Origin of the sequence: Paenibacillus sp. FSL F4-0100, from assembly GCF_037993005.1 — a bacterium.
GTDB lineage: Bacteria > Bacillota > Bacilli > Paenibacillales > Paenibacillaceae > Paenibacillus_AQ.
Genome location: NZ_CP150303.1, coordinates 3,855,655 through 3,970,997 on the forward strand (window position 1 = coordinate 3,855,655; position 115,343 = coordinate 3,970,997).

Sequence of the window (115,343 nt, forward strand, 5' to 3'; positions counted from 1 at the left end):
ATGCACTTAATTTCCCACCACTTTTTCAGAATTAAAAGGATTAATTATGTCGTATAGCATTTTACATATATTCCCCTAACAGTTTCCATTATCCTGCCCGTTAGCTTAATTAAAAGGGCGTCTACCACCGTCGATGAAATCATATCGGGAATGTAACCATGTTCTTGTCATCAGTCGGGAATGTTATCAAGTTCTTGTCATTGTGTTTTGACAAGAACTTGATAACATAAATATAAAAAACCGCATATCAGCGGCTTCTAATGTTACTATGTTTTTGTCACCCGACAAGTTTTATCAATTATGCTACAAATTGTTTTAAAGTGAAATGTACAGATCACTTATAAATAAATTATCCTGCCCGTTAGCGTAATGAAGCTACCGATCAGCGCCGGCAGCTTCGTCTTGGTCGTTTATACAACTATCGTTTCCCGTTAGTTCAATGATTTATGTAAAAAACATTATTCAAACCACTGCCTAGGTCCGATGATGTGGAATAAATGATCACTACTTGTATTAAAAGCATCCTTTATACGTGAAATAGTAAAATCACTAATCGGCCTAGGCAAATCCTCTAAATTGAAAAAATTACATTCAGTTACTTCTTCCGCATCTGGCTGTGGTTGTTGATTGTCGACCACCTTACAAGTGAAAACAAAGTGATGCATATCGTGATTGGGTTCATAATACACGCCAGTCAAGCGCTCTACAGTAACTTCAAGACCAGTTTCTTCAAACACTTCCCTCTTTGCTGTATTCTCTGCAGACTCATTTTGCTCAGATAACCCACCAGGTAGTTCCCAATTGTATTTTCCGTAGTTATGTTTTACTAGAAGAATTCGCCCTTCCGAATTCATAATAACCGCAGCTGCTCCTACTGGCTTTTTTGACATCCTCACAAGCCCTCCCGAATGATTTAATTTGTAAATTCATCCCATATTATAAACGACAATTTTCTTGAATTAGTTTCGTTCTTATTAAAGTAAACTGCCTGTTAGCTTAATGAAATTTCTTATCTAATCGGGAATCGGCTCAAGTTCTTGTCCTTTACGGCAATCGGTACAAGTTCTTGTCCTTGGCTCGGGACAAGAACTTGTACCGATAAAACAAAAAAGCCGCTATTTTAGCGACTTTCTATGGGATCATGTTCTTGTCCCCCGACACGAATCGTCAAATACTATGAGGCGATATTTGCTGCTCACTTCTTCCGGACAGTTTACATGGAAAAACGAAGCCATTTCCTTCCCTCCTCCCCACCTTCATCTTCACTGTCGGTCAATATAAATGAAAAAAATCCACCTGCGGAGAGCAGAAGGATTTATTGAGGTTACGGTTCAATGTCCTCAATCTCAATCGGCGAGTGCAGATGTTGTTCCACATCATCGATGGATTGGCGAAGCAGCTTAAGCATCTCCAGGATCTCGCATCTCCTTTCTCCTTCAGTGTAAAAGAACCACTGAATATCTTCTTGTTTAGAAATGCTCCATTTTGTCTAGACATTCAAGTACCACAACGAGAGATCTAGTAACGCTTCAATACCTCTTCAGACATGTATCATTCCTGACCGATAGAAGGATTTCACTATCCTTCTTTTTTTGTCGTTCACTTCACTTTTTTTAAGTAGAATTACGTATAATCAGCGAAGTCTTGTAGGTTTTCGCTATAGGAGCAGATCGCATCCCCTTCAATCTCCGGGTAAGACATTCTGTAACATCCCTGACCATATCGGGAATACAATTGGTTAATGTTGTCAGTTCCGGATTAGTCATCAATCCCACAGGATGGTTATCAAATCCGATGACGGACATTTCTTGAGGCACGGATATCCCCTTTTCCTTTGCTGCTTTCAATAAACCTGTAGCTACAAAGTCACTACCTGTTATCATTCCATCCGGTAATTGATCAGAAGTAAATAATTGTTCTCCCAAGTCATAACCATCTTCCATAGTCACCAGACCCGTATAACATTGTGATTTCGTACACTCTAGGCCGAATTGTTGGTGAGCCAGTTGAAACCCGTTCCATCTTTTCTCTTGCAATAGTGTCAGGTGATCCATACAGAAAAACAGATGACGGCGCCCCTTGGACAGCAAATATGCTGTCGCTTGAAAGACCGCATCTTCTTCATCCAATCGAAAGACATCGAGAAATTCTCCGTCCATCGCTTCGTTGCATATGATTCCAATATAAGAACCTATATATTCTTTAATTTCTCTCTCCGAGAAATGGGAATGAGCAATAACCACGGCATCCATTTCTCGACGTAACAATCGGGCATACACATCACGTTCATACTCGCGGGATAATTCGGTCTGATAGATGACAAGTTGATACCCCATTGAGCCTAAAGATCGACTTAATGCACTAACAAGCTGACTGAAATAGGGATGCTCCACATCCGGGACAAGCACACCAATATGATTGCTTGCCTGTAGACGCAACTGAACCCCCTGCGTATTGCGGACATATCCCAGCTCCGTAATGGCTTTCTGTACTTTTTGTCTGCTTTCAATAGATACATGAGGATGGTCGTTTAACACACGTGATACCGTCGACTTGGAGAGACCGCTTACACGTGAAATATCAATTATGGTGGGCAAAATTAACACCTCATCTAAAGTATTGACCTGGGAACGTTCCCTGCAACTATGATATCGTTAACAAACTGTAGGAGGAGTCACACTCATGGAAGTCATCTATACCCCCGCTGTAACCGAATATCTGATATTGTTTGATTTTGACGAAACGTATTACCCGCATGAATGTTTGCCTGAACAACTCAACATGGTGTACGAACTGGAACAATACCTCCAGCAGCTTGCCAGAAATCATCAAGTAAAGATAGCTTGGGTCACCGGAAGCAGTGTTCAGCAAATACAAGCAAAAATGAAAATAGCCGGTATGACGCAGCTCCCCCATTTTATAGCGAGCAATCTGGGCACAGAGATGTGGGAAGTCGAGCCTGACGGACAACTGGTCACTGTTCCTTCATGGGCAAAGATTATAAGCTCATCCGGATTCTCTCGAAGAGATGTAGAAGATTTAATTAGCGAATTAAAATCAACATTCAACATTGTCCTTCACGAACAGACTCAATTTGGTCAATCCGGATATAAAATGAACTACTATTATTATCCGGTATCAGCAGCTAGAACCCAATATGATATAAGTATCATCAGGCACCTGGCTGTAAATCACGGGATCGGAATTAATATCAATATTTGCAATCCCAAGGCAGGTGATCCGGAGCACGCATATGATGTCGATTTTATCCCCGCAGGAACTGGAAAGAAAGCAGCTGTGCAATTCCTGATGGATTATAGTCAGGTACTCCTGTCCAAAACATTGGCCTTCGGTGACAGTGGAAATGACATCGAGATGCTTCGGATGGTTGCCCATGGATATCTTCTCCAGAACGCAACGGCAGAGGCAAAGTCATGCCACAACAACGTTGCCCCTTATCCTTACGCCGAGGGAATTTTGCATGTATGCAGAAATTTCTTTGGGGAGTAATTCATATTATGGCGTTTGCTCAGCTATTGTACAATACAAATACCGCCGCTTTCCTCTACGGAGAAGGGCGGTATTGACATATTGACGGCTTAACAAGCCTATCAACAGACCACCCATGGTCCCTTTTAAAGCTCCATGCCCCATATTCAATTGCTGTCTTCCTCCAGACCTCTGTATGCATTGGAGGGGTGCAGTCCGCGCAGGCGGTAGTGAGAGCGGTGAGATCATCTATAGTTCGCATCTGCCTGTCTAAACGCAAGCTGTCCATAATTCATATGTTCCCCTCCGCTTACGTCATACTATACAATTACAAGATGAACTATAGTACTGTCTCATCCAACAAATCACAGATTAAATTCGTTGAAGCACTACACTCTTGTACCAGATACGTTATCTGTAGTAAAACAGACCTATCTAGATTGTTGAATTTTTTTTGCAACAATCTCTTATGCCTACCCGTTAGTTGTATTATAAAGGCAGCCGATTGCGTCGCCGGCTGCCTACGTGTCTATTACGCTATCGTTTCCCGTTAGTTTAACCTTGGGATGATCTACTTATTGATAATTATTCGTAGTATCCTTCGGTTGATTTGCGAAATTGTTTGAATTGATTGTCATCATGTCCAAACCACACTTGGGAGTTTGTTCGGGTAGCCAGCGTACGGATTCTTTCAACTGTGTTCCGGTAACCGATTGAATCATAGATAATGCCCGGTGGCTTAATTGGAGGACCGTAACTCTCAGCCGTATAAATGGTATCCGAAGCGAGGATGATCCCGCCTGTTTCGGGCATTTCAATGTGCAAGCCTAACATACCCCAAGCATGTCCGCTTCCAAAATTCAAAATTTGGATTCCTTCAGCCAGATCGAGATAATCTTCATTGCGTTTGACCGTTTTCCATTGTAAATGGTTTGTGATCCAAGCATCGATGTCTGCCCAAACATAGGCCCCTTCTTTTTCATTACGGGCGTAGCTCTGCAGTGTGCCATTCAGTTCATCTTCGTGGACGATTATCGTAGCATTCGTGAACATCTCTAGGCAACCCGCATGATCCAGATGCAAATGAGAGGCAATGACGTATCGGATGTCCTCAGGTCTTACGCGGAGCTGCTCTAGTCTGTTATGCAGATAACATTCCTCACACGCCACCCAAGGGGTCGCTTGTTGGGTGGATTCCGCCCAGCGTCCTTCAACGCCCATGGAATTCGGATTGCAAGCCGTATCAAATAGAATCTTCCCCTCCGGATGGTCAATCAACACCGTATAAATCGGAAATTCCACAAACTGCGTCGCCGCGTTAGGATTGCTAACCGTGGCTGGGTTATGCATGTTAATCAACCAGTTTTTATCCATGCTCATACGGCCGTTATCCATCACATACAGTTTAGGGCGGGGCTTTATAATATTCGACATGTTCATTTCCTCCCACTAGATTAATTTAGTTATCATCCTGTTCAAAATGTCAGCCTTCGTAATGAATCAGGCGCTTTTGGCGTAAAGCTCAATGCTTGCTTTGCCCTTGATATAGTCATACAATAATGCATAAACTAAACCTACGTAAGTAGGCACTTTAAAGTGTCCTGGGAACTTCAAGGTGCAGAGGAGGGAAATCATTTGACATCTTTGGTCAAACCAAAACACCCCAACATCGCGCTTGCGGTGTGTGGCTACAGTAAAGTGCTTGATATTATCTCTAATAAATGGACCGCGCTCATCATTTACGCAATGGAAGACGGAAGCATCCGTTACGGGGAAATGGCGAGAAGAATCGAGGGTATTTCCAAAAAAATGCTGACTCAAACCCTACGTAAGCTTGAACGCGATGGACTGGTCCAACGTCATATCACACCATCGGTTCCTCCAATGGTTGAATATTCACTCACTCCTCTAGGGGAATCTTTACTCCAGCCGATGAGAGAGCTACGGCAATGGGGAAGAGAAAATTATGTACGTGTCGAAGCAGCAAGAGTCAACTTCGATCTAACTTACAGTGATGATTAACTATCTCAATAAGTTAAGGTCCATATAAGCCGGGGCTTTTACTTAAACGATCCTAATGAATATAGTTATGATGTCGTCCACAGCCAACGATTTCGCATCGGCTCCGACAACGATCTTAGGCCATCCTTTGCAGGATGGCCTTTTCTTTGATCTAACTTTATTCAACTAATCTGCCCGTTAGCTTAATGAAATTGCATGGGAACATAGTTAGGTACTTATCTAATCGGGAATCGGCTCATGTTCTTGTCCTTTACGGCAATCGGTACAAGTTCTTGTCCTTGACTCGGGACAAGAACTTGTACCGATAAAACAAAAAAGCCGCTAAATTAGCGACTTTCTATGGGACCATGTTCTTGTCCCCCGACAGTTGACAAGAACTTGATATCATAAATGACAAGAACTTGATATTATTCCTCTCTGTCGGCACTAATTTCTTCCCCTCTTTTATTATTCATTTTTGGGCAAAAGAAATAACCCACCATTGGTGGGTTATGTTATTTTTTACACTTTAAAAAGAAAACTTGGCTACATACTTATTAACGTAGTCTCGTTGCGATATATTTTCTTGGGAAGAATTATCGAATACTTTCATAGCAACTCTTGAAGGTGTGTAGGATTTCATATTACGAATTTCCTTCTTCATTTGTTTTGAACCTATCGTACACATCAGCTCCGGTAGCTCTCTTACGTTTTTCGAGCGGTAAACTTGAATTATCGAAGCCTTTTTTCTAGTATCGGAGTCAAGTTTAAAGATTAACGATGGTAAGCTCATTTCGATCATTTGTTCAATTTGAATCCAGGGTGGTGCAACGGCACGTCTAGACCCTTCTTTTGCAATAGACAGCCATTGATAAAAAAAATTGAGGCATATTTCTGATGTATAGCGATTTAAAATCATATGCAACATTCTTCTATTATCTACATCAGAGTAGTTCGTATGTAAGAATAATTTATCCTTTATGTAATTAATCTTCTTCACAATTAGTTGTGTCACATATTCGACTCCATCATACCTGCATAAATTAAACTCATTAAACTTTGAATTCTGATTATAGAACTTTGTAGTCTGGAGAAGCTCTACTAGCCATGTGATGAGTCCCGTCTCATTTGTCGTCATTGCCTCGAAGTGCTTGTTTACGAATTAGGTAACTCTTTTTCTTTCTCCCGTTACATTACCAGAGTCAATAATAAAAATAGTCCATTTGTTAAGCCATGTACCCATACTGCAGGCCAAACAGAATTTGTTCGTTCATACGCCCATGCAAATATGATCCCCCCAAGAAAATTCGCAGGCATCGCGTTATAGGTAGGAATATGGACTATCGTAAAGAGACTCGCACTCAAAAACATTGCCCAACCAATGCCTAATCGGGTTCGCAGCCAGCGATAGATAAAACCGCGATAGAATATCTCTTCGTATATAGGCGAGATGATCACTGCTGATGCAAACGCAATGAATACACTGAAGACCGTAACATTCTGCTGAATTGATTCCGTCTTAGAATTTTCAAATGTATTGCCGATATAGCTGGTAAGGATCATTACGATGGTGCTGCCTATAATCAGCAAGAACGTCCATAACAGAATTCGCCACCAATCCTTCGCAGGAAAGGATCTTAAACCCACTTCACTCCAAGAAAGCTTTTTAGGACGTAGCCCTATGAAATACACTCCCAGCATTAATACTATTGCTATTGTAAGCCCTGTCAATGTTCCTGAATACAGCTCATCTCCAAGCCATTGCGCATATACGGGTTTTACTACAAATTTAATAAATCCGATAACAAATACAAACTCTAGCAACAGCAAAGCTACAAACTCTTTCCATGTCCAATTATCCCTTTGTTTCCAATGCGTTAAGTGATCAGTCATTCCCTTACCCCTTTGTCTCTGTGATATAATTCAAATATATTGGGTGACGCTACGTCACCTGCAAGCATTTTTTTTGGAGGAATATCATGAGTCATTGGACAACAGGACAAGTATCCAAACAAAGCAATGTTTCTGTAAGAACACTTCGCTATTATGATCAAATTGGGCTCCTTACACCTAGCTTTAAGGACGAAAGCGGACGCCGTTGCTATTCCGAAGAAAACTTGTTTACTTTGGAAAAGATCACACTTCTAAAATCTCTCATGCTTCCACTCGAAGAGATTCAGAATTTATTGGATAAGCTATCCTACCGAGAAATACTAAAAGCTCACTATAATCATCTTCAAGAACAACTTTCTTCGCTCCAAACTAGCATCTCCAATACGACCTCGCTCATCAACATGTTTGATCTTGAGGGAGAATTATCGTGGAAACGAATTTCACATTTAGTACAGACAGCCAAACATAATTCGAAAAAATGGATTGAATATTTTGAAGATGACGAGAAGGATTTTTTAGAACAAGTGCTTCCTAGTCTTAGTAAAAGCGACCGAATCACCCAACAATATATTTCACTATTACGGAGAATTGAATGGTGTCAGCAGCATAGCATATTACCTGAATCTGAAGCTGGCTATCAGATTGGTTGTGAGTTGATTGCAGTTTCCAATGATACATTTGATGGAAATGAAGAGTTAATGAATAAGTTTTGGGAAGTAAGAAAAATGCCGTCAGAGACAACTGGACTGTATCCTATAACAGATCAATCACTGGAATTTGCAGAACGTTGTATTATCTATGCAGAGCAATTGCTGAATAAAGAAAATGAATGATTGGTTTCTTAACACTATATATCTGAGTGATTCCTTCATCCACCAATGATCATTGTTGCATATATCCTCAGCAAACTATGTGGATGTAACAGAAAATGCTGCCGATAATTGATATGCTCCCCTTACGGTAGACAGGTGGAATAATAAAAAATATGGTGCGTCAGAGAAACTCGTTATCTATGGTGAAGTCGAGAGTGGGAAAATTGGTGTTAAGACTGCAACCAAGAAATACGGTATCAGCAAACCGGCTTCTGCGAAATCCTGGAATGAAAAGAGCAATGGCATTTCTAGTGCCTACAGTTTCAAGTATCTTCCATGAACTCGGGTACTTATAAAAAAACCCAAGCAAGTGACTGCTTGAACTTTACAGAAAAACATTAGGTTAATGTGGCTCTAAATCACTATGTTCTCACGAGCGACACACAGCATTCAACATGTGTCGAGTGCTTAATATTGACGTAAATACAGGGGGCTAATTTACGCCCCCGCTGGCAACGGATTTCCAAAATTATAGTGGATAATAACTCCACCATCCAACTCAATCTCTATTCGTACAATTAACCGCTGAAGCACTTATCGAAGGGCTTCCTCGTCATCGATTTGCAACTCCGCAAAGCACCTAACTTCTTCCCTGAATTGCTGCATAATACGTTCTTTGGCTTCGCCCTGACTGACAACCGTCTCAAGGATGGTTGCTCGTTCTTTCAAGGTGTGCTGCTCCTCCTTTAGATCTGCATTGCTCATCTGGAACGTATCATCATCGATCATTTTACGAGTCATGGCGCGAACCAGTTCCAATTGCTCTTGTTGAAGCTGCTGCATCTTCTTCTGGTTCGCTTTCAGTTCAGACACGGCTTGGTTCGATTTTTCACTCGCCTTTTTGAGCGCTTTCTCCACCAGAGAGTTCTGATCCAGCACATTCACTGACAATTGACGCAAATCCACTAAAACAGACTTCTTTAACTCATCATGCCGAATGAAATGGGAAGGGCATCCTTTTCTGCCGCGCTTCTGATAAGTAGCGCAAACATAGCCTTCGCGGTCATTCTTATAATTCATCCCTTTGCCGCAATGAGCGCAGTATGCAAGGTGGGCAAACAACGACTTTTTACCCCGACCACCAAACCCTGTTCTAGCTTTAACCGCCATCCGATCCTGCACAGCGGCAAACTCTTCGTGTGAAATAATCGGAGGATGCGCATTCTCTACGACAAACCACTTACTTTCATCAACTTGCTGACGTGGCTTGTAGCCCTTCTCTTGATGAAACAGTTTATTGCTCCTGTCTACACTCGAACGCCCTTGTACCAAGTCTCCTGTATAATGGCGATTTAGCAATATGAGCTTAACTGCCGTCTCATGCCAGACACTACCGGCATTCTTAGCTCCGATAAGCTTCCTCGGAGAAGGAATCTTCTTGTCGGTTAGATAGTTTGCAATCTTTTGCCAACCCCATCAATATTTCTTTGATAATATCCATAATCAACAACAAAATGTTCAGTTGCTTCATTGGTCATAATTGCATTCTTCCTTTACGTGTATTTCGCCTAACGCCTTATTCACGAACTTCGTAAATAATTCCATATGTTGAGATTCGCGAAATGATTACGTTATCCTCCCCGTTAGCTCAACGAAGAATGTCTTGCCAGTTTGGAAGCAGCTCATAGTCTCTAATGTGTTTGTATTCTAGAACCATTACAGCTACCGTATTAACTACACAGAAATTCACCTATCGGGAATGTAACAAAGTTCTTGTCATCAGTCGGGAATGATATCAAGTTCTTGTCATTGTGTTTTGACAAGAACTTGATATCATAAAAATAAAAAGCCGCATAATTAGCGGCTTCTAATGTTACTATGTTCTTGTCACCCGACATCCCCCGACAGGCTTTAGCTGCGGTTTGTTGTCATGGGACAAGAACATAGTCCCTTCTAGGTCAAGAACTTGGTCCCTTAGTTGAGGTCATTTCTGCGCATGGCCACTTCACACTAGCCCCATCGATTCACCCCGTCCTAGCGACATACAGTCGACAGGCAGTTATACAGGACTGATCTCACAGACACACCAAAAAACACCCGCAGAAATCCCTCTACGGATGCTCCATGAACAGCTTGTGTATACGATAATCCGCCTATTTCACATCGTGAAATAAGCAGCCTACCTCCATCAAAAGACTGCAGTCCGCTCGGGAGACTCTATGTTATCAGCAACAAATACGACGAAACCAATCCACTCAGCAAATATCTGTTTACTCATATACAATCGCCTCCTTCAGCATTTCTCACAGTGTACTGGACAACGCCAAACGCCTTCAATGGACAGAATAACTATAATGCTCTTTTGGCTCGGGAGCTAGCTTTTCAGCATATATTCAAGCATGGAGCCGTGAAGACTTAACCAAGTCAAAAGACAATACGATCCTTTCTTTGGTCTGATTCCCTTATATTTTCCATGGAACGTTCCAACATCATTCCTATCACCTCAAATCAATAATTAGGATTTGAACAATCCTCACAATGATTTTATCATATTTTCTTATCTAAGCATTATTCAATGAGCCAACGTTATGCCTGAGATAACATCCCTTTTACAAACAATGAGACACTGTGCTTGTAGAACTCTTCCTCGGTGACGAGTTGGGACTGATAATCCCGGTGAATCAGCTCGCTCATCTGAAATCCATAGCACATCGAGAGAAAAGACATAGCGGAAAGACGCTCATCTTGTATGGCTATGACTTTTTTCTTCTGCAGTCGTTCAAAATATTCAACCAGCAAGGAGTGCAGCTTTACCGGCGGATCGGCCAGCACTCTGTCCAATTCGGGAAGCATTCCTTTGTCGCGGATCCCAATTAAAATGATGTCCGCATTTTTATGGAAAAACAAACGGTACTGCTGGCTTACATTTAGAAGATCGATTTCCGGATTATCGGTCGCATCCTCTCTTAACAGCTTCTCAAATTGCGGGATATCCGAATGTCTTTCAATGATGGCTTCCAATATGCCTTGTTTGCTTCCAAATTGCCGGAAAATCGTAGATTCATTGACTTTAGCTTCCGTTGCAATGGTTTTGGTACTAACGCCCCGATAGCCCTTCGTTTTGATGAGCCGTGTCGCGGCTTCAATGATTCTGTCTGAAGTTTGCATTGTACTTCTCCTTTTGCATATGTTAAACCTATTCTACTACAAGTTTTGCAATATGCAGCAGGATCGGGGTTCATCATTTTCATAAACGTTTATTTAAAGAAAATCGCTTCTTTGTTCCCAGCGGCTTGGTTCCGTAATCTTGACATAATCAGGCACCAATTGCGTGAGCGTGCCTAATTTATCAAATGTAATCTGGATTCGGTCAGAAGGCAATAGCCATTGTTCGGTCTCGATTGCGCAGCAATCCGGTATCGTCCCCATTCCTATAATCGTGCCTGGGAGCGGTGTGAAAACTTTGAGAACTTCCTCCATCACTTTTGCAGGGTGTGCAGAATACTCGGATGTGCTTCCCTTCCAATACAGTCTCTCCCCGATGCGTACATCCACATCCAATGCCAGCGGGTTGTCGATTTCATCCGGCGTAACCAGATAGGGTCCTATTCCTTTGCTACGATCAAAATCTTTGCAGCGCGTCGGTCCGGTCATCGCCTGGAAATCCAGCCACTGCACATCACGGATAGTACTGTCGTTAAAAATAACATAACCTGCAATACAGTTCCCCTTCCCTGTAACAAAGGCCAGCTCCGGCTCGATATCCAGATAGGAAGAGTACGAAGGCCAATGAATCGTATCCCCATCGCCAATTAATGCATTATGGTTACACTTATAATAACTGAAAATTACTTTATTCGGATCTTGCTGGAATTTTTCGGAGATTTGACTTATAAGCTCTTCTCGTTCCGGCCCTGTATATTCTCTTTGCAGCAGATTTACGCCAGCATTTCTTAGATGTCTTGGCGTCAGCCCGAAATCGATAAGCGCAGCCGGATTCGGGACCGGCGGCAGCAGTTTTACTGCTGCAATCGGGCAGATTTCATTTTCATTGAATTGATGCGACTGTTCAACAGCATATTGCATCAATTCCTTAGCAGCATCATAACTTGCCGGCAAATAATGAAGATAGCTATCCATACTTTCAAGACTGTCAAAGAATGTTCCCTGCATTTTCATAATTGCGGCAAAAGACACAACAAATTTCTCGTTAATTACAAGCCCAAACAAAGGTTCCTGGGATGTCTTCGTTTGAAAGGTTACTAGCTTCATATCGAAGCGCCTCCATCCATGCAGTGTGATGTTGTTCTGTTGCTATCATATAGCATAGAATAAATGCATGCAAGTACTTGCTTGCCTTTATGTTTTCCATTCTCTATAATACAGACATAGTCAGTATGCCTTACCTCAAAAACATATACGTAAAGGAGAATTTTCATGAAGTATGGACGTATTATTCAAAAACCTCGCGTTAAATTTTTTGAAGTCGCAGATGGCGTCTTTGCCGGTATTTCGCCGTATCGCGGCATCAGTTGGGCCAATGCCGGGTTCATCAACAAGGGTGAAGGGCTGGTGTATGACACGTTCTTCGATTTGTTCCATGCGCGGGAAATGCGGGAGGCTTTTATGGAAGTAAGCAACGGCAGCTCTCCCGCATATGTGGTGAACTCGCACTATAACAGCGACCATGCCTGGGGAAACAAAGTGTTTGAAGATGCTTGCATTATTATGCACAAGGAAGCGTCCAGAGAGCGTCTCACCGAAAATATCGCCTGGATGGACAGCGTCATCAGAAGAGGAAAGGATTCTCCAGAATCGACTTCGGGCGAGCGGTTTTTTGCAGCGGAATTTAAAGGATTCGACCTGGAAGGCGTAGAATGGGTACTCCCGAATATTGAGATAAAGGACGATATCAACATCCGTCTTGGCGATACGGAAGTTATGATTTACAACGTAGCTCCGGCCCACTCTGACAGTGACTTGCTACTGTGGATGCCAAAAGAAAAAGTACTATTCGCTGGCGATGTCGTGTTTAACGGTTGTACAGCGTACAGTGAAGAGGGAACCCTCAATTGGGTTAAAGTACTTGATCGCATTATTGATGAATTTAAACCCGAAATCGTTGTTCCAGGACATGGCGCCATCTGCGGCCTGGACTTCGTGAAGGAGCAAAGAGAATACCTATTGAACCTGATCAGCGAGTTCAACAAGCATTACAATGACGAAATTGATTCCTTGTCCCTGACCAAGCAAATTGATATTTCCCGCTTCCTTCATTGGATTCAGCCAGAACGCTTGTATGTAACAGTGGATATCCTATTGAAAAGCAAACGAGGGTTACCACCCCTTCCAAGTTGGAACGAGGTGCCTGCTAAGCTGGAAGACATGAAAGCTTTTTTGGTCGGGAAATATGGCAATCAGATCAAGCCATGGGACCCTATGAGTGTTTGGCAAGAATAGCAATTTGAGAGCCTACAAAAACAAAAAACGGCCCTGTCGCAAACGATGCGAACAGTGGCCGTTCTTTTGAATGATCCACGGAAATAAAATCGGCGCTTAGAACCATGGAGATGGACTAATGACTTACTAGTAGAACTCTATTTAAACGATATAACTAATATTTGATGTTAAGTGTATTTCTCTTCTTTAAAGGGATTCCAAGACTTTTCGCGGTAGCCACCATCACTAAACTGCGCGTTAGTTTAACAAAAATGGCATCTTCTGCTGATGAGATCATAGCGCGGGACGCAGTTTCTTAAAGGACTAAGTTCTTGTCCTGTGACAGTTGTTGTGTTATGCTGCCCGTTAGCTTAACGGGCTATCGATCACACCCACCACTATCCCCACATATTATCCGTTGTTCAAATTCAATTATTTTATCTTCACAGCGTTTTGTAGCAGCATGATGACTAGTTTTTATTCTGTCTTGCTTTAGCCACTCTCGGTAATTGTTTCTCAAAAATGGATAACACATTTGAAATCAAATGTTCGCTCGGACTTTTGTTGTCTTTTAAAAGTGCATATATAAGGTTCAAGAAAGTCTTTGCATCTTTCTCTGTTAAACTTTTGATTGATTCCATGGCGCTATCATTCGGAAAATTTTCTTCCTTCGTCTCCATAATTATTCCCCCATCTTTAAATATCATTTATTCTTCCGTTACAAAATATTAATGCGTTGTTTCCAAGCTAGCTCCCTTGATTAAAACGTTTCCAGTGGTTGGAAAGTTGATTTATTGTTTCCCGTTAGTTTAATCACCTATTGCTAGCTGCTCTTCGTAGCCCTTCTTCATAGAAAGCTTTATTTGCTTCGACCCAAGCAATTTTTAATGCCTCTTCTGGTTTGAATAGCCTATTCCGTATGTTTCATAAGTATTTTGAAAATCATCAAGCCTTATGATTCTTGCAGAATAAAAGACCATATAGCTCTCTGGATATGGATACTTATAATTCTCTGGCTTGTTATATAGTCTTATCAATTCATATCCGAGAACGTGAGGAGATTCAATCAAAGCACCTGTTTCTTCATAAAGTTCCCTTTTCATTGCCTCCATAGGCGTTTCCCCAGGTTCAATATGCCCTCCAGGTATATCCCATCCTCTTTCATTCAAATTAGTTAATAACAATGCGTCTTCTTGAAATGCAAGTACAAACGAGCACGTTATTAATTCTTGACGAGGAATAACTTCAGACAATACTAATTGTGTTTCGTTAGGCAACGGGAGCCCTCTAACGTTTTTTTCTTCTCTGATAATTTTCATTTCAAATTTCACCTCTTCAATACATTGGAATTTAAAGCAATACTTTAGAGTCACAAAATTCCCAAAAACTGCCCGTTAGATTAATCAAGGCAGCTGATCAATCTGACCGACTGCCTTCGTGTCTTTGTTAAACTAACGTTTCGCAATAAGCTTAATTGATTTAGAGTCTTTTGGCGTTATTGAATCTATGTATCCCATATCCAGTGAAGTCGGAAGCTAATATTGCTTCCTTAAGCGGATATAAATTTGATGTGATTCTTAATTCAATTCCTTTTTGGAGTAATCTCTCCAACAAATTCTCATATTTTTCAACTGATTTGGGTTTCACTACTTGGCGAGAAATGTAGTAGCCAGCTGTTTTATCAAAAAGCTCAAAACCCTCATCGTCAAAACGATATCGAAATATGATTTGCTTTGATATCCTCGTATACCAGTCACTTTCTACTGTAACTATGGTATTGGCAATTGAATTATTAAAGAAGAGTTGTAAATGTTGGTCCGTTGTCGCCTCATCTTTCCTACACACAATTCGGGGACAATCCCTAGGGAAATAGTACGTATACTCGTGCTCTTCATCAAGTGCCCAAACTACCGCAGTAAAATCCGGACGATTTTGCTTCTCTTTTGGTACAAATATATTGATACTTTCGTCTTCACTGAAGTGAAAAAGCATGTGCCCCCCCATCCCATTTATTGTTATATTCCATAAAAATATTGAATTATCCTGCCCGTTAGCTTAATGATATGGCATCGAACATAGTTAGATACTTATCTAATCGGTAATCGGTTCATGTTCTTGTCCTTTACGGCAATCGGTACAAGTTCTTGTCCTCGACTCGGGACAAGAACTTGTACCGATAAAACAAAAAAGCCGCTAAGTTAGCGACTTTCAATGGGACCATGTTCTTGTCCCCCGACAAGGCTTCTAATGTTACTATGTTTTTGTCACTTGACAAGTGTCATTTCGGGATTAGTTGCCCGTTATCTTAACGCGGCTGCCGATCTATGCCGACACCCGCGTTTTAGTTTATTAAGCTATAGTGTTCCGTTAGTTGAGTGGCTTTACAATTCTAAAATCATGTTTGAAAAGGCTCCAGTTTTTCTTGAGTTAGGTGAACTAAGGCTGCTCCTAACGTTTCGTTAACGTGGAGTTTTACATGTTCTTGTTCCTCGACAGATCAAGCTTTCGGCTTAACTGTTATGCCCAACTTCTTAAAAAAAGGTTGTATCTGCTGCAACAATTGCTCTTTCTTTTGATCTTCCTTTGACAGCCGTTCAATATGAACACTACCATCCGGATCATCTTTTTTCTCGTCATAAGCCCTCAATTCATTTAATAATTTTTGAAACTCATCAAATTCTTCTTTGCTGAATATTTGCCCTGCTTCATCTAGCACTCCATTCCAAAAAGTAGCGCTATCTATAGGTTTAGCTTCTCCCTTCGTAGATTGAACTTCATTCAATTTACGAAAGAGTGGCTCTAGCTCTGCGGTTAACCTTCTATAGTTTTTTTGCTCTCCTACGCTCAATCTCTCGATATGAAAATCCCCATTTGTATCGGCAATTTTCAAATTAAGGAGGCCCCATTCTTTTAGTAAGGACATCCATTTTGTAAACTCCTCTTCACTGAGGTTTTGTTTGGCGGTCTGCAGCTTTGCCTCCAGCTCATCATAGTGCTTTTGAGTTACTCCGATATTGTCCCGCGAACCATAGATGGAATCAGCTATGTAGCTATAACCGGCAAAAGCACCTGTTGGGATTAACAATGTAGCGGCCAATATACATGCAACGACCCACTTTTTCATTCGTCTTCCTTCTTGAATGTGTACGACTTTGTTAAGAATTCTTTCCTTGAGCTCCGTTGGTGCGTTCCATTCTTTGGTCTCTTCCTTAAAAGCGGTTTTCAATCTTTCATCGAAACTCATTTAGCCCCTCCACCTTCCCCATAGCCAGAATGCTAATTTTCTGTTTTTTGCGCATCTTTTGCAGAGCAGCATGAATCCGTGATTTTACCGTCCCAAGAGGGATTTCTAGTGTGGCTGCAATCTCTTCTTGCGTGTAATCATTCATATAATGTAGAATAACTACTAGCTTTAGCTTATAAGGAAGTCGATCTACGCTTTCAAGTAGCGATTGATTCGATAGTTTGTTGACCACCTCACTTGAGATATCGTAGACCACGGCTTGATCAATCTGTTCGGCTTTTTTGATGATCCGCATATGTGTCCAACTCTTTCTGCGGTGCGCTTGAATTTGCCGCATAACCACTCCCATTAACCAAGGCCGAAACGGCCTGCTTACGTCAAACTTTTCAAGAGATCGGTATAATTGAATATAAATCTCCTGAATGACATCCTCTGCATCTGATGGTTCTCGAATAAGAAAATAAACAGTATTGTAAACGTCTTTAATGGTTGCTTCATATAACTCGCCAAACGCATCACGGTTCCCAGCCAACGTAAGCGAAATAAGCCTTGCATATTCAGATGGATGATTCATCTGCTACCTCCTCCCCTTCGGTCTTACAGTATATATTGGTAATAATTATAGATATCGTTCGAATTATTTCAAAATATAGGACAAGAATTCAGCTGTGACCGGAAAATGTTATTATTTAGTTCCCGGCATGGTATTGAACTCAGCCGCAAATTCCCCTTGAAAGCCATTCCACAAACCGCTCCGCCGTTACCTGCTTCTTCGATCCGTTCACGATCGCCGCATGTTCCACGACCATCGGTACGCCGATTTCCGGACTGACAATGCCTGCTTTCACTTTATATTGTTCTTCCTTCTGCTGCAGGGTTCTGGAGACGAGCGCTCCTAGCGGCGTTTTACCGCTGGCCAAATTGGCATAGAAGTCTTCGCCCTCGACTGCACTGACGCCGTTGTCATACAATTGCTGAATTTCATTCCAGCCTTCCTCGGATACGCCGAGATCGCCGTTCGGATCTTGGAAACTGGTCAGAATCCCCGCTACAATAAGGCGAGGCGTATTTTGTACAAGCAGCGTTGGAGCTTCGTACTTCCATTTGTACGCATTGTTCTAATAAAAGGTATGTCCAGTCCTTTGGCGCGGTATCGGCCGAAAATTCGTTCGGGTTATAACCCAGCAGAATCGTGCTTCACAAGGCCATGATAGTAGCCTTCCGGATCGTTTAAGCCCTGCTCAACATCTCCGGCTCAGCTAAGAACAAACTTAGCTTCTTCTCGGCATGCTACCTCCAAGCCTCTGTACCCGCTTATTACGTATACTCGTGCAACCAATCCTCTTCTGTCGGCGTAATAGAAGGAAGACACAGCTGGAAAAATGGTCATACTTTTCTAGACATGCAGTCATCGTCATCAGGTAACCTTCTCCACCCAGGCGATCAACATCCTGGGGGCGGTGCACCAACCTGGTTACTCTATTGGCAAGGACCATTTTCTCGGAAGTTGTTTTTACACGTAACCACTATAAAAATCTATTTGAAAGAAGGAAGAACGCATGATTATTACAACGACATCCACCATTGAAGGTTACCCTGTTCAAAGGTATATCGGTATTGTGACCGGCGAAGTCATTATGGGCGCTAATGTTGTGAGGGACTTTCTGGCCTCCATTACCGATATTGTCGGCGGGCGCTCGGGGGCATACGAAAACAAGCTGCAGGAAGCAAGGGATGCAGCTTTTGTCGAGATGGAAGATCGAGCCGTGCGCCTGGGGGCAAACGCCATTATAGCGGTGGACATCGACTATGAAGTTATTCGTGAGGGAATGCTGATGGTGGCCGTCAGCGGAACCGCAGTAGTGGTATAGCCGATACAGTGACAATTTTCCACACTTAAAACAAAAAAGCCGCATATATGGTGTTCTCCCCTCATGGTGGACGAAAAAAAAGAGACATCTGTTAAGATGGACTTACGTTTGTCTGCTGGAGGGGATTTTTTTCATGGGGAAAACAGGACGTACAAATAAGAATTATTCTAGGATGTTAAGAAGGAGGCCGTTCGGCCGGCCGGCTATTGAGGAGAACATGTTATCATGCCCGTTAGCTTAATAAAAAAGAGCAGCTGCGAACTGGCCGAACTGCTCCTCCATGCTTCTGTTTAAATTAACATTTAATTTTTCTTAGAAGCCAAATTCCAATTCATAAACAAATTGATATCTTCAATTGAATCAACAATTCTCCAATTATGCTCAACATTTTCACGAAGTTCTCTAAGTATGATGGGTTTAACAATATGTTTTTCTAACTGTCCTTTTGTTCTAGAGATATATGCAAATCCTAAAACAGCATTTGCTCTAACCGCAGAAGATTCATGGCTTGAAAGATAAACACAAACATCTTGCGCAAACTTCCAATTGGGATGGTTTTCGCCTACTGAAAGAGGTAGAGTCAAAAGCTCATCTAATTGATTTCTATTTAGGCGTTCCCGCACCTCATTTGACGAGAGGTAATCAAGTGGTTTATACATTTGTTTCTCATTCATAAATTTATCATCCAATCCTTTGTTTCAGTTCTTTACTCATTCCGCATTGCAGCCACGCTATCCTGCCCGTTAGCTTAATGAAAAAGAGCAGAAGGAATTTATTGTCTGTCCAACCATTTCGATAAATTGGTGTTTGTGTTCCGGATAGCATGCAATTATGTAAGGTTCAGGATTCATCCCCTTAAATTCTACCCCGTAAAGTTGTATCCTTCGAAAGTTCATATACACGAACTATTTCTGATTTTTTGAAACTATCTATTGTTCCTTGAACCTCATCTTTTCCAAACGCATTAACTTCAACTTCAATTTTCATTTTTCACCTCTGGATATGTATGTTGTTAGCTTTACTATAAATTATTAATCGCAAGAGTCGTTCCTTAGCTCATAAGGACTGTATTTACTATACTAAATAAATGTTAACTCACTGTAAAAAGAGCAGATACCGAACGAACTGCTCCATTCTGTATTGAACTAACGTTTCCCGTTAGCTTAACAGGACCGAGAGCCGAATGACCCAAAGCGTGAATATGATGTTATCTGATGGATACGCCTTCTTTGAACTACTTACTTACACTTTTTCCCTTAATCAACTTCTTAAAAGCAGTGTATTCTTTATTAGATCTTATTAAATTTAATATCTCATTGGCACATTCACTCGATCTCATTATTTCAGTATTGAATTCAAGATCATATTCATTAAAGCAATACACGTTATCGTATTGTGAACTTGCTAAACCAATCTCCCTGTCTCCTCTAAGTTGTTCTCTTCTAGCAAGTTCTTCCTTTGAGCATTTAACTACTACGAATATGACAGGGTGATCTGAGAATAATTCAATACAAGTATTGAACCATTTATCATTACCTATAACAGAATCTACAACTACGTTGTTTCCCATCGCAGATAATAGTTTTATTGTCGAGTAGTATAATGAAATCAACGGATCTGCAAGAATTTGATTTACTAATTGTCCATCCTCTGCACCATTTGTTTCCATACTCGGATATGTGCTGTTAATGAAATCTTTATAACTATGAAATAGCCCATTAATAAAATTATCAAATGATAAATGTTGAAATGGGATATCACTTTGAGTTAATAATTCATTAGATATGCTTGTCTTTCCAGAACTTGAAGTACCATTAAGAAGAACTATAATCCCTGGCTTCAATAGAATCAGCCTTTCATAATTTCATTTTTGCGTATCTTTCAGCTAACACTGAACTTCACGAAAATTATCCATTTCAAAGTATTCGCGAAGTTATTGAACAATCCTGCCCGTTAGCTCAATGTAAAAGGAGCAGCTATCAATTAGCTAACTGCTCCTTACTGTTTTGAATTAACGATAGATTTTCATTAGTTTATTAATTAAGCTCTTTTTTAGAAAAATGTTCGTTCGGAGTTACTTGGGTAAAAGACTTCTCTTGGATAAGGGATAGCTAACTTGGGCATCGAGTCAACACTAAAAAATTGTAATTCAGCCGATTCTCCATCAATTGCTTCTAAACTCCCACTATTAATAGTGCATTCAAACATGACAATGATGTATTCCACCTGATTGCCATCAGGATAAGTAAATCTAAAGTCTTTCCCACCAAAAACACCAATTACATTCCTAGGAGTAACTTTCAACCCTGTTTCTTCCCAAACTTCTCGAACGACAGCCTCAGCAGGTGTTTCTCCAATTTCAATAGCACCTGCTGGTAAACTCCAGATGTCACTATTAAGTGATGATCGTTGGAACAGTATCTCCCCTCGTTGATTGCGAACAATGGCAGCAACACTTGGATTAAAGATTAATTCTGTTCCTATCTTCTTACGCAAATTCAAATAATATTCAGACATTGGCAAGCCACTCACCGCCTAAACAATCTTGTAATCCTCAAGCCGATTTGTAAGAACGAACACATCTACTCTTATCAAATTCTAGTATCACTCCTGATTTATTTAATTTAAGCGCTTTAATTATCCTCATTATAACATGGCATTATTGAACTATCCTGCCCGTTAGCTTAATGAAATTGCATGGAAACATAATTAGATACTTATCTAATCGGTAATCGAACCATGTTCTTGTCCTTTACGGCAATCGGTACAAGTTCTTGTCCTTGGCTCGGTACAAGAACTTGTACCGATAAAACAAAAAAGCCGCTATAATAGCGACTTTCAATAGGACAATGTTTCTGTCCTCCGACAGTCTGTGCCATTGAGATTGAGTAGGTTACTCTAATCCATATAGGAAACCCTCCAAAAGTAGTCCATCCTTTGGTGGGTTTCAACTATATTAACCGATTTGTGTTCCATTGGGTATATTGATATCTGGCTTCAACAGCACAACGTCCCCCTGTTCTGGCAGTCCGCCCAGAACCAAAACTTCCGAATTGAATCCCGCGATCCGGCGCGGTGGAAAATTGACGACTCCCACAATCTGTTGTCCGACAATATCTTCAGCCGTATATCTTTTGGTGATTTGTGCGCTGGAAGTTTTAATACCAATTTCCGCACCAAAGTCAATTTCCAGTTTGATAGCCGGGACTTTGGCTTTGGAAAAAAATTCAGCATTAATAATCGTGCCCACACGAAGATCCAGTTTTAGAAAGTCATCAAAGGTTGCCATTCGTAATTCCTCCCAATCTATAATTTCCTATTGTTTTGACGCTATTTAATACGAAAGACGCTTCGACGCTGAATATTGCAGTGATTGCCGCCAAAAGTACATCAGCATACCCAGCAGCGTTATCAATCCACCTACGAACTGAAAGATGGAGATGGTTTCTCCCAGGAAGAGATAAGCCAGCATAATTGCCAGAACTGGTTCTCCAATAATACCTACCGATACTGTTGTAGCACCGATGGTTTTAAGCAGTCGATTGAAAATATACTGGCCGAAGATCGTGGGAACAATCGCAAGTAAAAGGAAATAGGTCCAGTCCGAAGAATCATAGTTGGTTAAAGGAAAGCCCCTTAGTATGCTGTAGATGAGCAGAACACTTCCCCCGAGAAAAAAGACCACGACACTATACAGATTGGCATGGATTTTCTGACTCAACTTCTGCCCTACTAGCATATAAGCTGACACAAGTATGGTTCCGATTAAAGACAATCCGTCCCCAATGAGTGCTTCTCTAGAAACACCTATATCTCCCCAAGCGATTATGATTGAACCTAGCAGCGCGGTCACTAAGCAAAGCACGCTCAGAATCCCAGCTCGTTCCCTGAAGACAAAATACGAACCGATCATGACAAACAACGGTTGCATCGCTAAGATGACCATGGAACTTGCCACCGAAGTATAAACGAGCGATTCCATCCAGAATAAGAGATACGATCCCAGGAGCAGACCAGCCAGAAAAAACGTCCCCCTCTCCTTGGCGCTCAAGTTTAATGAGCGGATCGTATTCCAAGGGACAAAAGGAAGCATGATGACCGCTGAAATATAAAGCCTATACATACCTGCTATGGCGGTTGGCGTATCTGAAGATTTAATCATAATTGAAGAAACGGAAACCGATAGAATGGCGATAAAAAGAAGTACATAAGGATGAAGCAATGACGACGCTTTGCGTTCTTTCACTTAAAACCCTCCAAGAGGTCTTATCCGATCGTCTGTGCACAGGCTCTAGTGATAAGCCATAGATATGATATAATAATATCATCGTTTTCAATTTTATTGTGCAAATATATCACTGGATAATATAGATATATCGTCATAGAAAGAAGGTTTTTGACATGCCAAAACCGCTGTACGAAACAATTGCATATCCCGATCGTTCGTTTCCTTACATCATGTACACCCATACGCTCTTTACGAGCGTTCCTGAAGGACGGGGATTTAACGACCTGCACTGGCACGAAGAACTGCAGATCACGCTAGTAACGAAAGGAACACTCGTGATTCAAGTAAACGGAATTGATCATGAGTTAAAGACCGGCCAGGCTATTCTGATTAACAAAGGAATTCTTCATGTCACGACACAGCTGAGTCATGATGGTGAATATGTAAGTTTTAACTTCCCCGAAAAGTTACTCGCCTTTCACACGGACAGTACAATGGAAGAGAAGTATGTGCTACCTTACACCCGTTCTTCATTCGTTTCTATCGTTATTACAGAAATCGCGGAGTGGGAAAAGCGAGTATTGGACATGCTTTGGAACATGCAACGAGTATTCAATGGGAGCAAGAGCTGGGGATGGGAATATGAGATTTCGATCAAGACCGTACAGCTCTGGTTCATCCTAATATCTAATCTTTCGCTGCCGCAAGAGGAAGCGCCAAAACACGCAAAACGGCAGCAGGAAAGATTGCAGCTCATGCTAAGCTTTATCCATCAGAACTACTCGAATCCTATCACGCTACGCGAGATTTCCGATACGGCGCATTTGAGCATTTCGGAATGTACACGAAGTTTTAAAAAGACTGTTCATATGACTCCATATGAGTACCTCATAAAATATCGGATTAAAAAAAGCTGCGAACTACTGGTATCCTCGGAGGATACGATTACCGAGATCGCTCGCAAAGTGGGCTTCAATCATGTGAATCACTTCATACAATCCTTTAAAAAGGACCAAGGAAAAACACCTAAAGGTTTTAGGGAATTCAGAAGCGGATTGGCGAAATCAAATTAATTTAATCAACATCTATAGTTACTTGAGTAATTAAATGCATGAGGGATAACACCTAAACCGACCGATAAAACAAAAGAAAGCCGCTAATTAGCGACTTTCCATGTGAAAAATATTGTTATCCCTCGACATTTCAAAGTCTGTTCCTTTTAGTGCCTTGTGCTAGGATTTCTTTTCCTTCCTCCTACACACTTTGCTAATAGTATACTAGCGATTCCGATGACTATTCCTGCCGGTACAATCCACTTTTCTGAGACTTTACCTGCACCAAAAGCGACACAAGCAGCAATTGTATACGGTATGATGAGCCACTGAATAATATAAATTTTGTTTAGATTTGAGGAAATGAACTTATTGCATGGAATCCTAGTTAGATACTTATCTAATCGGTAATCGGAACATCTTCTTGTCCTTTGCGGCAATCGGAACAAGTTCTTGTCCTTGGCTCGGGACACGAACTTGTTCCGATAAAACAAAAAAAGCCGCTAATAGCGACTTTCAATGGGAATATGTTCTTTTCTTCCGACATCTTTGACTCCTCTCCTGTCTGTAATGATTCAAATACTAAATCCCTAACCTGCCTGTTAGCTTAATAAAAGCAGCAGATCTCAATGATCGGCTGCTTTCTTGGATTTATTGAGCTATCGTTTCTTCGTTAGCTTAATCATATTTTTTAATTCCTCTTTTGCCTGGACTGGAAAAGACATGTCAATTATTCCAGTACCTCGAATTCCGATACTTATGCTTATTCTGTCACCTACCGTAGTTGCGTCATAATAAGATTTCTTCACAGTAAGCCAGATTGCGTTGGGCATTTCATAATTCAATATTTCGCTTAGTGGCGATTCGATATCAGCCCTGCCGCGAACAACCAGTATTCTATCGTTTTCTTTTGCAACATCAAAACCTTCTTTATAATTCCAACGCTCATTAGAAATTAAAAGAGCCGTAGGGATGCTTTCCCATACGGCTCTCTTGTACGCGCGCTTCACGATTTAAGCAAATCTTATCACGTAATCGAGTAAGTTGTCTATCTTTAAGGCATCACCATCAATGAGTTTAATGCCTATCCACTAATGACCAGGCTAGTGGTTGACCAGGTAATGATTAAGGATAATATATCCTTGTACCATCGAAATAATTAAATGAAGTAATAGTCCAATCATTAACCTTCTTAGTCATCTCAGCTTCAATACTGTAGCTATAGTTATAGTCGCCAACAATCCCATCTGAATGAAAGACCGCTTTAAATTTAGTAAGACTTTTATTCCATTGAATATACTCTGACTCAGGAAGACCTATTTCTACGTTATTTTTATGAAATTGAATCCAGTATTTCTTTTTGGACATCGCATTTTTTGCAAGAGTCAATGCTTGATTATCTGTCAATGGACGAGCATATACCGTAATGTGCTCAGAATTTCCTGTCAAAGTAGATGTATCCCATTTGATATAATCGTTCGGATAGAAGAAGTTACTTAAAGCTTTAAATTGTACATACACCGAGCCATTTTTCAACAATACTCCATTACCAACAGTAGCATTAAAAGTCTTCCCGCCTTTAGTTAGTGAAGCAGTTTTTGTCTTCTGATTCCAAGTTATTTTTACATCAAAATATTTATCAAGTTGTTCATCGTATCTAAATGAATAATTCGTCGCCATACTACGGAGAGGGGCATATAATCTACCCTCAGATAGCAAACCGTTTACTCCGCCATATGCATCATAGTCATCATTTGCGGCATAAGAACTCATTGGACCAATCATTAAAGTGCCACTTAATAATGATATAAAAACAACCCACAAAATTGGTTTTTTCAAAATAATGATTTTCATATTTACTCCTCACTCTTAATTATTCATACTACCAATAAATTTTACATGAATTAGCAATTAATAATACAGGTAAATTTATCTACTAATTTACCCTTTAGTTGAGTAACAGCAATTTATTCATTAGGTCACTACTACTCATCCATGTGCCTAAAAAAGCGATTGTATAGCTCTCTTCTTCGTTCCCCTCGCAGCTGGGCATATATTTGAATAGTCGATGCTTTTCATGTCCTAACATGCCCTAGATGAAATCAAGCGGTGCTCAAAACCAACTTGTTCCACTAACCTGCCCGTTAGCTTAATGAATTGCATGGAAACATAGTTAGATACTTATCTAATCGGTAATCGGCTCATGTTCTTGTCCATTACGGCAATCGGTACAAGTTCTTGTCCTCGACTCGGGACAAGAACTTGTACCGATAAAACAAAAAAGCCGCTAAGTTAGCGACTTTCAATGGGACTATGTTCTTGTCCCCCGACACATACACACCATATAGCTCGTCATCGGGCAAATGCCTCAGCTCGGCTCCCGATGGATCCCCAAGAATAAACTTCCAGTCTTTGTTAAAATTCAATGTGCTTCTACCAAGACTTGTACATTCCATCGATACTAACCTCCTAACTAACCTTATTTTATGGTTATTCAGTATGCAAAACTACCTCACTTAGCAACGATTTCTACATTCTATCAACGAACTTGATTCGATCTGTTCCTATCAGCAATGTAATAACATTGGGACAAAAAAAGACGACATTTCGATTTCCCTCGTGTAATACCAAGAGAATACGACTTGTCGTTTTTATGAAACCGTAGAGGATTGTGATCGAAAGTTACCTGCAATATTTATCTCTTAGAGCCATTATATATTTGACAGATTGCTCGACACCCTTTACTTGATCTTCAATGATCTGCTCCAAAAGATCCTCCGGCGGATTATAATAATCAAGCGGCTTGAAGGCTGACAATTCATATGGAGGCGGTTCGACTTTAAACGCGCCTTCGCCAACGGCGAACACGCCGCCCTCTCCCAGGTCCCCTTTGAAGGAAGTCGCGTAAGGAAAGCACATTTCTACATTAATGCGTGTCAACGTCGATTGCTCAACTGACTCCTGTACAGTACAGTACAGAAACCATCTTCTTCAGAGTGCCTAACCTTTTTTCAATTGTAGGTAAATGTGGCTCCAATAAACTATTTCCTGATAAGCGACACACAGCATCAACATGCCTTGTATTCCTATACTGTCATTGGATTGAATTCATTAACTCGTAGAAATATTTAGGTTCATGAGTTTTATTAAGACGATACCAAGCGTCTAATGTTTTTGGAGAAAATACATCTAGCGCTTTTAAAACATGAACAGAAAATTCTAATGGAGCTACTCCGGATGCGGTGATCAATTTCCCATCGGTGACAGCAGATTCCACTTTGTAATATTCTTCGCCCGTGTAAGAATGGCAAACCATTTTAAGGTAGGCCAAATCATTGCTTGTGTGCCAACGTGAATCTAACAATCCTGCTTGAGCAAGTCCTAAGGTAGCACCGCAAATTGCTCCAACTACTATCCCTTCCTTTAAACACATCTCGGCAATTTTTAATATGGGCACGTGAATAGCTTCTGTCCATGTATTTCCACCAGGTAAAATCAGTGCATCTACGCTTTTAATGCTGCACTCATCCACTTTAATGTCAGGCATTATTTTCAATCCGCCCATTGTAGTTACTGGAGTCTTTTCTATCCCAACGGTGACTATTTTTGCTGGAGCCAGCCCCTGTCTGAAATGTCTTCCAGAGTTCAACTCGGCGGCTAAATAACCTATTTCCCAATCGGACATGGTATCAAACACATAAAGATATACTGTATTATTCATTTTTAAGTGCTCCTCATAAAGTTTATTAGGTAACAGCAACCATTCATCTTTAATGAGTGGTTATCATTATAATAAAACAACTTCACTGACAACTGCTGTCAGTGAAGTTGTTAAACTTGATAATATTCCATTAACTCTGAAGCAACCGCCACAAGTTTATTCTTTAGATTCTGTGGCTCTATAACTTGAATGGATTTCCCATAGGGAAGAATTATATACGGAACATGTGTATACAGTGATTCTTCCTCAAGTAAAAAAATTGCTTGCGTTGATGTCCGCTCCTGCAAATGATGCTCCAAAAACCAATGTATGCATAAATCATCCAACGCCTCTGCCCTGCCACCAATAATTAAAGAAATTAATCCGGATTTACCTACTACATCTGGTAACAGATTTTTCATAAAAAAAGTACGCGCTGAAAAATCATTGGGACGCCTAAATGAGAATGGCGTGCGTGTGATGTTCAAAATTCGTTCTACCCGAAAGCTGCGGATCTCATTCCGCAGGTGGCAAAATGCAATTGTGTACCACTTATTGTTCCAATTAACCACGCCATAGGGGTCTATTACCCTATTTGGGGACTGCTCTTCATGACTGTTACGATAAGAAATTTCTACAGACCATTCATTTGCTACAGCGTGCTCCAATTCCTGCAATACCGGCTGAACAGCGGGGTATCCCCTGCGGTTTATTACTTCAAATCCGGCTAAATGATGGCTTAGTATACTTTCCTGCTCCTGATTCGAATACATTTTCAACTTGGATGTTGCATTCTCTAATGCCTCACTCAAAGGATATCCGGCTTCTTTTGCAAATAGGGCAGCATGAAGCAGTGTCTTTTTTTCATCAATACTAAATAGCAGAGGAGATTTGATAAAATTGTGCAGCAAACTATACCCGCCATTGTGCCCTGTGTCGGATATGATAGGGACGCCACTGGCACATAGTGCATCAATATACCGATAAACTGTTCTTATATTTATCTCTAACTTTTCCGATATTTGCTTTGCAGTCAATTTCTCTCCCGAATTCAACATCCATAGAATTGTTAGCATATTATCATTTTTTGGCATAACATAACCCTCACCTTTGATTTTAAAATGTCTTATATTAAGTCCATTATACATTTCATATAACAAGGAGCGCAGCATATTTAAGCACGCTCCCCCATTCCATCAATATGACTGATTTCACATGTGCCGCATGCTTAAGCCCTTCTTTGGGCATTTAGCATCGCCGCATCCACCTTCAACTCAATCCTCTGCTTTACCACTATCGATGGTACGGTTCACCGTAATGAATCTAAATACAAAGCTTAGAGTCACTCTTTTTCTTTGTATTATTGCACTATCGTTTCCCGTTAGCGTAACGAATTTTAGTCTCGAACAAATTCAGCAGATACAATGGTTTTGTTCCAATCTACAAGTATTCTGTATGAGCCGGGCTCCAATTTCGAAAATTTCTTTATATCTGTATAGTCCTGACCAGGCTCCAAATCTATGTAGTCTTTTATTGGAACCCCACCTTCGTCTACTACTTTGTTGTCTTTTAACAACTTATATCTTGCTCCGCCAATAACAGTCACCATTTTTTCGCTTTGATTTTTGAAAGTATAAGTTATTTTAGTATCGGAACCTTTGTTTTCTACCTTAACGGAACCGACTAAATCAGATTGATTTGTATTGCTGTTTGAATCTGATGGTTCATTTGTAGAAGTATTCGTGGCCGATGGTTGAGTCTGTATTGGTTCTGACTCAGTATTTGCCTTTGTACAGCCTGCAAAAAACATGCACACTACTAAAGCTAACATTATAATGAAGCTATTCATTTTCTTCATTAATATCACCTCCTCATTATAATCAGATGAACACTTTCTTGAATAGGTTGCTACTTAGTCACCATCCAGGTAAACTGCCCGTTAGCTTATCTAATCGGTAATCGGACTATGTTCTTGTCCTTTACGGTAATCGGTACAAGTTCTTGTCCTTGGCTCGGGACAAGAACTTGTACCGATAAAACAAAAAAGCCGCTAAAATAGCGACTTTCTTTGGGACCATGTTCTTGTCCCTCGACAATTTTCATTTAGTGTCATACACCATATAGCTCGATTTTCGTTCTGTTTTTTTTATCCCCTTTCTTGCAGTAAAAAAGCAATTCGGATTTAATCCGAATTGCTTTTTCTTTGAATACTGTGCTCCGGTACCGCCAACAAAGGCCAAGCGATGTCAAACCCTCTTCGAATGCCGGATTTATCATTCATCCTGGATTCCCGGCAACTCATAACGTTGTTACAAATGGCAATCCTAAAACATCAGCTATTGTTCCGCGTTCTGGAAATATTTATTAATTACTCCTTTAATCCTTCTAACTCCAGCAGCAGAAGATTGTTCTTTTTTAATACTGAACTTTCCTAAGTTTGTTGTATCTTCTACATGAGGTCCTCCACATACTTCTCGACTCCAAACTTTCCCTTCGTTATCTTTGATTGTATACACCTTAACGATATCCGGATATTTATCCCAAAAATTCCCTTCAACATTATTTTCTTTCGCTTCAATTTTAGGTATCTCTGAAATATAGGTAACTGCTTTTGATGAAATCGCATCATTCACATACTTTTCCACCTCAGCTATTTGCTCTGGCGTAAGTTTTTCATCATGGTTGAAGTCAAACCGTAATCGTTCTGAAGTAATATTACTTCCTTGTTGATGAACATGATCACCTAAAACTTCCCTTAAACCAGCAAGTAATAAATGAGATACCGTGTGCAGCGCTGTTGTTTCTGTTGAATGTTCAGCTAATCCACCTTTAAATTTACCCGCAGAAGCAGTTCTGCTCTTTTCAGCATGTTTCTTTGCCGCCTCTATATAAGACGCCTTGTCCTCCATGCTATATCCACTTTCAGTTAGAAACTCTTCCGTCAACTCCAAGGGAAACCCATATGTTTCGTAAAAATAAAAGGCATCTGCACCTGTAACTTTACCCTTATTCTTAAGATGTTTTTGTATTTCAAATTCTCCTTGCTGTAAAGTTCTATAGAAAAGATTTTCTTCCTTATTTACTATTTCGATAACTTTCTTTTTATTACCGATCAAATCTTCATAAGCTGTTGCTTCATCTATATAAACTTCAGACAGCTCACCCACAAAACTTCCTTGTATACCTATTTTTTTACCTGCACGAATCGCCCTTCTTAATAACCTTCTTGTTATATACCCTGCATCACTATTAGCTGGCTCCGCACCATCATTAATTAGAAAAGTAGCCGCTCTCACATGATCAAGTATGATTCTTAACGACTTTAAATCGTCAGTATATTGTTTACCACTTAACTCCATCAATTTTTTCTTGGGATTAAGGAAGAAAGCCGTATTATAAATATCCTTGTCACCATTAAGGGCTGTTGCAACCCTTTCTAATCCGCCTCCATAATCAATATTGGGATTTTGTATTTTTACAAATCCTGTGTCTTCTTTTTTGTAACACATAAATACGTTGTTCCCAATTTCTAAAAACCTCTCGCTTACAGAAGCAGGATGATCCAGTGAATCACCGCCTGGTTCAAGATCATAGAACATTTCACTATCAGGCCCACCCGGTTCACCAACAGGCATATCTAATGGACTTCCGGCTCTACTCCACCAATTTTCTTTTTCATCGTATAAGAATATTTTCCCACCTCTAGATGTCCCATATTTATATGGATCATCCTCAATAATAGGTTCTATACCAACTGATTTGAATTTTTCTGACCAGATTTGAATGGCTTCCGTATCTTTCTGTATATTCAAATCATCACTTCCTATAAAAGCACTGATATACAGCCTGCCAGGATCAATTCCTAATTCGATAATATGCCAATTCCAAATGGCATCGATTTGCTTTTTCTTATAGTTATTTTCATTTGCTTTAAACTCCCATCGACCTATCATTTCAAAAAATGTCAGATGCGACGTATCTCCTACTTCATCAATATCCACTGTCCTTAAACACTTCTGAATATTAGTTATCTCATTACCTATCGGATTTTTTTCCCCCAATAAATAGGGAACCATAGGTTGCATTCCACTTCCCGTAAACAACGTTGAGGGATCATTTTCTGGTAACAAGCTAGAAGAGGGCACTTGGCTAGCCCCTATTCCTTTCATAAAATCAATATATGATTTTCTTAACTCATCTGGTGTCATTTTCAGCATGCTCAATACCTCCATTTTAATTATTATTTATTCTTGGAAAATCCAAAAGTCTTTATTCTGCGAATATTCAAACGAAAAGAAATAAAACAAAAAAAGCCCTGAGCTGACATATTTCTTGTCAACTTAGGGCGAACTATTATGTCCGTGTTACCACCTAATTTCAGATTTCTCTGCACTCTATCAATACGGGATATCTCCGATATTGTTTCCTGAATAACGGTGGAACTCCGTTGAAGCCTACTAAGATTCCTCTGTTCGGTTCACAGCTCCGAGACTGCTTCACTATTAGATCAATGAAGATTCGCACCAACCATCTTCTCTCTGCGAGATCCCTAATACCTACTATTTCTCATCATAGCCTTTTCATTTTAAATTAAATCGATTCTAACACACTCAACTTGTTCTGTCAATTTATTCCACTTTTTTTTTATAAGGTATAAGGTCGGACAAACATATAAGCGCTAATGCAAAATGGTTTGCCCACGGATGACCTGCACATTGCCGAACAAAATTTTTGATATTTTTCTCCTCAACTTTATCCCAGTAGTAATCTCCGTTTGGATCAGACAAAAGTAACAGTTCCTCCGATACTTTACCGCTAAGAAGGGTTCCCCAGGTTTTGTCTTGGATTTCCTCTTGTAATTGCACTGCTGTAGACACTACGGTTCCATCCCTTCAAAAAATTGATTTAACCAGTCTTGTTTCTCCTCGGAGCTCTTAAGCTCAAAAGCCGTAAGTATTTCAGGTGATTTGATCACTGAGCGCTTCTTAGCTGATTTGAAGTACTCTTTCTCGCGTTGCATGTAGCTTTCCTGAAGCTTCTCATGCAAATCTCGGAATTTCTGTTCATCGTAATAATGCTCATACACGCTTAATGTCTCTGGGTCTCGCCATTTCATATATTCAATAAGCTGCTTCTTCTTGTCTTCGATTTGGGCAGCTGTTTCAGATTGCTCATAAATGCCGCGCAACAAGGAGGTCACAAACCAGTGCCTTGCTTTATGTGGATTTAGTTTTATCCCGGCATTTTTGGTGATAGTAGACCATTTGAATAAAAAGCTGAGTATGTGTATGGAGTAGAAACATAGACTCGTCAACAAAACTTAGAAATTAATATTATATAGTATTTTGTACATATGTCTTGAGTTACACAAATTGTACACCTAAGTGTTGAAATCATGTTGGTCAGGCCTACGTCGGACAAGTCTACTACCGCTGTCAGATGAATATATCAATCATCCATAGTATAAGTTAGTCCCTCCACTTTCTTATTTAAGCGAAGTATGTCTCCACGGTCACCGTAAAAACAGATTCTCAAATACTCTCCAAACACTCTTGAGCGACCTATTGAACTATGCATCCAGTTTTCTCTGTTTATCGTTTGGCCATTATAACTTAAAACAAAGCCATATGAAAAATAATTAATTTTTGGGGGCGAATGCTTCGCTAATGTACGATATTGCCTGCCCGCACCATGAGATTTGCATACAATTAGAAGTGACTCAATAGCATTGAAGTTAAATACTTCTTTAGCGAATAATACATTCTCTAAAGTGTTCCTTGAGCGATCTTCATACATGATTACATTTAAAGAAATACCTGCCTCAGTTAGTTTTTTAACAATGACATGTGCTTCGGGTACAGTTTTATCGACCCAGTTCTCATGCTTAATTCCTGTAGGGCTGACTCCTCCTGTGACAATAATCATTTTTCCCAAGCTTCTATTATAAGCGTCAATCGTGGCTTCCCAATGCCCTGGATGAGTACCTCCGAAAACAAAAATAGCATCGCAAGGTGATATTTCCTTAGATAAGAAAACGATATCAGTTAACTCGTTTATCTGAACTTCCGTTAATTCAGGAACCACAGGATCTTTAGGAATTTGAGGTTGCATTTAACACCCTCCTCAATTCAAATAATTATTCTAATATATGCGTCGTACCTAATTAAGTACTGACAATTTGCATATACCTGCCCAGCGCCCGATAGCTGAGAAAGACAGTTGCCTACATATGTCTTTATTATGTTTATCTCCTCTATCCTGCCCGTAAGATTTTATGAAATAGCTGTAGAATTTTAATTAGATATGTATCTAATCGGTAATCGGAATATGTTCTTGTCCTTTACGGCAATCGGTACAAGTTCTTGTCCTTGACTCGGGACAAGAACTTGTACCGATAAAACAAAAAAGCCGCTAAATTAGCGACTTTCTATGGGACCATGTTCTTGTCGCCCGACATTATGTTTATTTTGATTTCTGTTCTGTCGTGTCCTCCTTCATGTATAGATCTCTCCCCCTCCCCAAAAAAACCTTACCAGGTGGAATCTCTGAAAAAACTTGCCGTTACCTGTGACACGGTTCACCATAACGGTCATAACGGCGAAATTTTTGTTTACAATGAAATAAAATAAAAGCACCCCAGGCAAGAGCTATCAAGAAATCAATGCAGTAAAAAGACACTGATATTCTATTCATCAGTGTCTTTTTTGTTGATACTTTTCCACCAATATCATGTTTCATCGTTGAACTCAGACTAATTCACATTAGCCCTATTCGCTGTAACTGACTTCACTTTCTTGTAATCATTTCAATAAGAGAGTTGTAATTTAAAGCAACTTAATTAGCTCTTCTAGCTCATCAACCAATACTTTTGCAAATTCAAAATTAGTATCTTTTAAAGCCAATTCTATTTTCATTTCAACTGCTTTTTTGTTTTGTTCCGCTTCTAAATAGTCTTTATCAAAGTGACTAGCATAAATCATCTGTTTGAATTTTTTCATAGTCATTTTTCTAATCGTCTTATTGTCAATGATTAATACATAATCCATACCATTTACAACAGAATAGAAATCATGAGATATCATGAGAATTGCACCTTTATAGTCTTCAATGGCTTGTTCCAGTGCAATTTGTGTATATGTGTCTAAATGGCTTGTCGGTTCATCAAGAAGCAATACTTTTGCATTACTAGCAGAAACTTTAGCCAATTGAAGTATGTTTTTTTCTCCACCAGATAGTGATTCAATCTTTTGATTAACGATTTCGCCTTCAAAGCCATAGTTTGAAATATACGATCTAACTTCATCATAAGTTTTAAACCCAGCATCGATGAATTCTTCTAGTATTCTATTAGAATCCTTTAGCATTTCGCCTTGATTCTGAGATAAATAAGCCACTTTAACATCATCATTTATTTCAATGGAATCATGATTATTGTTAAAGATATCTCGGAGTAAAGTCGTTTTCCCTGTACCGTTTGGACCAATAATGGCTACTTTATCCGTAGATTTTATCTCAAAGCTCACATTCTCTAAAAGCAGTTCATCAAAGGCAACACTATAATTATTGACTTTTACAACAATGCTGTCTTCAATTTCATTCTCAATACCGAAACTGATATTCGGTTGCTTAATATCAACAAATGGTGCCTTAATTCTACGCGCTTCCAATCTCTCTTGAAATCTAACTCTAGCTTTTAACGCTCTACCTCTAGATGCTTCTGAATTAATAGTTGCGATAGCTCTAAGATTATCAATAATGTTATCGTATCTCTCAATTTCTTCAGCTTCAGCGACTGCGATTTCTTGCAACTCAATTTTTGTCTGAAGTAATGAGAAATTATACTCAATATATCGCCCATCAAACTCTTGGATCTCCGTGTTTTCAAGGTGAATAATTTTGTTGAAACAATGATTCAATAGATATCGATTGTGCGTAACAACTAGCAGTATGCCTTTGTGAGTATTAATAAGTTTTTTAAGCGCATTTAGGTTCTCAAAATCTAAAAATACATCCGGCTCGTCCATGATCATTAAGTCTGGACTATTAAGCATTTCCTTCATTACTTGAATAAGTTTGAATTCCCCGCCGCTCAGGTCGGATACCCTAACATCTTTTAGCTTCAAGAGGTTTGCTAGATTTAATTTCTTATTAATGTTACTCTCAAAATTATCTCCGCCCATTGCATCAAATGCGTCTAAAGCGAATTGATACTTTTCGAGTAACGGCTCAATATCCGATGATGTTTCCATTTCATTACAAATAGTTGTTATTTCAGTTTGTAGCTTAATAAATTCTTCTCCGATATATTCAAAAACAGTTGTTTCTTTAGTTCTGTCTAGTTGGGAGAACTGACTTACATACCCAATTTTGCAGGTTGGATCTATCTCTAACTTGCCTTCGAACAAATATCTTTCTGGATCCATCAGTATATCGATCAGTGTACTTTTACCACTGCCACTTGTTCCAATAAAAGCGCAATGCTGTGCCTCTTCTAACGTAAATGAAATGTCTTTATATAGTTCTTTTTGTGGAAATGAGAAGGATAAGTTTTCAACTTTTATCATAGTAGTGCCTTTCTTTGTAACTAAAATGGTGACTATTATTAAATGTACTTTCGAACACAGACTTTTAGAGTAACACTCTTTACTACCAAGTACAATTCATTTTTACCCCTTACCCTCACTTCGATATTCTAATACTTACTTTAGAATGGTGGCTTGTTGGACGATTTTCAGAATCAACCATTGCTTACTATAATGAAGATCCATCAAAAACGACGTTTACAGAGGATGACTGGACCAATGAAGACAGGGAAGGCTTGTTCGACCACAATATGGTTTCAAAATCGATGGAAGAAGAAGCAGCCTGGACGTTTATCCAATCCCATGAAAATACATCAAACAAAATCATGACAATAATCCACCCTACGCATATTATGGGACCAAGCTTTGTGCCTTGGCACAATGATATGATTTATGCCATGCTTCGCGACGATAGAGCTATGGCAGATTCGCAACTATATTGGGTTGATGTGCGCGACGCAGTGGCAATGAACATTGCGTTGATGAAATCTATGGGTCGCGGACATAGAATCGACGAACTCCCCAAGTTACTATGTTTTTGTCACCCGACAAATAGGACCATCCTATAAATTGAATAAAATAGAGCTAAAAAAGAAGACATTCTTCCTAAAAATGGGGTTGAATGTCTACTTTTTTGAAGTTTATACATACTCCTTAAGAAAAACGTAAGTTCTTCAGTGCCCTCTCCTATAGATTGAAGCTTTTTGCAATGGTATGGAGCCGAGCTTAACCAGTTGAGAACACTGCAGCTCCCTTCGGATCGTCAGTTGATTTCTATGGTCAGGGAGCTTGTGAAATTCGCCCCCGGCTCCAGGGTGATTATTCCCTCTTTAGCTTGAAGTTCACCTTCAAAGACGTCCATATCCGCTACTCCTTGCCAAGGCTCGATGCATATGAAGGGAGCGTTCAAAGGCTGCCAGATGCCGAGGTCGGGAAAACCCTTATAGGTGACAACTACGCTTTTGGCGGAGTGCTTGCTTCTAAGCGAAATCTGCCGAGAGCTCACATTTCGGAAAATCAATGCGCCTTCGGCGAACATTTCATGGGATAACGGCAGGATGGTCTCTTGTTTCAGAACGGGCTCCGATTTGCCGCTGATCAGCAGGCCGTCCGAATTCAAGAACAACCTTTCAAGGTTTTCCGATTCAGCGAACTCCAGATAGTAATCGCTCAGGCTACCGTTGTCATCAAGCGGACAATTGAACGCCGGGTGGGTCCCGAGCTGGAAGAAGAGATCCTGTTCATCGCTATTTTCCACCCGGTAACTAAGTTCCAGTGTGCTTGCATTCAGTTTATATGTAATATATAGGTTGAATTTAAAAGGATAACTGGCCAGGGTTTTCTTATCATAAGAGAGGCGGTAAACCGCGTGGGTGTCGCTTTCTTGGACCGGCGTAAATTCGCTGCGTCTGGCGAATCCGTGATTGCCGATCTTATAGGCTTTGCCGTCCACCTTAATCTCTCCGTTCCGGGCCGCACCAATAATGGGAAACAGCACCGGAGAACGGCCTGTCCAATACGTGGCGTCACCGCTCCAGATGTATTCAGCTTCCGGATCCAGCTTTCTGAAGCTGATCAGTTCCGCCCCAAGGGTATTAATCTCAGCTTCCGCCGAGCTGCTACGCAAAATTTTATTCATTGTTGTACTCCCCTTTCATACTTATAGTCCAGATACCCATATTATATCAAAATTCTTGAGGGAGTTGAGAAAACGACAGCCAATTCATCAGCTGCCGTTTCTTCGTGCTTATTGAGCTATCGTTCTCCGTTAGTTGAATCCATCTAAACAACTTTTAGGACGAAATAATAAAAAGCATCACCGTGAGACAGGTTCTCTACATGTTCATCCATCCACCATACCCCGTATGAATAGAAATATGTCCCTTTTTGTGTAGGTGCATGAAAGCTATTTTCTTTCACTTCAACTTTTTCAGATATGTCTTCATAGATTTGGTTGACATGGTGTTTGTTCGGTTGCGGCTCATAATTCATCACAAATGTAATAACTTCACCAGGCTGTACAGTAACTGGATTTTCACCTCTTAAAAGCTCAACTGGACCAATTGTATCCACACATCTGCTTTGGTTTTTTGAGTCCCAACAATATGTGCCGAGTTTTGTCTCATACATTTGTTCACCAATCTGAATTTCAGCCTTAGGCGGTTGCTCTTCCTCAAGCACCTTGTCCATTGGCACTAAATCATCACCATTTGGTTGAGCGCTAGAACAACCAACTAAGCCCATGAGAACGAGAGTCATTACAAAAGGCAGTAGAAATTTCTTCAAATTTAACACCCCCAGTTTAAATAACGACGTTTACTGTTCAAACGAAAGAACAGATAGTTATGTTGCGATGAGGAAGTAGTAGGCAATCTTTATGGCGCACCTTTTTCTAAAATCCCGTCTCGTCGTCATTAAACTAAACTGCCAATTAGTTGAACAAAGGCAGCCGATAACAATGACCGGCTGCCTTATTTTCTTTATTCAGCTAATGTTCCCTGTTAGCGGAAGTGAATTCAAAGATAAGTTTCACCCTAGCTACCCCACCATACGTAGTATGTGCCAAGCATCTGTTTGAGTTCATTGATCGTCGCCAGGATGTCTTGCGAAGTTTCGGCAATCGAAACGTCTCCTATAAGCGGCATCCGAGATAGAGTTTGCTCAAAATTGTTTTTTCCGCTGTAACGTTAGGTTTTTCCCGTGTTACGCGGATTCGCCACGATTCCATAAGAAGCCTTTCAGACTCTTCACGTATGCTTCTTCCATCGTTACAAAGCAACTGCTCGATATGCATATCCGTCATGTTAGGCAAGTTAGTTACATCAAGATCACCATTGATTATTAAGCAGCGAACCAGCTTTCGCATCATCGCGTTTATGCCGATATTGGCCGTGGATACTTGCATACGAGCCTCTTCCCATATTAGCTCAGTAACAAGCTTGCCTCCTTCTGGTGTAAACTGAAGGCTACCATTTCTATAATTCATATCGTTTAAAAGTTCACCAGTTGAAATAGGCAAATAACCACCAATATAAGCACTCCGAACCCAAGAGTCCAAATGATCAGCATGGACTGTGCCTTCCTTATTCCTTAAAATGCTGCGTCGTGAACCATCAATATAGTCCATGACTTCGACGGCGTCGATATTCGCCTGGGAAAGAATGTTAACGATCTCATCTGAAAATACGGCCTCTCGCGTCCATTTGTGATGATACCCCCTCTAGGGAATCTAACGTTTGACTGAAAGGTGGATGCCCGATGTCATGCAGCAGCGCCGCTACCCGCAGCACACGGTTGTCCGGTTCAAAATGAGCTGTAAGTGCAAATACCCCTAGGGTATGCTGCAAGCGACTGAATGTATGGTGGGAGTTGATGAAAAACGCACCGCCATGCCGAACTAAGTGAAGCCGCCGCAACATTATGCTTCTCAATAGCGCTTATTCTTCATCGAGTAGTTGAATTGGTAGCCGCCATAGAGGCTCATAGACTTCGTCTAGAGCACCGTCAAGTCTTAACCGATAGTCCATTTTATTAAATCCCCCTACTATTTCTGGTTTTTGTCATACAAACAAACGGCTGCACTTACAACCCACATCTCAAGAATCCTCCTTTCAGGAAGGTGGATTCAGTGTCTTCTTTTAGTACTTTTATGGAGGCTACTCTATAATGTAGTAACATTTGAGTCAAAATCCTACAATGTGGCCACTTTTGTGCATTTTTTGATGACACAAATTATTCTACATAAAAATAAAAAAGCCTGATATGTCAAGCTTTTCGCAAATAATAAATGTAGACACTTTTGTGTCATTAGACACTTCTTATATGATGTGCCACATTATATAATGTCGGCCCTGCACAAGGCAGCCGATCATTATGACCGGCTGCCTTAATAATTCAATGGGCCAACTAAAGATAATACCCCTCGTCTCCATGGACTTTTAGATAGTCTCCCATTGCCTTCAGATCAAAACGTATCTGTAGCGGTCCTTCATCATTCCATGCACCGATATGAATGTGCGGGTGTCTTGCGTATCCGTTGTTTCCAACTCTTGCAATAACATCGCCAGCCTTTACCTTATCACCTTCGCAAACAATTATATCCATTACGTGCGCGTAGTAAACTCGAACCCCATCTGGACGCAGAAATGTAATCGAACTCGCTCTAGTATCCTCCCTTCCCTCCATGCTCCATCATGTGTCGCTTAAAGTCAGCAATATCTTTCTGCGTGGCTTGACCGGCATCCTGCAGATCCGGATCAGTCCGAAGCATCCACTTCCTAAACGTGCTCCAAGTTGCCTTGTAACTGTTAATCGTGGAAGTGGTTCTTTTCACTCCCAACGTTTTTGATTTAATATCAATTCGGCCTTCTGATATCTTGCCCGAGATTGTACCCAACGCGGGTTCTGTTCTAAAACTCGTATTAGACCGTATAGAAACTAATTCTACACGGCCCTTCAAAAATCCTATTTTATTGGATAGATTGTCAACAGTCACGTTTCCGCGGACTTATTACGAACCGGGATATAAGATCAATGATTGATATAATGGGCATATAATTGCTCGAAGGTTGTAAAATGTTCGACTTCTCTGCCGACCTTACCATATTCGTCTACATATTCATCCATCATTTCAAGGAACTTCTCTTTCATTACTGGTAAATCACTTGCTTCAAAGTACTGCATGAGATCAAATTTCTTGGTTCCTTTCTCCGCAGCCATTTCATCAAGATATCCTTGTGCTCCAAAGGCCGAAAGAAAGGCATAGGAGGCATCGTTCGTTTTAACACTGTTCAAGATTTTATTGCGGTAGTTGCACCACAATTCTTCGTAAGTCCCCCTCAGATTATCAAAAGTCGGAGCGGGTTTAACAATGAAGTTATCACACATCTTGCTATGTAACCTCGTAACGCTGTTCAACATATTAAAAGAAGCAATTCGGATCTCTTCAATGGTATGAGCTTCGATGACTGACATGTATAAGGATTCGAGATCATCTGGAACATAGCGATACGAGCGTATTTCTTCTAAATATCGCTTGATTCCTCGTTTGATGCACGTGTTGTTCATGTTGACCAAGGCATTGACCAGATTGTACAGAACGCCGGCAGATGCATGTCTCACTGAACCGATATTATCACCCAGCATCGTATCGCTGTATGCTTGCTTAGCCAGATCGATCCATTTTTTTGCTCGATTAAGACACGCTTCTCCTATCGGCTCCGCAAGCGCGTCAAGAGCTTTTTGCATAAAGTCGTTCAATTTCTCCAAATCCTCAGGCTTTGCATAATAGAGAATTTTAAGCTCGGTTAGGCTTGATACGTTGGGACTCTCTAAGATGGATTGTGCGTGTATTCTTGTATCCCATGGTGTGCAATAGATGTCATAGCCAACGTCATCTAAGATGAAGCAATCGGATATTCCCCATCCCCTTTCTGTATTATTTATGATAATTAAATCAAGATCGCTCTTCTCGTGAAAGTCCCCGGTGCTAAACGAACCAGTAAGCCCAATAATTGCGATATCGTCTCGAAAATCTCTTCTTGCGCGTTCGATCACCATGTTGATCAGCAGTTCATTTTTGTCCAGCAGCTTCTTCTTTATGATTTCGTTCATTCATTACACCCCTTTATATGAGCCGGCCGTCCTTCATTACAACAACCTTTAACTAGAGTCTATCGATTTAGAGGTGCGGTTGCTATGTATAAGTTGATTTAATTCATCTTTGCACAAAATCCGCTAAGCCGTCGATCTGACGATTTAGCGGATTTCATTAGTTCTTTTTATAAATAATTTTAAATCAATTGTTCCCGCGTCTACTACTGCAGCTGCCCCTCGATTAATTGAAGAACGCGATACAAGAACGTCGCCGCTTCAGCCCTGCTGGTCGTACTCTTCGGCTTCATATAGCCGTTAGAGCCCGTAACCAGCCCATACTCGAACATCGTTGCCACGCTGTCCGCAGCATATGGCGCAATCTGGCTCGCATCACGGAAGCCCTCAAGTGTTGAACCGGATGCGGACGGCTTTATTGCCCCCGTCGTATGCAGCGCTCGGGTCAGCATAACCATAGCATCCTGGCGGCTGATTGAATCACGAGGAGCGAAGTTAACTTCGTTCACTCCCGAAGCGATTCCCAATTGCTTGGCGATGGACACCGCATCGTAGTAATAATCATTCGGCTTCACATCGGCGAACGTCGAGGCGATTTCGGCATGCAGGTCAAGCATGTTCGCGAGCATCAAGATAAAATCAGCTCGCGTTACCTGATTTGCGGGGCTGAAAGTGCCCTTATCGATCGAGGTGCCTTTGACGATGCCTCTTTCGGCCAGCTTATCGATCGCCTCGCGCGCCCATTCATGCTTGCCAAGGTCGGTGAATGCAGCCGGACTCTTGCCGCCGACAGCATAGACGCCGGCATGGTCGATGGAGAATCGCACCATAGCCTTATCTTTGTCATAAGACGCGCCATTAATTGCCGCAGCGCTGTCTCCCGTCAGTTCGAAAGCTTGCAGATCAACAGCTTGCTCTCCCGCTTGAAGCGAATACGGAATCGCAATCGAGATCGGTGACTTCGCATTTTTCCAAGACAGAGCTTCACCGTCCAGTTGCAATGCAACTTCCACGATTGGCCTGTTGCCGAACCGCCCGGCCGCTTCGTTACTACGATACTCGCCTGCATAATCGCTTACGATTACGAGCAACTTTCCAGCATTCTCCTTGACTCCTGCCAGCATGTCACCAGTCAAAACAAGCTGAGCGTACGGCGTGGAGACATGCAGAATCAGATTAGACTGGTTCGTCAGTTTAGCCGCAGGAAGCTCCAAAGCATAGCTCCCAGCCGCATTCGACGACTTCAATTCAACATGAACATGTTTATTACCTTTGCTGTCGGCCACTGCCCTCTGAATGGCGGCATTCAGATCCGACGCCCCGACCGCAGCGGCAGCCTGCTGGCCGTTCATCGTCGGGACAAGCACGGCTTTGACTGAACCGTCCGCTTGCAACGTATACGGATCTTGCGCCTGACCGCCTCCACCGCTGCCTCCACCGTTGCCATCACCGCCGCTTCCATTGCCTCCACCACTCGTAGGCGGCTTGCGGTATTCGAAGGTTACAAGCTCGGTGGTCGTCATGTCATCCGTTTCAAGCTCGACCGTATACTTCCCTTGCTCTTCTCCGGTCAACGTAAAGGCGATGCGGAAGCTTCCGTCATCCTCAGTGCCCGTCTGACCGGTATATTGAATGTTGCCTTTTGGGTCAAGCACTTTCACATACAAATGTTCTTTCTTGCCGTTCATGACCAGACCGTCAATCGTGACTTTCTTCGTGGAAGCTTCCACAGCGGCTTGTATGCCGTCCAACGTCTTTAGCTCTTGCTGCGGGGCAAGATCGTATACGCCGAATTCATAGAAGGAATAACCGTAAAACGTTGCCCGATTCAATCCCTCAAACTTGATGTATCTTGCCGTCGTTGCCGGGAATACCAGGGTGTTCTTGCCATCGGCAGCTTTAACCACGCCATTGTTGCCGACTTTCAAGGGCTCCCACGTCTGCTTATCATCCGAGACGCTCAGACGGTATTGGTCCGCGCGCGCATATTCCCAATCGATGCGGATCGTATCGAAGGTTTGCTGGCTGTCCAAATCAACCTGGAACCAAGCCGTATCGCGCACTTCGCTCGCCCAACGCGTGGCCGGTGCGCCGTCCAACGCCTTCGCAGGCTCCAGACCTGCGGCCTCCGTCGAGGATGCCTCCGCTTCTTTATCTTGTGCGATGCTGCCAGCCTCGTAATACACTCCTTCCTTCAGCGCCGTATAAGCACCTTCCGTTACAACTCAAGGCCTTTAGCTTCTTCCAGCTTCGCATTGAATGCCAGCAAATAGTCCCTGGCTTGCTCAGGATCGCTCTCTTGCGTACGCTCCATCATGATCAAGGCGTTGCGCATAGCGCGTACCGTATCGGCATTGCTAAGCTGCTTGTTGTCCACGTACTTATCAACAAGAGCCAATAGGCCTTCAGCGCCCAAACGAGCTTCTATTACGAATTTAACCATCTTGGATTTGGCAGCCGCCACCGTCAGTTCCAGCACATGCTTACCCGGCTTACCCGTCAGATCTACAACGGTTCCTTCCGTATAAGGCTTGCCGTCATACTTGGCCGTAACTTTAACAACCCCGCTCCCGTCATCTCCGGGAATGGTCCAGGTTAAGGCGGCCTGTGTCGTATCAGGCACGATCGTATGCTCCGAGATTGGCTGCCCGTTCATGAGCGCTACAACATCAGGCGGAGCAGCGTCTTGCTTCTGATAAGTGCCTTTAGAGAATTGGTATAGCCAATCGTAAAGCACGCGGGTAGCAGGGTCTGTGCTTTTCGCCGCGTTGTATACAGCGTTGTTGCCTTGATAGTAAGCTTTATATCCATGCTGCATCAGACCGGTATCCACGCCGCTGTTCAAGTACTCGATGAACCGCTCGCGGAAGACGGCGTCGTTGATCATCCGGTCGTCGAATTCCAACTCCAGTGACATGCCGTACCGCTTCGCCATATCCGCTGTATCCTCCAGACGCGAAGGGTCCAGTTTCTCGAAGAAATAGTTCGGCTGCAGAGATACGGCATCAATGCCGACATCCTTCCACATGAATGCCTTATAGGCCATAAAATGAGGAATCCAGAACAGCTTCAGGCCTGCGTTATGAACGATGTCGCTCGCTCTCTTGACCATCTCCGGCCCGGTCGCATGCGTGCTGATTTGTTCCTCCAGCCAATACATGCCGACGAGCTCCAGGTTCGAGTAGCCCGCAGCCGTCCATCTGGCTTGCACTTCATTGACCCACCACTGAATCGCTTTGGCCCTGTTATCCAGCGATGCGGCATCGCCGACCGCACCTACATCGAAGTTCAGATCCTCGCCGTCAATGCTGCCGAAGTCGGACTGATACTCGCCCGGTTCTGGAATCATCAGAACAACCTTCGTTTTATGGTCGGGCTCGCCAAGCTTCACGCCTGCCTCGACCGTCGCCTCGTTCAACGCGCTCATATCGCCGCCAGCGTTAAACGTTTTATCCAAATACCATTCCCATTCCTGTTTTCTGGCTTTGCCGGCCGCTTCTGTCGCTCCGAAGCCTCTGCCGTTATCCGATGTCAAGCCCAGATATAGCACGCCGTCGAACAGCCAATCGACAGGCTCTCCCTGCTCGTTCACATAACTGATATTAGGGATAGCCCGTTCCTTTGTCCAATTTCCCGTGCCGTCCGCGTAGTGTCCGTTATACAGCAAGCCCAGGTTTTGAATCCCGCCAGTAGCATCTCCAGTCTGCAGGAGGGCGTAAGGCTCAGGCTGTACCGGCTGCGCTCCGGCGATCAAGCCATCCGCACCGGTAATCGTCACCTCGTCAATCATGCTCCATGCCCTCGGATGCATGGAGAACACTACTTTCACATACCGAGCGTATACGAGTCCTTCGGTATAATCACCACGCTTGACAGCTCCAGTTTCAGGGCTGCCGTCCCATGCAAATGTCTCGATATTTGTCTGGTCGCCCCATAACAACTGAGTTGCATTATGAGACAATACACCCCAGCTCACCCCATCGTCCGACGCGTAGAACGAAACGGTGAGCGGCACAAGCGTTTCGTTGTTCGGCCAATCGTGCAGGAAACTCGCGCTCACCTCCTGAACCGTCTTTTGCTCGCCTAGATCAAACACAACCGAACGGGATTTCTTGTTGCGGTGGCCCACCCAGTTGCCGCTGTCACGCGAGGGGTCGGCGGCATTGCCGTCCGTCAGCTTCGTCCCGTCATCCGGGAAAGCGCCCTCCGGCTGTTCCGACCATGTGTACGTTTTCCCTTGGGCCAGATTATAAAAGCCGGCGCTTTCTCTGCCCGCCTCCTCCGCATTCACAGACGATATTAACGATAACAGCATGACTGGGACAAGCAGCAAAGCAGTCAAACTTCGTCTAGTTTTCACCTAATCTCACGCTCTCTTTCTATGCATAATTAGTTCTACTCCTGTTCCTTCAACTCCGCAAGCGCATCAAGCATATTCAGAATAACGGTCACTGCTTCAGCTCTCGTCGCCGAAGCGGCCGGCGCGAACCGGTTGTCCCCGCGACCGTTCATCACTCCCGCCTCCTGGGCTGCTGCCACATACGGCTTCGCCCAAGCCGGGATTTGATCCGCGTCCGTGTAAGAGAGCTCATGCCCTTCCGCAGTCTTCAGACCCAAGCCGCGAACAATCATTGCTGCCAGTTCTGCTCGACTAATCGAAACCTTCGGTCGGAATGTCCCATCCGCATAGCCGCTGATCAGGCCGGATGCCAAGGCTTGTGCAATATAAGGCTTCGCCCAGGTTTGAATCGAACCTGCGTCCGCGAAGTCCAGCGAACTGTTCGCACCTTGCAGCTTCAACGCTTTGACCAGCATGACGACGAATTCGTCTCTGCTGACCGTCTTATTCGGCTTGAACGTCTTGTCGGTGTAGCCCGCTACGAATCCAAGCTCAACCGCCCGTTTGATGGACGCTTCTGCCCAATGGCTCGCAATATCGTTCAGCCGAACCGTTGTCGATCCGCCGGACTCCCCGCCGTTGCCGCTGCCGTTCTCATTGCCATTGCCTGGATCTTCACCTCCCGGATTCGAACCGCCGTTACGGCCTTCTTCCGGATCAGGAGTTACTGGAGTCGGAACCCATCCTCCGCCGCCGGAGCCAGGCAGCGCTTTGATTTTGATCTTGAACGTTTTCTCCGCGGATGCAGCTCCCTTGCTGATCGTCGCGGTCAGTACGACCTCCATGTCGCCTGACCCGCTTGACGGACGTTTCAACAACTGTCCATTCGCATTCAGGTAGTCGGGTTTTGAGCTGCTCCAGACGATGCGCGTACCGAGCTGCCCTTTCTGCGGGAGGTAAAGGTTGGATGCGATACTTCCGTTTACATTAAGCTCGATCAGACCCATTACGTCTTCGATCGTTAGACGATCACGCGCAACGCTCAGCCCTGCATACGCCTGTTCGGCCTCAGGACGAGATAGCTGGGCGGTTTGAATAGCCGCAGTCGCTTGCCCAATCGCTTGCTGAAGCTGTGCCCAGCCCTCAGGAGAGTAATTGTCCTCCACAAGCTTGTCGGCCTCGATAGCCGTCAACAGGTCGATAATCGGCCGTAGATTGCCAAGTTTATATTCCTCGCCATACACTTCAAATTCCTCAAAGGAATAGCCGAACATAGTAGCTCTGGACACGCCTTCGAACTTCACGTATCTGGCTGGCGTGCTCTGGAAGGTAGTCACGACTCGACCCGGCTTTCCGTTAATCTCCCCGTTGTTGTCTTTCACAACGTTCATCCAGTTCTCCTTGTCCTCGGACACAAGAATGCGGTACTTCGAACCATAAGCCGTTTGCCACAAAATAGATACAGCATCAATGTTCTTCACTTCACCTAGATCCACCATGAACCAGGTATCGTCCACCCAATCGCTGGACCATCTGGTATCCCCTCTGCCGTCCACCGCTTTATCCGCCGTGTAGGACGAGGATTCCGGTTGCGAGGATTCAGCTTGCTTATGCAAAGCCAGATTTCCATGCAGGTCCAAGTAGGTGTTCCTTACGATGAGTTCGTCAATCAAGCCTTTAAAAGCATTCGTTTCGCTGCCGATTTTGGCTACCGGCAGAACGAATGTTTCCAGCTTGGAGCCGTCTTTGAGAGTAGCCGTATATTCACTGCCGTTAATGAAGATGGAGGTCCCCGTGTCGTCGCCGATCATAATGACGTGGGTCCAGCGATCGGTCGGCAGCTTATAATTGAATTCGCTGACGTAATTTTCTTTTGTGATGGCGATTTTGCCGCTGCCCCCAATGTTGTATTTCAGCTGTCCGTCCGGAGATTCCAGCAGCACAACTCCTTGCGGGTTGTCAGCGTCCGGTTTGATCCACATGGACATCGTCCAGCCGAAACCAAGCGTGCGAAGCGGCGTTTCCACGTAGCTGGCCCCGCCGTTTAGCCTCACGGCTTGACCGAAGATTCCCTTCTCTGTGCCTGCGTTCACCGCGTTGCCGTCAAAGCCGTTCCCCGAACGGTCCGCGAAGCCTTCGTCGAAGGTATAATCCAGCACGAGATGCCGCTCATTGTCGATTTGAAGCTTGTGTGACTGATGAACACCCGGCGGGTCCACGTACCTTGCGGCATCCGCCTGGAAGCTTGCGAAGTTCCGATCGATGCGGTTGCCTCTCCACAGCTTTTCCGTCAGCACTTGCATGGAAGGCAAGATCCGCTGATGCGAGTCCGCCATGGATACGCCTTTCTCTACGGACACATCGTTCCAGAGCGCGAACATGCCGCCTTTGACCTGCGGATGCGCATAAGGAAGCTTCGTCTCCAGCCAATCGTTAGGCTCCCACTCGTTGTAAATAAAATCGTAATTCAAATAGCTGCGGTACAGCTGCGGAACGATGTAGAGCAAATTCGTATTGGTATTGATAATATCGTAGCCGAGCTCCACGGCCTGCTGAGCGCTTCCGTACGGCTCATACCAGATGTCCATCGTCGCATTGTTGATGACCGGCGTCGTGCCGTCGTATGCGGACAGACTGCCCCATAGACGGGCGCGTTTGCCTTTGCTGTTAATGTGGTTAAGGAGCATATCCGCGTACCTGCGGAACGCCTCCTTGTCGTCGCCGAAATATTCATCCGTGCCGACGTGCACATCCGGGCCGACGAAGGTCGGATTGCTGCCGTCGAGATACTCGTCAAAGAGTGCTTTAATGAAGTCGAGCGTCTCTGGACGATTGATATCCAGCTGATTGTTGCTGCCCAATTGAGAATCGTAGGCGATGAACGCGCCGGAGTGGCCCGGCGTATCAATTTCCGGCACGACGTTTACGCCGTATTCCATCCCAAGCAGCTGCAGGTCTCTGAATTGCTGCTTCGTATAATAGCCGTCCTTGCTCGTCACTCCCGGAAATTTCTCGCTCTCCAGACGGAAGTAACCGACATCGCCCACATCATCGTTCAGGTGAATCTGGAACCGGTTCATCTTATAGTAGGACATCAGCTTGACATAGTCCTGCAAAAACTCGATCGTATAAAACTTGCGGCCCACATCGAGCATAAAGCCCCGATCTGGGTATTTCGGATAATCGCGCGATTGCCCCTTAGGCATCGCCTTATGATCGGCAGCGTGGCCGAGCAGCTGCAAGATCGTTCTCGTGCCGAACATGACTCCCGTCTGCTCGGACGCAGCAACAGAAGCATACTCGCCGATATTCAGCTCATATCCCTCTTTCCCCAATCCCGCTTGCGCGACATCCAGCATCAAATAGATATCTCCCTCTTGAGGAGAACCAACCTCAACTGTCAGTGACAACTTCGTTAAATCCAATAAGTCCTGCTGCAAAATGTCAGCCGTTCCCCGCAGAGCCGCTTCATCATCTGCACGAATGACGATTTTGGATTTGTCCGACAAGCGGAACTCGCCGGTTGCGCCCAGCCACTCACGCAAAGAAGGAATGACGCGCGGCTCCTGGTTCCGATCGCTCGTCTGCTCGTAGAGACCGGGTACGGTGACTAGCGCATTATCCGTTAAGAGATATGTCGGATCGCTGTCGCTCTGGATTTGCAGCAGCAGCTGAACCTGAGTATCGACAAGCGGCGCATGAAAATTGCCCTGCACGTCGATCACCGGCAAGCTGTCCGTGTTCACCAGCGTCAGCGTGTAACCTTCCGGTACAGCGGGCAGATTCAGCAGGGTATCCCCTTCGGAGACGACGATGCTGTTTTTCACCGCGTCCATTATTGGCTGCAGTTGCGGTCTGCCTTTGTATACCTCGAATTCCCAGAAGGAGTATCCGTAATAAACGCCCTCAATAGGACGTCGTGTCTCCCCTTGAAACTTGACGTATTGCGCCACTGTCGGCTCGAAATCGATCGTATCTTCACCCGGCCCGGACGCGACGAGCACGCGGTTGTCCGCGAATACGTTCCGCCAGGATACCGCATCGTCGGATACGAGAATTTGATATTGCTCCGCCGGAGTCTGCCAGTTGATGATTACTCTTCCGATTTCTACAGGCTCGCCCAGATCAACGTAAAACCACTGATCGTCCGTTCTTTCCGAAGACCAGCGGCTTGCATTTTCGGTGCCCCCATCGACCGCTTTCTCAGGTCCGAAAAAATCCACTTCGTTCGACGACGAATAAGCCGTCTTCCCTAGAGCCATATTCCCTGTTGCGGCATTGGACATCTCCGAAGGGGTGGTCACCGTTATGAAAGCGCTAACAAAAATAACTAAAAAAATAACCCTCTGCCGTAAACCCACGAATATCCCTCCCATTGTAATTTGAATTACCACAAGCAACCCGCATGACCTTCCATGCTATTTGCTGCGGCAACTTCATTATAAGTAGAGGGCAATGAAGCATCGATATACATGTGTTTACATTCCATATACAAATGTGGACATTTGGCCTTCTACGGTGAATCAAGGCTAAGCATGCCAGCATTTCGATCATATCTGGTGTCACTATCAAGGCGCTTTCCACTAAACTCGGACACAGTACTATTCGAGTCTCGTTAGATAGAAGTGGCTTTTCTTCATGTTATGGAATATCGAATCCTTCTATTGGTTCCGTCAGTTTGAAAAATTTCTTTATATAATTCGGGTTTAAGACGCATAAAGAAACGCATTAGAGCAGCTTGTTCGATTCAATAATTCGCCTTCAAACTTCTGACCGCCTTTCAGCGGAGTAATCGGAGCAGAACAAATTGAACCGCCCTGCCTTCGACAGAGGACAGGGCGGTTGTTTTGCTTTAAGGAAACATAAAGGTCTGAACGGAGCATGCTCGCTTCCGAAAAAGTCGCAACGCCGCCAAAAAATATCTTAGTGTGACCAAATGTGTGGCCACGACTAAAAAATCAAATTTTCAAGAAGTGAGGACACAAGCCTAAAATGTTACGAACGCAAAAACCGAAACGTACAGAGAGAAACAAAAAAAAACCTTTTTACGTAAGGGTTTATCGGCATTTTGGTGGAGCCTAGGGGGATCGAACCCCTGACCTCATCGCTGCCAGCGATAGAACTGCTTTCCGATGAGATCCGATTAAAACTGCTGAAGCCTTTCCCTGTCTAGGTTTTCACAGTTATCTTAAAGGTCTTATCAGATGCAACGACATAATAAGTCGGATTAGAATTGTGTCTCATGGCATATAGACAGCTTGATATGCACTTCAAATAGTTTTTCTCCAAAATCAATTAACGGATTGTAAAGTCAGATGCGACAACTCCTCTGAAAGGGATTCGTATGCCTTTTCAACTTTTACGATCCTCTAACCATGTCTTGCTGCGACCAAAATGGTTTCATCCGAAACATTTTCTTTATGCATCGCTACACCTGCGAAATAGCACGGTCTGCTTAACGCCACATAAGCCAGATTTAATGTATCTTTCACAAGCGATTCTTCAATCAATTCAGATTGGTGAGTAATCCTGCCCGTTACCTTAATGAAATTGCATGGAAACATAGTTAGACGCTTATCTAATCGGTAATCGGCTCGACTTTCAATGGGACTTTGTTCATGTCCCCCGACAATATATAACTGATTGAAACAAGGCTGCCGTTTTGCGAACGGCAGTCTTGTGTGCTGTTCATGTGGATTGGATCGGATCTAGATGACAATGTTTCTGGAGTGTGTGGTCCGTAGTTTAATTTTTAACTGAATCCCAAGCATTTTTAAAATCATAAATAGTTTGATATCGTTGTTCTCTATCTTTCCTAACTGCTCGTAAAGCGACTTCGTAAAGTGATCTGTTTGCTTCCCATTTTGAAAATGAATGATCCATTTCGCCACCAAGTAATCCAAAAGCGATAGCTCCCATCGTGAAAACATTCGTTCTTGCATCAATAGGCGCACCTAATATAAACTCTTCAGGAGATTTCGAACGTCTTGCTCCCCAAAAGCTCTCTCCCATGTCATTTACAGAAGGTGCCAACCTGTAGAAGTCGATGTCACAGATCCTGGTTAAATCCTTTGAAAAATCATACAGAATACTACCATCATAGAAGTCAACCGCAATGTAGCCTTTGGACTCCACATATTTATGGAACTCATATATAGTATCAAGTGACTGCAACCTTTTCTCTATGGATAACTGTTTGAACCTGTAGAAAGGCGATTCAGGATGACTATGTTTTGGTTGAACGGCAAACAACCAATGTGAATGCAGGCATTCGCCATTAAACCATTCAAATATAGCAGCATACCCATCTTTCGTTTCAAAATGATCAATAAGACTAATGAGATTTGGATGTCCTAAGGTCTTGTACAACGGAACGGCAACCTTTAACCTAGAAATTGCATCTCTAGGGTTTCCGGAAAACTCCATTGGTCTACAACCCGCGTATTTAACAAATAGCTTTTTATCGTTCTTTTCGATTCCGAAACTGATGTTACCAGAATCTTGCTGATCAAACACACAAAAAACGGTACCAATAGATTGAAGCCATGTGAAATCGTGCTGATCCTGAAGTTCAAAAGATACATTGTCGATCTTGAACTTAATCGGCTGTTGATTCATATAATCGTCCCCTCAACTTGGGGATTCACGTAGTTTCCAGGGCTATTTATACGTTATCCCCTGATTTTTATTTGCCCTATTATCGATTAAATGTCTTCCCATAAGACATCACTCCTCTCATTTCTAAAAACACAAATATCCAATAAATATGATTTGCAAACCAAGGTTGTGTTCATTCATTTATAAACTTCTCAAATTCATTTCTTAACCAATGCTGATTTTGATATGCGAAACGATTACTGTACCTTTAGATCATGTTATCAAATGGATTATAGCAGCCTCCCTTACAGCTCGCTCTTCAACACACGCTTGCTTTCTTCGGGAATCATGAATGTTTCTGCGTATTCTTTACGGGCTTCAATCCCCCGGACACGGGCAAGATGCTTGTAATATTCAAGGTAAGGGAACGACTTGCTGCCCGTTACGAACCAGTGCTGTGATACAGCCTTCATCCACAGATCGAACGCTTCTTGAGAGAAATCGACATATACATAAGGCTTGTAGTCAACGGCATCCTCCCAATTCTCCGCATAATACAGCGTGGAGGCGAAGAAGGCTGGCAGCTCACGCTCGAAGGAAGGCAGACCTGCATAGAAACGGGCATCGTTCACAATGCGGTGTGTCGTCATATGGTCTTTGTGCATGCTGTTTTTCCAGTGTGTAATAATCACGTTCGGCCGTACTCTGCGGATCACATCACACACAGCCCAGCGGTTATCGTCATCATCCTTCAGCTCACCATCCGGCGTATCCAACACAATGGCTTCCCCGTTCAGCATGTCTGCAAAAGCCTTGGCTTCCCTTACCTTCTGCTCCCGGTATTCTGCCATATCCTGCCCGGCAGGGACACCTCGCTCACCAGCCGTCAGGGCAAGCGTTACGATATGATCTCCCTTTAAGGAATGGTGGGCTAGCACACCTCCTGCTGTTAGCTCCGCATCGCCGACATGCCCGCCAATGGCGAGAATCGTTAATTTCTGATCGCTCATAGTGATAACTCCTTTCGCATAACTGCAAAGTATTTGACAGTTCTGAACCCAGCCTTCTCATAGATCCGAAGGGCCGGGTTGTCCTTGCCTGTATATAGTGACATATAGTCCGTGCCAATGTTCTTGAACGCCTCACAAAGCTTGAAGAATAATACACTGCCAAGACCATGACCTTCATGGTCCGGGTGTACGCCGATCCCTGCAAAATATCCTCTTCCGTTGTCCTGACGAATAACGGGTCCGGCGAATCCTGCTGCCTTGTCGTCTCTGACGGCGATCACAACCGGAGTTCCCTGCTCCGTTGAAGCCGTAATCTCCTTTTGCCACAGCGGATTGTCGAAGCCTTGAAGCATTTCGGCTACACCGTGATGCTTTGCTGCGTCAAACAGCTCCACGGCATACCCCTCTGAAGCGGCCTTCTGTTCTTTCGCTATCATCTCATCAAGGTAGGTGAACGCGGACAGATCCAAATACATCGCACATTCGGTAGCCCGTTCTATGTAACCCTGCGCTGCCAGGAACGAATGAAGTCTGATGCCGATCGGAACGCCCGGTGCATTGTTATGTTCATGCTTCGGCGTATCCGGAATATACCAGGGCAGCATCATCGGATTGAAAAAAAGTACCTCGGATTGCTTCTTTCCCAGTGTCCTGAACCGATTCTCAATCGCTTTAAGCAGCTCTGAGTAAATCTCGTCACTCTGCAGCTCCTCAGCTATCACAATACAAGTCAGATAACCTGCAACCTGCCCCAGCGGAAGATCATCCCCCGTGCATCCGCAGGCAAAGCCCTTCACCTGGCCGTCATCCATCCAGAGGAAGGTATTCTCTGGATCAAAATAAGGGCTCGATAGAAATATACGGTCCAGGCTTTCAGGTGTAAGCTCCTTATAGCCATCCTTCACCGCTTCCGTATTCCAAAATTCGATAACGGCTTCTGCATAACGATGATCCCAAGTCGTCAGCATACGGCGCGACACCTCCATGCTCAAACAAGAATTTTGATTCATTATAGGCAAGCCGGGTTATCGCTTCTCCTGCTTCCCGGCAGTTCTCAATGCTGTGTTACCGACAGGCTTGAATTCCTCTATATGGTATTTTGCAGACAATCCAGCAGGAAAGTCACCGCAAGCAAAATACGGATATAAGAAGAACCGCTGATGCCGCATGAATCAGGACGGCGGAGTCAAACCTTGCCTTTATGCTGGAGCACATGAAGAAGATAGGCGTTATGTTCCGCGAGGTCTGCAGCCTTGGCTCTTTCCTCATATTCATCGTTCTGTTGCCGGCATTCGGTTCATTCGCTACTTCTTAGCCTTTTACAGCCCCAACGGTAACCCCCTCCAGGAAGTACTTCTGCAGGCTGAAAAATAGAATGAACATCGGAATGGCGGATATCGTTGCTCCGGCCATCATCGGTGCGAAATAGGTTGTGTTGGCGAACCGGAAGTTTTTAAGCCCTACCTGTATGGTCTGCATATCCATCGTATTCGTTACGAGGAAAGGCCAGAAGAAGGTATTCCAGCTGTCCATGAAGGTAAGGATTGCCATGACGGCAAGAACGGTTTTGGATAGCGGCAGTATGATTTTGAAATAAATCTGAAACTGGTTGCATCCCTCAATCTTGGCACACTCGAGGACTTCTGAAGGAATGCTTGACATAAACTGCTTCGCCAAAAAGATGTTGTACACCGTAACTAATCCGGGAACAATCATCGCCTCGTAGGTGTTCTGAATCTGGAATGTGTTAACGATCAGGATGTAAAGAGGCACCTGTGTCACCTGATATGGAATCATCATGGAAACGAGCAATACGGAGAACAGGACCGTTCTGCCCTTGAATCTGATTTTGGAGAATGCGTATCCCGCCAGACTCGCAAAGAATACGTTAGACACCATAACTGCGGATGCCACAATCAGCGAGTTGAGAAGCCACTGTACGGAATGTTCACTATAATCGAAGAAGAATTTATAGGAATCCAGCGATATTTTGGTAGGAAACAGTGCATAGTTCATCGCCCCTGCTTCCACCGGATCTCCGAATGACGAAATAAACATGAAGTAAATCGGAAACAGTGTAGCCAGAGCGAAAATAACCAGAATAACCATAACTGCTATATTGCGTGTCTGTCTGCGAACAGGCTTGCCGTTGTGACTGTTGTATAAAGCCATATCGGTGCCCTCCTCTCCTTAATACTCCACTTCTTTGCCCATAAATTTGAATTGAATGAATGAGATTGTAGCAATGATCAAGGCCAGAACAAGCGATTGGGCAGCTGCTTCGCCGAATTCAAAATATTTAAAGGCGTTGTTGAAAATAAGCAGGCCGACCATCGTTGTTGCATTATCCGGCCCTCCGCCTGTCATCAGGTAAGCGTTCTGGAATACCTGAAAGGATCCGATAACGCCTGTAACCAGGAGGAATAGGGTCGTAGGCTTCAGACAAGGAATGACGATATACCACAGCTTTTTGAGAAAGCTTGCCCCATCCAGTTCAGCAGCTTCATAGTAGCTCTCGTCAATACCGAGCAGGGCGGCGAGATAAATAATAATGCTCGTTCCGTGACTGGAAAGCCATGACATCAGAACGAGAGAGAACATCGCGGTGGAGCTGGAGCCGAGCCAGTTGTTGTTGCTGATCCCGAACAGGCCGAGTAACTGATTAAGAATACCGGAAGGCATCGGATCAAAAATCCACAGCCATACCACGGACAAGGCCACGCCGGACGCAACTGCAGGCAAATAGTAGATGGCTTTAAACACGCTCTGAGTTTTCTTGCGCAGCGGCAGAATCAGGATCGCTACGGCAAATGATATGAACAGGCCGACCGGTACGGTAAGCACCGTGTAAACCAGCGTGTTCTTAATGGATTTCCAGAACAGGCTGTCAGCAAATGTAGCAGCGTAATTCTCAAATCCGATAAAATTGGAGCCTAGCGGTTTATACTTTTGAAAGCTGATGATAAACGCACTTACAACGGGGTAAGCGGTAAACATCGCAAAGACGATAAGTGCAACGGCGATAAAGGCGTAGCCATATCCGCTGTCACCTTTAATCCGGCGTCTTTTTACAGGTTTGGCGATTGGGGACATTATGCAAAGCTCCTTTCACTGCGCGGTTCAACAACCTGCATGTAAGAACCAAGGCAGCCGCATGCCACAGCATACGGCCACCAAGGGTGCAAAGAATTAGTCTTTTACGATTCCATCTTCTCCGAAGGCATCAACAGCAGCGGTCTTCACAGCATCATACATCTGTTCTGGCGTGATTTCGCCGGCAATCAAGGCCTGCAGTTTAGGGATCATAACTTCGTCTTCTAGCTTGATGGATTTAGCACCGAGATCCGTTGGAATGTCGGTACGTGCCGGTGTAGCTTGAGAGAGCAAGGTCTCTACTGCTGCCACGTTGTCTGGATTTCTGTTAATTGTCATTTCCTTCGCAGCTTCTCTGCCGCTTTTTGTAATATGAGCAGCGAACAGATCATTGTTCGTTGTAGCGGCTACTTTACCGGAAGCCAGGAAATGAGCAGCTTTCACGACATTGGCTTTATGCTCAGGAGTCGGCTCTTTCTTACCGCGGAATGCGACATAACCGTCAACGGCAACGCTGGCCTGCTGCTTCTCGCCAAGAAAGGTCGGAACCGGCAGCACGATGTACTCAACTGGAATACTTCCTTGAACGGCACTTCCGTCGTTCGCTTTAATCTTCTCATTGTTCTTGTTCGCAGAGTTCTCGAACGTAGCCAGACCTTTACCGGTAATCATCGTTTGACCGGTCAGGAACATATTCCAGCGCTTGCCAGCATCCACGGAGCTGAGCTCTTTCGGCATGGAGCCGTCGTCGATCATTTGACGGATCGCCTTCAGGACTTCAAGGAAGTTTTTGCTTGTGTAAGCATACTTCAGATCTTTATCGAAAGCGTGCGGCATGCCTGCGTTCTTGATGAGAATGTTCAGATAGTCCTTGGAGGCAACGCCAGAAGTTGCGAATACGAAGCCGTAACGGGATGTTTTATCCCCTTCCTTGACTACACCCTTCTTGATCTGCTCCCGGAATTCCTCATAGGTCCATCCCTCTTTTTGAACCTTTTTGTAATCAATGCCGGCTTCTTCAAGGAACTGCTTATTTCCGCCGATCGCGTGAACCTCCATATATCCCGGGAAGCCGTAAAGGGCGTCCCCAAGCTTCATATATTCCAGCGGAGCCGCATCAAAATCCTCAAGCATTTCAGGAGTAGCGGTATCCTTAATGTCCATCAGCATTTCCTGCTCAACATATTTGGAAAGACCGCCGGAGCCGATGAAGGCGATGTCAGGCGGGCTGCCTGCGTTCACCTGGGTATCAAGCTTCTGAGTCATATCCTCCCAGCTGGCGGGCTCGATTTTCAAGGTCAGATTCGGATAAAGAGCATTAAAGTCCTTTTCCATCTGAGCGAAGTTGTCTTGGAAGTTAGGAGAGATTGGCGGAAGAAGGGCTGTGATCGTATCTTTGGCCTCGGCCTTTGAGCCGCCGCCGTTTGACCCGGTGTTCGGATCAGCGGTCTTCGGCTCGCTGCCGCCGCCGCAAGCCGATAATGCAAGAGATAAAGCAAGAACAGGTGCCAACACACGCAATTTCTTTTTCATAAAATCACAAACCTCCCTTAGAATATACAAATTTACGATTTCTGCAGTTGTGCGAAAGCCTTCTTCAAGCTTCCTTCATTCTCGTTCAGTACCTGCTTCGCCTTCTCGGCGTCTAGGCCTGTCTTGATCATCATGATGGCCAGCTTACTGCTCATGGAAGCGCTTTCTAAATAAGCAATAGCTGTTTTGTCGTCTACCCCCGTAGCTGCCCTAATGATTCGTACCGAGCGGTCGTACAATTTGATATTGCTCGCTTTCAAATCAACCATCAGGTTGTTGTAGGTCTTGCCGAGCTTTACCATGGTGCAGGTTGTCAGCATGTTCAGAACCAGCTTTTGTGCCGTACCCGCCTTTAATCGGGTTGATCCCATAATGACCTCAGGCCCCACGACCGGAGCGATACACACATCACAGACCGGCTCGACCTTAGAGTTCTTGTTGTTAACCACACCGATGGTGGCTGCTCCAATCTCTCCAGCCTTCCGTAGTCCTGCGATCACAAACTGTGCACTGCCGCTGGCTGTGATGCCAACCACTGCATCCTTGTCCGTCACGCCGCAGCGTTCAATGAGTGCTATCCCCTCCTCTGCGTTATCTTCATAACCTTCAACTGCCAGCCTCAGCGCCACATCGCCACCGGCGATATGACCCTGCACCAGCAACGGGTCAGTACCAAAAGTAGGAGGACATTCCGAAGCATCAAGAACACCAAGTCGGCCGGATGTCCCAGCTCCTATGTAAAACATCCTACCACCGTTTTTGAGCACATGGTGCAAAATATCAACCGCTTTCATAATTCGCGGTATTTCAGCTTTTACGGCGTCAGGCACCTTGGCATCCTGCTCGTTCATAAGACGCAGCATTTGTTCTGTTGTTAACTCGTCGATCATCCGAGTCTCCTCATTGATCTCTTCTGTCGTCAGGCCCGCCAGATACTCATCCATGGCTATCCCCCTATCCATGTTATGTAAATTTCTTAATTGCATCTTAGCGAGAATTCACAATTTGGTCAATAGTTTTTGAAATAAAATTTCATGATAAAATATTTTTATGATTTTTTATTTCTTACAAAGACATAAAAAAACACCGGCAGAATCATTCCCTCCCGGTGTTTCTCCTATTTATTTGCGGTTTTTGCTAGTAATAATGTTGTGGGTTCTTGTTAGATATTTTTTAACATTTCTGTAATCTGCACTGGCGACGCCAGCAAATAAAATGTCGATTACCGTCAGCATGGCGATGCGCGAGCCCATCGCGCCGCTCCGGATCGTCAGCTCCGGCGTCGAGATGCTGAGCACGATATTGGCTTTCTCTGCAAGCTCGCTCTTGTTGTATTTTGTGATGGCGATGATACATGCTCCCGACTTCTTGGCAATTTCAAGTGAATCCAGAATGTCCACCGTCTGCCCGGAATTGGAAATGAAAATAGCAACATCCTGCTTCTCGAGCAGTGTCGCGGCTGTCAGCTGGCTGTGGCCGTCCGTATAGGTATGGCACATTTTGTTGATTCTCGTAAACTTCTGTTCCGCATCAATCCCCACAAGCCCTGAAGCGCCAATACCGAAAAATACGATCCGCTTGCACTGCCTCAGCACCTTGACCGCACGATCAATCTCATCCTTGTTAATTACACTCAGTGTATCTTCTATCGATTTGATATTATTATGGGATATGTTCGCGATAATCGTGTTCAGATCATCACCGGGCTGAATATCCGTATACTGGTGCCGTTGCTCCTCATCCATAGAACCGAGCGAAGCCGATATGCTGACAATGAAGCTGCGGTAGCCGCTGTATCCCATTGTCTTGCAGAAACGGAGCACGGAAGCATCACTTGTCTTGGTCAGCTGAGCGAGGCTTTTGATCGAGAGATGAGGGATTTCCTCTAAATTTTCAAGAATGTACTCTGCGAGCATTTTCTCCACAGGTGTCAGACTGTCCTTCATATCTCTGATCTTGATCAAAATATTATCATTAATTGACATATGTGTATCTACTCATCCTCATCGTCTGTAATAGTAAAACAGCCTGCCAGCGGCGCCCAAGCACCGCAAAATTAATTAAAGCATAATCTCAAAGGCGGCAAAAAACAAGATGAATCTACCGCTACCAGCAGTGCGCTGCATTGTCGTCCTCTCGAAATTTTATTTCATCTAAAAGTTGTGATAATGAAAATTCACAAAAAAGACGCTAATTAGCGACTTTCTATGGGATCATGTTCTTGTCCTCCGATATGTATGTATAAGCATCTTGCTACTATTGATAATAGATGTCTTTCTGCTTCCAGATGCCATTGTCACACTCTATGTTGGATCTTAGCTCTACGTTCATATAATCTCCCCAATATCCCATTGTAATAGAGTTTTCAAGTAATGAAATCCACTGCAATGACACGATAAAATTTTCTATTTTAAAATTACTGTTTTCATAGACCTCTTTACAATAAAGCTGCACTCCATTATCAAATACATCAATTTTAGATAGAAAGTGTTCAAACATTTGATCAGAGATATTTTGGATACCGTCTACTTCTATTGACCACTCCGAATTGGCGGATTCTAATAATATTACATCTTTTGATTTATCTGCGTTTTCCCATGCTGTCAAAACTTCATTTGTTGAGAATCTGTTGAATTTAAATAACAGATGTTGCTTTATCATTAGTGTCACTTCCTTTCAAACTTCAATTACCTCTGCTCCTATTCATCAAGCGTCTTCTTGCTTTCTCCTATTGAGCGAAGTCGGACAATATCCCCTCTTTCATTTAAAGTAAAATGTCCTTTGAAAGCATCTGGCATGGCATTATATTGTTTTTCTTCCTGCTCATATGCCTGAATAAAACATGCATATCCATATTGATTTACTAAATACGGCAGCCCAAAATCAGAACGAAGCAGCTCATATTCTTGAAAGTTATAAGGGGTGCTTTCAGGACGCTTCATCAGAATTTCTATGAATATAGACATCAGTTTCTCTACTTCTTTCTCAGTCGCATACTTTGCATAGCCTCGAATTGCAGTCAATCTCATATCTAGGTAGCGCTCTTTTTTAAACGCTTTTAAGAAGAATTCCTTTAAATCAATATCTTTACAGAACACAAGCGCTTTCAATATTGTGTTGCGAATGTACAAATTTTTAGCCTTAAAATATAGTTCTATTAAAAATTCAACATCTTCATTTGACAACGTTATATCCTTACATCTTTCCAGCAGCTGATGAAAATTGTCTTTTTTTTTCAAACCCTCTTTTTTGGGACATTTTCTTAAGCTCTTCAATTATGTTTATCATTTGTATCCCTCCATTATTTCCTTCTCTTCTCTGGCTTCACCCTTTTTATATCTGAAAATGCAAACTATCCCGTTAGCGTAACAACCAATCGGTTTGACTTTCATCTTTGATATGAAAATGCTCATGATAAACCGCATCCATCCCAACCAACTTACCACTCTTTTTGTGGTAATATGCGAAGTTATGATTTAGAGGCATTCGAAGCAATTGATAATTGTAGTCTCTTGGCAAGCCCTTGATTTCATTCACGGCTAACTCATGAGTGGCATAAACCTATTGGTAAAGCAGTTGTTTCAGCAACAACGAAAATTCCCCATACGTAATCATTTGGCACATCATTCCCCCTTATTCTTTTAACTTCTTAAACCTAGTTAAATATTCATTGACCAATTGGATTAAATTGCGATAAAAAAACAGCCAATCGCTTATCTTGCTCTCTTTGTGTTAAATTGCACTAACGGGTCCCGTTAGTGCAATGGAGTGTCACCTAAATATAATTCTGAATTGTACAGATTGTTTTCTTTAAGAAATGTTTTTAAAGTGTCGCCTTGAATATTGACAGCCACAACATTATTTTTCTTAGTAAAAACCAGCATGGTTGGATTATAAGCTTGTATCTTCCCAACAAAAATAACGACTTCCGTAACTGTTCCCGTTATCCATTTATTCTGAACTATGTAAGGAGGAGTAAGCGGGACCTTAATCGCTATGCCATCGCTTGGTTCGATTCTTAATGCCCCTGCTATACCGCTTACAGATGAAGACAACCAGTTTTTAACTTGGTTTTGTAAAGAATTTGAATTGGGGAGGGTAAGTACGACCTCACCTTTTTTAATATCAAACACTTCTGGTCCCTCTGTGGCGTCAACTGTTTGAGAAGTATAGCAACAAACTATTCCCACTACAAGCAGCATACAAAACATCTTCATATCAGATTGATACCTCCACATTATTATAAAGGTAACATTCCCCATCTGCCTGATAATAATGACCATCCATTACGCAAAACTGCCCGTTAGCTTAATGAAGTTGCATGGAAACATAGTTAGATGCTTCTCTAATCGGTACAAGTTCTTGTCCTTGGCTCGGGACAAGAACTTGTACCGATAAAACAAAAAAAGCCGCTAATAGCGACTTTCAATGGGAATATGTTTTTGTTCCCCGACATCATTGTGTATGGCAAAATTGTACCATGTCTAAGTTTTTTTAAGAGAAAACCTGTCAGCTCGATACCATTCTATAAACGAGTCTATAACGAGAAAATACCTACCCCTCTCCCGGGCAGGTATTAAAGGTGAATCGTATGAATGGCTTACCAACATCGATCACTAAATATTAGTCCAGAAGGCTGTAGATCTGAATGCTCTCCACCTTGGCATCCTTGATATGAAACGACATCACATCCACATAATTGGATGGCTCGTAACGGAAGTCATCCTCCTCATTAGGGGCTCCATCACCAAGCAGTTTCCCCTCAGGGTAGGCGTTTTTGAGTGTATCCAGGCTATCTCCTGCTTTAATGTTTCGCACTGTCGCGTACTTAGGATCTGTAATTTCGATATGAAAGATGGAGTCTTGTTTCCCCTCCGGTATACTGATTGTTTTAATCTCCAGACCAGGATACGTATAAACCTTTTCTGTAAAACCGATTAACGTATCCATGTTTGTTCCATCGCCGGCATTGTACGTATGAGATTTCAGGTTATCCGGTTTGCCCAGCATCTGTTCCATCTGATCTTCATTCGCTGTATCCGAAATCGCAATGGTGTGCTCATTATAGACAAAAGCAAGCTCCTTCAGCACCACATTGCCTTCCTTCTCCATCGAACCTTCCTTAATAGCTTCAGCACTCTGTCCTTCCGAATTTTCTGAAGCAGGCGCAGTAGAATTTGATGCTCCTTCGCCTTTGGCCTGTTCGTCGGGCGTGTTTTTTTCAGCCGAGTTCTGCGCCGCTTCTGGCGACTTGGCACCATTGGACTGACAGCCCGTCAGTGCCATCGTTAGTAAAATACTCAGCAGGATAACAGCTGTAGCTTTGTTTATCAATTTCATCATGATCCCTCCATAAATGTGTGATTTCTTCTTATGAAGTGATTATAAAAAAAGCATTTGTTAGTCTCATAACAGAATTGTATCAATCTTGTAACGTTAACTATTTACGCGCGTGTTTACGCACGGGGTAACACAATCGTAACGGTCGTTCCTTCCCCGATTTGACTTTCCATGTCGATATATCCATTAAACCGCTCTACAATCTCTTTGCAAATAGAAAGTCCAAGACCTGAACCGTTCGCTGTGCTTGCATTTTTCGCCCGGTAAAAGCGATCCTGCACTCTCTCCAGCTCATCACCCGCGATACCGATACCTTGATCACGTATCCGTATAACTACCTCGCTTGGCGTATGTTCCAACTTCAATTCGATTAGCGATGGACTGCCTGAATATTTGATGGCATTGTCCACAAGGTTGGCGATCGCATGGGACATCAGCATTGGATTCACGTTGGCGTGGATTCTCGTCAGAAGCTTATCCTCCGGTTCCGCTTCCGCCTCACTGAACATAATCTCGATTCCTTTATCTTTGGCCTTGGCACCCATACTCGTTGCGACTTGCTGAATCAGTTCGTTCATTTCCGTCTTCCGGGCTTCCAGTTCGTTAGAACCAGCCTTGTCGAATCGGGATAGCAACAACAGTTCATTAATCAAGCGCGTCAGCCGATCCGATTCCTGCAGCAGATGAGCATAGATTTTTTGCAGCTCCTTGTTCTCGTTCTCCCCTTCATACAAGTATTGAGAGAAACCACGAATTGCTGCCAATGGTGTTTTTAACTCGTGAGATACGTTGGAGACAAATTGTTTCTGGTACTGAATGTAATCATGAAGCTGCCGCCCCATGGAATCCAGCCCATCTGCCAGCATGCCCAGCTCATCCTTCCGGTTTAGATGAACTCTCCGAAACTCCTGTCTAGAGAAACTTTGCGCAGCGCCAAGCAACAGCTTAATCGGCTTGGTTGTGTTGCGGGCAATCCACAGACTGGATAACGTAATCAGTACAATAAATCCGCCTGCACCCGCAAACAGGATATAACGTATTTGATCCATAATCGCATAAAAGTAGGAAATGTCCTCCACGAACTCATACACATAAGCGTTTTGGTAGTATTGATCCTGAATGGGAGTGGCAAAATAAAGCAGATGATCTTCCGTTACGGTGTAGGCATAACTGCCGCTCAGGGCTTTCTCAATATTCTTTTCAAAAATAAGAGGTTTGCCATCATTAATGATGATGCCATCCACAGCCAAGCCCAGCAACTGCTTGGAGCTATCATAGATACGTACTTCCTTGCCTGAAGCTTTCAGCTTCTCCAGAGCAAGTCTGACGATTTCTTTTGTCTGCGGCTCTCCTGTCGATGATCTATGCTGTGCCAACACCTCACGGAAGGACAACTCGGACAGATCCGCCTTCTCCATCATCTGTTTTTCAATGGTAATGAAGCTGTAGTAATCAATGGCTTTATTCACCGCAAAAATGATGATGCCAAAGGACAGCACGGAGAAAAATAAATAATTCAGCAGTAACCGGGTTGCATACTTCAGGCCTCACCACCTCCAAGTTGATAGCCAAATCCATAGATCGTCCTGACATACTTCGGTTCGTCCGCGTTATCCTCCAGCTTCTTCCGTAATCGCATGATGGTCATATCCACACTGCGACTGTCTCCCATAAAGTCATATCCCCATCCGATCTGCAGCAGCTCATCCCGGGTAAAGATTTTGTCTGGCCTTTTGAGTAACGTTTCCAGAATTTTAAACTCTTTGGCCGTTAAAGACACGGGTACACCGTTTTTCAGCACCCTTCGGCTTTCCAGATCAAATGTCAGCTCTTCATGAATGATGCGTGTAGATTTCACTTCTGTTCCTTCACTTGATTCCTCCTTGCTCTCGTTTCTTCTCAGAATCACCTTGATCCGAGCGAGCAATTCACGATTGTCAAAGGGTTTGGTCATGTAATCTTCCGCCCCTAGCTCTAGTCCCAACACCTTGTCGATTACCTCATTTTTGGCAGAGAGCATGATCACAGGAACGGCACGTTTCCCGGTGATTTCCTTGCACAGGTCATATCCGGAGCAGTCAGGCAGCATCAAGTCAAGCACCACCAGGTCCGGCCCAAAAGCATCCAGCAGCTGCAGGGCTATTTTACCGTTTTCAGCCGTTTGAACGACGTAGTTTTCTCTTCTCAGTACGAGCTCAATTAAATCTCTGATTGCGACTTCATCGTCAATGACAAGTATTTTCTTCAATGTGCACCCCTTCTAGCCTTGTTCCCCAACTTGAATCATAATTTACCCTCATCTTAGCACAGACACTTTAGATTCCTCCACCAACTGATTCCACTGAGCCCAACATAACTTGTAATAAACCCGAAGAAAGGAGAACAATCCATGGATCTGCTCTGGGTACTCATTGTTGGTGGACTTATTGGCTGGTTAAGCGGCAACTTGATTGGGCGGGACGTACCGAGCGGTGTACTTGGGAACATTATTGCGGGTTTTATCGGTTCCTGGTTAGGAACGGAATTGCTGGGACCAAGGGGGCCGGTGATTGGCGGATTTCATATTATTCCAGCCATCGTTGGCTCGATTATTGCCCTGCTCATCTTCTTCGCTCTGGCACGCGGCGGATCCTTCCGAAGACGTTACCAAAAAGAGGCGGAAACCGATACCGTCGTTCATTAGATATTTTTATAAAGAATGCTGCCAGGGCATAAAGGTACAGTATAAACATAAAAGGACCGAAAGCATTCATCGATGGAAGATGAACACTTACGGTCCTTTTTTTATTTTTGTTCTGATTTCATCCATTCTTTCAGTGCCTGAACAACCTGCTGAAGCTGTTCCTGTCCTGTAACCTTAGGCGCGCTGTCTCCCTTTTGCATCCCGTAGGAGCCAAATTGACCATGGTTGCCACCCTTTATACTCACGAATGTCGTGTTTTTCGGAAGATTGGTTTTGGCCTTTTCCCACGCTTCCCAGTTCAGAACACCATCATTACTTCCCGTAAGTTGCAGTGCAGACAAGTTTGTTCCGTCCAGTCTCCCGCCATCATCCGCATAGGATGCAAGGTAAAATACCCCTTTGATCTGATCTGTGTGTGCTGCGGCATATCTTGAGGCAAACACACCCCCTAGAGAATGCCCGCCAATGACATACGTTTCACCCGGATGCTCCGCGAGAAACGACTCTGCCCGGTTTCCACCGAACATCGCCAAATTCAGTGGCATCTTCGTAATATACACGCGTGGTTTCAAACGACCAAGTAGCTGCAGGAATTGTTACATGTAGTAAGGAAAAGGGAATTTCAATACCGGATGAACTGGCAGTTATAGGGTTTGACAATCAACCAATAGCTAAAATTATGAATATTACTACAATTGAAATACCTTTAGTGGAGATGGGAAGAAAGTTATTAATTCGGGCGAAGTTAAATTAGTTGAACGACTCACGGTATAGTAAAAAACTTTGGCGGTTCCCTCCACCCTGCTTTTGTGGCTATTTTTCGGTAATGATTTCATGCGTTTTTTCATGGGAGATCTACCTCTCTTTTCATTATCATAATGTAGATAGGACTACCTGACACGTCCATACAATTACGGTGGGCAGTTCATTGAATCTGCCGTCTGACAAAGCTCTTCACGCAATTCCTTGTCAATGGACATACACGTCTCCTCACGGCCTTTCGAAATGTTTCCGGAGTTGTTTCATTGCCAGATGATGCCTGGATTTACTATGCCAACGGTGATCTGCAGCATGTCTGCGATTTCAGAGCATAGTCGTGAAAATAGCGCAGGATGACGACCATACGAAGTTTGTACGACTTATTAATAAAATGATCGCAAAGTCTTTTCTCGACATGGCACGTTTTTGATTCAGCCATTCTTGGTGAAGAGATCGTAAGGTACCTTAAACGAAAAAAAGCACCTCTCTCGAGATGCAAACGAATCTACAATATATTCAATCTGTTGGAACGTAACCATATCAACCATTCACCGTTACTTGTGGTACGGATCACCGCTATCCAAGCTGCAAAAGTAGGGCCGTCGGACTGCGCTTATCGAAAGGGCGACCGAGTTTGTTTTATCTACTTCAAATGAGATCACAGTTTAAATTGAAGTACTTCCGATCATTGAAGCTGGTTTCTTTGACCATAAAACAGCATTCAGCGTTTCAGTCACTCAAAATAGACACAATACTTCTACTCAGATCTTCATCTAATCGAAATGCGAAAACTGTCCTGCATGATGCTACTTAATGAGGTTTTAATTACATCGCTTTTCATTACCGATAAAACAAAAAAGCCGCTATTTGTCCCCCGACACTAGTCGATTTTTGGATACTCTGCCCATACAGTTATCAAACTATCCTGCCCTTTAGTTTAACAAAGGCAGCCGATCACAATGACCGACTGACTTCTTCTTTTTGATTGACCTAACCTTTCCCGTTAGCTTAACCCCTTATATAATGTTAATTCAATATAGATCTAGTCATGGTAAATTAGTGTGCTCAGATATGCCAGATAACACCACAAACGGAAAACGGCCATCTCTCGCCCATATGACGGAAATGGCCGTTATGACAGTACCGGGGAGTCTTTGCCGTCAGCTCGCCTTCGCGAGTTTTGTGTTCCGAACCGATGCCGCAGCGTATACGACTAGCGCTGTCCAGATGAGCGCGAAGCCGACGAGCAGAACCGGCGAGACCGATTCCTTGAACACGAATACGCTCAGTAACAGCATGATCGTCGGCCCGATGTATTGTACGAAGCCGAGCGTGGACAGCGCCATCCGGGCGGCCGCTCGTGCAAAGAAGAGCAGCGGCAGCGCCGTTACTACGCCGGAAAGAAGCAGTTCGACGAACATGGAAGGAGGCAGCGTCCATGCCGTCGTCTTTCCCACGGCGGCCAAATAGATCCAGTAGCCGAGCGCGACGGGCAGGACTACAGCCGTCTCCGACAGCAAGCCTACAGAAGCGTCTTGCACGATCTTCTTCTTCGCGAGGCCGTACAAGCCAAACGACACGGCCAGCGAGATCGCGATCCATGGGAACCGCCCGTAGTCGATGGCGATGATGAGCACCGCAGCGCCAGCGATGGCAATCGCGAGCCATTGGCCGCGGTTTGGCTTCTCACGAAGAAAGACGACCGCTAGCAGCACGTTCAGCAACGGGTTCAAATAATAGCCGAGACTTGTCTCGACGACATGGCCATTGTTGACCGCCCAGATGAAGATGAGCCAATTAGCTGCGATCAGCAGTCCGCTGGCGGCGAGCGACAGCAGGAGCGAGCGACTAGCCGCAATCCGCTTCATGTCACCCCAGCGGCGCTGGACGGCGACGAGAATACCCATGAAGACGAACGACCAGACAACCCGATGTGACAGAATTTCGCCTGCCGGCACATCGTCAAACAACTTCCAATAAAGCGGGAGAACCCCCCAAATGATATACGCGAAAATAGCGTTGACCAACCCATTGTTCATAATCAATTCTCCTCTTCTCACTCCGATGTCTGAACGAATTATACGCCTCGATCCTCTCTTAAGTAAAGAAAATAATTGGTCCGCTGGCAGGCAGTTACGCTCTTGCTGCCGTTGTATTTTGAGCTATCGTTTCCCGTTAGTTTATTGAACGATCGAATTCTTTAGCTTGTAGAAAAATATAAATAAAAAAAGAAGCAAGTCTGTAAGACCTGCTTCCTCTGAGACGCTACTTTGTTTTTGACTATTTCTTTTGTTGTTGAGCACCCCAGAGAGTAAATAAAATTCCCACGACGGTTACGATGGAAGCAACCCAAGGAACAGCTGTTAGGCCTCCCCCAAATTGTAAATCTATAACCAAGCCTCCGATATACGCACCAAGCGCATTACCCAAGTTAAAAGCCGCAACATTTAAAGTCGACGCCAGCGTTGGAGCTTCTTTGGCCGTATTCAGCATATGAAGCTGCAATCCTGGTATAATTCCAAAAGCAGCCATTCCTAATATAAAAATAGTAATCAAAGCAGGCACTTTATGCTGATCCGTAATTGAGAATACTGCCAAAACTATGGCCAACACAACGAGTATCCCGAGGAGAGACGGCATTAATTTGCGGTCAGCCAGCTTGCCTCCGATAATATTCCCAAGCGTGATGCCGATCCCGAATAAAACAAGGATGTAAGAAACCGAATTCACCGGGAACTTAGTAATATCAGTTAAAATCGGTGAAATATAAGTGAATACCGTAAAGAGCCCTCCATTACCAAACGTCGTCATCAAAAGAGCAATATAAACGGTTGGCTTACGCAGTACACTAAGCTCCTGCTTAAGGTTCGATGAAGCTGATTCTACTTTTGGAACGAGCACGGCAATCCCAATCAAAGCAATCAGACCTAGGATAGTGATCGCCCAAAAAGTGGATCTCCATCCAAAGGCTTGACCAATAAATGTACCGATCGGAACGCCAAGAATATTTGCAAGTGTCAGACCGGTAAACATGATGGCAATAGCTCCAGCCCGTTTTTCCTTAGGAACCAGTCCAGCTGCAATAACAGATCCAACGCCAAAAAAGGACCCATGAGTTAATGCAGCCACGATACGAGCTACCATTAATACTCCATAGTTCGGTGCAAGAGCAGCCAATGCATTACCTGATATGAACAGAATCATAAGAAAAAGAAGCAACTGCTTTCGCTTCATTCGATGAGTGGCGACTGTGATGATAGGAGCTCCTATAGCCACACCCAGTGCATATCCGGTAATGAGCAGCCCCGCTAAGGGGATGGACACCTGCAAGCTTTCGGCCACTTCAGGAAGTAACCCCATAATAATAAATTCAGTCATTCCAATCGCAAATGCCCCTATTGTTAGCGCTAGTAACGCCAAAGTCGGGCTTTTACTTGCTGGTTTATTTTCTGTATTCACTGCATCCAAATAAATAACCACCTATCCAAGTTTTTCAAAAAGAAAGCATGGAACAACTATTTCAAATAGCAGCCCCATACCTTTACCTAGTTTTTCAATAACGGTTTTGGTTACAGCCAGAGAGACTCGATAGCCTGCTGAATAGCAGCCGTTCTCCCCTGAGTGCCTGTGTTCTCTCCATGCGAAGCAACACTATAAACCAATGGAGAAAACAATCCTGTCCTGCAGACTCGAACCTCGCTTTTAGTTGAACTTTTATTAAAAACCTAAGTCACTTATAAATTGACGAGTGTCTAATACAATCTGCTTACAGAACTCTATGTTTTGAACTTCTTTCGATCCTTGAATTGAACGAGCTTTCTCATTGTAGTAAACACCAGTTGCCTCGCAGGTCGTTACTAATTTTGCAATAACATTTCCCGCACTTTTGGGTGTACTCCAACCTTTGATGAGTGGAGAAAGTGGAGCCATCAGATGGAGCATGACAAATTCTGTGAGCAAATTAGCTGATGTCTTTCCAAGAGCGGTTCCAGGATTAAAGCCAGGCTCTAGAGCATTAATTTTGAAATCCTTATATTGAGAAGCAAAATAAAGAACCGTAGCTAGATTACACTGTTTTGAAGTGGCATAAGCATCAAATCCTTTAACTTTTGAGCCATTGGCTTTATATTCTCCTCTTGCGGACTGCTCAACAGATAAGAAGCGACTTCCACGAAAACCAGCAGTTTTAGCACCAGACTCGGGATTTTCTGAAGTGGAACAGGTAAAGAGAATGTTTGAATTTTTCTCAAGATGAGGTAAAAGCAATTCTGTAAATAAAAATGGCCCCAAGTGATTTGTCGCAAAGGTTAAATCCAGCCCCTGAGCACTTTTAGCATCAGAATTTGTCATGATTCCTGCATTATTCGCAAGCCCTAAGAGAGTCAAATCAAGGTCAATAATCTCCCTAGAAGCTTTATTAACACTTTCAAGATCTGAAAAATCACAAACAACACAAATTGCCTGCCCGCCAAGTTTTTCAATATCTACCTTAACTTTTTCAAGCTTTTGAATATTTCTCGCAACAAGGACCACAAGTCCTGCCTGAGCAAGTTTAAGAGCCGCAAAATAGCCCATGCCAGAAGTTGGTCCCGTGATAATATATGCCTTTTGTTTAGTCAATCATTTATACCTCCATATCTTTTAATTTATGGAAAATATCCTCGATAAAGGATTTTTTCCGCAGAGAATCAGCCGGTTGCATCCATTTGTTTTGTTCAAGTAGAGCATTGTCTAGAAAATGTTCAACAATCTGTAACTCAAGAATTTTTCTTTGTACAAGTTGCTTATTTATAACTATAAAAAATGATATTATAAATAAAACAGCTACGATAAGAAAATTAATGTGCCTATTTTCTTCTTTATCCTTCCAAAAGCGTACTGAAGTATGAGCATTCATTTATACGCACGAAACATCCGCAAGTTCGCATCATACTTTACCCCAATTTCTTTATTATTTCCCGTCCACCGATGACGGTACTTTCGACTTCGCCTGGAATACGGAGCTTGAAGCGATACATATCAAGGCAAGCGCTGCAAATAGAATTCCACCACGCACAATCTCCACCGTACCGGAGATAGCAATCAGCCAGCCTCCTACGGCCGTACCGATCGTGACACCAAGATTTGAGAAGGAGACGAACAGACTGTTTGCAAACTCAGGCGCTTCTGGCGCTTCCGATGTCAGCCAAATTTGACTGATGATAAGCCCACTTGTATGAACGGCTCCCCACAATACAACAATGCCGACAAGCCACATGAGCGACGCTCCTGCATACTGAAGAAGGATGTAACATACCACCAAAGCGATCGGATAAAGCAGCGTCGTTCTCGTTAAATGCTTGCCGAGTAACTTGCCTGCATACCAGTTGCCCGCTACGCCGCTGGCACCGAAGACGACCAATAACATACTCACAATCTTCCCGCTCATGTTTAAATGCTGTCCCATATATTCGGCAAAGTAGCTGTACACGGCAAACGTCGCGGCGAAAATAAAGCAGGCTGCTGCGATGTTAAGCCAAAGGATTGGCTTTCGCAATACACTGAGCTGCGCTCCGATTGAGGCCGGCTTCCGGTCGTCCGTTACGTTAGGAACCATGAGGGCGATTCCCAGTCCAGCGACCCCGTTCACAACTGCCGAGAATATAAACGCAACCTCAAGCGAAAACTGATCCGCAACGTAAGACGTTACCGGGATACCAAGTGCCATGCCCAGACTGAACCCCAGAAATACTTTCGCGCTGGCCTGTGCGACTCTCTCTTTATCTGACAATACAGCAGCCAATACGATAGCGATCGAGAAATAAACCGAATGAAACAGGGCAGGAACGATCCGAAATACCAGGAGAATCGGAAAGATCGGCGCAAAAGCCGAAGCGAGGTTGGAGACGGCGAAAAGCGCAAGAATTCCGATCAGTATCCTTTTCCGGTTCCATCTGGACATCAGAAGCGTCATCCATGGGCCAAAAAGGGCTATAATAAGTGCAAAAGAGCTCAGAAGCATGCCCGCTTGTGAAGCAGTCACACCATACTTCTCAATAATCGCCGGAAGTAGGCCGACGACACCAAGTTCAGTATTAACATTGCCAAAAATGCCAAGTGCAATAAAAAATAAAGAACCGCCACGTTTCAATGTTTTGCCCTCCACGAATTCATTTAGCTATATCTGTATATCTGTATTTATAGATATTTATTTCAAATGAACAGGCAACCTCACGATGGCGACTGCCTGCCTTGTATTTCATTCTTAATAAAATCAGCTAGCTGCATAAGCGTTTCTTCGTTTCGCCGGTAGTACGTCCATTGTCCGTAACGCCGGGGTTTTTCCAATGTCTATTCTAAGAGGTGCACTTCAGTGGCTACTAGCGTGTATGTTCTTGTCGACTTACATAACTCCACGCGTGTCTGTCTTCTATAAGAATCCGTTAAAAACAAGGTCAAATGGTGCCTCATTCGTCCATTTTTAATGCATTTTTGATATCCCCAAAATTAAATTTTTTTGAACATATACCCATGTCCCCATAATGTCCGAATCCATCCATTTCCTTCCGGGTAATAGGAGAATAGCTTATCACGCAGGCGTTTAATGTGGGTATCTACTGTACGCCGGTCGTAAATCTCTCTGTGCGATGACTTCCAAACTTCTGTAAGCAATACTTCACGAGAATATACTTTTTCTTGATGTGTGATCAGGAAAAAGAGCAGATCATATTCTTTGGGAGTCAGATGGACCTCATTTTGTTTTACCATAACACGGCGTGCTGAAGGATAAAGTACAATTTCACCAATCATGATAGAGTTATTTAGAGAATATACACGGGTTATCATGTTTTGGATACGCAGCACAATTTCCCTTGGGCTAAATGGCTTGATGACGTAATCGTCTGCTCCGGCTTCAAAACCTTCAATACGATCCCTTTCTTCCGAGCGCCCAGATAACATCAGAATAGGAATATCAGGTTGTGTCTGTTTCATATACTTGCAAACCTCAATCCCATTCATGTCAGGCAGTAACCAATCCAGCACGATCAAATCATAATTTGCGTGGTTCTCCCAATATCTTTGGATGGCTTCTATACCACTCGGTGCTTCTTCGACTATGAATCCCTCTAACTCCAAATACATTCGTAGGATGGTACGAATGCGCGTCTCGTCATCAACTAGTAAAACTCTTCTATGGTTTGTCATCATTTTTAAACGCCCTCCTACTGCCTGAGTGAACCGAACCAACCGATTAGCTTACAGGAGCTCAAGCGTTTTAAACTCCAGATTCACCAATCATCTGTAGTTCAATCTGTTTTAACTTATAAAAGTATCCCTTCTGTTCCATCAATTCCGTAAATGAGCCGATCTCCACAATTTCGCCCTGCTCCATGACGACAATCTGATCCATCTTCTCTAGACCGGTGAGGCGATGACAAATGAGAAGAAGTGTATCTCCGCTCGCTTGCTCGTACAATTGCTTTAGAACGCGTTGCTCGGTTACATAGTCCAGAGAAGACGTTGGTTCGTCCAGCAACCAAAGTTGTCCTTTGCGTAGCATGGCTCGTGCTAAGGCAAGACGCTGTTTTTCTCCATCGGATAAGTTTTCACCTTTCTCATAGACCACCTGGTTTAGCGAAACATTTGGAAATTGGGCTTTAGCAAGTACCTCCATTAGCTCCTCGTCAGAATGTTCATCTGCATTTTCCAACAGATTTTCACGAAGCGTCCCTTTGAAAAAATGGCTTTGTTGCAACACTACATTTGTCAATTCCCAGATGTTTTCCTCCTCCAATTCGTTAATCAAGACTTTGTTTATGCGTATATTCCCCGATGTTGTTGTTCGCAGTTTGAGCAACAACTCGATTAACGTAGATTTTCCTGACCCGCTCGGCCCAACAATCGCTGTTTTAGAACCTGCAGCAAGATGTAGTGAGAAATTCAATAGTGCTGGCCTCCACTCCCCCTCATATTGAAAAGTAGTGTTGCTTATTTCAATTGATACAGGTAAATCAGTTCGCAAAGACTCAGACTTACTTAATCGCAATGTTGTAGCTTGAGATGGTATTGTTTCCGTCAGCCGATTGGCTGCATGTTCGCTATCTTGCTTATATGCAGGTAATACGGCCAAAGCAGATGCCTCTTCGAAAACGGTTTGCGTGGCCATAACCAGCATGGCAAGAAATACGCCAGCAAGTCTTCCGTCCATAATCAAATAGGCACTGAGCGTCATCACACCCCAAGCAATAAAAAATGTAACAAAAACATGCATGGATTGTCCCAGTAACAATTGGACAGCAGCTCGTTGCTGTTCAGCTGCCAATGAAGCTGAATAGCGCTGAAGTTGCTCCTCACGCTGTGCCAACTGCCCATAAATCTTTAAATCCCGAAATCCATACAGTGTTTCTGTGATTTCCGTGGACAGTTTCGATCGCTGCTCACGGACACGCTCATGTATTTTTCGTTGTCCCAACAGAACGATTCCAGGCACGACCAGTGAAGTCATCAACATTCCCAATACCAGCAAACCTGCAATCCAGAAGGAATAGGAAGCTGTAAAAAGCACCGTTGCCAAAAACACCATAATTACAATAAGCGGCGGATATGCAACGCGCAGAAAGTAGTTTTGTAAACTTTCTACATCTCCAACTATCCGTGCAAGTAGGTCCCCACTCCGATTTTTATTCAGTATTCCGGGTGTCAAAGGGATGAGCTTAGCAAAAAAGGAAGTTCGCAAACGGCTGAGGATGGAGAACGTCGCCCGGTGGGTATACAATCGTTCTCCATAACGGCTCGCCGACCGGAGAAAACCAAGAAATTTCACAAGAGATGTAAGGATAATCAATGTATAGAGCGGTGGCGCAAATACCGTTTGAGAAATCAGATACCCACTTGCGGAAAAGAGAGCTACACCGGCTATTCCAGCAATAAACCCTCCTATTATCGAAAAGATAATATCCTTCCGCTCTTGAAACATCGCTTTCGAAAACATAGCCAGCTCACTCATGCTAATCCTCCTTTTTGTTGAACAGCGACCATTTCAGCATATTGGGGCAAGCGTTTCAGAAGTTCCTCGTGACACCCTGAATCCACGATCGATCCATGGTCTACAAACAAAATGTTGGTGGCATGTTGAATCGTATATAAACGATGTGCCACAGTAATCATGGTAGACGTTTTCGACAATGTGGAAATGGAACGTTGTAGTATGCTTTCGGTGTGCAAATCGAGCCCTACTGTAGGCTCATCGAACAATATGATGGCAGGTCGCTTCAAAAATGCGCGTGCCAAGGCCAGACGTTGCTTTTCACCACCAGATAGTCCACGTCCGCCCTCACCAACGAATGTATCAAACCCCTTATCCAGTTGTGCTGCAACCGCTGTAAGTCCGGCTTCCTCTGCCGCTTTCTCGATTTCTGCCCTAGAAACGTCCCTACCTGCACCGATCGCAATATTTTCTTCGAATGTGCCTGCAAAAATGTAAGGGTGCTGTGTGATGTAGCTAACATGTTTAAACCATACTTCTTCATTATCTTGAGAGAGTGGGTTTCCATTAACCAGAATTATCCCCGAATCCGGTTTTAGCAAACCGGCAATAAGATGAAGCAGTGTCGTTTTACCGGCTCCACTCTTACCAACAATGGCAATGTTGTCCCCCGGTTTAAGAAACACACTTCCCGAGTGGAATTCAAATGAATCAGGAGCATACTTAAATCGTACATTTTTCAGTTCTATCGAAGGGGGTACTGGAAGTGGCTTTGCATGTGACATTTGAAAATTTGGCATCCGATTTTTTCCATCGCTTATATATGATTCCATCATATTCTTCTCAAGCATACTCTCAATCTTACGGATCGCTCCCATGCTTGTTCGCCCGCTATGGAAAGCGGTGCCTGTATTTTTTAAGAGATTATAAAATTCTGGAACGAGTAACAGAACGAGAAAAGCAGTGTGAAACGTCATTGATTTGTATACAACCAACTGAATGGCCAACTCAAGGGCAACAACACCGATACTAAGCATCACAATGGATTCCAACATGAACGTATTCATGAATGCGATTTTCAAAATATCCATGGTTGTGTCACGATAGTTGAGACTACTGCGCTCTATCTCCTGTTGCTGACGATGAGTTCGCCCGAATATTTTCAATGTAACCAACCCTTGAAGGGAATCCAAAAACGTACCGGAAAAGTTGGCCAGCTGCTCATATTTTTCTTCCGATTTATTTTTCGTCTTTAGCCCCACCAAGATCATGAATATCGGAATAAACGGAGCCGTAAAGATCATGATCCAACCTGAATTGGCATGTTGAGTAAATGTAACGATCAGGACCAAAATGGGAATTATCATCGCTTCCACCATTTTTGGGATGTACTGACTGAAATAACTATCCGCCTCGTCTACTGCATCCAATGCTACGCTGACCCTCTCTCCCGTCTGTCCCTGAAGACTTAAACCCATGGAAACACGGGTCAAGTTTTGCAAAACAGATTCTCGCATGTTGATCTTTGCAGTGGCAGCCATATGGAGACCAATTCTCCCATTAACAAATGATAACAATGTACGTAAAGCCATAATCGCCAAAAGCATGCCAAGGATCATAGCCACGGATGAGAAAGAGGCTTTTTCCACGAAGATACGTTGGACGGCTTCTGCAAGCAATGAAGCCTGACCAACAATGGCTGTACCAAGTGCAAAGGATATGATGCCAAGAAGAACAAGATATTTTCGTTGTGCAGACATGTGTTGAGCAATGAGGTTCTTATTTCTCTTCACGTAAAAACTCTCCTCCTTCCGGAAAGTGGCCTTGTGGGAAATATTGCCGTAAGAAACAATGTGCTATTCTATTTGTTTCCTTTCACATAATCCGCATCAAACAGAAAAAGTCTGAAGACTAAGATCAATGAAGGAACTAAGAGACACATACCACCGATAAACGCCACAACCAGTGCGAATCCCATAGACGAAGAAGTGACACTACTTTGAATGGTGATGTATGGATCAAGAATGTAAGGATATTGTCCAATGCCGTAAGCAAAAAAAGCACTGAAGAATTGCAGCATGATGCATATAAACGCCATCCCATAACGACCTCCTCGGTATAATAACCACATTGCAATCATGAAAAAGGCAACTGAGAGCGCGAGTAGCCACCATAAATCCATCATATTTTGGAAATGCCGCTCATTGTGTTGACCCAAGAAAATAAATGCTGTCAGTGCGATAACGATTGTAGGCGTGCTCCAAAAAAGCGCATAGGTTCGCATCAATTTCAATGCAGCATGATCTTCAGCACGCGAAGCGTAAAAAGCCAGAAAAGCAGCGCTAATGAATAAAACAGATACGATGGCCAGTCCAACGATGCTCCAAGACAGTGGACTGCTCAAGAGTGCCCAGTAATCCAACGAGGCCGTCTCTCCTTGTTTCAAGATAAATCCGCCTTCGGATAATGTCAGCGCCACTGACAATGAAGCAGGAATAAGCACTCCGGTTGCTCCATACAGAAACAGATAAACAATATTATTTTTGGAGCCATAATTTTCAAATGCATAGAATGAACCGCGTAAAGCGAGCAAAATGACCGCAAGACTTCCTGGGACAAGCATGGCTGATCCATAATAATAGGAGGTTTCCGGGAAAAAGCCGATCATGCCAATGTAGAAAAAAACGAAAAATACATTCGTGATTTCCCAAACTGGCGATAAGTAACGAGAAATCAGTTTATTGATTACATGGTCCTGTTTGGTTAAACGAGCATAAAAGGCAAAGAAACCTGCGCCAAAATCAATGGAAGCGATTATGATATATCCGTACAAAAACAACCAGAGCACTGAAATTCCAATCAATTCGTAATTCATCATGTGTGCTCACCCTTCAATGTTGATTTGTCGCTTGCATGCTGCGTCCACGTCTCCATCTCAACTTCAGCCGGATTATTATTGAACATGCGACGAAGCACAAGAACACTAACGGTTCCCAATACAATGTATAGTAGAAGGAAAAAGAAAAAAAGGATCCTGACGCTTGGGGATGTCGTAGCCGCTTCCTCTACACGCATATATCCTCGGATAATCCAGGGTTGCCTGCCGAGTTCTGCGTAAAACCACCCCAGTTCAACTCCTAAAAAAGCAAGCGGTGCTCCTAATGCAATCATTCGCAGCATCCACTTGTTGAGTTCGTTACGCTTTTTCCAAAGTACAAATAGGAAATACAGAAAGGAAATGCCTAATAATAAAAATCCAATGATTGCCATTAAATCGAAAAAATAATGAACCACGAGTGATGGTTGTTCGTCGATAGGAAACTCATTAAGACCCGTTACTTCTGCATTGAAATCTCCAAAAGCCAAGAAACTTAGAAATTTGGGAAGGTGGAGTGCTCCTATAATTTCATGCTCAACATTAAGCCACCCTAAAAATATCAAATCTGCGCCGCTTTCAGTTTCAAAATGCCATTCGGCTGCTGCGAGTTTTTCAGGTTGATGTTCGGCCAAAAACTTAGCTGATACGTCTCCGGCTAAGGTGTTTACTAAACTGAACACCAAAACGACAGCCATCATCAGCTTTAATGCTTTTTTGTGGTATGCTGAAACCCCTTTTCGAAGTATTGCAAATGCTGCAACACCTGCCAGGAGAGCAGCTCCTGTTAGATAGGCCGAACTTAATACATGAAACACCTTGGAGAATGTTGCCGTACTCAGCATTGCTTGAACGGGGTCAACGGCTGTGAATAGTCCTCCTTCAAACGTAAATCCCCCTGGTTGATTCATAAATCCGTTTACCGTCGTGATAAATACTGCTGACATCCCTGCACCGACGACAATAGGAATCGTTAGTAACCAATGCATCATCGGGTTTTTAAACCGTTCCCACGTGTACAGGTAAATCCCTAGGAAAATGGCTTCAAAAAAGAAGGCGAACACTTCCATAAACAATGGGAGCGCAATAACATTTCCCGCAAGTTTCATGAAATTGGGCCATACCAAGGAGAGTTGTAACGAAATTGCTGTTCCTGTGACTACGCCTACTGCAACAGAGATAATGAACCCTCGTGACCACCTCTTTGCCATTAGAATATAGTGAAGATCTTTCTTACGAATACCGATAAACTCGGCGAGTGAAATCATTAATGGGATACCCACGCCAAGTGTCGCGAAAATAGCGTGGAATCCTAGTGTCATTCCAGTCACCAGTTTACTCCATAGTACCGTATCGATTCCCATATTTACTTCCTCCCTCCAACGCTGTTCCTGTCTACAAAATGAAAAATTAAAACAACAGGTTTAGACGTAAAACTTTACGACCTTCGGGGGCTAACATATGCTCTGCTCCTTCGTGAATAAAAAGAGAACTTTTTCACATAATAAGTTGGCATTTCCCCAAATTTGTGAGAAATGCAGTTGAAATATTACAAAACCTGATATTTAAAATTTATTATATATTCGACGTTTAGCCTTGCAATCGTGGTCACGCCTTCTCCTCTAAACGTTCAAGTAAAGATCAATTCTTTCTTACAACTCCGTGAAAAATATAAAAACCACCCGTTCGGGCTATTGCTTAAGACAGCTTATACTTAAATGAAACGATCCATCGAAAGTCAGAATTCTGAACTTGAGTTGTCATCGATGATGCCCAGCTCCATTCCGATGTGCCAGTACACCAGATTAACTGGTCTTTAAGCAGCATTGCTGCAAATAGGACGAGAAGATTTTTTTATTCATTAGCATGTGCTTGTTATCCCCATCCAACTTGCTGAGCAAAATCCCTCCCTCCAACAAGGAAAATGCAAATGATGCTAGCGCATCCACATCCAGATCCTCCCTAAACTCCCCAGCTTGAATGCCGTCACGAATAATACTTTTCATCATATCCAAGAAGGTATGCAGCCCTTGCCTTGCTCGACCACAAAGCTCCAAATGAGTATCGTCACTTTCTACAGCTGTATTCTGCATGGGACATCCGCCAATAAATGGTGGATCGTTGACGACATCCTCATAGACACGAAAAAAAGCAACCAACCTTCCTGACGCAGACTGCTCTTGATCGACCGCCTCAGAAAATTTTCTGGCGACCATACTGGCAGCATAATTGTAGGCTTCAAGCGCTATCTCGTCTTTACTGGCAAAATGTCGATAGATGCCCCCTTTCTTAATTCCGGTGTCGGCAATAATATCGTTTAGCGATGTACCGGCATATCCTCTCTGGTTAAAAATTTCAGCCGATTTCATAATGATATGTTCCCGTGTTCTGTCCCCTTTTTTCATGAGCTCCTCCGTATGAACCTTATTTTATTTCATTTGTTTTAAACGAATTATTCAATTCGGCCTTGCAATTCACTAATATCATGCTAATATAAAAAGTACCGATCGGTCTCTTTTCGCATTATACAACAAGCCATTCTAGAATGAAATAGCGCTGGGCCATTTTTATTTCATCACAGGCATTCGCTTGTTGGAATAAATAAAACTTATAGGGGGATTTTTCAATGACTGTAAAAGTAGGTATAAACGGTTTTGGACGAATCGGACGACTCGCTTTTCGCCGAATTCAAGATGTGGAAGGCGTCGAGGTTGTAGCGATTAACGACCTTACGAACGCTAAAATGTTAGCTCATCTGCTCAAATATGATACGACGCAAGGCACTTTTCACGGTGACATTGAAGTCCATGACGGAACCTTCAAAGTAAACGGCAAAGAGGTTAAGGTTTTGGCTAAGCGGAATCCTGAAGAGCTTACTTGGGGAGAGCTTGGCGTTGATATTGTTCTCGAATGTACAGGCTTCTTCACCACGAAAGAAAAGGCCGAGCTTCACCTGAAAGGCGGAGCGAAGAAAGTCGTCATTTCCGCCCCTGCTACAGGCGACATGAAAACGATCGTATACAACGTGAACCATGACACACTGGACGGAACGGAAACCGTCATTTCCGGCGCTTCTTGCACAACGGTCTCTCTAGCTCCCATGGCTAAAGCTCTGAACGATAAATTTGGAATTCAATCCGGGTTGATGACAACCGTTCACGCCTATACAGGCAACCAGAATACGCTTGATGCGCCAGATTCAAAAGGAAACTTCCGCGCAGCACGGGCTGCAGCAGAGAACATTGTTCCTTACTCCACCGGTGCTGCTAAAGCCATTGGCCTCGTTCTTCCTGAACTGAAGGGCAAACTTGATGGTGCATCTCAGCGTGTACCTGTGCCAACAGGCTCCGTAACAGAACTCGTAGCCGTTTTGAACACTAAGGTAACGGTTGAGGAAGTTAACGCCGCTATGAGAGAAGCATCAGATCCAGAAACATACGGATACACGGAGGACGAGATCGTATCTTCCGATGTTAGAGGAATGACATTCGGGTCTCTTTTTGATGCCACTCAAACAAAAGTTCTAACAGTTGGCGACCAGCAACTGGTGAAAACTGTAGCCTGGTACGATAATGAAATGTCTTACACCGCGCAACTGGTTAGAACATTAGAATATTTCGCGAAAATCGACAAGTAACATCGCTGCAATTCTTGATTCTAGCTGCAAGCGTTAAAGAGCAGGGGATTTCCGAATATTCTGCTGATCTTACAGCTGTACACGTTGACTGTATTGGCTATAATGAGCCCATCAACAATACAGCACTTGCCGAAAAAATGGATTAACGAAAGCAAGCATAACAAAGATAACGACCACATTATTGGAAGATGGTTTTATTGAGCGTATCCGTCTTAACGATAACAAGAAGGAAATCCATTTCAAATTAACGGCAAAAGCGCAGGAATTATATGTACTGCGCGGAAAGTTGCATAAGCAGGAGCAAGATCGGTACTTCCGATTTCTAGAACGTTACACTAGTGAAGAATTAAGTTTTATCAAGCGATTTATCAAGACATGATTGATGAACTAGAGGAAAGAATGATCGAGAGAAAGGCCAGTGATTAAGGAAATGCGAACAGTGAAGCTGATAGCACAGCCTCTATGAAAGGAGTCATAAAATGAGAGATTCTGAGGAATTGTTCGAAGAGGTAGACGATGTATTGAGAAAACTGCGTCCTTTTTTAATGCGCGATGGCGGGGATGCTGAATTGGTTGAGGTTAAGGATGGAGTGGCTAAATTAAAATTCTTGGGAGAGTGCAACGGCTGTCCTAGTGTAACGATCACATTAAAAGCTGGCATTGAAAGTGCCATTTTTGAAGAAGTGGATGGCATTCATGAAGTCGTTCAAGTCTTCTAGAAAAAGGGTGACCAAACAAACTGCTTCCTTGCTGACATACGTTTGGACCTGTCTTTTCTCTACAATAAGAGCGTAAACTGACTTGCAACGCATGCAGCTTCATGACGAAGATTGCGCTAGATCCAACGAAAGTATGTGCTTCCGAAAAGATTGGCTTTTACAAGTGCATGAAGTGATCGCGCTTCAAATCACATTTAGGAGGAACATCCATGTATAATGCCAGCTCCACCCGATATGACAAGATGACATATAACCGTACTGGCCGCAGCGGTCTGCGTCTGCCAGCTATCTCACTAGGTCTGTGGCATAACTTTGGCGGGATCGATACATTCGAGAACGGCAGAGCCATGGTCAGAAGAGCCTTCGATCTGGGAATTACTCATTTCGATTTGTCTAACAACTACGGTCCGCCTGCTGGTTCTGCAGAAGAGACTTTTGGACAAATTCTTCAGAAGGATTTAGCTTCTTACCGTGATGAGTTGATCATCTCTACCAAAGCAGGATATTACATGTGGCCTGGTCCATACGGGGAATGGGGCTCCAAGAAATACCTCGTCTCCAGTCTAGATCAAAGTCTGAAACGGATGGGACTGGATTATGTGGACATTTACTACCACCACCGTCCTGATCCTAATACACCGTTGGAAGAGACGATGGCCGCTCTGGATCTACTTGTTCGCCAAGGCAAGACGCTGTATGTCGGTATTTCGAATTACAGTGCAGAAGATACACGCAAAGCATCGGAAATCCTGCGCCAGCTTGGGACTCCATGTCTGATTCATCAGCCGAACTACTCCATGCTGTCTCGCTGGATTGAAGACGGCTTGCAGGATGTATTGGACGAAGAAGGTATTGGAAGCATTGTGTTCTCCCCACTGGAAAAGGGCATCCTGACTGACCGTTATCTGAACGGTATCGCAGCCGATTCCCGTGCCGCTGGACCAAGTGTCTTTCTTTCTGAAAAGGAACTGACCGAAGATGTCCTCGGCAAAGTGCGGAAGCTGAACGACCTTGCCGCAGCCCGCGGGCAGAAGATGTCGCAGTTGGCCCTCTCCTGGGTGCTTCGTGGCGGTAGAGTGACCTCTGCATTGATCGGCGCCAGCAAAGTTAGTCAAATTGAGGATGCGGTGGCGTCCTTAAATGCACCGGAGCTTAGCGCGGAAGAACTTGAGCAGATCGAAGCGATTTTGCGCGGATAATTTACTTTCAATATGGAGGGCGGGGACATGGTCCCCGCTTATTCTATTTTATTCACTTTAATAGTGTCAGTTGTTTTGAACTGTCCTAAAATTTGCCGAATGGCTAAGCAATAGATCGAGTTGACGCTCATAGAGTCTCAATTCACTTACGGAATCTAGAAAGGTAGTATACACCCGCAAAAGGGTATTATTTGGATGGGGTTGAGTTAGTTCGTTTGGTTAATATCATTGAAAAAAGCGTTCTTCGCTTCGAGTATGGGCTTGGCTTGGCATGCGACTAAATTAAGGATAAGCGTATCTAACCGATCCACAATAAATTCAGTTAGCTCGGCCATGGAAACAGCGATCACAGCTTGCACCGCGTGAGACAAATATTCTCTCACCATGCCGCGGAAGATGACAACGACATTCCCGAGATAAGGCGCGATGGGTTCGCCATATGCTTCATAGAAGCATTCGTGATGCAGGGCTAGCAGGGATGCTTCTAATTCCCGAAAACTACCAGTTTTATGAATATTCATTACCTAAACGAAACGAAGAACCCCTGATAAGTATCATTGGTTCTCATGTGAGAATATCTATAGTTTTTTGAATTATCCTGCCCATTAGCTTAATGAACTAAAGCAGTGAAATGTAGTAAGCCGCTAATTGCGACTTTCAAAGGGAACATCTTCTTATCCCCCGACACATGTACGCACCGGTTCCGGTCATTTATAACACCCCCTCCACTCTTTCATCTTTTTGAAGAAATCGAACTTGATTACATAATCAAAGAGAGAGGTAATTACAACAACTCCAAGTGGAAACATTGCGTATGACCAAGGCGGATTATTTGGAGCTTCACCAGGGGGGGCATCAATTAAAATCTCAAAAAGGACAACACAGTAAATTACGGCCAATACAATACCTGTTACGTTCCTATCTTTTTTGCGCATAGCTATATTGATCACCTCCCTTAACATGAACAACCACTGAAAATAAATCCTCTTATGAAAATTCAAAATAATTATATTGCTTTAATTGTATTCAAACCATTTTCAAGCAACAATATGAGTTGGCCATGCCACGAGCATTCCTCCAAATCCATATGGGTAACTATTCCACAATTTATTTTAACACGAAATTGGATTCTAATGCCCGTTGGTCCGTCCCCGCCCACGCAATGCGGCAGTCGCCGGATTATCGCCGTTTAAGACGGCAAAGTCGGTCAGCAGTCTGAATCCAACTGCCGGCGCTTGGCGGAGGTATATTCATCCATGTCGCGGTGCCCATAGAAAACTGTAATCCATAATTGAATTATTCTGCCCGTTAGCTTAATGAATTTGCATGGAGACCCAATTAGATACTTATCTAATCGGTAATCGGACTATGTTCTTGTCCATTACGGCAATCGGTACAAGTTCTTGTCCTCGACTCGGGACAAGAACCTGTACCGATAAAACAAAAAAGCCGCTAATATAGTGACTTTCAATGGGAATATGTTCTTGTCCTCCGACAGCTATCTTTATCGCTCTGATCAGCTGACGTCTCTTTTTTATTCAACTATCGTTTCCCGTTAGGTCAATCGTCAAATCCATAAATAACTATGTCATTTCGCATAACTGAACAAATTTTAAAAAATAAGGGATCCTCTGACTGCCGCTACAGCCGGAGAATCCCTATTAAAGTAACGTGCCCTTTAGGCCGCTGGGTCAACCGCACAACTAAGCTGGAACGTAGGTCAACCTTATCACCTTCTCGCCAATTCGATCGCTTGCCACGAGGCGCAGCGGCGGCCGCGGACCGGCGAAGAACGGCTTGCCGTGACCCAACACGACTGGATGGAGATAGAGTCGATACTCATCAACGAGACCGAGCTCCGTTAGACTGTGGGCCAACTCCGGCCCGGCAACTTCAATCTCCCCTTCATGCTGAGCCTTCAGCCCACGTATGGCCGCTGCGAGGTCGCCCTCGATCAGAGAAGCGTTCGGACCGACGGACTTTAACGTCCTCGACACCACCCACTTCGGTTTGCTTTGCCACGCCGCTGCGTATTCCCGTTCCGGCGCATCCCATTCAAAATGGTCTCCGTCCCAATACCGCATGGTCTCGTACATGCGGCGCCCGTACAGGATGCCCGCCAGGCCGCGCACGTCGTCGATGAAATGACGGAATAGCACGGGGTCGGGCTGAAATGCCGTGTGGTCGTGGTCGACGAATCCGTCCAGAGACTGGTTCAATGCGAAAACGATCTTTGCCATGCGACTGACTCTCCTCCCTGGTTTTCTCGCACATTCATCATCAAGATTACACGTTCCATATGCAGCCTCCTTTATGTCTACATTTTATCATCCAACAGCATGTCCGGTTTCTCATGGATTGCTAATGTGCACAGTCCTGGCCTGACAGAATACAAATTTAATTTAATGAAGGATGGTAAATAACGAATCGTTTCTGGGAGTACTTCTTCCCTTCCCAAAGGAAAGAAGCAGCTCGAACGAAGGTGATCCATAATATTAAGAACTCGAACAACTTCTGCAGATTTACTCCGAGCCTCTCAGTTGCTGTTAAACCAGTTGCTTATATTAGATTACACGAGATCATTATACCGACTCTTATTATAATTTCTGATCAAGACCATCCATTTAACAAACAGGCTGCGGAAACTTTACATATAAGAATAGAACGATCATCTAAAGTAACCATGCAAGACTGTGGCCACCTCCCCTTTGTCGAGGCACCTCAAGAATTCAATCAAGTAGTTCTTGATTTCCTGTCGCAAAGGATTGAATCATTTTGATTCTACTGGAACTTCCAAAAAAACAAGTCTAGATCATGATTATCCTAGAACGTTCTGTTATTCAACTCCCCTGCCCGTTAGTTTAACAAAGGCAGCCGATCACAATGATCAGCTGCCTTCTTATTTTGAATAAGCTATCGTTTCCCGTTAGCGTAATGGTTCAACTAAACAAAAATCATTTCTTAATGATTAGAGTAATGCTTTTTTGTTCGAGTTGACTTTGCGCGTTTGATTTTTTGTTCCACCAACCATCATTCCATCGATGTTCCTCTAACAGAATTGTTGAATCACAGTAATAGTTATGTAACGTTATGTTTCGCAAAACATTAAACATTTGTGTGCTGTCATAAAAGATATTCAATAGTTATTTAGAAGGCTGTCGATTTCTCGACAGCCTGGACAGAAGAATTACTTCTGCTGTTCATTGTATTTCAAATGTAAAATGGGGTAAGGGCGGCCTGCTCCATCCGTCAAATCTTCACCGGTTATTCCGAAACCACTTTTTAAGTAAAACCTTGTCGCATTCTCATTTTGTTTATTCACATCAACGGACGTGATCCCAAAACCATTGATGCATATTTTCATAATTTGTTTCCCATACCCTTTGCCAATTTTATCGGGATCGAGAAATAGTGCTTCCAAGTGATTTTCATTGATGGCGGTAAAACCAATGATAGAGTCTTCGGCATACCAGAGACGTACATCAAGATGAGGAAAATACATGGGTAATTCTTTTTTGATTTCCTCTTTATCCTTGAAACTCAAAAAATGATGAGTGGCCATTACCGATCTTTCCCAAAGATTTATTATCATATCATAGTCATTAACAGTTGCTTTTCTGTTTTGTATCATTTCGTTCTGCTCCTTTTTCTTTTTAATTTATCACGCTCCTTTCATCACTTTTTTGTAGATGGTGATCGTATATCTCCAATTGATATATGACTTCATGCTTACCACTCTTTTCGGAATTATATTAATCGATTTGCAATCAAACACATTACACTTTAGTTATCTACTCTATCATATTTAGTTGATGCCATTCAATAGCCGTTCCTCTCTTTTACGGTAGAACCATGTTATCCCTAGCTCTATCATTAAATGAAAATTCAGACTGCCGACCATATTCCAGATCGTATCCTTTCGTTTGTAGTGGGCCAGTTCATGCGCGATCACATGTTTAAGCAGTTGTTCATTAACTTTCTGAATGCATTTTCGAATATTTTCACAACGGATCGCGACACAAGTATGACGAAAATACTCCATCATTGTTACTCTTTTTTCTGCTGATCTGTCTCAACAATTTCATTTATCACTTTATCTTGTAATTACCATATTTACTAATGAGATTAACCTTTATCTAGCCGAAGCTAAGCAAAGACAGGCGGTAAAAAGCCGGCTTCATTCATAAGGCTATATTGACCTATCGTCTCCCGTTAGTTCAATGATGGTTCCTTGATTTGATTTATTACATAGTATCTAAATTTGACTTCACATCATTGCTCGAAAATCTTTCCCGCCCTTATTTCATCACAAGACACCATCGGTACATGCAGAGCCGGTCTTTGTATCAAGTCCATTTCTAGTATCAAAATGTATCCTACCCCACAAAAATGTTCCGTTCACACAAAAAAGTGCGTACTTTTCACCAATTAGTAAGGGTGATAACCTTACATACAGAACGATCGATCCACAATTGATTGAGCGACACACGGTCGTTAAAAAAACCATAGGTGAGGTGCTAAGAAATGAAGGAATATCAACTTATTTTGAAAGAGAAGAAGATCGTTTGGGGAGAAACCATAGATATTGAGCGGCTCATTGACAACAAGCCAGTCAACTCGATCAGACAGGGCGTAAACTCGAACATGGATTGGAATTTGCCTGCAGGCGTATATCGAGCAAAAGAGATTGTAATCGAACTCGATAAAATGCTTGAGGCCATGCTGGTTCAGCTGGGCGAACCAGTGAACAGCGATCCGACAGTACTCTTAGATAGCCTGTTAGCCAATTTGGCGATTTCCGGACGCTTGTCTTCTTTGCCCTTAAAATCATTGGAACTCGAAGATCATGCCGGTATAGAGATTAGAGCTCAAGCGGTACGTATCAGAGAACAATTGGTAAGCTGGGCCAGAGAGATCAATGCTGAGAAAAAGACATTGGCTGAGTATGGGTCAGAAACGCTTAGTGAACTGGAATTTCGAAGCCACTGTTATGGTCATCCGCTGACCCCGGAAGCCACTGCTCAGGTTTGGGGACCATTCGGCGGACCAAGGATTATGCAGATTTATAATGAATACTTACACCAATTCGTTTTACTTCGGGATGCCTTGTTGCCATTTGCCAATTGGGAAGAGGTTCCGTTTGAAGTCAAGGAATATAGGGAATTCAAAGGATTGCGTTTTCTGGAGCCATCCCGAGAAGTATTCTTAACGCAACTGTTCAAGAAAAAATTAACACATAAATCGATCATCCAGTATGCACAAAGTGTGGTTAGTTCAGAGTTGGAAAAAGTCGGTTACGGCTTCCAATATCGTCTAGGTACCGTTTTGCCGGCTGGTTTGGGTGAGTCTGCCCGTACGGCATCCCGTTATCTCCTGAGATGGCATCCCGTACAAACGATACAGGTAGAAGATGCAGAAGGTTTGGCCGCGGTCTCCTTCGATTATGAATATGATGATTATTATTCCGCGCCCCGTAAAGAGGCAGGAAAAGGAACACCGGCAGACGACGAATTGCTTCCTGAATATGGGGAGGATTACTATGAACCATCTATTGCCCGGTTGCTTCCAAATACCAGTACAGATCGAACGACCCTACAGTTCAGTTTGGAGATGAAAGGCAACGAGTTTGCAGTAGATCTTGGTCAGCTTTTTAGGGGGCAGCGCTTTTTATATCGGTCACAAAGAAGCAGCTATGCCGGGAGCGAATTTATAAAACGAGAATACATCAACTAGCACCCTGCTGAAGACATTCTCTCGCATTCCGGATTGGTCACCAATGCAGATGGCATCCATTTCATTCCGACTGGCAAAAACGAACTTGTCCTATGGGCTTTACTAGGCAAACTCTATCCCGAAAATGTAGTTTTATTGGATAAAGGAGATCAGGAGGAACTGGAAGCGGCTTATGTTTCCGGCAAAGGCTTCGGTACGCAATTTCTAGTACTGTAAGTCGTGAAATGAAATCCACCGTACATTTTGGATAGAAAGGGAGAATCTATATTGACCAGACAACAAAAGTTTTTGACAATGAATTTATTTTTATTGACCTTTATTCTGGGGACCAGTGAGTTTTTGATGGTCGGATTATTATCTGAAGTTGCCACAGATATGAAAATCGCCATATCGACTGCAGGCTTTCTGGTGACGGCTTTTGCGCTTACCTTTGCTATTGGTACCCCGGTCTTCACAGCATTATTCAGCCGATTTTCCAAATTCCCGCTCATCCTTGTCTTGCTCAGCATATTTATTGTTGGGAATATCGTCACGGCTTTATCAGGATCATATGGCCTGCTTCTGGTGTCCAGAATAATCACGGCCGTAGTTACCGGCGTCTTGATTGCACTCGCGATGTCAGTGGCAAGTGAAGTCATGCCTCCGGAAAAAAGAGGGCCGGTGATCTCCATCATCTTTACTGGTTTCACTGTGGCGAGCGTCCTTGGCGTACCCCTTGGCACTTTTATCGGACAATGGGGCGGGTGGCATTTGGCCTACTGGTTTACCACATTGTTGGGAATCATTTCTTTGATAGCAGGCATCGCAACCATTCCTAGAGGACTAAAAGGAAAACACAGTTCACTCACAAAACAACTCAGATTGCTCGCTTACCCCAGAATTGTGCTTGCTTTCGCCATTATGATGTTAAGTATAGCAGCTACTTATAGCATCTATACGTATTTAGCTCCTTTGCTTCAGGATGTGCTTTTTGTTCCGGCTCGTTATATTAGTCTCATCTTTTTACTGTATGGTGTTGTGTCTATTTTCAGCACGCTAATCGGAGGAAAGCTGGCTATCGGAGACGGGATGAGAAAAATTCGCTATGTGCTTCTGGCTCAAGCTGTCATCTTGGTGTCACTTTATTTTACTTCCGGCTCTCTTGTTGGGGGACTTGTCAGCATCTCATTCATGGCTCTTGTTGTTTATCTTATGAACTCGACGATGCAGTTGTACTTCATTGATTTTGCCGATGAGCATGTTCCGGAGGCAAGAGATTTGGCTTCATCCTTAACCTCCGTTGCCAACAATGTTGGCATTGCGATCGGATCCGCTTTGGGTGGATTTGTCACTACGAACATGAAGCTTATTGATCTTTCCTGGTCTGGTGGGATTGTGGCCGTACTCGCGACAGTGTTGGCATGGGTCAACTATCGTTTGAAGCAAGGAACTGTCAGTACGACTAAAGAGAATAATGCACTGCGTGAGCAATACGAAGGAAATATATAATTAAGACATATAAAGCAGGAGGTAATTTGGAAAAGTACCTCCTGCTTTTCGAATATCAAAAGCAGCCCGATCAAAGGCAAGGTTAATGGTAAATGGGCAGATTGTAGCTTTTTATGCATTCTTGTGATTTGTGTACAATACTTCATCGGGAAAGTTTTCGATATAGTTGGTTCCAAAATCGCATAACATCATGAGCATAGGGGCAAGTTGCTCACCTAGCTGAGATAAGCAATATTCCACTTTTGGCGGTGAAACAGGATAAACCTTGCGAATAATAAGTCCGTCGCTTTCTAGCATTCTTAGCTGCATCGTAAGCATACGTTGGGTTGCTTCAGGAAGTACCCGTCGCAGCTCATTATACCGTACTGGACCTTTTGCTAAGCGGTTTAAAATGGATATCTTCCATTTCCCACTGATTAAGCCGAGTACAATTTCCGAGGTACACCGATATTCTTTGTCTCTAAAGTTTATCATCTGTCGACACATCCTTTTTAGAAAAGATTGTGTAAAAGTAAGTTGTCTCTCTTCAGCCAATTCGAATTACATACCATTCATTCCATATATTATGTTCAAGCACTTAATTCTTGTCAAGGACTTCTGGACCGATTAGTATGAAATTAATAAAGGAGGTCATCTTATGCCGCGAACAGGACATCCACGTACATTTAATCGTGACGAGGCGGTTGCCGCCGCCATGATTCTTTTCTGGGAATATGGTTTTGAATCCACTTCACTGGCTCAGTTAAAAGCCGCAATGGGAGATATATCATCTGCAAGTTTTTACGCAGCGTTTAAGTCAAAAGAAGATCTGTTCCGCGAAGTGATTGATCGGTACACATCGATGTATGGACATGCTTCGGAAACTTTCAAAAATACAAACATAACGTCGAGAGCAGCCATGGAATTGGGACTGTTAGAAGCAGCTCGGAACATCTTGGTCCTTTTTTATCACGGAACAAAGTGAAGCACTACAAGCTGGGAATCGGTACAATTTTTCTTATCACCATGCCCTCAGAGAGAATACATATTATAGAGAGAATACATATTATAATAAGTGCTTTTAGCCTTAAGTAGCCTGAGATAGCCTCTGAGATAAGATTCGAGAAGAAATCCTCATTCCCCTTCCCTTTCCCCTATTCCCTAAAACAAAAAAAGTCGAGCAAATGTCAGATTATAATCCTGGATCTGCTCAACTGTAATACGACCTTATTTGCTTGGATACAAATTTGGTTTAGATCGATGTGAGTATATTTTTCGACTCACAGTCAGGTAAAAATTGCTTTCATCTCCCTTGGCAAGCAGGTTAACGGCCGTTCCAACCCAACCGGCGCTTTGCGCTTCTGGAACTCAGCCATTAACTTGAACATTCCCTCCAAGAAAATCATGGCTATATATAATGAAGTACTCTCCCTTTACCAAGCAGAAAAGGAGAAAGGCGATTTATAAAAAGCGCCCAGAGGAATAATGACAATCACCGCTGAAACGGTATAGCTAATTCCTTTAATCAGTCGAAAACACCCCTGGGCAGAAATGGTCAGGGGTGTTTCATTATTGCCGTTCTTTAATAAGGCCAACCAAACATCACTTGCTTATCCGAATCAAACAAGTTTCGATTACAATCTGCTCCCGGCTGGACGAGGCATCGGTTACTTCAATTAATAGATTAGGGGCCACAGCGAAGTGAGTCCCTCCACTCAACCATTAAAGTTTATTAGATAATTTTCTAATCGGCCAAGTATCCAAGTTCTTGTCATTGAGTTACGACAAAAACCTATATACTTCAAACAAAAAAAGCCGCATATTATGCGACTTTTAAAGCAATCATGTTCTTGTCGTCGGACAATTGGCGACCTACTCACCTGGCTGAAGACTACCGCCATATTTTTCCGTCTAGCTAACCATAAGCCCCCTTTCAAACCACTCCTTTTGGCCACTGACCCATTCATTGGAACAAGCGTTCCAAAGGATATACGAAAGATGAATTCCTGTAGGGTCTCCACGTTCAAACGCTTTTCCCCCCGTAGATCTATTCTATAAAGAAGAATGAAACCCCATGTCGGACAACAAGAACATAGTCGCCTTGAGATTCGCTATTTTAGCGACTTTTTTTATTTTATCAGTACTAGTTCTTGTCATTAGTCAACGACAAGAACTAGTACCGATTGCTTAAAAGGATAAGAACATGGCCCGATTACCGTTAGATGAATATCTAATATTTATTACAATGTGTGCTTACCTGTATTCTAGGTGTCTACTCTATTGGCAAGTGTATGCTGCTTTAACACCTCATGCATCCTATTGCACCAGAGTATACCTGCCTCCTCGAAATTAATCCCCATTTCTATAACAGAAATTGTAGAGAATAAAGGATGATTAACGTCAGGGTTCTGTTCTTGAAAAGACGAGATTCTCTCCTTATAATCCTTTAGCATGTGTTCATGTTGTTCTTTTTTCTTCCGTATCAGCTCAATCAATGCATCCGGACTTACTAACCAAGAACTGTATTGTTTCAACAGAAAGGTGTCTGTATCACCAACTTCAGGAAGCTCTAACACCCAAGACTTTAAGGCGTCAATGCCACTAGGCGTAATTCTGTAAATTTTTCGGGGAGGACGATAGGACTCTTGTTCAATGGCTTGCAGTTCAATAAATCCGGCTTCCTCCAGTTTCGAAAGAGATGGATACAGCTGGTTATTGTTAATTTTGTAGAAATGGGTAATTCTGTTGTTGATCTGCTGCTTCATTTCATATCCGCTTAACGGTTCTCGTGCCAACAATCCTAATATGGTGTACTGGATATTATTCATGAAGTTCTCCTTCCCCTCTCTATCTCTGTGTTCGAGTTCAGCCTTTCAATATATAGGTTAATTATAACATAAAACAATGTTGACACAATGAATGAGATGAGCTAGTATTCTTTAATGGGTTATATATAACATATGTAAGAAGTGTACTAATCATGAAACTTATTTTCGATGATCAGACTTTTTCGTTCGAATTACTTCGCACAATGGGTTACGCAGCTTTTTGTGGAGCGGACGTAGGCGAATGCCTATCTACCGCTTATCGAATCGAGGAAGGCAATTTTGAAAGCTGGTATGGGGAATGGCTTAAGACAGCAATCCGGGCTCATCGGGAAGCTGAAGAGAGCAGCAAGCAAGGCAATAAGACCAGCGCGAGGGAATTCTACTTGCGTGCATCTAATTGTTACCGTACTGCTGAATTTTTTCTCCATGGCAATCCGGAGGATAAGCGTATTCTTGAGACATGGAGTCTTAGCCGTAGCACATTCAGACAGGCGCTTTCTTTGCTTGATCATCATTGGGAGATTGTTTCGATTCCTTATGAAGATACAGAGCTGCCGGGGTACTTATATTTAGCCGGGAATCAGCCCAGGCCTGTCCTGATTGTTCACGGTGGATATGATTCCACTGCAGAAGAGCTATATTTTCAAGTCGTTACCTCTGCTTTAGAAAGAGGCTATCATTGCTTGGTATTCGAGGGTCCTGGACAAGGAGCTGTTATCCGCGAGCAGCGAATTCCATTCAGGCATGACTGGGAGGCTGCTGTAACTCCAGTGGTCGATTACCTGACCAAGCGCCCAGAAGTCATCTCCGACAAAATAGCGTTAATGGGTATTAGTTTAGGTGGGTATTTGGCTCCGCGCGCGGCTGCTTATGAACACAGGCTCGCTGCATGCATAGCAAATGACGGTTTATTTTCCTTTCAAGTGGGGGTCATGGCTGAGGCGTTGGGTATAAATACAAGTGACAAATCCGATTTAAGTTCACCAGAGACGGAGAACTTAATCGCGTCGATTATGGCCAAAGATACAGGCACTCGATGGGGAATTGAAAATGGACAGTTCACGTTCCTTGCAACGAATGTAGAAGAACTCGTGCGCAAAACTGAACCCTTTACCTTAGAGGGTGTTGCTGAGCAAATCATGTGCCCGGTACTCGTGTGCGAAGCTGAGCATGATCATGCCTTTGCAGGACAACCTGAACGATTATTCCAATCTTTAAAGGGTTCCAAAACATATATGAAATTTACTGCAGAAGATTCTGCTGAAGAACATTGCCATTTTGGAGCATTGAAATTGGCTAACCACCGCATGTTCACCTGGTTAGATCAAGTTTTGAATAAAGATTAAGTTTCTTTTAAAGTATACCGAAGCTAGGTGAAGATTACATCACCTCTTAAGTGCCTTTCCCCAACACAGGAAAAAGGCGTTTGTTTTTCTGAAGTTGTCACAGAGCTGCCTGTTCCATATGTATGTTCTGTCTTTATAGCAAAGGAATCAAGTTCTTTCCTCAGATGGGAACAAGAGCCTGATTCCTTAAATCCTGACCACCCGTCCAACGGGTGGTTTGCTATTGGGGTATAACCCACTCAATGGGTCTATGTTCTTGTCCTCCGACAACAAAACTTTCAGTTTTATTGATGCTTACTTGAATGTACCTATTTTGGGAAGCTACACAAAAGCCGCTATAATAGCGACTTTCAATGAGACTATGTTTTTGTCCCTCGACATCAACAAAACTTAGATTTTTTTATCAGTAGGAAAAGTACCATTTAAAGAACTTAGCATTCAATTCCCTCCAATTTCATTTTTATATAAGTATTCATTGGATTGGTGGGTAAAACCTTCATCCTTTGTCCGTTGTATTGACAAATATATCCATCAGATACTTAAACTGCTACTACACTATCCTGCCCGTTGGCTGAATAGGCTGCCGATTATGTCGGCAGCTGTCTTTTTGTGTGTTGTTATCTCCCGTTAATTCAATAAACACATACTTTATTCAGAAAAGGTAACAATATAATTAATTTAATTAGATGAAGTCGTTAAGAGGTGTATTGAAAAATGAAAAGGATCCTACTCACTTTTATGCTATCCCTTGTTTGTATTAATTGTTTTCAAACAACAACCTTTTCTTCAAACAAACCAACTCAAGACTCTGAAGAGCTTAGGTTACAGGATATGCTTATGAACTTACTTTCTCCTTTTATTGAGAAAGATTTGCATAACTATTATTATCCGAAGATTTTTAGTGATATCTCACCTGTTATCGCTCCCTGGAAAATTGAAGTGATTGAAACAAGAAGAGTAAATCATTTCCGTGGCTTTATATTGGAAATTACATTTGAAATTGAACCTACAGATGGTGGACACTGGATCCCAATAGGGAAGGACCGAATGACCTATGAAATTTCTTCTGGACCTAGGGTTAAATTGATTAATCATACTCACCTATCTACATATAAATATCCTCCAGAATAATTACAATATTATATTTAACGCATTCCGTCGTGAAATCATATCGGGAAATGTTCTTGGCATCAGTCGGAAATGTTATCAAGTTCTTGTAATTGTGTTTTGACAAGAACTTGATAACATAAATATATAAAGCCGCATAATCAGAGGCTTCTAATGTTACTATGTTTTTGTCACCCGAAAAGAGCTGCCGTCGAGCAAGTTTCCGTTAGTGTAACAACTTCATTTCCTTACCATTAAAGAATGACCTAGAAACCAGCTATATAATTCCGGATTATCGTATGTTTCTGTCCAGGAGTTGTGATTCGACTTAGGATAAATTGTGAAAGAGACATTTCCACCGTTTTCGCGAAGTGCGTCTACCATTTTTTTTGATTCAGCAATGGGCACTATATCATCCTTCGCGCCATGGAATGCCCAGGTGGGTGTTCCTATTAGTTCATGTACACGGTTGGGGTTACCTCCACCACATATTGGAGCGATAGCCGCGAACCTTCCTGGATATTCTGCTGCTAAGTGCCACGTTCCATAACCACCCATGCTTAGCCCCGTCAAGTATAACCGATCTGGATCTACGTTGTAGTTTGCAATGATCTCATCTACTAATGCCATCAATCCGTCTTGTTCAGCATTCCAAAAAGAATCCTCCGGGCATTGAGGGGAAATCGTAATGAATGGAAAAGAAGGATCGCGTTCTGCTATCATAGGAATTCCATGTGCTTTTACCAACTCCAGATCATCTCCACGTTCACCTGCCCCGTGAAGAAATAAGATTAAAGGCCACTTAATTGAGGATTCTTTTTCATAATGATCTGGCAAATGTAAAAGATATTTCATCCGCACTCTTTTTGTTATTTCTTTATCCAAATTATTTACGGTTTGACTCATTGTATCTCCCTCACTTTAGTGATATCTCCCATAGGGGTAAAAATAGAATTTCCCATATTCCCCGGAAATCCTTCAGTTGTATTTTAGCCTTAAACTGAACAGTATAATCGGAACTTTTTAGTTCGACCATTTCTTTCCCCTGCTTAGTATAGCTACCATCAGGATATCTGATAGCGAGTCGCGGGTTCTGTTCCAAAACTCGTATGATCCTCCCGATCATATTATCACTCCATTCGTGAATGCTATATAAATATTCCACTCCAAGGCAGCTGATCAATCTGACCAGTTGCCTTCTCATCTTTATTCAACTAACGTCCCCCATTAGCGTAATATGATTAATCTTCGGACCTACCATACAAACATTTTAGAATCGAATCAGCACATTCTTCTGAAGAGTTTATGTGTGTGTTGACAGTACGGTCGTACTGTATATCTTTTGCCATCATTTTGTTTTGCCAGTCTGATTGATCTTCAGTTCTATCTCCACGCTCAATATTTCTTTGGCGACAAATTTCCAAAGGACAAAACACTTCAACAATATAAAAGGGGTACCCAGCAAATATGTTCTTAACTTTTTCATAATGGGGTTTTAACTCAGGTCTTTCTACCAAGATGCCATCGATAAGCACATTTTTACCATGATCAGAAAATAGTTTGGCGGTATGATACATCATAATAATGGCATCACTTAAATATTTCCAATAATCTTCTCGAAGATAGTTATCGCCAATTGTATTTTCAAAAAGATCGTTTGCAACCACATAAAAAAACTCATCCGATTTTAACTGAATAGCGTCTACTATAGATGTTTTTCCTGAACTGGTTACTCCGTTCAAGAATACGATTTTTCCTTTGCTCATCTCTAATTCCCCTATTCGTTCAACTTAAATACAGTTTAACAGTTTCAACGTATAAACAGGATTGAGAAAACAATTATAATTGAACTATGCTGCCCATTAGAGTAAAGCAGCTGCCAACCGGCAAACTGCTCCATCTGTTCTCCACAAAGGTTTCCCCTTAGCTTAGCGACCAACAGACTACAACTTCATTCGATATACCCCAGTCTCACCGAGAAAATCTTTTCTGGTCAATCCATTTTCTCCAAGCAATATTCGATAATTGGTTATCGTACCATCATGTGAAATAATGAATATGTTTTTATAACTTTCCCCGATCCAATCTAATAACTGCTTAGCATATCCTTCAAAAATATCTTGTTCGATCCTATTAATCCCTTCTTTCCAGCAATCCAAATTGAAATCAAGAATATCAGTTTCTCCATACAGATTTGTAATCTCAGTTTTAGAAAGGATGTGATCACATGCTAAAAAAGGAAGTTCGGGGTTTTGAGGAAACATTCTCGGACCAACAAACGGAGAAATAATGAAGTCCATACCATTTTTTATAATAGTTGCCGTCTCATTACATTTCGTAGCTGCGTTACTTGAAATTTGCCGTACTCTGTAAGACTAGGATGCAGAGTATTCAACCGATTGGGATAATCGTTGAGATGTTCTCCATGACCATGCCGAATAAATATGAATTCCATTTTCCGCCCTCCTAACATCAAATCCGATATTAGGTATTCTATGATTGTATTCAGTAATCCTCCCGTTAGCTTAATGAACTAGAGCAGTGAAATGTAGTTAAATGCTTGCTTAATCGGTAATCGGACTATGTTCTTGTCCTTTACGGCAATCGGTACAAGTTCTTGTCCTTGGCTCGGGACAAGAACTTGTACCGATAAAACAAAAAAAACCGCTAATAGCGACTTTCAATGGGACCATGTTCTTGTCCCTCGACACTCAAAGTGTCACAATTGACATGTCTTCTACTTTTTTAATGTGTTATTACGCTTGGCGATCAAACTTGATATACACAATCAATCTGTAGAATCATTGCTTGCTAAAAGAAAAGCAGGATCAAAACGTAATAAAACACCGCCAGTAATACTGACGGTGTTTTGGTGTCTAAAACTTAAAAAAGGCTTTCCAGTATCCCAACTTCTTAACATTACAATAATTCGATATACCCTTCTGTTCCATGCACGCGAATTCGTTGCCCATCTTTTATCAATTTGGTCGCGTTCTCCACACCTACAACCGCTGGCAAGCCATATTCACGTGCTATAACGGCTCCATGGGTCATCAGTCCGCCGACTTCCGTAACTAAGCCTTTTATAGATAAAAACAATGGAGTCCAGCTGGGATCGGTAAAGGCAGTCACAAGTATATCGCCATCTTCCAGATCAGCCTCTTCCATATTCAGGATCACCCGTGCCCTCCCTTCGATAACACCCGAAGAAACGGCAAGACCTGCAATAGCTCCGGCGGGGATATTTTCCCTTTTGTACTGACCCGTAATGATTTCGCCATCAGACGTAATCACACGTGGCGGAGTTAGTTTTTCATATAATTTATACTCGTCCTTCCGCTTGCTGATAATCTGGTAATCTAATTTATTTGTGCGAACAACTTCTTGAAGTTCTTCAAAAGCGAGATAGTAAATATCTTCTTTTTCATAAAGAACGCCCGCTTGTACGAGTCGTTCCGCTTCCTTAAGTAAAGCCTGTTTATAAATGAAGTATCGACTAACAATGTCGTATTTCGGATATTCACGATAACCGCTGAAATTCCGGATCAGGTCGATCATTTGTTTTGTCTCTTCGGCTTTTTGTTCACCATCCGGTAATTGTTTCAATCGGGCCAATAAATCCTCTTCTTTCTCCAAAGCTTCCTGTCGCCCCTGCTCAAATTTTCGTTTGCTGGCGCCAGGCTCAAGGTTTTTGATGTTACTGAGGATCATAGGCACCAGTATACTTGGTTTTTCACTCCAGCGTGTTCTTGTAATATCGATCTCCCCGGCACATCGCATTCCATATTTGTCGAGAAAAGCAGCAATAGCATCACGTACCTGCTGCCCACCTTCGAATTGAACCAATTCATCTAAAAAGCTATCATCCTTTACCTGTTCTAGAAACTCAATTATTTCCGGATAGGGACGAATCACATCTGCAACATCCAGTAGCTCCATTCCCATTTCAGAAGTGACGTTGTTAGGTACAGATAGGGAAAGTGTGTCTGCTACGTTTTTTTCACCTAACCAGTCATCCATTTTTTCATTGATCCATGCAGAAGCATGCATAGCGGCCATAATCACATTCAAATTTTTCAGATCTGACGCACGCTGCCTCCGTTGCTGCATATCTTCCAGGATACAATCGAATACATCCAATCCTGATTTCGTTTGGAGGTTCTGTTTTAACGCTGATAACGATGTCTCACTGCTCTTAATCAAATTAGCAATAATTGCCGGATCGCTTCCTGCTTCTGCCAGAATATCCGTAGCTGACATACCTATATGGCTTTTTACAGGACCCGGTTCGCTCTGGTCATTCGGGTCCAACTTTATATAATCTCCCCGCTCTATGATGGTAATAAGCGCGTCTTTTATGAGCGGATCGGAGTGTCCTAGAACACCCAATAAATTTTGCCTGCCAGTTGTCGAAGCCAAGCCCTTCGTGATATCCACAAACAGCCTTCCGCCAGCCGTTTTAAACATGGGGCTGGCACCTGTTAACACCCAAACGGATATCCCAAGCGGTTTAAAAGGATCCGTCATCATTTGCTGATGGCCGACAGACACATACACGTGATTCTCCTGGTCATTTGCTTCAGGAAGGGGATATAAAGTGGTGATCGGCCGGCTCTGGACAATATAAAGGGTATCATCAGCCAAGCACCATTCGATGTCTTGGGGCTGGCCGAAATGAGCTTCGATCTGTCTTCCTATGCGTGCCAATTGTAAAATTTGGTCATCCGTAAGGGTTTGAGTCTTTTGCTGATCAGGATTGAGCTGCCGGGTCTCTGTCCCGCCTTCTTGCCGTCCGTAGATCGCGATTTTTTTGGTTGCAATCCTCTTGTCGACGATTTGCTCATCCCGCACTTTATAAACATCGGCAGAAACCAAGCCGGAGACCAGCGCTTCTCCGAGTCCAAAACTGGCATCGATTGAAAGCAGCTTTCGGTTTCCGGTAATTGGATCAGCGGTAAATAAAATCCCTGAAGCCTGTGGGAAGACCATCCTTTGAACGATAACGGATAAATATACTTGACTGTGGTCAAATCCATTTTGCATGCGGTAGATGACCGCACGATCCGTAAATAGGGAAGCCCAGCATTTGCTGATATGCTGCAAGATGGCATCGATGCCGATGATGTTTAAATAGGTGTCTTGTTGACCGGCAAAAGAGGCATGCGGCAAATCCTCAGCAGTCGCGCTGGAACGCACAGCATACGCATGTTCCTCGCCAAACCGGGAGAGATAGCGAGTAACAGCTTCTACTACATCGGAAGGAATTTCTACTTCCAAAATGATCTGCCGGATCTTCCTGCTGATTTCCCCAATTTGGTCTCGATCATCTACTTTTAGCATGGTTAGGCGATCCAATAAAGCATGATACGCTTCGTTTTGTTCGATGGCTTTTTGATACCCCACGGTTGTAACGCAAAATCCCTCGGGTACTTGTATTCCTTCAATTTTTGATAATTTCCCCAAATTCAACCCTTTTCCGCCAACGAGTAAAAGCTGCGTTTTTTCCATTTCCTGAAAGCCGAGAACGAAAGTACTCATTCAATATCTCTCCTAACCATTAAATTGATATAAAAACATTTGACAAGAGTTTACCAGTGCGGTAATTGGCCAGTTGATGCTGTAACGTTGGAGGGATGATCACGACGATTGTATGGGATGATGCAGCAGTTAAAGTGTCGTTATGAGCGATGGTTTTTTAGATCAACTGGGACCGGCGGATAAGGCCGGGGGGATAGACGGTGACGGTCCATTTATCATCTTCAGATCGGTGTCGAAGTATTATGAGTTTCGGAATGGCATTATTGACAACGGTGCTGTTCAGAATAACCATGATCATGGCGCCCAAAATTTGCAGAATCATGAGAGCAGCTTATCGCGGCCGACGTCATCCCCGATCCGTTAATAGGGTGCTTTCTCGTACAAATTCGCAGGCAATGCCTGCACGAACGGCGACCAATCGCCCGTCGTGTAAAGATGAAGCCGGTGCATGGCCCGCGTACAAGCCGTATAAAGAAGCTTGCGTTCGTTGTCCCGGACGTAAGCTTCGGGCGAAGCATCATAGACCAAGACTGCATCGAACTCGACACCCTTGGCGAGATACACGGGAATGATCATCACTCCTTTTTCAAAGCCCGGCGTCTCCTTCGTAATGAGCTGCAGAGCTTCACCTCCATGAATCCGTAACGATTCATGGGCCTCCCGGCTTTCGGCTGCGGTCTTCGTAATGACGGCAATGGAATCGAAGCCCTCGGCCGTTAGCGCCGCGATGTCTGCCAGAATTTGCGTATCACGCTTCTCACCGCCGTTCAGTCTCGTCAGAAGGGGCTTTGGGCCACCCCTTTCAAACGGTGCAATGTCTTCCCCGCCCGGAAGCATCGATTTCGTAAATTCAACAATCTCCTTGGTTGAACGATAACTACGTACAAGGCGGACAAGGCGTGTTTCGGTTTCACCGAAAAGGCGGACCAGTGGCGAATCGGCTGTGTCCAAACTTGTAGACTGCATATAAATCGCTTGCCCGAAATCGCCGAGCACCGTCATCCGGGCACGGGGAAACAGCTTTTTTAGATATTCATATTGAAACGCCGAATAATCCTGTCCCTCGTCAACGAAGACATGCCGGATTTCCGTGTTCGTCCGGACGCCTTCGATCAGTTCTCTTAAATACAGATACGGAGTCGCATCCTCATGGAGCAACTCGCTTCGGAGCAGCGCTTCCTTGGTTTGCCCGCATATTTCAGCCCACAGCGGAGGGATGTCGGCCCCATTCGTTTTCTCCCGATAAGGGGCTTCGCCCTCAAATAGTTGCCCATATAAACTCTTGATATCGACGAACGAGAATTTCTTCACGTTTTTCCTAAGCGCTTTAAAGCCTTCTTTCACGATCCTTCGGCGAAGCAGCTCTTCCTCCTTAAGGCCGAAGTCAAAGTCGCCTTCATCTCCCCGGCGTTCGTTCTCACGAGTGGCGTATTTTTCTGCAATTTCGAATACTTCCTTCTCTTTATGCAGCATTTCGAAGGCCTCCACGTACTGCTCGGTGTCAAGATAATTCAACTCTTCCTGTACCCAAGGAGCTTCTCGTTCCGCGCGTTCCAGCGAAGCAAGTTCATTCAGCAGCCATTCCTGCAAAAGTAGGACACGATTGAACAACGGCAGGGAGTGGTCATGGCCGTAAAACTCCGCCTTCATTCGCTCCGCGGTAATCAAATCGCGGTCCCGAAACCGAATACCGTTGAACCGCATGCCTTCCTGTCCCAACCACATTGCATAGTTTTGCAGGGCTTGCAGGAAAGCCTCGGATGCTTTATACCCGATCCCCTGAAGGCGAGCCTCGTACCCCGGCGCTCCTTGCGAGGTCAGCACATATTCGATCTGGTCAAAAGGATCCTCCGGCCGCAGCGAGGAGCCGAGCCAATAATCGAGATATTCCTGAAATGTCGTCTGCTGCATATTCTCTTCGCCGAGTTCCGGAAGGACGGTGGAGATATAACCGGCAAACATCGGATTCGGCGAGAAAAGAACGATCTGATCGGCCTTGATCGTCTGGCGGTGTTTGTACAGCAAGTACGCCACTCGCTGCAACGCCGCGGAAGTCTTGCCGCTACCGGCTGCCCCCTGCACGATAAGCATCCGGCTGCTGTCGTCGCGGATGATGGCGTTTTGTTCCTTCTGGATGGTTGCCACGATGCTCTTCATTTGCGAATCTGCGCCTTTGCCGAGCACCTGCTGCAGCAATTCGTCTCCGATCGTTTCGCTCGCGTCAAACATGTTGCGGATTTGCCCGTTTTGTATCTGAAACTGCCGCTTGAGCTCCATCACCCCTTCGAATCGTCCGGACAGCGTGACATAAGACGCCGGGCCGGGGGGGTAGTCGTAGTACAGGCTCGCGATTGGCGTGCGCCAGTCATAAATCAGAAAGCTCAATCCGTCTTCGTCGACGAAGGAAGAGACGCCGATATAAATCTGCTCGCTGAAGTCCAGACCATCCTCCTTAAAGTCGAAGCGTCCGAAATAAGGAGACGGGAGCAGACGGTTCATGCTTTTCCATTGCTCCGTCAGCAGCTTGTGTCGGCGCTCCCGTTCGGCCAATAACGCGGACTGCTGGTTAATCGTGTAGTAAGTCTCTTCGAAATCTCCGCCCGTGCTTGTGTTAATCGTAAGATCTTCCCAAAACCGCTTGCGGATGTCTGAAGCCTGATCACGCAGCCCCTCAACATCCGGCTCCAGTTCGGCGATTCTCGCCTGCAGCTTGTTCCGGACCTGTTCCAGCCGCTCCTGTTCCTCCTGCCAATCCTTCGCCTCCATTTCCCCTCAACACACTCCTTTTTCCGTTTTTTTTGGGGGTAAAAAAGATCATTGACAAATCAAAATTCCAGATGTACAATTAAAGTAGGGATAAAATAAAATGTTGTATATGTTTTGATTGTCAATGACGCTAATGATTGTATCATAGCGTTAATTTGCATTCAATTGTTTTTTTGTTACTGTTCGGCAGCGTTGAACACTGGCCCGGATTGTGGACAGTTTCAACAAAACACCGCTGAGTTAAGCTGCCAGGAGATGCCCCTTTAATTCATCAGGGTCATCTTTTTTTATGTCCACTGGCTCTGAATTGTAATGGGTTATGCGGAAGCGGCATTTCAGGCAGACGGACATCCGCTTGTCTTCCATGTCCAGCGTGTACGAATACACAATACGCCTGTCCGGAACGATTTCCTGGTCAGGCATCGAAAGTGAAAACTGCCCCCCCAGGCGGGGCCGCCACGATTGAATTCGCGTCCGCCGACCCGGAAGGCAAACTCGTCAGCTTTAGGAAACCAGCTGGCTTTGGCTGTCTTGGCCTGCCCATGCAGCGAATACGCGGGCATGGGAGTGTTTATAGTTCGGTTCGGTGACAAATGTGGAATGCTTGGTAGACCTTTCGCTCATTGTCGAATCCTCCTTGTCCGGGTTCTTCCGGATACTCATCTAAATATTCGCCAAGTCGGTCGAGATGGAGATCCATGCTCGATTTCCTCTCGGCTAAATATTTCTCATGATTCATTCTCATCATTCGCATGATATTCGTGAAATACTCTAGGGTAACCAGATCGTTCCTTCGCATCCGGCTCGATACATTCTCAAGCTCGTGCAAGAGTTTCTGCTGCGTGTGGATATTTTCTTTAAGGCGATCCATCTGAAGGGAAACGATTCTTCGCGACAGCTCGCCCCTGCCTACCGCGTGATGTAGGACCTCTCGCAGGGGGGGGCGGCGTGCCCACGCTGAATCCGACCGTGGATTTCCGCGACGAATCCGGTTCCCCCTCTCGGCTAATGAATAATACTACATAATAATGAGTCAAAGGTAGCCCTAGGCACAATGTCTTCAATATAAATATCATTCATTTAGGACCGACTGTGCTGTGATTTGAGTAGAATCACCCTGATTACATATTATTCGTAACTTGTGCTTCAAGCGTCTGATAATCAACGATGCTTAACGAAGTCGAACTGGTTTCATCGTATACCTCTGCTGTAACTTCCCCTGGGGATTTCCCAAGTAATACACCAGGATGATATATCATTCCAATTGTCTCGTCACTGGAGAACCAGTTACTTAACGCAGTCACATCCATCTTCATAAGAACGCACTGCCTTCAGTTGCCTCTCCTCCCCCACCAAAATGTAATCCGGTGTTCCATATTCAATGGCCAAATTGGCAACAGTCGCTTCTTCTCCAAATGCAATTAGGGTAAAAGAGATACCTACAGACTGAAATACTAACATGAGAACAGTACCGAGTATCATAATCTAGTGTAATGTTTCATCAGATTCTCTCCTTTTCCATCAAAAAAAGCACCTCTTAATAAAGGGCTTATGCCTTATTAAGAGGTGCTTCCTCTGAAAAGTGTTTATGAATGATATAAATTGAACTCAACTTTAACGAGTATATCGATAATATTTCATGATTTTTTACTCTTTTGCCCTACCCCACTTGGCAATCTCTAGCTGCCTAACCCGGTCAATTAGACTGGTCGAGTCTCGATGAGAGTTTAATTCTCGTATTTTGTTATTTAAGTCTTTGATCCACTTTTCATAGTATTCATAGTCTCGTCTTAGTTTATCTCCGTCAAGCTTGGCGATCTGCCTTCCAACGGAAGTGTATCTTTCAGCGTCCATAATTCATCATAACTGGAAATCTGAAGATCTGCTTTGGATAAGTCCTGGTCACCTGATCCCGGATTACAGTATCCAATGCAGCGCATGCCTGCACTTTTGGCGGCCTGAACGCCATTGCGCGAATCTTCAATGACAAGACAGTTTGAAGGGGACACTCCAATCATTTCAGCTGTAGTCAGGAAAATATCCGGTGCCGGCTTGCCGCTCTCAACTTCCTCACCTGTCATTCGGACCTCGAAGTATTTTCCAAGCCCGGTCTTGTCCATGATCAGATCGATCAGTGTACGTGGTGAGGAAGAAGCAACGGCTATAGGAATGTGCTGCTCATGCAGCCAGCTTAACCAGCGTTCCACGGAAGGCATGGCCGTCAGCTCCGGATAAGCCAGCATCGTCTGCATCACATTATGTTGATGGTAGGCGAGGGCTTCTTCTACGGTAGCCGTCAACTGGTGCTTGTCCAACACTTTCCGCCACATCGACTCCAGCGTAACTCCGACATAGGTGTGATGTTCCACCTCCGTCATTTTTGCGCCAAAATGAGCAAAAGAGCTGCGCTCAATCTCGAAATAAATCGGTTCGCTGTCAATCAGTACGCCGTCCATGTCAAAAATGACCGCCTGAATGCTGCCATCCTTCGACTCTTCCAGCCCGTCAAACTCCTTGTTTGCTACCATGTTGTATTCCTCCTCCAGGATTCTGTAAGCAATTATCTCTAATTTATCTCAATCATGGTTAACTTGCTGCTTTAGATACTGGAGCCGCTGGATTGCAGCACTACTTTGATGGCATGTGAAGAAGCTTGAAGTGTGCGCCCCTGAATATCGCAGCCGAGCGTGCGGAACGCCTCTTCGTAATCCTCCAACGGGAAAGAGTGGGTGATAATTTTTTTCGCCGGGATAATCTGTTGCTCAATCATATAATGGGCTGTTGCGAATGTGCCCAGGGAGTCGATGGAGCCAATAATTTTCAGACTGCGGTCCACGACTTCCTTGGGATTGAACGATGTGTTTCCATCTCTCAGACCGACCAGCATGAGATAACCGCCGCTGGCGAGTTGCGAAAGCACTTGTGTGCCCACGACGCCTGTCGTATCCACAATCATATCAACCTGATTGGTTGTGGGTGCCAGCGACTCTATTGCATTTTCAAAGGATGAATGAACCTCCCAGCGCTCTGGTGCAATCGAACCAGCAATAGCCAGACGTTCTTCGGAGATGTCGACGAGACAGCCAGTGACGCCTTTGGAAGCGAGGGCGTAGCTGTATAGAATGCCAATCGGGCCTGCGCCGAGGATAATCGTTCTAAAATTCGGCAGCAGGTGGATCTGATTAATGCCCGTAAGCATACAGCTCAGCGGTTCGGTCAGGGTCGCTTCTTCATAGCTCACATGGTCCTTCAATTTATACAAAAAGCGATCCTCGGTTACATAATAATCCGTAAATGTACCGTCAGCACTCACACCTGTCTCCGTAACCGACTTATGTGTGCAGTGATTTTGTCTCCCTGTTCTGCACATGTCGCATTGCCCGCAATAATAGGTAGGATCGATGACAACCCGGTCGCCCGGTTGCAGTGTCGTTACAGCAGGGCCCACGGCAATAACTTCCCCGGCAGACTCATGACCGAGAATGACGGAAGGAACTGCATGATATTTACCGCTGACAATACCGAGGTCGGTACCGCATACGCCCGTTGCCCGGATCCGAACCAACACCTGATTGTCTCTTGCGATTTCAGGAACAGGCCGTTCCTCAAGCGATACATCCCATGCCGATTTGTATACCAATGCTAACATGATAAAACCTCCTTATAAAAATATGAATTTAAATTCAGATCACACAATAACGAAGAAAATAGAACAAACATGGAGCAGCGAAGCGTTCGCCTTTATCACCGGACTTTCCCCTGTAAAGAGGAATCAAAAAAATCTGGGGATAACAGTGATCGAAAGATTGTTTTGTAAGCTTAGTGTCCGAATGTAATTTGGATTACGTACTAATGAACGCTGGCAAGCACCGAATCCAGTCGCTCTACAATTTCAACCAACTCGTCTTCTGTTGTGGTAAGCGATGGTCTGACTTTAACTACGTTCCCGAAGCCGTAACGTGATCCTCTTAAAATCAGATGCTCATCCGTGAAGGCTCGGTCGATAATGGCATTGGTTTTATCCGTATCCGGTTCATTACTGTCACCTACCATTTCTAATCCCCACATCAGCCCGACTCCGCGAGCTTCGCCGATGCTTGGATATTTCATGGTCAAATCTTGCAGTAATCCGCCTAAAATTTCACCTTTGCGTTTCACATCATCCAGGAATCCGGGTGCGGCTACAACCTCCAGGGTAGATTTAGCAGCGGTTACAGAAATCAGATTGCTTCCTGAGGTGAAGGAATGCTCATGCTTTTCCAGTACATTCAATCTGGATTGCATCAATACCGCAGCAACAGGTACACCAATTCCGCCGAGACCTTTGGCAAGGGTAATCATGTCAGGTTGGATATCGAACAATTCGCTGGCGAACATGTACCCAGTACGTCCGATCCCCGTCTGCACTTCGTCGGCTATGAGAATGATGTTGTACTCATCACACAGTTTACGCAGGCGTTTGAAATAACCTGCAGGAGGAACGATATTGCCGCCATTCCCGAGGATCGGTTCAATGATCATGCAGGCGACTGAGCCGGAACTCGCATATTCTATGGCATCAGAGATAGCTTCAACACATTGATATCCGCAGTCTCCGCTTGAAGATTTGAAAGGGCAACGATAGCAGTATGGTGCAGGTACATGAACGGAGTTGGCAACAGCCGAATTTGGAAACCGTTTCCGCCGGAAGGCATTTCCCGAAATCCCGGTTGCAAACTGGGTCTGTCCATGATGGGACAGATACAAGCTGATTATGTCTGTGGATTCCGTATATTTCTGTGCAATTTTGGTAGCACATTCATTTGCGGTTGAACCTGTAATATCCCGCATCCATCCGGCATTAATATCGTTTGGGGCATATTCAATCAGATGATCGAGCACTTCATCCACATACGGTTCTGTGAAGGAGGAAGACATATGCGTCAGATTGCCGACTTGTTCCTGAATTTTACTCACGACATGCGGGTGATTGTAGCCCAGTGACAGATTGAATGTTCCGGATACGCCATCCAGATATTCAACGCCTGCATCGTCAATCAACTTAATCCCTTTTCCGGTTCTGAAACGGTTTTTGGTTAAAGTTTGCATACGATTCCCTCCATAAATGTAATGGTCTAGACCAAACGAAGATCAAAAATTCCGGATTACGCAGGCATCACCCCTCTCAAGAAGCAACGTTTAAATCTCTTTACTCTGATATGCGAGAGTTCGACTTACGGTACTGTTCCTTACGTTCCAGAGATGAGAGAGCACGAGAGTGAGGAGTAGAATCAGACAAAATGCGGCCAATATCCAGATCGTGTTCACTACAGGCCAAGCACTCATGCTCCATCCGGTTACATACTGCAGGATGGCGCCACCGATGCCGCCTGATGCAATCAGAATGCTGGTTGTGCGCTCAGTCATGCCCGGGATCAATATGTTGGCATAGACCAGTGCGATACAGAACAGTCCCGACATGAACAATCCGGTTCCGAAGATTAGCAGGTATGTTGCCCATTGGCCTGTTACGAACACCATGGCAACGGCGAACAGAAGTGTACCTACCGTACTCCAGATCAGGAAAGGCATGTAGTTGACCGCCTCAGCAATTTTTCCGGAAAAAAGACGGCCGATGATCATTGCAATCCATAGGATGGATACGCTGAGTGAAGCGACAGATTCCTGTAACCGCAATCGTTCGACCAGAATGGAAGGCAGGAAGTTCATCAGGCCTAATTCCAGACCCATGTATACGAAGAAAAAGATGACGAAGATCGTGAGCAGGCCCAGATGTTTTCTGGAGTACCTGTCCGTTGCATGTCCAACTGTATTTTCACCAGCCTTTTTCAGATAAGAAGCGGCGGAGAAGGGCATGGTCACCCATAACAACATGAGAACCAGGGACAATGCGGAAACGGTATAAAACGTAAGATGCCAAAGATCCAGCCATATGTATAAGGCAGCGACTGCCGGAATGAGAAGTGCTCCAAGGGCAAAAAACACATCAAGCTTGGACATTGCGACTGCTTTCTGATTTTCCGTAAATTCTATCGTAAACGCACCAACGGAGGGCTCAATGATGCCAGACCCGAACCCGACAATAATGGTTAGAAGAAGAACAACTGTCCAGGATGGCAAAAATCCGAGAATGGTATAGGCGGCCACAATATAGATCAGTGCGATGGTTAACATGGATTTTCTGCCGATGCGAGCAGTCATGGAAGGAGCAACGAGCACCCCGACAAGAAAACCGAGGAACTGCAAAAACAACAAAAACCCGCCATCACTATAACCACGCTCATAATGTGTCAATAAAACAGGTAAAAGAGCACCGAGTACAACGCTGGTTATGCCGATTAATAGATAGAATCCGCAGCTTAAAGCGAAAATTCTTCTCATGAGTTGCCCTCCTAATATGGGTATAAATATTATATTATGTAAAAAATGTTTCTTTCATATTTAACTTATACCATAATTATGCAATTGTACATGCTTTTTATTGTGAGATAATGTTAGTTTTTGGCGAATGAATGATCTTTCTCATATTATCTTCATTCTAAAACGATTTCGTGTCGAAGCTATGATATTCCGTTCAATCTGGTGTTTGTTTGTACTTAAACACCAACCATAGGACCCGGATGAGCGAATTATCGGCATTTTGCATATGGGGTACACGGTGAAACTACCGAAGGGCAAGGAGTGAATTCCGGCAGAGAACAAAATCAAGTGGGTTTAGAATGACAATGTCCAAGGATTCGTTCACTTCATCTCGATTGTATCCAAAGATTTGAGTTGCGAATTCCTTGTTATGTATTTCTAAATTCGTTAGGTTTGGTTTATCTTGTACGAACATAAAAGTACCACTCCCTTTCCCTATATTTTTTGTGATTGTTGCTATACTCTTTGATTTTGTTCTCAAAATTATAAATGCCTGTCAGTTTATCGAGTAATCAGAAAGTAGCCAAACCAGTAAGAAATAAATAAAAAAATAAAGCCGCTACCTAGCGACTTTATTACTTGGTCTTTAGTTTGTGTTCAAAAGTAGCTTCCATTTCGTAATGATTTTCAAAGCCACTTCCTTACCTTTGTTAGCAAAACCACCATTTTTACTATATTGAAGAATAGCTGCCCGCGACACCTAGCACCAATCTGAATTCATTATTAGTTATCGGAACATGTTCTTGTCCTCCGACAATATTTGGTGTGGTGTCATACATTTCAATGTGGCTTTGCTTTCTTTTACGGTCTTTCGTGATATGCTCTCCACAATGTAACCACTTTTGTGTCAAAATCCTAGAATGTGGTCATTTTTATGCATTTTTTAATGATACAATTTTGGCTACATTAAAATAAAAAAGCCCTATAAGCCAGGCTTCTAAGCTTTATTATATGTCGCCACATTTGTGTCATTAGACAATATGATATGTAATATACTGTTCCATCCGAATCAGTAGATCAACCAATTTTGGCTTTGTTAACTGCATATAACGCTGTCTGTCAGAGGAATGAACGCCTCCTTTTTGTCGTCAAAAACAATGAGACGGTATTTGCTTTTTACTCCTTTAGGACAATATGCATGAAAAAACGAAGCCATTTCCCCCACTACCTCCACCTCTATTACACAAAAAAAGGACATTTCCTGTGAGCTAAACTATAGTTCTTGTTTGCCATATAAGACCATTCCTTTTTTTGAGCCTGAACATCTCATTTCTATCGGGATGGTCTTATTGGTAAAACCTCTTTCCCTCCACCCGCATAGCGGATGGTTTTTTTGTTTCGCGCGTTTTACGCACTCAACTGGCTAAAGCCAAAAACAAAATCATCTGATCACGTTGGCCAGCTGCTTTATTGGTTTTATTAAGCTATCGTTACCCGTTAACGTAATGAATTCTATTCCAATGATTAATACCTCATCTTGCTACAACCAGGTCTTAACGATTTCGGCAAGCGTTATTTTAGTCGAGCCCTCGTCCGAAGGGTGAATTCCATCCGGAATAAGACGGTTGAATTCGGCGGGGTTTTCGTCTAAAATTCTCCACCAAACCGGGTAATGATCTATGAGCAAAAGTCCGCGCTTGCGAGCCGTATCTCTATACACCTGATAATATTGCTCAATCAGAGGACGAATTTCTAGGTGTTCCTGAACCGGTGGATTCATGGTCATCAACAGAATTTCGCAATTCTTGTTGGCAGCATGAATTCGATCGATAAGAGCATTCAGGTTTTCACCGCATTTCGTAACACTCATCTGATAAGGCAAATACGAGTCATTTATAGCGAATTCCAGAAAAACGGCGTCGGGAGCGAAAGCGATTACACGTTCCTCCAATTTTTCAAGTGCCCAGCCTGACCATTGTGCAGCTTTGGCACTGTTGGTCAACTTAACTTGCCCCGGAAACCGGCGATCCAGAATCTCCTTTAATCCACTGACCCAAGCGCCGCCTTCAGTTAGACTGGTTCCATAAACGACGATGTGCTGATGTTTGCCGTTTTCCAAATTGCTGATTGTTGCCGATAGGCTCATACTGCTCAGCTCATCCTTCCACTTCTGATTTAGATAAAAGCAGTTTTTTGCTTATTCTATTCGCCCTTGAGCCACGCAATCCTGCCCGTTAGCTTAGCACCAATCTACTTCGAAATACATGTTTGATGTTTGATTGTAAACTCGGGCTTATTTACGTAGTCCGCATAGTTTACGGCTCCGTTAAACTCCAAATAAGCCTGATAGCGAAATCGAACACTTGGCTGTGTAATCAAATCGAGAACTCTATCCTTCGCTACCCAACGGCTGTCGGTTGTTTCTTCAGAGAAAGATAATAATTCCCCACCAATAGGCTGACATACGAAATCAAATCCAACTTGTGTAGGAACATCAGTCACGCCGTCATACCATTTCTGTATCCCTGTATTCGAATAGACACCAACTAAACTGCCAACAGAAACATCAATTCCGCTTTCCTCTTTGATTTCACGGATCAAACCATCTATCAGATTTTCTCCAACTTCCACTTGTCCACCAGGGTAAACCCAACCACCGTCACGAGTTTTTACTAAAGTATATTTCCATGCCCATCTTCTACAAATCCACCAGTGGCTACTATATGCGTTGGAAATGGCATATTACGACCTCCTTATGAAAATAACAATTGTATATTTATTCCTCTGCCATCTTGGACTTTCCTGCCCGTTAGCTTAATGAAATTGCATGGAAACATAGTTAGATACTTATCTAATCGGTAATCGGCTCATGTTCTTGTCCTCGACTCGGGACAAGAACTTGTACTGATAAAACAAAAAAGCCGCTAAATTAGCGACTTTCTTTGGATAGAACTTCTCTTTTATTGGTGTTTAATCTTGCTATGCTTACTTTCTATTTCATCAAATTCTTCTCTTGTTATCCCCAACAAAATATTATCATAAAATTTTCCACTCATATAAATAATTCGTCTTCTTCGTCCTTCTTCAATGAATCCGAGATTTTTATGGAATTTAAGTGATGCTTCGTTTATTTCAACACAGCTGGAATTGCATTTTTGCATCCGTAACTCATAGAAGCCGTATCGCATAATAATTCTTGTTGCTTCTGATGCGTATCCATTGTTCCTATAACCTCTGTTCACTCCCAAGCCAAAACTAAACACTCCATTTTTGTGGTCTAATGAATTTAAGTTAATGAGTCCAACTAACTGATTATTTGATAGCGTTTCGATAGCAAACATCTTTCTATAATTGTCTTTGAAATTATCATACTTATCCGACACTTCGGCAACGTCTATATCATTCTTAGGAAGTTCGATACCCCATTCCATTAGCCGAATTGCATCACTATCGGTGCTTTCCAATTTCCATTGTTCCCAATCACTTCTTTGAGTTGCCCTTAGTCTAATTATAGTACCTTGCCAAAAA

Annotated in this window: 98 protein-coding genes, 3 pseudogenes and 1 other annotated feature (2 of these 102 only partly in view); of the genes and pseudogenes, 17 read left to right on the forward strand and 84 right to left on the reverse strand. The window is 43.4% G+C overall.

Annotation, left to right across the window (positions count from 1 at the left end):
- From MHH48_RS17405 to MHH48_RS17415, 3 genes are all read right to left on the reverse strand, one after another.
- Window positions 1-2 carry a 2-nt sliver of a phosphotransferase gene (locus tag MHH48_RS17405; protein WP_076323502.1) on the reverse strand. Its footprint begins 967 nt before the window's first position, so just 2 of its 969 coding nucleotides fall inside the window; its start codon straddles the left edge of the window (only 2 of its three bases are visible, at window positions 1-2); its stop codon lies off the left edge, out of view.
- Between the two features lie 456 nt (window positions 3-458).
- A complete protein-coding gene (locus MHH48_RS17410; protein WP_076323503.1) occupies window positions 459-890 on the reverse strand; it encodes an NUDIX hydrolase in 432 nt (143 codons plus the stop codon).
- A gap of 723 nt (window positions 891-1,613) precedes the next feature.
- Window positions 1,614-2,597: a LacI family DNA-binding transcriptional regulator gene (locus tag MHH48_RS17415; protein ID WP_076323504.1), complete on the reverse strand. Its 984-nt coding sequence runs from the start codon at window positions 2,595-2,597 to the stop codon at window positions 1,614-1,616.
- 85 nt (window positions 2,598-2,682) lie between these two features.
- Here MHH48_RS17415 and MHH48_RS17420 point away from each other — a divergent pair, with 85 nt between their 5' ends.
- Window positions 2,683-3,510, forward strand: coding sequence for an HAD-IIB family hydrolase (locus MHH48_RS17420; RefSeq protein WP_076323505.1), 828 nt, complete (start codon window positions 2,683-2,685; stop codon window positions 3,508-3,510).
- Window positions 3,511-4,074: 564 nt separating this feature from the next.
- Here the strand turns inward: MHH48_RS17420 and MHH48_RS17425 are convergent.
- Window positions 4,075-4,923, reverse strand: coding sequence for an N-acyl homoserine lactonase family protein (locus tag MHH48_RS17425; RefSeq protein WP_076323506.1), 849 nt, complete (start codon window positions 4,921-4,923; stop codon window positions 4,075-4,077).
- A 201-nt stretch (window positions 4,924-5,124) separates the two neighbouring features.
- Between MHH48_RS17425 and MHH48_RS17430 the strand changes: the two genes are divergently transcribed.
- Complete coding sequence (locus tag MHH48_RS17430) at window positions 5,125-5,511, forward strand: helix-turn-helix domain-containing protein (protein WP_076323507.1); 387 nt, start codon at window positions 5,125-5,127, stop codon at window positions 5,509-5,511.
- A gap of 508 nt (window positions 5,512-6,019) precedes the next feature.
- Here MHH48_RS17430 and MHH48_RS17435 read toward each other — a convergent pair.
- Both MHH48_RS17435 and MHH48_RS17440 read right to left on the reverse strand, forming a co-directional pair.
- On the reverse strand, window positions 6,020-6,505 hold the full coding sequence (locus MHH48_RS17435) for a hypothetical protein (RefSeq protein WP_144023472.1): 486 nt from the start codon (window positions 6,503-6,505) through the stop codon (window positions 6,020-6,022).
- A 173-nt stretch (window positions 6,506-6,678) separates the two neighbouring features.
- Window positions 6,679-7,383, reverse strand: coding sequence for a type II CAAX endopeptidase family protein (locus MHH48_RS17440; RefSeq protein WP_053489874.1), 705 nt, complete (start codon window positions 7,381-7,383; stop codon window positions 6,679-6,681).
- An 86-nt stretch (window positions 7,384-7,469) separates the two neighbouring features.
- Between MHH48_RS17440 and MHH48_RS17445 the strand changes: the two genes are divergently transcribed.
- Window positions 7,470-8,216, forward strand: a complete 747-nt coding sequence (locus tag MHH48_RS17445) for a MerR family transcriptional regulator (RefSeq protein WP_076323509.1) — start codon at window positions 7,470-7,472, stop codon at window positions 8,214-8,216.
- 573 nt (window positions 8,217-8,789) lie between these two features.
- Here the strand turns inward: MHH48_RS17445 and MHH48_RS17450 are convergent.
- The 3 genes from MHH48_RS17450 to MHH48_RS17460 form a co-directional block, all read right to left on the reverse strand.
- Window positions 8,790-9,656 (reverse strand): recombinase family protein, encoded by an 867-nt coding sequence (locus MHH48_RS17450; protein ID WP_306024473.1) that lies wholly within the window; start codon window positions 9,654-9,656, stop codon window positions 8,790-8,792.
- A 1,125-nt stretch (window positions 9,657-10,781) separates the two neighbouring features.
- Complete coding sequence (locus MHH48_RS17455; RefSeq protein WP_076323511.1) at window positions 10,782-11,363, reverse strand: TetR/AcrR family transcriptional regulator; 582 nt, start codon at window positions 11,361-11,363, stop codon at window positions 10,782-10,784.
- Window positions 11,364-11,456: 93 nt separating this feature from the next.
- Window positions 11,457-12,467, reverse strand: coding sequence for a fumarylacetoacetate hydrolase family protein (locus MHH48_RS17460; RefSeq protein WP_076323512.1), 1,011 nt, complete (start codon window positions 12,465-12,467; stop codon window positions 11,457-11,459).
- Window positions 12,468-12,632: 165 nt separating this feature from the next.
- Here MHH48_RS17460 and MHH48_RS17465 point away from each other — a divergent pair, with 165 nt between their 5' ends.
- A complete protein-coding gene (locus MHH48_RS17465) occupies window positions 12,633-13,655 on the forward strand; it encodes an MBL fold metallo-hydrolase (RefSeq protein WP_076323513.1) in 1,023 nt (340 codons plus the stop codon).
- Between the two features lie 449 nt (window positions 13,656-14,104).
- Here MHH48_RS17465 and MHH48_RS17470 read toward each other — a convergent pair whose 3' ends face one another.
- The 6 genes and pseudogenes from MHH48_RS17470 to MHH48_RS17495 form a co-directional block, all read right to left on the reverse strand.
- Window positions 14,105-14,314 (reverse strand): hypothetical protein, encoded by a 210-nt coding sequence (locus tag MHH48_RS17470; RefSeq protein WP_076323514.1) that lies wholly within the window; start codon window positions 14,312-14,314, stop codon window positions 14,105-14,107.
- A 204-nt stretch (window positions 14,315-14,518) separates the two neighbouring features.
- Window positions 14,519-14,953 carry an NUDIX domain-containing protein gene (locus tag MHH48_RS17475; RefSeq protein ID WP_076323515.1) on the reverse strand — a complete coding sequence of 145 codons (435 nt, stop codon included), beginning with the start codon at window positions 14,951-14,953 and terminating at the stop codon, window positions 14,519-14,521.
- 160 nt (window positions 14,954-15,113) lie between these two features.
- Window positions 15,114-15,626: a DUF6886 family protein gene (locus MHH48_RS17480; RefSeq protein ID WP_076323516.1), complete on the reverse strand. Its 513-nt coding sequence runs from the start codon at window positions 15,624-15,626 to the stop codon at window positions 15,114-15,116.
- Window positions 15,627-16,131: 505 nt separating this feature from the next.
- Window positions 16,132-16,878, reverse strand: coding sequence for a DUF3600 domain-containing protein (locus MHH48_RS17485; protein WP_076323517.1), 747 nt, complete (start codon window positions 16,876-16,878; stop codon window positions 16,132-16,134).
- Window positions 16,865-17,452, reverse strand: coding sequence for a sigma-70 family RNA polymerase sigma factor (locus MHH48_RS17490; protein ID WP_076323518.1), 588 nt, complete (start codon window positions 17,450-17,452; stop codon window positions 16,865-16,867). The genes MHH48_RS17485 and MHH48_RS17490 overlap by 14 nt, the downstream gene beginning before the upstream one ends.
- Before the next feature lie 123 nt (window positions 17,453-17,575).
- A pseudogene (locus MHH48_RS17495) lies at window positions 17,576-18,154 on the reverse strand (extracellular solute-binding protein); the annotation flags it as partial.
- A 283-nt stretch (window positions 18,155-18,437) separates the two neighbouring features.
- Between MHH48_RS17495 and MHH48_RS17500 the strand changes: the two are divergent.
- A complete protein-coding gene (locus tag MHH48_RS17500; RefSeq protein WP_076323519.1) occupies window positions 18,438-18,749 on the forward strand; it encodes a YbjQ family protein in 312 nt (103 codons plus the stop codon).
- 302 nt (window positions 18,750-19,051) lie between these two features.
- Here the strand turns inward: MHH48_RS17500 and MHH48_RS17505 are convergent, their stop codons facing one another.
- From MHH48_RS17505 to MHH48_RS17530, 6 genes are all read right to left on the reverse strand, one after another.
- Window positions 19,052-19,423, reverse strand: coding sequence for a hypothetical protein (locus MHH48_RS17505; protein WP_076323520.1), 372 nt, complete (start codon window positions 19,421-19,423; stop codon window positions 19,052-19,054).
- A gap of 181 nt (window positions 19,424-19,604) precedes the next feature.
- Entirely contained in the window at window positions 19,605-19,736 is a 132-nt protein-coding gene (locus MHH48_RS17510) for a hypothetical protein (RefSeq protein ID WP_256720603.1), read from the reverse strand.
- A 247-nt stretch (window positions 19,737-19,983) separates the two neighbouring features.
- Window positions 19,984-20,592 (reverse strand): AAA family ATPase, encoded by a 609-nt coding sequence (locus tag MHH48_RS17515; protein ID WP_076323521.1) that lies wholly within the window; start codon window positions 20,590-20,592, stop codon window positions 19,984-19,986.
- Window positions 20,593-20,801: 209 nt separating this feature from the next.
- A complete protein-coding gene (locus MHH48_RS17520; protein WP_076323522.1) occupies window positions 20,802-21,272 on the reverse strand; it encodes an NUDIX domain-containing protein in 471 nt (156 codons plus the stop codon).
- Between the two features lie 433 nt (window positions 21,273-21,705).
- Window positions 21,706-22,038: a chaperone CsaA gene (gene csaA, locus MHH48_RS17525; protein ID WP_076323523.1), complete on the reverse strand. Its 333-nt coding sequence runs from the start codon at window positions 22,036-22,038 to the stop codon at window positions 21,706-21,708.
- Window positions 22,039-22,083: 45 nt separating this feature from the next.
- Complete coding sequence (locus tag MHH48_RS17530; protein WP_076323524.1) at window positions 22,084-22,995, reverse strand: DMT family transporter; 912 nt, start codon at window positions 22,993-22,995, stop codon at window positions 22,084-22,086.
- A gap of 155 nt (window positions 22,996-23,150) precedes the next feature.
- Here MHH48_RS17530 and MHH48_RS17535 point away from each other — a divergent pair, with 155 nt between their 5' ends.
- Entirely contained in the window at window positions 23,151-24,050 is a 900-nt protein-coding gene (locus MHH48_RS17535) for an AraC family transcriptional regulator (protein ID WP_076323525.1), read from the forward strand.
- A gap of 638 nt (window positions 24,051-24,688) precedes the next feature.
- Here MHH48_RS17535 and MHH48_RS17540 read toward each other — a convergent pair.
- The 33 genes from MHH48_RS17540 to MHH48_RS17700 form a co-directional block, all read right to left on the reverse strand.
- Window positions 24,689-25,039, reverse strand: coding sequence for a hypothetical protein (locus MHH48_RS17540; RefSeq protein ID WP_076323526.1), 351 nt, complete (start codon window positions 25,037-25,039; stop codon window positions 24,689-24,691).
- A 115-nt stretch (window positions 25,040-25,154) separates the two neighbouring features.
- On the reverse strand, window positions 25,155-25,883 hold the full coding sequence (locus MHH48_RS17545; RefSeq protein WP_076323527.1) for a stalk domain-containing protein: 729 nt from the start codon (window positions 25,881-25,883) through the stop codon (window positions 25,155-25,157).
- A gap of 362 nt (window positions 25,884-26,245) precedes the next feature.
- Window positions 26,246-26,485, reverse strand: a complete 240-nt coding sequence (locus MHH48_RS17550; RefSeq protein WP_340386312.1) for a hypothetical protein — start codon at window positions 26,483-26,485, stop codon at window positions 26,246-26,248.
- A 226-nt stretch (window positions 26,486-26,711) separates the two neighbouring features.
- Window positions 26,712-26,969: a hypothetical protein gene (locus MHH48_RS17555; RefSeq protein WP_256720604.1), complete on the reverse strand. Its 258-nt coding sequence runs from the start codon at window positions 26,967-26,969 to the stop codon at window positions 26,712-26,714.
- Between the two features lie 154 nt (window positions 26,970-27,123).
- On the reverse strand, window positions 27,124-27,750 hold the full coding sequence (locus MHH48_RS17560; protein ID WP_076323529.1) for a type 1 glutamine amidotransferase family protein: 627 nt from the start codon (window positions 27,748-27,750) through the stop codon (window positions 27,124-27,126).
- A gap of 110 nt (window positions 27,751-27,860) precedes the next feature.
- Window positions 27,861-28,823, reverse strand: a complete 963-nt coding sequence (locus tag MHH48_RS17565; protein ID WP_076323627.1) for a YafY family protein — start codon at window positions 28,821-28,823, stop codon at window positions 27,861-27,863.
- 302 nt (window positions 28,824-29,125) lie between these two features.
- Window positions 29,126-29,587 carry a hypothetical protein gene (locus MHH48_RS17570; RefSeq protein ID WP_076323530.1) on the reverse strand — a complete coding sequence of 154 codons (462 nt, stop codon included), beginning with the start codon at window positions 29,585-29,587 and terminating at the stop codon, window positions 29,126-29,128.
- A 478-nt stretch (window positions 29,588-30,065) separates the two neighbouring features.
- Window positions 30,066-31,946: an alanine--tRNA ligase gene (locus MHH48_RS17575; protein ID WP_076323531.1), complete on the reverse strand. Its 1,881-nt coding sequence runs from the start codon at window positions 31,944-31,946 to the stop codon at window positions 30,066-30,068.
- A 121-nt stretch (window positions 31,947-32,067) separates the two neighbouring features.
- Window positions 32,068-32,311 (reverse strand) — a binding site (T-box leader).
- A 46-nt stretch (window positions 32,312-32,357) separates the two neighbouring features.
- Complete coding sequence (locus MHH48_RS17580; RefSeq protein ID WP_076323532.1) at window positions 32,358-32,606, reverse strand: hypothetical protein; 249 nt, start codon at window positions 32,604-32,606, stop codon at window positions 32,358-32,360.
- On the reverse strand, window positions 32,606-32,929 hold the full coding sequence (locus tag MHH48_RS17585; protein WP_076323533.1) for a hypothetical protein: 324 nt from the start codon (window positions 32,927-32,929) through the stop codon (window positions 32,606-32,608). Before MHH48_RS17585 ends, MHH48_RS17580 begins: the two co-directional genes overlap by 1 nt.
- A gap of 248 nt (window positions 32,930-33,177) precedes the next feature.
- Window positions 33,178-33,840 (reverse strand): YdcF family protein, encoded by a 663-nt coding sequence (locus tag MHH48_RS17590; protein ID WP_076323534.1) that lies wholly within the window; start codon window positions 33,838-33,840, stop codon window positions 33,178-33,180.
- Between the two features lie 713 nt (window positions 33,841-34,553).
- Entirely contained in the window at window positions 34,554-36,293 is a 1,740-nt protein-coding gene (locus tag MHH48_RS17595; protein ID WP_076323535.1) for an ATP-binding cassette domain-containing protein, read from the reverse strand.
- A gap of 781 nt (window positions 36,294-37,074) precedes the next feature.
- On the reverse strand, window positions 37,075-37,950 hold the full coding sequence (locus tag MHH48_RS17600; RefSeq protein WP_076323537.1) for an aldose 1-epimerase family protein: 876 nt from the start codon (window positions 37,948-37,950) through the stop codon (window positions 37,075-37,077).
- Between the two features lie 143 nt (window positions 37,951-38,093).
- Window positions 38,094-38,597: a hypothetical protein gene (locus MHH48_RS17605; RefSeq protein ID WP_076323538.1), complete on the reverse strand. Its 504-nt coding sequence runs from the start codon at window positions 38,595-38,597 to the stop codon at window positions 38,094-38,096.
- A gap of 346 nt (window positions 38,598-38,943) precedes the next feature.
- Complete coding sequence (locus MHH48_RS17610) at window positions 38,944-39,438, reverse strand: hypothetical protein (protein WP_076323539.1); 495 nt, start codon at window positions 39,436-39,438, stop codon at window positions 38,944-38,946.
- Window positions 39,439-40,841: 1,403 nt separating this feature from the next.
- Window positions 40,842-41,924 (reverse strand): nucleotidyltransferase domain-containing protein, encoded by a 1,083-nt coding sequence (locus MHH48_RS17615; RefSeq protein ID WP_076323542.1) that lies wholly within the window; start codon window positions 41,922-41,924, stop codon window positions 40,842-40,844.
- A 203-nt stretch (window positions 41,925-42,127) separates the two neighbouring features.
- Window positions 42,128-44,107 (reverse strand): S-layer homology domain-containing protein, encoded by a 1,980-nt coding sequence (locus tag MHH48_RS17620; protein WP_256720605.1) that lies wholly within the window; start codon window positions 44,105-44,107, stop codon window positions 42,128-42,130.
- A 32-nt stretch (window positions 44,108-44,139) separates the two neighbouring features.
- Window positions 44,140-46,281: a DUF4855 domain-containing protein gene (locus tag MHH48_RS17625; protein ID WP_256720606.1), complete on the reverse strand. Its 2,142-nt coding sequence runs from the start codon at window positions 46,279-46,281 to the stop codon at window positions 44,140-44,142.
- Between the two features lie 35 nt (window positions 46,282-46,316).
- The gene (locus MHH48_RS17630; protein ID WP_076323543.1) at window positions 46,317-50,621 is read right to left on the reverse strand and encodes an S-layer homology domain-containing protein; all 4,305 of its coding nucleotides are present in this window, start codon (window positions 50,619-50,621) and stop codon (window positions 46,317-46,319) included.
- Window positions 50,622-52,005: 1,384 nt separating this feature from the next.
- On the reverse strand, window positions 52,006-52,878 hold the full coding sequence (locus tag MHH48_RS17635) for a serine/threonine protein kinase (RefSeq protein WP_076323545.1): 873 nt from the start codon (window positions 52,876-52,878) through the stop codon (window positions 52,006-52,008).
- A 284-nt stretch (window positions 52,879-53,162) separates the two neighbouring features.
- Window positions 53,163-53,867, reverse strand: a complete 705-nt coding sequence (locus MHH48_RS17640; RefSeq protein ID WP_076323546.1) for a PIG-L family deacetylase — start codon at window positions 53,865-53,867, stop codon at window positions 53,163-53,165.
- A complete protein-coding gene (locus MHH48_RS17645; protein WP_076323547.1) occupies window positions 53,864-54,835 on the reverse strand; it encodes a GNAT family N-acetyltransferase in 972 nt (323 codons plus the stop codon). Before MHH48_RS17645 ends, MHH48_RS17640 begins: the two co-directional genes overlap by 4 nt.
- 343 nt (window positions 54,836-55,178) lie before the next feature.
- Window positions 55,179-56,039, reverse strand: a complete 861-nt coding sequence (locus MHH48_RS17650) for a carbohydrate ABC transporter permease (protein ID WP_076323548.1) — start codon at window positions 56,037-56,039, stop codon at window positions 55,179-55,181.
- Window positions 56,040-56,057: 18 nt separating this feature from the next.
- Window positions 56,058-56,960 carry a sugar ABC transporter permease gene (locus tag MHH48_RS17655; RefSeq protein WP_076323549.1) on the reverse strand — a complete coding sequence of 301 codons (903 nt, stop codon included), beginning with the start codon at window positions 56,958-56,960 and terminating at the stop codon, window positions 56,058-56,060.
- A 96-nt stretch (window positions 56,961-57,056) separates the two neighbouring features.
- Window positions 57,057-58,493: an extracellular solute-binding protein gene (locus tag MHH48_RS17660; protein ID WP_076323550.1), complete on the reverse strand. Its 1,437-nt coding sequence runs from the start codon at window positions 58,491-58,493 to the stop codon at window positions 57,057-57,059.
- A gap of 32 nt (window positions 58,494-58,525) precedes the next feature.
- Window positions 58,526-59,437 (reverse strand): N-acetylmuramic acid 6-phosphate etherase, encoded by a 912-nt coding sequence (gene murQ, locus MHH48_RS17665; protein WP_076323551.1) that lies wholly within the window; start codon window positions 59,435-59,437, stop codon window positions 58,526-58,528.
- Window positions 59,438-59,614: 177 nt separating this feature from the next.
- Window positions 59,615-60,478, reverse strand: coding sequence for a MurR/RpiR family transcriptional regulator (locus MHH48_RS17670; protein WP_076323552.1), 864 nt, complete (start codon window positions 60,476-60,478; stop codon window positions 59,615-59,617).
- Between the two features lie 271 nt (window positions 60,479-60,749).
- Window positions 60,750-61,154 carry a hypothetical protein gene (locus tag MHH48_RS17675; RefSeq protein WP_076323553.1) on the reverse strand — a complete coding sequence of 135 codons (405 nt, stop codon included), beginning with the start codon at window positions 61,152-61,154 and terminating at the stop codon, window positions 60,750-60,752.
- Window positions 61,155-61,192: 38 nt separating this feature from the next.
- Window positions 61,193-61,732, reverse strand: a complete 540-nt coding sequence (locus MHH48_RS17680) for a hypothetical protein (RefSeq protein WP_256720608.1) — start codon at window positions 61,730-61,732, stop codon at window positions 61,193-61,195.
- A 516-nt stretch (window positions 61,733-62,248) separates the two neighbouring features.
- The gene (locus tag MHH48_RS17685) at window positions 62,249-62,710 is read right to left on the reverse strand and encodes a hypothetical protein (RefSeq protein ID WP_076323555.1); all 462 of its coding nucleotides are present in this window, start codon (window positions 62,708-62,710) and stop codon (window positions 62,249-62,251) included.
- 406 nt (window positions 62,711-63,116) lie between these two features.
- Window positions 63,117-63,836 (reverse strand): hypothetical protein, encoded by a 720-nt coding sequence (locus MHH48_RS17690; RefSeq protein ID WP_256720609.1) that lies wholly within the window; start codon window positions 63,834-63,836, stop codon window positions 63,117-63,119.
- A 113-nt stretch (window positions 63,837-63,949) separates the two neighbouring features.
- The gene (locus MHH48_RS17695; RefSeq protein ID WP_256720610.1) at window positions 63,950-65,302 is read right to left on the reverse strand and encodes a HAMP domain-containing sensor histidine kinase; all 1,353 of its coding nucleotides are present in this window, start codon (window positions 65,300-65,302) and stop codon (window positions 63,950-63,952) included.
- 71 nt (window positions 65,303-65,373) lie between these two features.
- Window positions 65,374-66,081 (reverse strand): response regulator transcription factor, encoded by a 708-nt coding sequence (locus MHH48_RS17700; RefSeq protein WP_076323558.1) that lies wholly within the window; start codon window positions 66,079-66,081, stop codon window positions 65,374-65,376.
- A gap of 141 nt (window positions 66,082-66,222) precedes the next feature.
- Here MHH48_RS17700 and MHH48_RS17705 point away from each other — a divergent pair, with 141 nt between their 5' ends.
- Window positions 66,223-66,516, forward strand: a complete 294-nt coding sequence (locus tag MHH48_RS17705) for a GlsB/YeaQ/YmgE family stress response membrane protein (protein ID WP_256720611.1) — start codon at window positions 66,223-66,225, stop codon at window positions 66,514-66,516.
- Window positions 66,517-66,617: 101 nt separating this feature from the next.
- Here the strand turns inward: MHH48_RS17705 and MHH48_RS17710 are convergent, their stop codons facing one another.
- Window positions 66,618-67,088 (reverse strand): alpha/beta hydrolase, encoded by a 471-nt coding sequence (locus tag MHH48_RS17710; protein ID WP_256720612.1) that lies wholly within the window; start codon window positions 67,086-67,088, stop codon window positions 66,618-66,620.
- Between MHH48_RS17710 and MHH48_RS17715 the strand changes: the two genes are divergently transcribed.
- Complete coding sequence (locus tag MHH48_RS17715) at window positions 67,079-67,270, forward strand: substrate-binding domain-containing protein (RefSeq protein ID WP_083659715.1); 192 nt, start codon at window positions 67,079-67,081, stop codon at window positions 67,268-67,270. The two genes, MHH48_RS17710 and MHH48_RS17715, sit on opposite strands and share 10 nt — an antisense overlap.
- A 1,165-nt stretch (window positions 67,271-68,435) precedes the next feature.
- Here the strand turns inward: MHH48_RS17715 and rarD are convergent.
- The 10 genes from rarD to MHH48_RS17765 all read right to left on the reverse strand — a co-directional run bounded on the left by rarD (window position 68,436) and on the right by MHH48_RS17765 (window position 81,520).
- Window positions 68,436-69,314: an EamA family transporter RarD gene (gene rarD / locus MHH48_RS17720; protein WP_076323560.1), complete on the reverse strand. Its 879-nt coding sequence runs from the start codon at window positions 69,312-69,314 to the stop codon at window positions 68,436-68,438.
- 241 nt (window positions 69,315-69,555) lie between these two features.
- Window positions 69,556-70,743, reverse strand: a complete 1,188-nt coding sequence (locus MHH48_RS17725; RefSeq protein ID WP_076323561.1) for an MFS transporter — start codon at window positions 70,741-70,743, stop codon at window positions 69,556-69,558.
- A gap of 249 nt (window positions 70,744-70,992) precedes the next feature.
- Window positions 70,993-71,895 carry an SDR family NAD(P)-dependent oxidoreductase gene (locus MHH48_RS17730; protein ID WP_083659716.1) on the reverse strand — a complete coding sequence of 301 codons (903 nt, stop codon included), beginning with the start codon at window positions 71,893-71,895 and terminating at the stop codon, window positions 70,993-70,995.
- A gap of 331 nt (window positions 71,896-72,226) precedes the next feature.
- Window positions 72,227-73,405 carry an MFS transporter gene (locus MHH48_RS17735; RefSeq protein ID WP_076323563.1) on the reverse strand — a complete coding sequence of 393 codons (1,179 nt, stop codon included), beginning with the start codon at window positions 73,403-73,405 and terminating at the stop codon, window positions 72,227-72,229.
- Between the two features lie 356 nt (window positions 73,406-73,761).
- Window positions 73,762-74,463: a response regulator transcription factor gene (locus tag MHH48_RS17740; protein ID WP_144023475.1), complete on the reverse strand. Its 702-nt coding sequence runs from the start codon at window positions 74,461-74,463 to the stop codon at window positions 73,762-73,764.
- A 67-nt stretch (window positions 74,464-74,530) separates the two neighbouring features.
- Window positions 74,531-76,261, reverse strand: a complete 1,731-nt coding sequence (gene cydC / locus MHH48_RS17745; protein WP_076323564.1) for a thiol reductant ABC exporter subunit CydC — start codon at window positions 76,259-76,261, stop codon at window positions 74,531-74,533.
- Window positions 76,258-78,033 (reverse strand): thiol reductant ABC exporter subunit CydD, encoded by a 1,776-nt coding sequence (gene cydD, locus MHH48_RS17750; RefSeq protein ID WP_076323565.1) that lies wholly within the window; start codon window positions 78,031-78,033, stop codon window positions 76,258-76,260. Before cydD ends, cydC begins: the two co-directional genes overlap by 4 nt.
- Before the next feature lie 68 nt (window positions 78,034-78,101).
- Window positions 78,102-79,118: a cytochrome d ubiquinol oxidase subunit II gene (locus MHH48_RS17755; protein WP_076323566.1), complete on the reverse strand. Its 1,017-nt coding sequence runs from the start codon at window positions 79,116-79,118 to the stop codon at window positions 78,102-78,104.
- Window positions 79,115-80,479 carry a cytochrome ubiquinol oxidase subunit I gene (locus MHH48_RS17760; RefSeq protein ID WP_076323567.1) on the reverse strand — a complete coding sequence of 455 codons (1,365 nt, stop codon included), beginning with the start codon at window positions 80,477-80,479 and terminating at the stop codon, window positions 79,115-79,117. The genes MHH48_RS17755 and MHH48_RS17760 overlap by 4 nt, the downstream gene beginning before the upstream one ends.
- Before the next feature lie 441 nt (window positions 80,480-80,920).
- Window positions 80,921-81,520 carry a TetR/AcrR family transcriptional regulator gene (locus MHH48_RS17765; RefSeq protein WP_076323568.1) on the reverse strand — a complete coding sequence of 200 codons (600 nt, stop codon included), beginning with the start codon at window positions 81,518-81,520 and terminating at the stop codon, window positions 80,921-80,923.
- A gap of 221 nt (window positions 81,521-81,741) precedes the next feature.
- On the opposite strand from MHH48_RS17765, the gene gap reads away from it, so the two are divergent.
- The 3 genes from gap to MHH48_RS17780 all read left to right on the forward strand — a co-directional run bounded on the left by gap (window position 81,742) and on the right by MHH48_RS17780 (window position 84,670).
- Complete coding sequence (gene gap / locus MHH48_RS17770) at window positions 81,742-82,752, forward strand: type I glyceraldehyde-3-phosphate dehydrogenase (RefSeq protein ID WP_076323569.1); 1,011 nt, start codon at window positions 81,742-81,744, stop codon at window positions 82,750-82,752.
- Window positions 82,753-83,231: 479 nt separating this feature from the next.
- Window positions 83,232-83,471 carry a NifU family protein gene (locus MHH48_RS17775; protein WP_076323571.1) on the forward strand — a complete coding sequence of 80 codons (240 nt, stop codon included), beginning with the start codon at window positions 83,232-83,234 and terminating at the stop codon, window positions 83,469-83,471.
- 209 nt (window positions 83,472-83,680) lie between these two features.
- Entirely contained in the window at window positions 83,681-84,670 is a 990-nt protein-coding gene (locus tag MHH48_RS17780; RefSeq protein ID WP_076323572.1) for an aldo/keto reductase, read from the forward strand.
- A 206-nt stretch (window positions 84,671-84,876) separates the two neighbouring features.
- Here MHH48_RS17780 and MHH48_RS17785 read toward each other — a convergent pair whose 3' ends face one another.
- The 4 genes from MHH48_RS17785 to MHH48_RS17800 all read right to left on the reverse strand — a co-directional run bounded on the left by MHH48_RS17785 (window position 84,877) and on the right by MHH48_RS17800 (window position 88,301).
- Window positions 84,877-85,191, reverse strand: coding sequence for a hypothetical protein (locus MHH48_RS17785; RefSeq protein ID WP_076323573.1), 315 nt, complete (start codon window positions 85,189-85,191; stop codon window positions 84,877-84,879).
- A gap of 186 nt (window positions 85,192-85,377) precedes the next feature.
- Complete coding sequence (locus tag MHH48_RS17790) at window positions 85,378-85,605, reverse strand: hypothetical protein (protein ID WP_076323630.1); 228 nt, start codon at window positions 85,603-85,605, stop codon at window positions 85,378-85,380.
- Between the two features lie 768 nt (window positions 85,606-86,373).
- Window positions 86,374-86,910, reverse strand: coding sequence for a dihydrofolate reductase family protein (locus tag MHH48_RS17795; RefSeq protein WP_076323574.1), 537 nt, complete (start codon window positions 86,908-86,910; stop codon window positions 86,374-86,376).
- A 947-nt stretch (window positions 86,911-87,857) separates the two neighbouring features.
- Entirely contained in the window at window positions 87,858-88,301 is a 444-nt protein-coding gene (locus MHH48_RS17800) for a GNAT family N-acetyltransferase (RefSeq protein WP_076323576.1), read from the reverse strand.
- Between the two features lie 893 nt (window positions 88,302-89,194).
- Here MHH48_RS17800 and MHH48_RS17805 point away from each other — a divergent pair.
- Together MHH48_RS17805 and MHH48_RS17810 are read left to right on the forward strand one after the other, a co-directional pair.
- Window positions 89,195-90,403 (forward strand): hypothetical protein, encoded by a 1,209-nt coding sequence (locus MHH48_RS17805; RefSeq protein WP_256720614.1) that lies wholly within the window; start codon window positions 89,195-89,197, stop codon window positions 90,401-90,403.
- 267 nt (window positions 90,404-90,670) lie between these two features.
- Window positions 90,671-91,891 carry an MFS transporter gene (locus MHH48_RS17810; protein WP_076323578.1) on the forward strand — a complete coding sequence of 407 codons (1,221 nt, stop codon included), beginning with the start codon at window positions 90,671-90,673 and terminating at the stop codon, window positions 91,889-91,891.
- Between the two features lie 111 nt (window positions 91,892-92,002).
- On the opposite strand, the gene MHH48_RS17815 is transcribed toward MHH48_RS17810, so the two are convergent.
- Entirely contained in the window at window positions 92,003-92,365 is a 363-nt protein-coding gene (locus MHH48_RS17815) for a helix-turn-helix domain-containing protein (protein ID WP_076323579.1), read from the reverse strand.
- Window positions 92,366-92,528: 163 nt separating this feature from the next.
- On the opposite strand from MHH48_RS17815, the gene MHH48_RS17820 reads away from it, so the two are divergent.
- The gene (locus tag MHH48_RS17820) at window positions 92,529-92,855 is read left to right on the forward strand and encodes a TetR/AcrR family transcriptional regulator (RefSeq protein WP_256720615.1); all 327 of its coding nucleotides are present in this window, start codon (window positions 92,529-92,531) and stop codon (window positions 92,853-92,855) included.
- A 1,279-nt stretch (window positions 92,856-94,134) separates the two neighbouring features.
- Here MHH48_RS17820 and MHH48_RS17825 read toward each other — a convergent pair.
- Window positions 94,135-94,698, reverse strand: coding sequence for a PadR family transcriptional regulator (locus MHH48_RS17825; RefSeq protein ID WP_076323580.1), 564 nt, complete (start codon window positions 94,696-94,698; stop codon window positions 94,135-94,137).
- A gap of 152 nt (window positions 94,699-94,850) precedes the next feature.
- Here MHH48_RS17825 and MHH48_RS17830 point away from each other — a divergent pair, with 152 nt between their 5' ends.
- The gene (locus MHH48_RS17830; protein WP_076323581.1) at window positions 94,851-96,044 is read left to right on the forward strand and encodes an alpha/beta fold hydrolase; all 1,194 of its coding nucleotides are present in this window, start codon (window positions 94,851-94,853) and stop codon (window positions 96,042-96,044) included.
- A 714-nt stretch (window positions 96,045-96,758) separates the two neighbouring features.
- Window positions 96,759-97,175 (forward strand): DUF3888 domain-containing protein, encoded by a 417-nt coding sequence (locus MHH48_RS17835; RefSeq protein ID WP_076323582.1) that lies wholly within the window; start codon window positions 96,759-96,761, stop codon window positions 97,173-97,175.
- A gap of 216 nt (window positions 97,176-97,391) precedes the next feature.
- Here MHH48_RS17835 and MHH48_RS17840 read toward each other — a convergent pair whose 3' ends face one another.
- The 3 genes from MHH48_RS17840 to ppsA form a co-directional block, all read right to left on the reverse strand.
- The gene (locus MHH48_RS17840; RefSeq protein ID WP_076323583.1) at window positions 97,392-98,057 is read right to left on the reverse strand and encodes a prolyl oligopeptidase family serine peptidase; all 666 of its coding nucleotides are present in this window, start codon (window positions 98,055-98,057) and stop codon (window positions 97,392-97,394) included.
- Between the two features lie 335 nt (window positions 98,058-98,392).
- Entirely contained in the window at window positions 98,393-98,917 is a 525-nt protein-coding gene (locus MHH48_RS17845) for an AAA family ATPase (protein WP_076323585.1), read from the reverse strand.
- Between the two features lie 1,153 nt (window positions 98,918-100,070).
- Window positions 100,071-102,689 carry a phosphoenolpyruvate synthase gene (ppsA, locus tag MHH48_RS17850; RefSeq protein WP_076323586.1) on the reverse strand — a complete coding sequence of 873 codons (2,619 nt, stop codon included), beginning with the start codon at window positions 102,687-102,689 and terminating at the stop codon, window positions 100,071-100,073.
- A 142-nt stretch (window positions 102,690-102,831) separates the two neighbouring features.
- Here ppsA and MHH48_RS17855 point away from each other — a divergent pair, with 142 nt between their 5' ends.
- Complete coding sequence (locus MHH48_RS17855) at window positions 102,832-103,053, forward strand: hypothetical protein (RefSeq protein WP_076323587.1); 222 nt, start codon at window positions 102,832-102,834, stop codon at window positions 103,051-103,053.
- Here the strand turns inward: MHH48_RS17855 and helD are convergent.
- The 10 genes and pseudogenes from helD to MHH48_RS17905 all read right to left on the reverse strand — a co-directional run.
- The gene (gene helD, locus MHH48_RS17860; RefSeq protein ID WP_076323588.1) at window positions 103,050-105,455 is read right to left on the reverse strand and encodes an RNA polymerase recycling motor HelD; all 2,406 of its coding nucleotides are present in this window, start codon (window positions 105,453-105,455) and stop codon (window positions 103,050-103,052) included. The genes MHH48_RS17855 and helD overlap by 4 nt on opposite strands.
- Window positions 105,456-105,791: 336 nt before the next feature.
- A pseudogene (locus MHH48_RS17865) lies at window positions 105,792-106,079 on the reverse strand (SRPBCC domain-containing protein); the annotation flags it as partial.
- A gap of 1,166 nt (window positions 106,080-107,245) precedes the next feature.
- Window positions 107,246-107,983: an HAD family hydrolase gene (locus MHH48_RS17870; RefSeq protein ID WP_076323590.1), complete on the reverse strand. Its 738-nt coding sequence runs from the start codon at window positions 107,981-107,983 to the stop codon at window positions 107,246-107,248.
- A gap of 71 nt (window positions 107,984-108,054) precedes the next feature.
- Window positions 108,055-109,104, reverse strand: coding sequence for an alcohol dehydrogenase catalytic domain-containing protein (locus tag MHH48_RS17875; protein ID WP_076323591.1), 1,050 nt, complete (start codon window positions 109,102-109,104; stop codon window positions 108,055-108,057).
- Between the two features lie 200 nt (window positions 109,105-109,304).
- On the reverse strand, window positions 109,305-110,543 hold the full coding sequence (locus MHH48_RS17880) for an aspartate aminotransferase family protein (RefSeq protein ID WP_076323592.1): 1,239 nt from the start codon (window positions 110,541-110,543) through the stop codon (window positions 109,305-109,307).
- 90 nt (window positions 110,544-110,633) lie between these two features.
- The gene (locus tag MHH48_RS17885; protein WP_076323593.1) at window positions 110,634-111,836 is read right to left on the reverse strand and encodes an MFS transporter; all 1,203 of its coding nucleotides are present in this window, start codon (window positions 111,834-111,836) and stop codon (window positions 110,634-110,636) included.
- A gap of 337 nt (window positions 111,837-112,173) precedes the next feature.
- A pseudogene (locus tag MHH48_RS17890) lies at window positions 112,174-112,290 on the reverse strand (DivIVA domain-containing protein); the annotation flags it as partial.
- Between the two features lie 1,065 nt (window positions 112,291-113,355).
- The gene (locus MHH48_RS17895; RefSeq protein ID WP_076323594.1) at window positions 113,356-113,961 is read right to left on the reverse strand and encodes an SGNH/GDSL hydrolase family protein; all 606 of its coding nucleotides are present in this window, start codon (window positions 113,959-113,961) and stop codon (window positions 113,356-113,358) included.
- 104 nt (window positions 113,962-114,065) lie between these two features.
- Window positions 114,066-114,551, reverse strand: coding sequence for an NUDIX domain-containing protein (locus tag MHH48_RS17900; RefSeq protein WP_306024474.1), 486 nt, complete (start codon window positions 114,549-114,551; stop codon window positions 114,066-114,068).
- 224 nt (window positions 114,552-114,775) lie between these two features.
- On the reverse strand, window positions 114,776-115,343 hold the 3' portion of the coding sequence (locus MHH48_RS17905) for a GNAT family protein (protein ID WP_076323595.1). 23 nt of this gene lie beyond the right edge of the window; the window shows 568 of its 591 coding nt (coding positions 24-591); its start codon lies beyond the right edge, outside the window — the gene reads right to left on this strand; the stop codon is at window positions 114,776-114,778.

Coding starts and splice junctions, on each gene's coding strand:
- MHH48_RS17410 (WP_076323503.1), bottom strand. CDS start 890: ATGTCAAAAAAGCCAGTAGGAGCAGCTGCGGTTATTATGAATTCGGAA.
- MHH48_RS17420 (WP_076323505.1), top strand. CDS start 2,683: ATGGAAGTCATCTATACCCCCGCTGTAACCGAATATCTGATATTGTTT.
- MHH48_RS17425 (WP_076323506.1), bottom strand. CDS start 4,923: ATGTCGAATATTATAAAGCCCCGCCCTAAACTGTATGTGATGGATAAC.
- MHH48_RS17440 (WP_053489874.1), bottom strand. CDS start 7,383: ATGACTGATCACTTAACGCATTGGAAACAAAGGGATAATTGGACATGG.
- MHH48_RS17445 (WP_076323509.1), top strand. CDS start 7,470: ATGAGTCATTGGACAACAGGACAAGTATCCAAACAAAGCAATGTTTCT.
- MHH48_RS17455 (WP_076323511.1), bottom strand. CDS start 11,363: ATGCAAACTTCAGACAGAATCATTGAAGCCGCGACACGGCTCATCAAA.
- MHH48_RS17460 (WP_076323512.1), bottom strand. CDS start 12,467: ATGAAGCTAGTAACCTTTCAAACGAAGACATCCCAGGAACCTTTGTTT.
- MHH48_RS17465 (WP_076323513.1), top strand. CDS start 12,633: ATGAAGTATGGACGTATTATTCAAAAACCTCGCGTTAAATTTTTTGAA.
- MHH48_RS17470 (WP_076323514.1), bottom strand. CDS start 14,314: ATGGAGACGAAGGAAGAAAATTTTCCGAATGATAGCGCCATGGAATCA.
- MHH48_RS17475 (WP_076323515.1), bottom strand. CDS start 14,953: ATGAAAATTATCAGAGAAGAAAAAAACGTTAGAGGGCTCCCGTTGCCT.
- MHH48_RS17480 (WP_076323516.1), bottom strand. CDS start 15,626: ATGCTTTTTCACTTCAGTGAAGACGAAAGTATCAATATATTTGTACCA.
- MHH48_RS17485 (WP_076323517.1), bottom strand. CDS start 16,878: ATGAGTTTCGATGAAAGATTGAAAACCGCTTTTAAGGAAGAGACCAAA.
- MHH48_RS17490 (WP_076323518.1), bottom strand. CDS start 17,452: ATGAATCATCCATCTGAATATGCAAGGCTTATTTCGCTTACGTTGGCT.
- MHH48_RS17500 (WP_076323519.1), top strand. CDS start 18,438: ATGATTATTACAACGACATCCACCATTGAAGGTTACCCTGTTCAAAGG.
- MHH48_RS17505 (WP_076323520.1), bottom strand. CDS start 19,423: ATGAATGAGAAACAAATGTATAAACCACTTGATTACCTCTCGTCAAAT.
- MHH48_RS17510 (WP_256720603.1), bottom strand. CDS start 19,736: ATGAAAATTGAAGTTGAAGTTAATGCGTTTGGAAAAGATGAGGTTCAA.
- csaA (WP_076323523.1), bottom strand. CDS start 22,038: ATGGCAACCTTTGATGACTTTCTAAAACTGGATCTTCGTGTGGGCACG.
- MHH48_RS17535 (WP_076323525.1), top strand. CDS start 23,151: ATGCCAAAACCGCTGTACGAAACAATTGCATATCCCGATCGTTCGTTT.
- MHH48_RS17545 (WP_076323527.1), bottom strand. CDS start 25,883: ATGAAAATCATTATTTTGAAAAAACCAATTTTGTGGGTTGTTTTTATA.
- MHH48_RS17550 (WP_340386312.1), bottom strand. CDS start 26,485: ATGGAATGTACAAGTCTTGGTAGAAGCACATTGAATTTTAACAAAGAC.
- MHH48_RS17560 (WP_076323529.1), bottom strand. CDS start 27,750: ATGAATAATACAGTATATCTTTATGTGTTTGATACCATGTCCGATTGG.
- MHH48_RS17565 (WP_076323627.1), bottom strand. CDS start 28,823: ATGCCAAAAAATGATAATATGCTAACAATTCTATGGATGTTGAATTCG.
- MHH48_RS17570 (WP_076323530.1), bottom strand. CDS start 29,587: ATGAAGAAAATGAATAGCTTCATTATAATGTTAGCTTTAGTAGTGTGC.
- MHH48_RS17575 (WP_076323531.1), bottom strand. CDS start 31,946: ATGCTGAAAATGACACCAGATGAGTTAAGAAAATCATATATTGATTTT.
- MHH48_RS17590 (WP_076323534.1), bottom strand. CDS start 33,840: ATGCAACCTCAAATTCCTAAAGATCCTGTGGTTCCTGAATTAACGGAA.
- MHH48_RS17595 (WP_076323535.1), bottom strand. CDS start 36,293: ATGATAAAAGTTGAAAACTTATCCTTCTCATTTCCACAAAAAGAACTA.
- MHH48_RS17600 (WP_076323537.1), bottom strand. CDS start 37,950: ATGAATAAAATTTTGCGTAGCAGCTCGGCGGAAGCTGAGATTAATACC.
- MHH48_RS17610 (WP_076323539.1), bottom strand. CDS start 39,438: ATGGACTATATTGATGGTTCACGACGCAGCATTTTAAGGAATAAGGAA.
- MHH48_RS17615 (WP_076323542.1), bottom strand. CDS start 41,924: ATGAACGAAATCATAAAGAAGAAGCTGCTGGACAAAAATGAACTGCTG.
- MHH48_RS17635 (WP_076323545.1), bottom strand. CDS start 52,878: ATGAATCAACAGCCGATTAAGTTCAAGATCGACAATGTATCTTTTGAA.
- MHH48_RS17640 (WP_076323546.1), bottom strand. CDS start 53,867: ATGAGCGATCAGAAATTAACGATTCTCGCCATTGGCGGGCATGTCGGC.
- MHH48_RS17645 (WP_076323547.1), bottom strand. CDS start 54,835: ATGCTGACGACTTGGGATCATCGTTATGCAGAAGCCGTTATCGAATTT.
- MHH48_RS17650 (WP_076323548.1), bottom strand. CDS start 56,039: ATGGCTTTATACAACAGTCACAACGGCAAGCCTGTTCGCAGACAGACA.
- MHH48_RS17655 (WP_076323549.1), bottom strand. CDS start 56,960: ATGTCCCCAATCGCCAAACCTGTAAAAAGACGCCGGATTAAAGGTGAC.
- MHH48_RS17660 (WP_076323550.1), bottom strand. CDS start 58,493: ATGAAAAAGAAATTGCGTGTGTTGGCACCTGTTCTTGCTTTATCTCTT.
- murQ (WP_076323551.1), bottom strand. CDS start 59,437: ATGGATGAGTATCTGGCGGGCCTGACGACAGAAGAGATCAATGAGGAG.
- MHH48_RS17670 (WP_076323552.1), bottom strand. CDS start 60,478: ATGTCAATTAATGATAATATTTTGATCAAGATCAGAGATATGAAGGAC.
- MHH48_RS17675 (WP_076323553.1), bottom strand. CDS start 61,154: ATGATAAAGCAACATCTGTTATTTAAATTCAACAGATTCTCAACAAAT.
- MHH48_RS17685 (WP_076323555.1), bottom strand. CDS start 62,710: ATGAAGATGTTTTGTATGCTGCTTGTAGTGGGAATAGTTTGTTGCTAT.
- MHH48_RS17690 (WP_256720609.1), bottom strand. CDS start 63,836: ATGATGAAATTGATAAACAAAGCTACAGCTGTTATCCTGCTGAGTATT.
- MHH48_RS17705 (WP_256720611.1), top strand. CDS start 66,223: ATGGATCTGCTCTGGGTACTCATTGTTGGTGGACTTATTGGCTGGTTA.
- rarD (WP_076323560.1), bottom strand. CDS start 69,314: ATGAACAATGGGTTGGTCAACGCTATTTTCGCGTATATCATTTGGGGG.
- MHH48_RS17740 (WP_144023475.1), bottom strand. CDS start 74,463: ATGATGACAAACCATAGAAGAGTTTTACTAGTTGATGACGAGACGCGC.
- cydC (WP_076323564.1), bottom strand. CDS start 76,261: ATGAGTGAGCTGGCTATGTTTTCGAAAGCGATGTTTCAAGAGCGGAAG.
- MHH48_RS17755 (WP_076323566.1), bottom strand. CDS start 79,118: ATGATGAATTACGAATTGATTGGAATTTCAGTGCTCTGGTTGTTTTTG.
- MHH48_RS17760 (WP_076323567.1), bottom strand. CDS start 80,479: ATGGGAATCGATACGGTACTATGGAGTAAACTGGTGACTGGAATGACA.
- MHH48_RS17765 (WP_076323568.1), bottom strand. CDS start 81,520: ATGAAAAAAGGGGACAGAACACGGGAACATATCATTATGAAATCGGCT.
- gap (WP_076323569.1), top strand. CDS start 81,742: ATGACTGTAAAAGTAGGTATAAACGGTTTTGGACGAATCGGACGACTC.
- MHH48_RS17775 (WP_076323571.1), top strand. CDS start 83,232: ATGAGAGATTCTGAGGAATTGTTCGAAGAGGTAGACGATGTATTGAGA.
- MHH48_RS17780 (WP_076323572.1), top strand. CDS start 83,681: ATGTATAATGCCAGCTCCACCCGATATGACAAGATGACATATAACCGT.
- MHH48_RS17785 (WP_076323573.1), bottom strand. CDS start 85,191: ATGAATATTCATAAAACTGGTAGTTTTCGGGAATTAGAAGCATCCCTG.
- MHH48_RS17790 (WP_076323630.1), bottom strand. CDS start 85,605: ATGCGCAAAAAAGATAGGAACGTAACAGGTATTGTATTGGCCGTAATT.
- MHH48_RS17795 (WP_076323574.1), bottom strand. CDS start 86,910: ATGGCAAAGATCGTTTTCGCATTGAACCAGTCTCTGGACGGATTCGTC.
- MHH48_RS17800 (WP_076323576.1), bottom strand. CDS start 88,301: ATGATACAAAACAGAAAAGCAACTGTTAATGACTATGATATGATAATA.
- MHH48_RS17805 (WP_256720614.1), top strand. CDS start 89,195: ATGAAGGAATATCAACTTATTTTGAAAGAGAAGAAGATCGTTTGGGGA.
- MHH48_RS17815 (WP_076323579.1), bottom strand. CDS start 92,365: ATGATAAACTTTAGAGACAAAGAATATCGGTGTACCTCGGAAATTGTA.
- MHH48_RS17820 (WP_256720615.1), top strand. CDS start 92,529: ATGCCGCGAACAGGACATCCACGTACATTTAATCGTGACGAGGCGGTT.
- MHH48_RS17825 (WP_076323580.1), bottom strand. CDS start 94,698: ATGAATAATATCCAGTACACCATATTAGGATTGTTGGCACGAGAACCG.
- MHH48_RS17830 (WP_076323581.1), top strand. CDS start 94,851: ATGAAACTTATTTTCGATGATCAGACTTTTTCGTTCGAATTACTTCGC.
- MHH48_RS17835 (WP_076323582.1), top strand. CDS start 96,759: ATGAAAAGGATCCTACTCACTTTTATGCTATCCCTTGTTTGTATTAAT.
- MHH48_RS17840 (WP_076323583.1), bottom strand. CDS start 98,057: ATGAGTCAAACCGTAAATAATTTGGATAAAGAAATAACAAAAAGAGTG.
- MHH48_RS17845 (WP_076323585.1), bottom strand. CDS start 98,917: ATGAGCAAAGGAAAAATCGTATTCTTGAACGGAGTAACCAGTTCAGGA.
- ppsA (WP_076323586.1), bottom strand. CDS start 102,689: ATGAGTACTTTCGTTCTCGGCTTTCAGGAAATGGAAAAAACGCAGCTT.
- MHH48_RS17855 (WP_076323587.1), top strand. CDS start 102,832: ATGAGCGATGGTTTTTTAGATCAACTGGGACCGGCGGATAAGGCCGGG.
- helD (WP_076323588.1), bottom strand. CDS start 105,455: ATGGAGGCGAAGGATTGGCAGGAGGAACAGGAGCGGCTGGAACAGGTC.
- MHH48_RS17870 (WP_076323590.1), bottom strand. CDS start 107,983: ATGGTAGCAAACAAGGAGTTTGACGGGCTGGAAGAGTCGAAGGATGGC.
- MHH48_RS17875 (WP_076323591.1), bottom strand. CDS start 109,104: ATGTTAGCATTGGTATACAAATCGGCATGGGATGTATCGCTTGAGGAA.
- MHH48_RS17880 (WP_076323592.1), bottom strand. CDS start 110,543: ATGCAAACTTTAACCAAAAACCGTTTCAGAACCGGAAAAGGGATTAAG.
- MHH48_RS17885 (WP_076323593.1), bottom strand. CDS start 111,836: ATGAGAAGAATTTTCGCTTTAAGCTGCGGATTCTATCTATTAATCGGC.
- MHH48_RS17895 (WP_076323594.1), bottom strand. CDS start 113,961: ATGAGCCTATCGGCAACAATCAGCAATTTGGAAAACGGCAAACATCAG.